Annotated in this window: 100 protein-coding genes, 2 pseudogenes and 1 riboswitch (1 of these 103 running past the window's edge); of the genes and pseudogenes, 33 read left to right on the top strand and 69 right to left on the bottom strand. The window is 70.5% G+C overall.

Annotated features, from left to right (window positions below; translation table 11 throughout):
- On the bottom strand, window positions 1–822 hold the 5' portion of the coding sequence (locus OP79_RS21235) for a sensor histidine kinase (RefSeq protein WP_033321897.1). The gene continues 2,223 nt to the left of window position 1, outside the view; 822 of the gene's 3,045 nt are visible here — the first part of the coding sequence; its start codon is at window positions 820–822; its stop codon lies beyond the left edge, outside the window.
- Window positions 823–1,252: 430 nt separating this feature from the next.
- Here OP79_RS21235 and OP79_RS21230 point away from each other — a divergent pair, with 430 nt between their 5' ends.
- Window positions 1,253–1,780 carry a hypothetical protein gene (locus tag OP79_RS21230; protein WP_033321871.1) on the top strand — a complete coding sequence of 176 codons (528 nt, stop codon included), beginning with the start codon at window positions 1,253–1,255 and terminating at the stop codon, window positions 1,778–1,780.
- 28 nt (window positions 1,781–1,808) lie between these two features.
- On the opposite strand, the gene OP79_RS21225 is transcribed toward OP79_RS21230, so the two are convergent.
- On the bottom strand, window positions 1,809–2,999 hold the full coding sequence (locus tag OP79_RS21225; RefSeq protein WP_211270837.1) for an NAD(P)/FAD-dependent oxidoreductase: 1,191 nt from the start codon (window positions 2,997–2,999) through the stop codon (window positions 1,809–1,811).
- Window positions 2,996–3,316, bottom strand: coding sequence for a bifunctional 3-phenylpropionate/cinnamic acid dioxygenase ferredoxin subunit (locus OP79_RS21220; protein ID WP_033321870.1), 321 nt, complete (start codon window positions 3,314–3,316; stop codon window positions 2,996–2,998). Before OP79_RS21220 ends, OP79_RS21225 begins: the two co-directional genes overlap by 4 nt.
- Window positions 3,317–3,607: 291 nt before the next feature.
- Here OP79_RS21220 and OP79_RS21215 point away from each other — a divergent pair, with 291 nt between their 5' ends.
- From OP79_RS21215 to OP79_RS21170, 10 genes are all read left to right on the top strand, one after another.
- Complete coding sequence (locus OP79_RS21215) at window positions 3,608–4,351, top strand: IclR family transcriptional regulator (RefSeq protein WP_033321895.1); 744 nt, start codon at window positions 3,608–3,610, stop codon at window positions 4,349–4,351.
- 235 nt (window positions 4,352–4,586) lie between these two features.
- On the top strand, window positions 4,587–5,672 hold the full coding sequence (locus OP79_RS21210) for an S-(hydroxymethyl)mycothiol dehydrogenase (RefSeq protein WP_033321869.1): 1,086 nt from the start codon (window positions 4,587–4,589) through the stop codon (window positions 5,670–5,672).
- The gene (locus tag OP79_RS21205; protein WP_033321868.1) at window positions 5,669–8,101 is read left to right on the top strand and encodes a GcvT family protein; all 2,433 of its coding nucleotides are present in this window, start codon (window positions 5,669–5,671) and stop codon (window positions 8,099–8,101) included. The genes OP79_RS21210 and OP79_RS21205 overlap by 4 nt, the downstream gene beginning before the upstream one ends.
- A 45-nt stretch (window positions 8,102–8,146) precedes the next feature.
- Window positions 8,147–9,301, top strand: coding sequence for an N-methyl-L-tryptophan oxidase (solA, locus tag OP79_RS21200; protein ID WP_033321867.1), 1,155 nt, complete (start codon window positions 8,147–8,149; stop codon window positions 9,299–9,301).
- A gap of 11 nt (window positions 9,302–9,312) precedes the next feature.
- Window positions 9,313–10,533, top strand: coding sequence for an aromatic ring-hydroxylating oxygenase subunit alpha (locus tag OP79_RS21195; RefSeq protein ID WP_078491916.1), 1,221 nt, complete (start codon window positions 9,313–9,315; stop codon window positions 10,531–10,533).
- Between the two features lie 137 nt (window positions 10,534–10,670).
- On the top strand, window positions 10,671–12,218 hold the full coding sequence (locus OP79_RS21190; RefSeq protein WP_033321866.1) for a GMC family oxidoreductase: 1,548 nt from the start codon (window positions 10,671–10,673) through the stop codon (window positions 12,216–12,218).
- Window positions 12,218–13,306, top strand: a complete 1,089-nt coding sequence (locus OP79_RS21185; RefSeq protein WP_033321865.1) for a quaternary amine ABC transporter ATP-binding protein — start codon at window positions 12,218–12,220, stop codon at window positions 13,304–13,306. Before OP79_RS21190 ends, OP79_RS21185 begins: the two co-directional genes overlap by 1 nt.
- 73 nt (window positions 13,307–13,379) lie before the next feature.
- A complete protein-coding gene (locus OP79_RS21180) occupies window positions 13,380–15,503 on the top strand; it encodes an ABC transporter permease subunit (protein ID WP_078491915.1) in 2,124 nt (707 codons plus the stop codon).
- 147 nt (window positions 15,504–15,650) lie between these two features.
- On the top strand, window positions 15,651–16,613 hold the full coding sequence (locus OP79_RS21175) for an ABC transporter substrate-binding protein (protein WP_033321864.1): 963 nt from the start codon (window positions 15,651–15,653) through the stop codon (window positions 16,611–16,613).
- Window positions 16,614–16,815: 202 nt separating this feature from the next.
- Window positions 16,816–18,285, top strand: a complete 1,470-nt coding sequence (locus tag OP79_RS21170) for an aldehyde dehydrogenase family protein (RefSeq protein WP_033321863.1) — start codon at window positions 16,816–16,818, stop codon at window positions 18,283–18,285.
- Window positions 18,286–18,313: 28 nt separating this feature from the next.
- On the opposite strand, the gene OP79_RS21165 is transcribed toward OP79_RS21170, so the two are convergent.
- The 4 genes from OP79_RS21165 to OP79_RS21150 form a co-directional block, all read right to left on the bottom strand.
- Window positions 18,314–23,110, bottom strand: coding sequence for a hypothetical protein (locus OP79_RS21165; RefSeq protein WP_033321862.1), 4,797 nt, complete (start codon window positions 23,108–23,110; stop codon window positions 18,314–18,316).
- 100 nt (window positions 23,111–23,210) lie between these two features.
- The gene (locus OP79_RS21160; RefSeq protein WP_033321861.1) at window positions 23,211–24,095 is read right to left on the bottom strand and encodes a hypothetical protein; all 885 of its coding nucleotides are present in this window, start codon (window positions 24,093–24,095) and stop codon (window positions 23,211–23,213) included.
- Window positions 24,096–24,231: 136 nt separating this feature from the next.
- On the bottom strand, window positions 24,232–25,749 hold the full coding sequence (locus tag OP79_RS21155; RefSeq protein WP_033321860.1) for a hypothetical protein: 1,518 nt from the start codon (window positions 25,747–25,749) through the stop codon (window positions 24,232–24,234).
- Between the two features lie 60 nt (window positions 25,750–25,809).
- On the bottom strand, window positions 25,810–26,508 hold the full coding sequence (locus OP79_RS21150; protein WP_033321859.1) for a GntR family transcriptional regulator: 699 nt from the start codon (window positions 26,506–26,508) through the stop codon (window positions 25,810–25,812).
- A 202-nt stretch (window positions 26,509–26,710) separates the two neighbouring features.
- Between OP79_RS21150 and OP79_RS21145 the strand changes: the two genes are divergently transcribed.
- From OP79_RS21145 to OP79_RS21125, 5 genes are read left to right on the top strand one after another with little or no spacing between them, the layout of a single operon-like run.
- Window positions 26,711–28,030, top strand: a complete 1,320-nt coding sequence (locus OP79_RS21145; protein ID WP_033321858.1) for an MFS transporter — start codon at window positions 26,711–26,713, stop codon at window positions 28,028–28,030.
- A complete protein-coding gene (locus tag OP79_RS21140) occupies window positions 28,027–28,848 on the top strand; it encodes a putative hydro-lyase (RefSeq protein ID WP_033321857.1) in 822 nt (273 codons plus the stop codon). Before OP79_RS21145 ends, OP79_RS21140 begins: the two co-directional genes overlap by 4 nt.
- 20 nt (window positions 28,849–28,868) lie before the next feature.
- Window positions 28,869–29,627: a LamB/YcsF family protein gene (locus tag OP79_RS21135; protein WP_033321856.1), complete on the top strand. Its 759-nt coding sequence runs from the start codon at window positions 28,869–28,871 to the stop codon at window positions 29,625–29,627.
- On the top strand, window positions 29,624–30,256 hold the full coding sequence (gene pxpB, locus OP79_RS21130; RefSeq protein WP_033321855.1) for a 5-oxoprolinase subunit PxpB: 633 nt from the start codon (window positions 29,624–29,626) through the stop codon (window positions 30,254–30,256). The genes OP79_RS21135 and pxpB overlap by 4 nt, the downstream gene beginning before the upstream one ends.
- Window positions 30,253–31,122, top strand: a complete 870-nt coding sequence (locus OP79_RS21125) for a 5-oxoprolinase subunit C family protein (RefSeq protein WP_033321854.1) — start codon at window positions 30,253–30,255, stop codon at window positions 31,120–31,122. Before pxpB ends, OP79_RS21125 begins: the two co-directional genes overlap by 4 nt.
- A 6-nt stretch (window positions 31,123–31,128) precedes the next feature.
- Here the strand turns inward: OP79_RS21125 and OP79_RS21120 are convergent, their stop codons facing one another.
- The 5 genes from OP79_RS21120 to OP79_RS21100 form a co-directional block, all read right to left on the bottom strand.
- Complete coding sequence (locus tag OP79_RS21120) at window positions 31,129–31,983, bottom strand: SGNH/GDSL hydrolase family protein (RefSeq protein WP_033321853.1); 855 nt, start codon at window positions 31,981–31,983, stop codon at window positions 31,129–31,131.
- Window positions 31,980–33,173 carry a glycosyltransferase gene (locus OP79_RS21115; protein ID WP_033321852.1) on the bottom strand — a complete coding sequence of 398 codons (1,194 nt, stop codon included), beginning with the start codon at window positions 33,171–33,173 and terminating at the stop codon, window positions 31,980–31,982. Before OP79_RS21115 ends, OP79_RS21120 begins: the two co-directional genes overlap by 4 nt.
- The gene (locus OP79_RS21110) at window positions 33,170–34,294 is read right to left on the bottom strand and encodes a glycosyltransferase family 4 protein (protein ID WP_033321851.1); all 1,125 of its coding nucleotides are present in this window, start codon (window positions 34,292–34,294) and stop codon (window positions 33,170–33,172) included. Before OP79_RS21110 ends, OP79_RS21115 begins: the two co-directional genes overlap by 4 nt.
- 229 nt (window positions 34,295–34,523) lie before the next feature.
- The gene (locus OP79_RS21105; RefSeq protein ID WP_033321850.1) at window positions 34,524–35,942 is read right to left on the bottom strand and encodes a hypothetical protein; all 1,419 of its coding nucleotides are present in this window, start codon (window positions 35,940–35,942) and stop codon (window positions 34,524–34,526) included.
- Between the two features lie 300 nt (window positions 35,943–36,242).
- Window positions 36,243–36,635 (bottom strand): ankyrin repeat domain-containing protein, encoded by a 393-nt coding sequence (locus OP79_RS21100; protein ID WP_033321849.1) that lies wholly within the window; start codon window positions 36,633–36,635, stop codon window positions 36,243–36,245.
- Between the two features lie 301 nt (window positions 36,636–36,936).
- On the opposite strand from OP79_RS21100, the gene OP79_RS21095 reads away from it, so the two are divergent.
- Window positions 36,937–37,131, top strand: a complete 195-nt coding sequence (locus tag OP79_RS21095) for a hypothetical protein (RefSeq protein ID WP_033321848.1) — start codon at window positions 36,937–36,939, stop codon at window positions 37,129–37,131.
- 37 nt (window positions 37,132–37,168) lie between these two features.
- Window positions 37,169–38,761: a P-loop NTPase family protein gene (locus OP79_RS21090; protein ID WP_033321847.1), complete on the top strand. Its 1,593-nt coding sequence runs from the start codon at window positions 37,169–37,171 to the stop codon at window positions 38,759–38,761.
- Between the two features lie 35 nt (window positions 38,762–38,796).
- On the opposite strand, the gene OP79_RS21085 is transcribed toward OP79_RS21090, so the two are convergent.
- On the bottom strand, window positions 38,797–40,296 hold the full coding sequence (locus OP79_RS21085; RefSeq protein WP_033321846.1) for an SCO1417 family PLP biosynthesis transcription factor: 1,500 nt from the start codon (window positions 40,294–40,296) through the stop codon (window positions 38,797–38,799).
- Between the two features lie 102 nt (window positions 40,297–40,398).
- Here OP79_RS21085 and yczE point away from each other — a divergent pair, with 102 nt between their 5' ends.
- From yczE to OP79_RS21065, 4 genes are all read left to right on the top strand, one after another.
- Window positions 40,399–41,049 carry a membrane protein YczE gene (gene yczE, locus OP79_RS21080; RefSeq protein WP_033321845.1) on the top strand — a complete coding sequence of 217 codons (651 nt, stop codon included), beginning with the start codon at window positions 40,399–40,401 and terminating at the stop codon, window positions 41,047–41,049.
- The gene (locus OP79_RS21075) at window positions 41,046–41,813 is read left to right on the top strand and encodes a glycerophosphodiester phosphodiesterase family protein (protein ID WP_033321844.1); all 768 of its coding nucleotides are present in this window, start codon (window positions 41,046–41,048) and stop codon (window positions 41,811–41,813) included. Before yczE ends, OP79_RS21075 begins: the two co-directional genes overlap by 4 nt.
- 63 nt (window positions 41,814–41,876) lie before the next feature.
- Window positions 41,877–43,226: an MFS transporter gene (locus OP79_RS21070; RefSeq protein ID WP_033321843.1), complete on the top strand. Its 1,350-nt coding sequence runs from the start codon at window positions 41,877–41,879 to the stop codon at window positions 43,224–43,226.
- A 266-nt stretch (window positions 43,227–43,492) separates the two neighbouring features.
- Complete coding sequence (locus OP79_RS21065; RefSeq protein ID WP_030677841.1) at window positions 43,493–43,867, top strand: RNA polymerase-binding protein RbpA; 375 nt, start codon at window positions 43,493–43,495, stop codon at window positions 43,865–43,867.
- Window positions 43,868–44,146: 279 nt separating this feature from the next.
- Here the strand turns inward: OP79_RS21065 and fxsA are convergent, their stop codons facing one another.
- The 4 genes from fxsA to OP79_RS21045 all read right to left on the bottom strand — a co-directional run bounded on the left by fxsA (window position 44,147) and on the right by OP79_RS21045 (window position 48,189).
- Window positions 44,147–44,728, bottom strand: coding sequence for an FxsA family membrane protein (gene fxsA, locus OP79_RS21060; protein WP_033321842.1), 582 nt, complete (start codon window positions 44,726–44,728; stop codon window positions 44,147–44,149).
- 71 nt (window positions 44,729–44,799) lie between these two features.
- Window positions 44,800–45,567: a polyprenol monophosphomannose synthase gene (locus tag OP79_RS21055; protein ID WP_033321841.1), complete on the bottom strand. Its 768-nt coding sequence runs from the start codon at window positions 45,565–45,567 to the stop codon at window positions 44,800–44,802.
- A 507-nt stretch (window positions 45,568–46,074) separates the two neighbouring features.
- The gene (locus OP79_RS21050; RefSeq protein ID WP_033321840.1) at window positions 46,075–47,691 is read right to left on the bottom strand and encodes an amidohydrolase; all 1,617 of its coding nucleotides are present in this window, start codon (window positions 47,689–47,691) and stop codon (window positions 46,075–46,077) included.
- A 57-nt stretch (window positions 47,692–47,748) separates the two neighbouring features.
- Window positions 47,749–48,189, bottom strand: a complete 441-nt coding sequence (locus OP79_RS21045) for an Lrp/AsnC family transcriptional regulator (RefSeq protein ID WP_033321839.1) — start codon at window positions 48,187–48,189, stop codon at window positions 47,749–47,751.
- 265 nt (window positions 48,190–48,454) lie between these two features.
- On the opposite strand from OP79_RS21045, the gene OP79_RS21040 reads away from it, so the two are divergent.
- Window positions 48,455–48,892, top strand: a complete 438-nt coding sequence (locus OP79_RS21040) for a hypothetical protein (protein ID WP_033321838.1) — start codon at window positions 48,455–48,457, stop codon at window positions 48,890–48,892.
- 594 nt (window positions 48,893–49,486) lie between these two features.
- Here OP79_RS21040 and OP79_RS21035 read toward each other — a convergent pair.
- The gene (locus tag OP79_RS21035; protein WP_033321837.1) at window positions 49,487–50,659 is read right to left on the bottom strand and encodes an acyl-CoA dehydrogenase family protein; all 1,173 of its coding nucleotides are present in this window, start codon (window positions 50,657–50,659) and stop codon (window positions 49,487–49,489) included.
- 348 nt (window positions 50,660–51,007) lie between these two features.
- Here OP79_RS21035 and OP79_RS21030 point away from each other — a divergent pair, with 348 nt between their 5' ends.
- Complete coding sequence (locus tag OP79_RS21030) at window positions 51,008–52,267, top strand: glycoside hydrolase family 18 protein (protein ID WP_033321836.1); 1,260 nt, start codon at window positions 51,008–51,010, stop codon at window positions 52,265–52,267.
- A 51-nt stretch (window positions 52,268–52,318) separates the two neighbouring features.
- Here the strand turns inward: OP79_RS21030 and OP79_RS21025 are convergent, their stop codons facing one another.
- The 3 genes from OP79_RS21025 to OP79_RS21020 all read right to left on the bottom strand — a co-directional run bounded on the left by OP79_RS21025 (window position 52,319) and on the right by OP79_RS21020 (window position 54,747).
- A complete protein-coding gene (locus OP79_RS21025) occupies window positions 52,319–52,972 on the bottom strand; it encodes a TetR/AcrR family transcriptional regulator (protein ID WP_078491913.1) in 654 nt (217 codons plus the stop codon).
- A gap of 113 nt (window positions 52,973–53,085) precedes the next feature.
- Window positions 53,086–53,232: an SCO1431 family membrane protein gene (locus tag OP79_RS54010; protein ID WP_106972440.1), complete on the bottom strand. Its 147-nt coding sequence runs from the start codon at window positions 53,230–53,232 to the stop codon at window positions 53,086–53,088.
- A 147-nt stretch (window positions 53,233–53,379) separates the two neighbouring features.
- Window positions 53,380–54,747 carry a peptidase C39 family protein gene (locus OP79_RS21020; protein ID WP_033321834.1) on the bottom strand — a complete coding sequence of 456 codons (1,368 nt, stop codon included), beginning with the start codon at window positions 54,745–54,747 and terminating at the stop codon, window positions 53,380–53,382.
- Window positions 54,748–54,908: 161 nt separating this feature from the next.
- On the opposite strand from OP79_RS21020, the gene OP79_RS21015 reads away from it, so the two are divergent.
- Window positions 54,909–55,541: a uridine kinase family protein gene (locus tag OP79_RS21015; RefSeq protein ID WP_033321833.1), complete on the top strand. Its 633-nt coding sequence runs from the start codon at window positions 54,909–54,911 to the stop codon at window positions 55,539–55,541.
- A gap of 437 nt (window positions 55,542–55,978) precedes the next feature.
- Entirely contained in the window at window positions 55,979–57,844 is a 1,866-nt protein-coding gene (locus OP79_RS21010; RefSeq protein ID WP_033321832.1) for an AAA family ATPase, read from the top strand.
- 81 nt (window positions 57,845–57,925) lie between these two features.
- Here the strand turns inward: OP79_RS21010 and OP79_RS21005 are convergent, their stop codons facing one another.
- The 10 genes from OP79_RS21005 to OP79_RS20960 form a co-directional block, all read right to left on the bottom strand.
- Window positions 57,926–59,032 (bottom strand): hemolysin family protein, encoded by a 1,107-nt coding sequence (locus tag OP79_RS21005; RefSeq protein WP_033321831.1) that lies wholly within the window; start codon window positions 59,030–59,032, stop codon window positions 57,926–57,928.
- On the bottom strand, window positions 59,029–60,357 hold the full coding sequence (locus OP79_RS21000) for a hemolysin family protein (RefSeq protein WP_033321830.1): 1,329 nt from the start codon (window positions 60,355–60,357) through the stop codon (window positions 59,029–59,031). The genes OP79_RS21005 and OP79_RS21000 overlap by 4 nt, the downstream gene beginning before the upstream one ends.
- 198 nt (window positions 60,358–60,555) lie before the next feature.
- A complete protein-coding gene (locus tag OP79_RS20995) occupies window positions 60,556–61,035 on the bottom strand; it encodes a PH domain-containing protein (RefSeq protein WP_033321829.1) in 480 nt (159 codons plus the stop codon).
- 20 nt (window positions 61,036–61,055) lie between these two features.
- A complete protein-coding gene (hisG, locus tag OP79_RS20990) occupies window positions 61,056–61,913 on the bottom strand; it encodes an ATP phosphoribosyltransferase (protein WP_033321828.1) in 858 nt (285 codons plus the stop codon).
- Window positions 61,914–61,994: 81 nt separating this feature from the next.
- Window positions 61,995–62,267, bottom strand: a complete 273-nt coding sequence (locus OP79_RS20985; RefSeq protein ID WP_031486114.1) for a phosphoribosyl-ATP diphosphatase — start codon at window positions 62,265–62,267, stop codon at window positions 61,995–61,997.
- Window positions 62,268–62,301: 34 nt separating this feature from the next.
- The gene (gene ribH / locus OP79_RS20980) at window positions 62,302–62,787 is read right to left on the bottom strand and encodes a 6,7-dimethyl-8-ribityllumazine synthase (protein ID WP_033321827.1); all 486 of its coding nucleotides are present in this window, start codon (window positions 62,785–62,787) and stop codon (window positions 62,302–62,304) included.
- A 20-nt stretch (window positions 62,788–62,807) separates the two neighbouring features.
- Entirely contained in the window at window positions 62,808–64,097 is a 1,290-nt protein-coding gene (locus OP79_RS20975) for a bifunctional 3,4-dihydroxy-2-butanone-4-phosphate synthase/GTP cyclohydrolase II (protein ID WP_033321826.1), read from the bottom strand.
- On the bottom strand, window positions 64,094–64,738 hold the full coding sequence (locus tag OP79_RS20970) for a nicotinamide mononucleotide transporter family protein (protein WP_033321825.1): 645 nt from the start codon (window positions 64,736–64,738) through the stop codon (window positions 64,094–64,096). The genes OP79_RS20975 and OP79_RS20970 overlap by 4 nt, the downstream gene beginning before the upstream one ends.
- Complete coding sequence (locus OP79_RS20965; protein WP_033321824.1) at window positions 64,735–65,337, bottom strand: riboflavin synthase; 603 nt, start codon at window positions 65,335–65,337, stop codon at window positions 64,735–64,737. Before OP79_RS20965 ends, OP79_RS20970 begins: the two co-directional genes overlap by 4 nt.
- 151 nt (window positions 65,338–65,488) lie before the next feature.
- A riboswitch (FMN riboswitch) is annotated at window positions 65,489–65,619 on the bottom strand.
- Window positions 65,620–65,897: 278 nt separating this feature from the next.
- Window positions 65,898–67,064: an ROK family transcriptional regulator gene (locus tag OP79_RS20960; protein ID WP_033321823.1), complete on the bottom strand. Its 1,167-nt coding sequence runs from the start codon at window positions 67,062–67,064 to the stop codon at window positions 65,898–65,900.
- Between the two features lie 130 nt (window positions 67,065–67,194).
- Here OP79_RS20960 and OP79_RS20955 point away from each other — a divergent pair, with 130 nt between their 5' ends.
- On the top strand, window positions 67,195–68,412 hold the full coding sequence (locus tag OP79_RS20955) for an MFS transporter (protein WP_051744791.1): 1,218 nt from the start codon (window positions 67,195–67,197) through the stop codon (window positions 68,410–68,412).
- On the opposite strand, the gene OP79_RS20950 is transcribed toward OP79_RS20955, so the two are convergent.
- Window positions 68,394–69,518 carry a glycoside hydrolase family 6 protein gene (locus tag OP79_RS20950; protein WP_033321891.1) on the bottom strand — a complete coding sequence of 375 codons (1,125 nt, stop codon included), beginning with the start codon at window positions 69,516–69,518 and terminating at the stop codon, window positions 68,394–68,396. The two genes, OP79_RS20955 and OP79_RS20950, sit on opposite strands and share 19 nt — an antisense overlap.
- Window positions 69,519–69,690: 172 nt before the next feature.
- Here OP79_RS20950 and OP79_RS20945 point away from each other — a divergent pair, with 172 nt between their 5' ends.
- Both OP79_RS20945 and OP79_RS20940 read left to right on the top strand, forming a co-directional pair.
- Window positions 69,691–70,377, top strand: a complete 687-nt coding sequence (locus OP79_RS20945; RefSeq protein WP_033321822.1) for a DUF5995 family protein — start codon at window positions 69,691–69,693, stop codon at window positions 70,375–70,377.
- A 97-nt stretch (window positions 70,378–70,474) separates the two neighbouring features.
- A complete protein-coding gene (locus tag OP79_RS20940; RefSeq protein WP_033321821.1) occupies window positions 70,475–71,407 on the top strand; it encodes an LLM class F420-dependent oxidoreductase in 933 nt (310 codons plus the stop codon).
- Window positions 71,408–71,437: 30 nt separating this feature from the next.
- Here OP79_RS20940 and OP79_RS20935 read toward each other — a convergent pair whose 3' ends face one another.
- From OP79_RS20935 to OP79_RS20900, 8 genes are all read right to left on the bottom strand, one after another.
- Window positions 71,438–73,132 (bottom strand): flavin monoamine oxidase family protein, encoded by a 1,695-nt coding sequence (locus tag OP79_RS20935; RefSeq protein ID WP_033321820.1) that lies wholly within the window; start codon window positions 73,130–73,132, stop codon window positions 71,438–71,440.
- A 50-nt stretch (window positions 73,133–73,182) separates the two neighbouring features.
- On the bottom strand, window positions 73,183–73,971 hold the full coding sequence (locus tag OP79_RS20930) for a carbon-nitrogen hydrolase family protein (protein ID WP_033321819.1): 789 nt from the start codon (window positions 73,969–73,971) through the stop codon (window positions 73,183–73,185).
- A 153-nt stretch (window positions 73,972–74,124) separates the two neighbouring features.
- On the bottom strand, window positions 74,125–75,327 hold the full coding sequence (locus OP79_RS20925) for an MFS transporter (RefSeq protein ID WP_033321818.1): 1,203 nt from the start codon (window positions 75,325–75,327) through the stop codon (window positions 74,125–74,127).
- Window positions 75,328–75,432: 105 nt separating this feature from the next.
- Window positions 75,433–76,986 carry an HAD-IA family hydrolase gene (locus OP79_RS20920; RefSeq protein WP_051744790.1) on the bottom strand — a complete coding sequence of 518 codons (1,554 nt, stop codon included), beginning with the start codon at window positions 76,984–76,986 and terminating at the stop codon, window positions 75,433–75,435.
- Entirely contained in the window at window positions 76,983–78,059 is a 1,077-nt protein-coding gene (locus OP79_RS20915; protein WP_033321817.1) for an ABC transporter ATP-binding protein, read from the bottom strand. The genes OP79_RS20920 and OP79_RS20915 overlap by 4 nt, the downstream gene beginning before the upstream one ends.
- A gap of 3 nt (window positions 78,060–78,062) precedes the next feature.
- Window positions 78,063–78,938, bottom strand: coding sequence for an ABC transporter permease (locus OP79_RS20910; protein ID WP_245685400.1), 876 nt, complete (start codon window positions 78,936–78,938; stop codon window positions 78,063–78,065).
- Window positions 78,923–79,825 carry an ABC transporter permease gene (locus OP79_RS20905; RefSeq protein WP_033321816.1) on the bottom strand — a complete coding sequence of 301 codons (903 nt, stop codon included), beginning with the start codon at window positions 79,823–79,825 and terminating at the stop codon, window positions 78,923–78,925. The genes OP79_RS20910 and OP79_RS20905 overlap by 16 nt, the downstream gene beginning before the upstream one ends.
- Entirely contained in the window at window positions 79,822–80,967 is a 1,146-nt protein-coding gene (locus OP79_RS20900; RefSeq protein WP_033321815.1) for an ABC transporter substrate-binding protein, read from the bottom strand. Before OP79_RS20900 ends, OP79_RS20905 begins: the two co-directional genes overlap by 4 nt.
- A 255-nt stretch (window positions 80,968–81,222) precedes the next feature.
- Here OP79_RS20900 and OP79_RS20895 point away from each other — a divergent pair, with 255 nt between their 5' ends.
- On the top strand, window positions 81,223–81,960 hold the full coding sequence (locus tag OP79_RS20895; protein WP_033321814.1) for a GntR family transcriptional regulator: 738 nt from the start codon (window positions 81,223–81,225) through the stop codon (window positions 81,958–81,960).
- Window positions 81,961–82,134: 174 nt separating this feature from the next.
- Here OP79_RS20895 and OP79_RS20890 read toward each other — a convergent pair whose 3' ends face one another.
- The 7 genes and pseudogenes from OP79_RS20890 to rpe form a co-directional block, all read right to left on the bottom strand.
- On the bottom strand, window positions 82,135–82,587 hold the full coding sequence (locus tag OP79_RS20890) for an Lrp/AsnC family transcriptional regulator (RefSeq protein WP_033321813.1): 453 nt from the start codon (window positions 82,585–82,587) through the stop codon (window positions 82,135–82,137).
- Window positions 82,588–82,597: 10 nt separating this feature from the next.
- Window positions 82,598–82,843 (bottom strand): annotated as a pseudogene (locus tag OP79_RS20885) (amino acid permease C-terminal domain-containing protein); the annotation flags it as partial.
- A gap of 135 nt (window positions 82,844–82,978) precedes the next feature.
- Window positions 82,979–83,374, bottom strand: coding sequence for a hypothetical protein (locus OP79_RS20880; RefSeq protein WP_033321811.1), 396 nt, complete (start codon window positions 83,372–83,374; stop codon window positions 82,979–82,981).
- Between the two features lie 123 nt (window positions 83,375–83,497).
- The gene (locus OP79_RS20875) at window positions 83,498–84,940 is read right to left on the bottom strand and encodes a GuaB1 family IMP dehydrogenase-related protein (protein WP_033321888.1); all 1,443 of its coding nucleotides are present in this window, start codon (window positions 84,938–84,940) and stop codon (window positions 83,498–83,500) included.
- 107 nt (window positions 84,941–85,047) lie between these two features.
- Window positions 85,048–85,401 carry a barstar family protein gene (locus OP79_RS20870; RefSeq protein WP_033321810.1) on the bottom strand — a complete coding sequence of 118 codons (354 nt, stop codon included), beginning with the start codon at window positions 85,399–85,401 and terminating at the stop codon, window positions 85,048–85,050.
- Between the two features lie 128 nt (window positions 85,402–85,529).
- Complete coding sequence (locus OP79_RS20865) at window positions 85,530–86,573, bottom strand: sugar-binding transcriptional regulator (RefSeq protein WP_033321809.1); 1,044 nt, start codon at window positions 86,571–86,573, stop codon at window positions 85,530–85,532.
- An 89-nt stretch (window positions 86,574–86,662) separates the two neighbouring features.
- Entirely contained in the window at window positions 86,663–87,349 is a 687-nt protein-coding gene (rpe, locus tag OP79_RS20860) for a ribulose-phosphate 3-epimerase (protein ID WP_033321808.1), read from the bottom strand.
- A 134-nt stretch (window positions 87,350–87,483) separates the two neighbouring features.
- On the opposite strand from rpe, the gene OP79_RS20855 reads away from it, so the two are divergent.
- Complete coding sequence (locus OP79_RS20855) at window positions 87,484–89,688, top strand: MMPL family transporter (RefSeq protein ID WP_051744789.1); 2,205 nt, start codon at window positions 87,484–87,486, stop codon at window positions 89,686–89,688.
- Window positions 89,689–89,719: 31 nt separating this feature from the next.
- Here OP79_RS20855 and OP79_RS20850 read toward each other — a convergent pair.
- The 5 genes and pseudogenes from OP79_RS20850 to OP79_RS20830 form a co-directional block, all read right to left on the bottom strand.
- Window positions 89,720–90,397, bottom strand: a pseudogene (locus tag OP79_RS20850) (TylF/MycF/NovP-related O-methyltransferase); the annotation flags it as partial.
- A gap of 241 nt (window positions 90,398–90,638) precedes the next feature.
- Complete coding sequence (locus OP79_RS20845) at window positions 90,639–92,069, bottom strand: RsmB/NOP family class I SAM-dependent RNA methyltransferase (RefSeq protein WP_033321806.1); 1,431 nt, start codon at window positions 92,067–92,069, stop codon at window positions 90,639–90,641.
- A 67-nt stretch (window positions 92,070–92,136) separates the two neighbouring features.
- Window positions 92,137–93,069, bottom strand: coding sequence for a methionyl-tRNA formyltransferase (fmt, locus tag OP79_RS20840; RefSeq protein ID WP_033321805.1), 933 nt, complete (start codon window positions 93,067–93,069; stop codon window positions 92,137–92,139).
- 135 nt (window positions 93,070–93,204) lie between these two features.
- Window positions 93,205–93,747 carry a TOPRIM nucleotidyl transferase/hydrolase domain-containing protein gene (locus tag OP79_RS20835; protein WP_033321886.1) on the bottom strand — a complete coding sequence of 181 codons (543 nt, stop codon included), beginning with the start codon at window positions 93,745–93,747 and terminating at the stop codon, window positions 93,205–93,207.
- A gap of 23 nt (window positions 93,748–93,770) precedes the next feature.
- The gene (locus OP79_RS20830; protein ID WP_033321804.1) at window positions 93,771–94,493 is read right to left on the bottom strand and encodes a VOC family protein; all 723 of its coding nucleotides are present in this window, start codon (window positions 94,491–94,493) and stop codon (window positions 93,771–93,773) included.
- A 249-nt stretch (window positions 94,494–94,742) separates the two neighbouring features.
- Between OP79_RS20830 and OP79_RS20825 the strand changes: the two genes are divergently transcribed.
- Entirely contained in the window at window positions 94,743–95,282 is a 540-nt protein-coding gene (locus OP79_RS20825) for a hypothetical protein (RefSeq protein WP_033321885.1), read from the top strand.
- Window positions 95,283–95,409: 127 nt separating this feature from the next.
- Here OP79_RS20825 and OP79_RS20820 read toward each other — a convergent pair whose 3' ends face one another.
- The 14 genes from OP79_RS20820 to pyrR all read right to left on the bottom strand — a co-directional run bounded on the left by OP79_RS20820 (window position 95,410) and on the right by pyrR (window position 111,999).
- Window positions 95,410–97,554 carry a primosomal protein N' gene (locus OP79_RS20820; RefSeq protein WP_033321803.1) on the bottom strand — a complete coding sequence of 715 codons (2,145 nt, stop codon included), beginning with the start codon at window positions 97,552–97,554 and terminating at the stop codon, window positions 95,410–95,412.
- 121 nt (window positions 97,555–97,675) lie between these two features.
- Window positions 97,676–98,884 carry a methionine adenosyltransferase gene (metK, locus tag OP79_RS20815; RefSeq protein WP_033321802.1) on the bottom strand — a complete coding sequence of 403 codons (1,209 nt, stop codon included), beginning with the start codon at window positions 98,882–98,884 and terminating at the stop codon, window positions 97,676–97,678.
- A 300-nt stretch (window positions 98,885–99,184) separates the two neighbouring features.
- A complete protein-coding gene (gene coaBC / locus OP79_RS20810) occupies window positions 99,185–100,387 on the bottom strand; it encodes a bifunctional phosphopantothenoylcysteine decarboxylase/phosphopantothenate--cysteine ligase CoaBC (protein ID WP_033321801.1) in 1,203 nt (400 codons plus the stop codon).
- 136 nt (window positions 100,388–100,523) lie between these two features.
- Entirely contained in the window at window positions 100,524–100,796 is a 273-nt protein-coding gene (gene rpoZ, locus OP79_RS20805) for a DNA-directed RNA polymerase subunit omega (protein ID WP_033321800.1), read from the bottom strand.
- Window positions 100,797–100,834: 38 nt separating this feature from the next.
- Window positions 100,835–101,428, bottom strand: coding sequence for a guanylate kinase (gene gmk, locus OP79_RS20800; RefSeq protein WP_051744788.1), 594 nt, complete (start codon window positions 101,426–101,428; stop codon window positions 100,835–100,837).
- Window positions 101,429–101,466: 38 nt separating this feature from the next.
- The gene (locus OP79_RS20795; protein WP_003956414.1) at window positions 101,467–101,790 is read right to left on the bottom strand and encodes an integration host factor; all 324 of its coding nucleotides are present in this window, start codon (window positions 101,788–101,790) and stop codon (window positions 101,467–101,469) included.
- Between the two features lie 244 nt (window positions 101,791–102,034).
- Window positions 102,035–102,901 (bottom strand): orotidine-5'-phosphate decarboxylase, encoded by an 867-nt coding sequence (gene pyrF, locus OP79_RS20790; protein ID WP_033321798.1) that lies wholly within the window; start codon window positions 102,899–102,901, stop codon window positions 102,035–102,037.
- A complete protein-coding gene (locus OP79_RS20785) occupies window positions 102,898–104,007 on the bottom strand; it encodes a quinone-dependent dihydroorotate dehydrogenase (RefSeq protein WP_033321797.1) in 1,110 nt (369 codons plus the stop codon). The genes pyrF and OP79_RS20785 overlap by 4 nt, the downstream gene beginning before the upstream one ends.
- Before the next feature lie 4 nt (window positions 104,008–104,011).
- Entirely contained in the window at window positions 104,012–107,320 is a 3,309-nt protein-coding gene (gene carB, locus OP79_RS20780) for a carbamoyl-phosphate synthase large subunit (protein ID WP_033321796.1), read from the bottom strand.
- Window positions 107,313–108,464, bottom strand: coding sequence for a glutamine-hydrolyzing carbamoyl-phosphate synthase small subunit (carA, locus tag OP79_RS20775; protein ID WP_033321795.1), 1,152 nt, complete (start codon window positions 108,462–108,464; stop codon window positions 107,313–107,315). The genes carB and carA overlap by 8 nt, the downstream gene beginning before the upstream one ends.
- Window positions 108,461–109,039 (bottom strand): PH-like domain-containing protein, encoded by a 579-nt coding sequence (locus OP79_RS20770; RefSeq protein WP_033321794.1) that lies wholly within the window; start codon window positions 109,037–109,039, stop codon window positions 108,461–108,463. Before OP79_RS20770 ends, carA begins: the two co-directional genes overlap by 4 nt.
- On the bottom strand, window positions 109,036–110,322 hold the full coding sequence (locus tag OP79_RS20765; RefSeq protein WP_033321793.1) for a dihydroorotase: 1,287 nt from the start codon (window positions 110,320–110,322) through the stop codon (window positions 109,036–109,038). The genes OP79_RS20770 and OP79_RS20765 overlap by 4 nt, the downstream gene beginning before the upstream one ends.
- Window positions 110,323–110,327: 5 nt before the next feature.
- The gene (locus OP79_RS20760) at window positions 110,328–111,305 is read right to left on the bottom strand and encodes an aspartate carbamoyltransferase catalytic subunit (protein ID WP_033321792.1); all 978 of its coding nucleotides are present in this window, start codon (window positions 111,303–111,305) and stop codon (window positions 110,328–110,330) included.
- Between the two features lie 121 nt (window positions 111,306–111,426).
- On the bottom strand, window positions 111,427–111,999 hold the full coding sequence (gene pyrR, locus OP79_RS20755; RefSeq protein WP_033321791.1) for a bifunctional pyr operon transcriptional regulator/uracil phosphoribosyltransferase PyrR: 573 nt from the start codon (window positions 111,997–111,999) through the stop codon (window positions 111,427–111,429).
- Window positions 112,000–112,262: 263 nt separating this feature from the next.
- Between pyrR and bldD the strand changes: the two genes are divergently transcribed.
- Entirely contained in the window at window positions 112,263–112,763 is a 501-nt protein-coding gene (bldD, locus tag OP79_RS20750; protein WP_033321790.1) for a transcriptional regulator BldD, read from the top strand.
- Between the two features lie 162 nt (window positions 112,764–112,925).
- Here the strand turns inward: bldD and nusB are convergent, their stop codons facing one another.
- The 3 genes from nusB to OP79_RS20735 are packed head-to-tail and all read right to left on the bottom strand — an operon-like array spanning window position 112,926 to window position 115,115.
- Complete coding sequence (gene nusB, locus OP79_RS20745) at window positions 112,926–113,357, bottom strand: transcription antitermination factor NusB (protein ID WP_033321789.1); 432 nt, start codon at window positions 113,355–113,357, stop codon at window positions 112,926–112,928.
- Between the two features lie 2 nt (window positions 113,358–113,359).
- The gene (efp, locus tag OP79_RS20740; RefSeq protein ID WP_033321788.1) at window positions 113,360–113,926 is read right to left on the bottom strand and encodes an elongation factor P; all 567 of its coding nucleotides are present in this window, start codon (window positions 113,924–113,926) and stop codon (window positions 113,360–113,362) included.
- A 58-nt stretch (window positions 113,927–113,984) separates the two neighbouring features.
- Entirely contained in the window at window positions 113,985–115,115 is a 1,131-nt protein-coding gene (locus OP79_RS20735) for an aminopeptidase P family protein (protein ID WP_033321787.1), read from the bottom strand.
- Window positions 115,116–115,343 lie beyond the last annotated feature (228 nt).

The following is a 115,343-nucleotide window of genomic DNA, read 5'->3' as shown; positions in this document are numbered from 1 at the left end:
GCTCTTCGCGGTGACGCCACGGGGCTTGCCGGACTCGGAGGAGATGGCTGCCTGTTCGGCCACCCGTAGCGGAGCGGTGGCGGCGTTCTTCCAGAAGCGCTGGTAGCGCTCGCGCTCCGCGGAGGGGAGCAGCGGCTGGTTGCTGGCGTAGATCAGGTCGCGCTGGGCCACGAGGTCGGAGATGTCGCGGATCTCGTCGGAGGAGAGCCTGCCGACGACCAGCGCCGAGCCGAGCAGGGCGTCTTCTCTGGAGAGCAGTTCGCGCGCGAGGGCGATGTTGACGAGGGCCCGGTGCTGCTTGTCCATCTCCACGTCGTCGACCACATGAAGGTTTGAGAGCACGTCGTAGCAAGGCTCGACAAGGTTGTTGTATTGCTCCAGGGCCGTGGCCCGGGTGAGTGTGCCCTCTTCAACGCTGCGGCGCAGTGGCTCGATGCCGTCCAAGGAATCCAGCATGGCCGTCAGCCGACCGCCGGTGCCCTCGCCCACCGCGTCGCGTACGTCGGAGTTCTCGGCGTTTCTGCGGATCTCGGCGATGGCGTCGTCGGTGGCCGCCCGGCTGCGACGGAGTGCGGCGAGCCCGTCGGAGGCGCGGGGGTCGGCGAGATAGACGAGGGCTTGGCGGCGTTCCTGCTGCAGGACGCGGACGGTGTCCTCGGTGGGATAGGTGACCTTCTCCACGACGGACGAAGCGTCGAACAGCGCACCTGCCTCGCGCCCGGTGAGTACCGTGGCGAAGCCCCAGATCGCGGTCAGCGACACCAGCGGCACGATGAGCAGCGCCACGATCTTCCGGCGGATGGACTTCCCGCGAAAGCGCATGGCCTCCCCCAGCTCGACCCCCTCCGGATGGGGGTACACATGTGCGTCAACAAACGGCGTGAGCCTACTACCGACACACAGGGAACTCGAAGGCCCGTCCGGACGGACTCCGTCCGCTTCACCGACGCGACAGGAACAAGACATCCGTAGTTGTCCGTTCATTGGGGGAGATTGCCTCCCCGATTCCGGCACAGAACGCCGGACGCCAACCTGTCAGGGAACTTGGCCAGTTGGCTGAAATTTTTCACTCGTTGGGAATCTTCAAGGCACGTCGATCGTCTGTATGTATGGGAGTTGGGGACGGAATCGGCTCAGGCGCCGCATGCCGCACCCAGGTGGCATAAAACGGCGCAAGCCGGGCAGCCGTGGGGTGTTGACGTCTTGTGACACCCGAGCGAAGGGCTGCTGGGCGGTGGGGAGTGACAAGTTGATGGGCACGGCAGAGCGGCGCGAGGCGCCCCAGCTGAGCGTCGGGGCAACGGCGGTGGCGGAGCGGGACACCCAGGCGGAGGCGCCGGATCGCGACATTCCGGCGCAGGAGGAGCAAGAGGCGGAAGAGCGGGCGTACTACCGGCCGTTGTGGGTCGAGGAGCCCGCGCGCGGACCACGGCTGCCCGATCCGGTGCGTACGTCCGCGGTGCGGGCCGTCATCATCATCGCCGTCACGCTGGTCCAGGCGATGGTTGCCTTCCTGAGCACGCTGGCCGGTTCCTGGCTCGCGTTCCCCATGGTCCTGAGCAGCGTGGCGAGCACGGTGGTCGCCACATGGGGCGCGCTGGACGTGTGGGTGACCCGACAGGTGTGGATCCAGCGCAACGGCGTGGTGTCGACGCCGAGCAGCACGGCGCGTGCCCTGCGACGTGAGCGGCGCAAGGCACGGCGCCAGGAGCGGGCGTCCGAGCGGGCCAAGGAGCGGATACGCCGTCGGGGCGGCGCGGGCCAGTTGTCGCACTCCTAGTGAGCTGGTCCGGAATCTCAGGACCAGCTCACCGGGTGGCGGCTGCCGCCTCCACCGCGCTTGCCCCGCGCGCCAGTTCGCGCCTGGCCCGCATGAAGGGGCGCGGGCGGTCCACGGAGAGCACCGCCGTTGTACGGCCATCGCGCTCGTACAGCGCGAGGAAGCCGCCCTCGTCCGGCGCGCCGTCGGTGATCGCGCCCTCCGCGATACGGACGGTGTCGGTGGCGAGCCGCCGTCCCGCGAACTGGATCCGCGCACCGTACTGGTCGGACCAGAAGTAGGGCACAGGACGCACGGTCTCCGTGGTGTGCCCGGCGAGGAGGTTGCGTACGGCGACGCGGGGCTGCTCGGTGGCACTGGTCCAGTGTTCGGCGCGGGTGCCGCCGACGCGGGCCACGTCTCCGACGGCGACCACCTGCGGCAGCCTCGTTGCACAGCCGTCGTCGCACAGCACGCCGTCGTGCAGCGCGAGTGTCGAGCCCGCCAGCCAGTCGGTGGTGGGGGTGGCACCGATGCCGACGATCACAATGTCGGCAGGCAGCATACGGCCGTCGGCGAGTTCCACGCCGGTGACCGCCACGGTGCCACGCAGGGCGGCGACGCCGATGCCGGTGACCAGGTCCACACCACCGCGGCGGTGCAGTGCGGCGCACACCGCGGCCATGTCCGGGCCGAGTTGGGGCACGAGCGGCAACGGCGCGGCTTCGACGACCGTGACGTCGTGGCCGAGTGCGGCGCACGAGGAGGCGGTCTCGGCGCCGATGAAGCCGCCGCCGATGACGACGATCTGCCGGGGGTCGGCGGACAGTTCGGCGCGCAGGGCGCGGGCGTCGTCGAGGGTGCGCAGGGTGTGCACCCCGGTGAGTTCACAACCGGGCAGTCCCCGGGCCGAGGCGCCGGTGGCGATGACCACGCCGTCGGTGGAAATGGTGCGGCCGTCGTCCAGGAGGACGGTACGGCCGCGGGCGTCGAGGGCGCGGGCGCGTACGCCGAGAAGCCAGTCGGCGTCGAGTTCGGCGGTCTCCTCGGCGTCGGTGAGGGCGAGTTGGTCCTCATCGGCCCGGCCGGTGAGGAAATCCTTGGACAGGGGCGGGCGGTCGTAGGGGCGATGCGGTTCGTCCCCGACGACCACCAGGCGTCCGTCGAACCCCTGAGCACGCAGCTCGCGGGCCGCGTACAGACCGGAGAGCGAGGCACCGACGACGGTCACAGTCCTCATGCTGCCGTGCCCTCCTGGGCCGCCACGTGGACGTAGACGACGCCGTCGTCGACGGTGACGTGGTGGGTACGGACGGCGCGGCGCGCGGGGAGGCACGTGGGTTGGCCGGTGCGGAGATCGAATGAGGCGGCGTGGAGCGGGCATTCGACCAGACAGCCCTCCAGCCAGCCCTCGGAGAGGGAGGCGTCCTGGTGGGTGCAGGTGTCATCGATGGCGTACAGCTCGCCATCGGCGTTGAACACGGCGATGGGCGGTGTCGTGTCGATACGGACGGACTCGCCCTCGGGGAGGTCATCAAGGCGGCAGATGGGAATCACGGGCCCCCCTCTCGGTCCAGGACGTCTGAGTCCAGGACTGTCAGGTCCGGTCTGGTCCGGGACCTACGCCGGTCACGGACTCTTCGGTAACATGATGTTTCACATAGCGCACGAGGAATCGCTATGCGCAACAGAATCCGCGCGGGATGCCCGCCACGTCAAGGGCTTCCCGCAGATGCGGTCCAATCAGGGCCGCCAGGTGGTGAGAGTTGAGCCATGACCCGCACTCAGAAGCAGGCTGAGCAGACCGAGGAGACGTCGGAGAAGCAGCCCAAGGGCGCGGGCAGCGCCGTGCAGTCGGTGGACCGCGCCGTGAGCGTGCTGGAGATCCTCGCCCGGATCGGCGAGGCGGGCGTCACCGAGATCGCCGACGAGCTGGAGGTGCACAAGTCCACGGCCTTCCGGCTCCTCGGAGTGCTGGAGAACCGCGGTCTTGTGGCCCAGGCCAAGGACCGGGGGAAGTACTACCTGGGGGCCGGCGTACTCCGCCTGGCGGGGGCGGCGGCAGTACGTCTGGACATCTCCCAGGAGGGCGCGCCCGTCTGCCGCGAACTCGCGGACGAGCTGGGCGAGACCGTCAATATCGCGGTCCACGACGATGACGCGGCCGTCAACATCATGCAGGCCCGCGGCGCCGCATCCGTGACCGCACAGAACTGGCTGGGCAGGCGTACGCCGCTGCACGCCACCTCCAGCGGCAAGGTGCTGCTGGCCCATCTGCCGCCGACGCTGCGCGAAGGGCTGCTGGCCAGAACGCTGCCGCGGTTCACGGAGCGCACCATCATCGGAACGGCCGCGCTGCGCGCCGAGTTGGAGGCCATCGTGGACCAGGGGTACGCGATGGCCGTCGAGGAGCTCGAGCGGGGCCTGGCCGCGGCGGCCGCCCCGGTGCGCGCACACGACGGCAAGGTGATCGGCGCGCTCAGCGTCTCGGGGCCGGTGTACCGGCTCGACTCGGACCGCCTGCCGGAACTCGCCAAGCGCACGGAGGAGGCCGCGGCCGATCTGTCGCGCCGGATGGGATACGGCTTCTGACGGAGCGCGCCCCGGACACAAGCCGGGGAAGAGCCGTCCACCAGTCGGACGCCAAGCTCAGCGCGGGGCCGGGGAAACCCGGCCCCGCGCTCTTGTGTGTCGGTCGCGTTTCGGGGTGGCCGATTCCTTTTGCCAAGGGTTAACCCACACCTCTTGACGGCCCCACGATGGCGTTCTCACTATGTCTCCCATAGCGCAACCCATCGTGCATTGCGCAACAGCAGAGGAGCTGGTCGTGCCACACGAGGTCCGTGCCGTAGTCGCTGTGAAAAAGGGCGCACCCGTCGAGGTGCAGACAATCGTGGTGCCCGATCCCGGCCCGGGTGAGGTGCTCGTCTCCGTACAGGCCTGCGGGGTCTGCCACACGGATCTGCACTACCGGGAGGGCGCGATCAACGACGACTTCCCCTTCCTCCTCGGCCATGAGGCGGCCGGCACGATCGAAGCCGTCGGCGACGGCGTCACAGACCTCGCACCCGGCGACTATGTGGTGCTCGCCTGGCGGGCGCCCTGCGGCACGTGCCGTTCCTGCCGCCGTGGCCGCCCCTGGTACTGCTTCGACTCGCGCAACGCCACTCAGCCGATGACGCTCATCGACGGCACCCCCCTCAGCAACGCCCTCGGCATCGGCGCCTTCGCGGAGAAGACCCTGGTCGCGGCCGGACAGGCAATCAAGATCAACCCGGCGGCCCGCCCCGAGGCCGCGGGCCTGATCGGCTGCGGTGTGATGGCCGGCTACGGAGCGGCCGTGAACACCGGCAACGTCGGCCGCGGTGACACAGTCGCCGTCATCGGCTGCGGCGGTGTCGGCAACGCGGCGATCGCGGGCGCGTGCCTGAACGGGGCCATGAAGGTCATCGCCGTCGACATCGACGACAGGAAGCTCGACCAGGCGGAGAAGTTCGGCGCCACCCACACGGTCAACTCCCGCGGCACGGACCCCGTCGAGGCCGTCCGCGCGCTCACCGACGGCTTCGGCGTCGACATCGCCATCGACGCGGTCGGCCGCCCGGAGACGTACAAACAGGCCTTCTACATGCGCGATCACGCGGGCATCCTGGTCCAGGTCGGTGTCCCCGACCCCGAGATGAGGATCGACCTCCCGCTGATCGACGTGTTCTCGCGCGGCGGCGCCCTCAAGTCGTCCTGGTACGGGGACTGTCTGCCGAGCCGCGACTTCCCGTTCCTCATCGACCAGTACCTCTACGGCATGCTGGACCTGAACGCCTTCGTCTCCGAGACCATCGCGCTGGAGCAGGTCGAGGAGGCGTTCGCGAAGATGCATCGCGGCGAGGTGCTGCGCTCGGTGGTGGTCCTGTGAGCCCCCGCGTGGTCATCGTGGGCGCCGGCATCGTCGGCTGCTCCCTCGCCGACGAGCTCACCGCCCGCGGCTGGACCGACGTCACCGTCCTCGAACAGGGACCACTGCCCGCTCCCGGCGGCTCGACCTCGCACGCCCCCGGCCTGGTCTTCCGGACGAACCCGTCCAGGACGCTCACGGCGCTGGCCCAGTACACGGTCGAGAAGTTCAACTCCCTCGAGGTGGACGGCGTTTCCTGCTTCAACCCGGTCGGCGGTCTCGAACTCGCGACGACCCCCGAGCGCCTGGCCGACCTGCACCGCAGGGCCGGTTACGCCGCCTCATGGGGCATCCGGGGCGAGATCGTGAGCGCCGCCCGCTGCAAGGAACTCTGGCCACTTATCGATGAATCGATCATCCTCGGCGGTTTCCACACCCCTGAGGACGGACTGGCCCGCGCCCTGCTCGCGTCCCGCGCCCAGATGGAGCGGGCCATCAGCCGCGGCGCCCGCTTCCTGGACCGCCACACGGTCACCGGCATCGAGCAGGAAGACGGCCGTGTGACGTCGGTCGTCACCGACCAGGGCACCTTCACCGCCGACCACGTGGTCTCCGCCGCCGGTTTCTGGGGCCCGGTCATCGGCCGCATGGCCGGAGTCGACGTACCGCTCCAGCCGCTCGCGCACCAGTACGCGAAGACCAGGCCGCTGCCCGAACTCGGCGAAGCCACCGAAGAAGCCTCGAAGCCCATCCTCCGCTTCCAGGACCGCGACCTCTACTTCCGCGAGCACACCGACCGCCTGGGCATCGGCAGCTACGCCCACAAGCCGCTCCCCGTCGACCCGTTCGCGGTCCTCCCCTACGACGAGGCACGCGCCAACGACATGGAGATGCCGTCCTCGTACCCCTTCACCGAGGAGGACTGGGCTCCGAGCTGGGACGACTGCCGCCGGCTGATCCCGGCGCTGCGCGAGACCGAGATCGAGGAGGGTTTCAACGGCGTCTTCTCCTTCACACCGGACGGCATGCCGGTCCTCGGGGAATCGCGTGCACTGCGCGGCTTCTGGCTGGCCGAAGCCGTCTGGGTGACGCACTCCGCCGGCGTCGCCAAGGCGGTGGCCGAGTGGATGGTCGACGGCCGCCCGTCCCTGGACCTGCACGAATGCGATCTCGCCCGCTTCGAGGACGTCCAGCGCTCACCCTCGTACGTGCAAGGCCGTGGCTCGCAGCAGTTCGTCGAGGTGTACGACGTCGTGCATCCGCTCCAGCCGATGGAGCAGCCGCGGCCTCTGCGGGTCAGCCCCTTCTACGCCCGCCAACAGGCCCTCGGCGCCTACTTCCTGGAGGGCGGCGGCTGGGAACGCCCGCACTGGTACGAGGCGAACGCCCCACTCGCCGACACGCTCGTCGACCTCCCCGAACGCGACCCCTGGTCGGCCCGCTACTGGTCACCGATCGCCGCGGCCGAGGCGAAGGCCACGCGCGAGAAAGTCGCCCTGTACGACATGACGCCCCTGCGCCGCCTCGAAGTCACCGGCCCCGGAGCCCTCGACTTCCTGCACGGCATGACCAGCAACAACCTCCGCAAGAAGCCCGGCGCGGTCACCTACACCCTGCTCCTGGACGAGACGGGCGGCATACGTTCCGACCTCACCGTCGCCCGTCTGGGCCCCGACCGATTCCAGGTGGGCGCCAACTCCCCCGCCGACCTGGACTGGTTGACGCGGCGCGCACCTGACGGCGTCCACATCAGGGACATCACCTCCGGCACCTGCTGCGTCGGCGTCTGGGGTCCGCTCGCCCGCGACCTCGTCCAGCCGCTGACCCGCGACGACTTCTCGCACGAGGGCTTCGGCTACTTCCGCGCGAAGGAGACGTACATCGGCCATGTCCCGGTCACCGCCATGCGGTTGAGCTACGTCGGCGAACTGGGCTGGGAGCTCTACACCACCGCCGACCTGGGGCTCCGGCTCTGGGACACCCTCTGGGAGGCGGGCCAGGAGCACGGCGTGATCGCGGCCGGGCGCTCGGCCTTCAACTCCCTTCGCCTGGAGAAGGGTTACCGCGCCTGGGGCGTCGACATGACCGACGAGCACACCCCGTACGAGGCCGGCGTCGGCTTCGCGGTCCGTATGGACAAGGGGGACTTCACCGGGAAGGCGGCCCTGGAGTCGCTGGGCGTACCCACGCGCAGGCTCACCCCGCTCCTGATCGACGACCCGGCGTCCGTAGTCCTCGGCAAGGAGCCCGTGTACGTCGACGGCTCCCCGGCGGGCTACGTCACCAGCGCCTCGTACGGCTACACGCTGGGCCGGTGCGTCGCGTACGCCTGGCTGCCCGTGCTCCCGACCGGGGCGAGCGTGCACATCGAGTACTTCGGCGAGAAGGTCCCGGCGACCGTCGTGGACGAGCCGCTCTTCGACCCGAAGATGAACCGAATCCGCCGCTGAGAACGATCAACAGACAAGACCGGCCACAAGACCAAGGAGGCCCCGGTGTCCCCCACGTATGACGTGATCGTCATCGGTCTCGGCGGAATGGGCAGTGCCGCCGCCCACCATCTGTCCGCGCGCGGTGCCCGTGTGCTCGGCCTGGAGAAGTTCGGCCCGGTCCACAACCGCGGTTCCAGTCACGGCGGTTCGCGGATCACCCGGCAGTCCTACTTCGAGGACCCGGCGTACGTACCGCTGCTGCTGCGCGCCTACGAGCTGTACGACGAGGTGGAGCGGGCCACCGGCCGGGACATCGCGACGCTCTGCGGAGGCGTGATGATCGGCCCGCCCGACTCGCTGACCGTCTCCGGCTCACTGCGCTCCGCCACGCAATGGGATCTGCCCCACGAGATGCTGGACGCGGCCGAGATCCGCCGTCGCTTCCCGACCCTGAACCCGGACGACGACGAGATCGCGCTCTACGAGCCCAAGGCCGGCCTGGTCCGCCCCGAGAACATGGTCGCGGCTCATCTCCAGCTCGCCACCCGGCAGGGCGCCGAGCTGCACTTCGAGGAGCCGATGACGCGCTGGGAGCCGTACAAGGACGGCGTGCGTGTCCATACGGCCGACGACACCTACACCGCGGGCCAGCTGGTGATCTGCCCGGGGGCGTGGGCGCCGCAGCTGCTCACCGATGTCGGGGTGCCGTTCACCATCGAGCGGCAGGTCATGTACTGGTTCCAGCCGGCCGGGGGTGTCCAGCCCTTTGTGCCCGAGAAGCATCCGATCTACATCTGGGAGGACGCGGCCGGGGTCCAGGTCTATGGCTTCCCGGCCATCGACGGCCCGGAGCTGGGCGCCAAGGTCGCCTTCTTCCGCAAGGGCGTCGAGTGCACCCCGGAGACCATCGAGCGGACCGTGCACGAGCACGAGACAAAGGCAATGGCGGACCACATGTCCCGCTGCATACCCGAACTGCCCGGTACCTTCCTCAAGGCCGCCACCTGCATGTACTCCAACACCCCTGACGAACACTTCGTCATCGCGCGCCACCCGGCGCATCCGGAGTCCGTGACCGTGGCTTGCGGGTTCTCCGGGCACGGCTTCAAGTTCGTGCCGGTCGTCGGCGAGATCCTCGCCGATCTGGCCCTGAAGGGCACGACCCACCATCCGATCGGCCTGTTCGACCCCCGCCGCCTCGCCGCCGCGCCCGCCTGAGGAGTACGCACGTGACGACGACCCCGATTTCTCCCACTACCCCCGCCCAGCTCTCCCCGAGCCTGGTGGCCACCCTGCCGGGCCACTACTACACCGACCGGGAGATCTTCCGGCAAGAGCAGGAACGCGTCTTCGAGACGATGTGGTTCTGCGCCGTCCGCTCCGCGGACCTGGAGAAGCCCGGAGCCTTCCGCACCGTCCAGATCGGCCGCGAGAGCGTCCTCATCACTCGCTCCCGCACCGGGGAACTGCGCGCCTTTCTCAACATCTGCCGGCACAGGGGTGCCCGGCTGTGCACCGAGGAATCCGGCGAGGTGCGGCGCAACCTCCAGTGCCCGTATCACGCCTGGACCTACGACCTTGACGGCAAGCTCGTCGCCGCGCCCAACCTGACGCGGATGCCCGACGTCGACCGCACGACGTACGGCCTGGTCAAGGTGGCCCTGAGGGAGTGGCTCGGCTACGCCTGGGTCTGCCTGGCGGACGAGCCGCCCTCCTTCGAGGAAACGGTCATTGGGGCCACGATCGAGCGCCTCGGCGACGTCGCGTCCATCGAGCGCTACCGCACCGAAGGCCTGGCGCTGGGCAAGCGCATCACCTACGACGTGAAGGCCAACTGGAAGCTGATCGTCGAGAACTTCATGGAGTGCTACCACTGCGCGACGATCCATCCCGAACTCACCGACGTGCTCCCCGAGTTCGCCGACGGCTACGCCGCCCAGTACTTCGTCGGCCACGGGGCCGAGTTCGGTGAGGGGGTCGAGGGCTTCACGGTCGACGGCACCGAGGGCTTCGGGCGGCTCGACGGCATCACCGACGACCAGGACCGCCGCTACTACGCGATCACCGTCCGGCCACAGGTCTTCATCAATCTGGTGCCCGATCACGTGATCATGCACCGGATGTTCCCGATGGCGGAGGACCGCACGGTCGTGGAGTGCGACTGGCTGTACGCCCCCGATGTCATCGACTCCGGAGCAGATATGTCCAAATCAGTCGAACTGTTCCATCGTGTTAACGTTCAGGACTTCGACGCTTGCGAGCGTACTCAGCCTGCCATGAGTTCGCGGGCCTACCGCTCAGGCGGCGTGCTGGTGCCCAGTGAGCACCACATCAGCGCGTTCCACCACTGGCTGACGCAGAAGCTCAGCCCCGAGGACGGCCCGGAGAGCACAGGAAACTCAGGGAACGCGGCGCACGTACAGAACACGGAAGCCCCCATGTTGTTGTGAACCACATCACACCATGCGGTGATCGTGAATGACTTCGACAGTCGTGGGCAGGCGAACCCACCCCGTGTCGCAACCAGACGGTGGCGTCATCGGGCCGGGTACGTCCCGGCACGCACGACAAGGAGCAAGAACCGAATATGGCCCAGCAGGAGACAGACGACTACGACTATGTGGTCGTCGGCGGAGGTACCGCGGGTTCTGTCATCGCCTCCCGCCTCACCGAGGACCCCGCGGTCCGCGTCGCCGTGATCGAGGGCGGTCCGTCCGACGTGGACCTGCCGGAGGTGCTGACACTGCGGCGCTGGCTGGGCCTGCTCGGCAGCGACCTCGACTACGACTACCCGACGACACCGCAGCCGCGGGGGAACTCCCACATCCGCCACAGCCGTGCCCGGGTGCTCGGCGGCTGCTCGTCCCACAACACCCTGATCAGCTTCAAGCCGCTGCCCTCCGACTGGGACGAATGGGCGGAGGCGGGCGCCGAAGGCTGGGACGCGGTGTCCATGGACCCGTACTACGACCGGCTGCTGAACAACATCGTTCCGGTGGACGAGAAGGACCGTAACGCGATCGCCCGCGACTTCGTCGAGGCCGCACAGGAGGCCGTGGGCGTGCCGCGCGTCGAAGGCTTCAACGAACAGCCCTTTCATGAAGGAGTCGGCTTCTTCGACCTCGCGTACCACCCGGAGAACAACAAGCGGTCCTCCGCCTCGGTCGCGTATCTGCACCCCTTCCTGGACCGCCCCAACCTCCATCTGCTGCTGGAGACCTGGGCGCTGCGTCTGGAGACGGCCGGCGGACGGGCCACGGGTGTTCGCGTCCGGGCCCAGGACGGTACGGAGACGACCGTCACCGCGGCCCGTGAAGTCATCGTCTGCGCGGGCGCGGTGGACACCCCGAGGCTGCTGATGCTCTCCGGTATCGGGCCCAGGCAGGACCTGGAGACACTCGGCATCCCCGTCGTCCTCGATCTGCCCGGAGTCGGCGAGAACCTTCTCGACCATCCGGAGTCGGTGATCGTGTGGGAGACCCACGGCCCCATACCCGACAACTCCGCGATGGACTCCGACGCGGGTCTGTTCGTGCGCCGGGACCCGGCCGCCAAGGGCCCGGACCTGATGTTCCACTTCTACCAAATACCGTTCACCGACAACCCCGAGCGCCTCGGCTACGAGAAGCCGCGCTACGGAGTGTCGATGACGCCCAACATCCCCAAGCCGAAGAGCCGCGGTCGCCTTTACCTCACCAGTGCCGACCCGGCCGTCAAACCCGCCCTCGACTTCCGGTACTTCACCGACGAGGACGACTACGACGGACGCACCCTGGTGGACGGCATCCGCATCGCCCGCGAGATCGCCAGGACCGAACCGCTCGCCGCCTGGCTGAAGCGGGAGGTGTGCCCGGGTCCGGAGCTCACCGGTGACGAGGAACTCGGCGAGTACGCCCGCAAAGTGGCGCACACCGTCTATCACCCCGCCGGAACCTGCCGCATCGGAGCCGTCGACGACCCGCTCGCCGTGGTCGGTCCCGATCTGACGGTGCGCGGACTGGGCGGTCTGCGCATCGCTGACGCCTCCGTCTTCCCGACCATCCCTGCCGTCAACCCGATGATCGGGGTCTTCATGGTCGGCGAGAAATGCGCCGACCTGCTCACCCGGACCACCTCCCCCGGAGACGATGCCTGATGTCCACGTCCATGACGAAAGAGGAGACGGTGCAGGACACCGCCTCCGTTTTCTCCGTACGCAATCTGTGGAAGGTCTTCGGGCCGAAGGCCGAACGCATACCCAACGGGGAACTCGCAGAGCTGCCGGCCGACGAACTGCGCCGCCGCACGGGCTGCACGGTCGCCGTGCGCGACGTGAGTTTCGATGTACGGCAGGGCGAGGTGTTCGTGGTCATGGGCCTGTCCGGCTCCGGCAAGTCCACCCTCGTGCGCTGTCTGACCCGGCTGATCGAACCCACCTCCGGCGTGCTGGAGATCGACGGTGAGGACGTCCTCGCCATGGACAAGGCCCGTCTGCGTGAGCTGCGCAGGCACCGGGCGGCCATGGTCTTCCAGCACTTCGGGCTGTTGCCGCACCGCTCGGTGCTCGACAACGTCGCCTACGGACTCGAGATCCAGGGTGTGGACCGGCTCGAACGCCGCGCTCAGGCCATGAAGGTGATCGCCAAGGTCGGCCTCGAAGGCATGGAGCACCGCCGTCCCACCCAGCTGTCCGGCGGCCAGCAGCAGCGTGTCGGACTGGCCCGGGCGCTCGCCGTCGACCCTGAAGTCCTGCTGTTCGACGAGCCGTTCAGCGCCCTGGACCCGCTGATCCGCCGCGACATGCAGGAGGAGGTCATACGCCTGCACCGCGAAGAGGGCCGCACGATGATCTTCATCACGCACGACCTGAACGAGGCGCTCAGGCTCGGCGACCGGATCGCGCTCATGCGCGACGGGGCGATCGTGCAGTGCGGCTCCCCGGAGGAGATCGTCGCCGCCCCGGCCGACGACTACGTACGGGACTTCGTTCGCGACGTACCCCGTGAGCAGGTCATCACGGCCCGCACCGCCATGCGCCCGGCGCGGGACGGCGAGGCGGGCGTCGGCCCCGAGGTCACCCCGCTGTCCACGGTCGCCACCGCCATCGAGGCCGTTGCCCGCGACGGCTCGCCGGCGCGGGTCATGGACGACGGCAAGCTGCTCGGCATCGTCGACCACGAAGCCCTGCTCGCCGTCGTGGCGGGCCTCGACACCGCCTCACCGAAGGCGGGTGCGGCCGCATGAGCGCGCATACCGGTACGACGGATCGCGGCGCCCACTCCGGCAGAGATCGCCGGAACGCGGCGGTGAGCGGCCGATGAGTACCACGATCCCCACCAAGCCGGACAGCCCGAACCCGGAGAAGGTCGGCTCCCCGCCGGGCGGCCCCGAAACCGCCGGCGCTCTGGCCAGGCTGCGGGCCAGGCTGTCCGTCATGCGTCCCGCGAGCCGCCGGCTGACCGGCCTCGCCGCCCTCGCGATGGTGCTGGTGCCCGTCGCCGCCGTGCTGTGGGGCAGTGACAGCTGGCCCGGCGCACTGGGTGTGGACATCTCGGGACCGCTCGACGACTTCAGCAAGTGGATCGTCGACAACCGCGACACCAGCCCGGTCTTCCTCTACTTCCTGCTGCACATCAGCAACACCTCGGTGGACGCTGTGGACGGCGTCTACCAACTGCTGGACTTCCTGGGCTGGACGGGTGTCACCGCCGCCGGTGTACTGCTCGCCTGGCGGGCCGGCGGAGCGGGCCGGGCCGGGCTCAAGGTCGCCGCGATCGCGCTCGGCGCCTTCGCCGGCTGCGGCCTGCTCGGCATGTGGGAACCGGCGATGCTCACGCTGGCCCTCATGATCGTCGCGGTCGCCGTCTCCGCACTGGTCGGCTTCCTGCTCGGCCTGGCGGCCGGCCTCTCCGACCGGGTCGACCGGGCCCTGCGCCCTGTCCTGGACACCATGCAGGTGCTCCCGGCCTTCGCGTACCTCCTGCCCTTCGTACTGATCTTCGGTACCGGCTCGCCCGCCGCCCTGCTCGCCACCGTGATCTACGCGGCGCCCCCCATGACGCGGCTCACCGCACTGGGTCTGCGGGGCGCCGACCCGGCCGTGCTCGAGGCCTCGGCCTCGCTGGGTGCGAGCGGCTGGCAGCGGCTGCGCACGGCCAGGCTGCCGCTGGCCCGCAAGGAACTGCTGCTCGGCCTCAACCAGACGATCATGATGGCCCTGTCCATGGTGGTCATCGCCTCGGTGATCGGGGCCGGCGGTCTCGGCGACGAGGTGTACTCCGCGCTGTCCACCGTCGACGTCGGAGCGGCGCTCGCCGCGGGCATCCCGATCGTGCTGATCGCCGTATGGCTGGACCGCACGACCGAGGCCGCGGGTGAGCTGCTCGGCGCGCCGCCTGCCGCCGACGGGCCCCGTGCGGTGCGCGTGCCGGTGTACTTCGGCCCTCGTCCGCTGCGCCTTCGCTCCCGGCTGCTGTACGCCGGTCGGATCCGCTGGATCACGGTGACCGTGAGCACCGTGGCCACCGTCCTCGGCATCGTGGCGGCCCTCGTGGCGGGCAAGCTCGCCGGTGCGGCGGCATGGCCCGATGGATGGACGTTCGACATCTCGGGCCCCGTCAACGACTTCCAGGACTGGATGGTCGACCACGTCCACGCCGGTGTCCCCGTCCTCGGCGGCACCGAGGTCTGGGCGTCCAACTTCACTTCCTGGGTGCTCAACCCGCTCCGTGACGTCCTCCAGGGCGCCCCGTGGTGGTCGCTGCTCCTGCTGGTCGCGGGCCTGGCGCTGCTGGCCGGCACCTGGCGCACCGCGCTCGGCGCGGCAGCGGCGCTGGCGGCCACCGGTGTCCTCGGTGTCTGGTCGAAGACTCTGGACACGCTGTCGCAGGTCCTGGGCGCCGTGGCGCTCACCCTGGTGCTGGGCGTCCTCATCGGCATCCTCGCCGCCCGTGTCTCCTGGGTGGAGCGCATGCTGCGGCCGGTGCTGGACGTCCTGCAGACCCTGCCGCAGTTCGTGTACCTCATCCCGGTCGTCGCGCTGTTCGGAGTGGGGCGCGCCGCCGCGATCACCGCGGCCGTCGCGTACGCCCTGCCCGCCGTGGTCCGCATCACCACCCAGGGTCTGAAGCAGACCGACCCGGCCGCTCTGGAGGCCGCCCGTTCGCTGGGGGCCACCGGTATGCAGCAACTGCGCCAGGTCCAGCTGCCGTTGGCCAGGCCGGCGCTGCTGCTGGCCGTCAACCAGGGTGTGGTGCTGGTGCTGGCCGTCGTCATCGTCGGCGGCCTGGTCGGCGGCGGGGCCCTCGGCTACGACGTCGTGTACGGCCTGTCCCGCGGCGACCTCGGCGTCGGCCTGGTGGCGGGCGCGGCGATCGTCTGTCTCGGTCTGGTACTGGACCGGGTGACCCAGCCCGCACCGGCGCGGAGGAAGGACGGCTAGCACGCCAGTCACGGTCGCCCGAGCCGGTCGACTCCACTGCAGAACACGCAAGTTCACCACTGACCACGCACAGGCAAGCAGGCCCGCGCGGGGGCAACCGCAACCGGGCTTGAGCAGGCTCTTGAGCAAGCTAAGGAAGAACTCATCGTGCAGACCAGACAACGCCGCATATTCCGTTCCGCCCTCGCCGTCGCCGCCGGCCTCGGCCTGACCGCCGTCGCCGGCTGCGGCGCTGCCGACACCGGCAAGTCCGCCTCCGCGGGCAGCACCGACACGATCACCCTCACCAAGCCCTCCTGGGTGGGCGCGGAGGCCAACACGGCAGTCGCCCAGTACGTGCTGGAGACCGAGCTCGACTACAAGGTCAACACCAAGCAGATGGGCGAGGTCATCGCCTGGGACGCGCTCAGCAAGGGCACGATCGACGCCATCATGGAGGACTGGGGCCACCCCGAGCAGGAGAAGCAGTACGTCACGGACAAGAAGTCCGTCGTGGCGGCGGGCGATCTCGGGGTCACCGGCCACATCGGCTGGTTCGTCCCCAAGTACTGGGCCGACGCGAACCCCGACGTCACCGACTACAAGAACCTCAGCAAGTACGTCGACGAGCTCAAGACCTCGGAGAGCGGCGGCAAGGGCCAGCTGCTCGAAGGCTCCCCGGACTACGTCACCTTCGACGACGCCATCATCAAGAACCTGAATCTGAACCTCAAGACGGTCTACGCGGGCTCCGAAGCCGCCCAGATCACCCAGATCCAGCAGAACGCCAAGGCCAAGAAGCCCTTCCTCACCTACTGGTGGACCCCGCAGTGGCTCAACGCCGAGGTGGAGATGGTCGAGGTGAAGCTGCCGGAGTACAAGGAGGGCTGCGACGCCGACCCGAAGAAGGTGGCCTGCGCCTACCCCAACACCCCGCTGCAGAAGTTCCTCAACGCCGACTTCGCCAAGGACGGCGGGAAGGCGGCCACGTTCCTCAAGAACTTCAAGTGGACCGCGGAGCAGCAGAACGAGGTCGCCAAGATGATCGCCCAGGAGAAGATGTCCCCGGAGGCGGCCGCGAAGAAGTGGGTGGACGCCAACCCGGACGTCGTCAAGGCCTGGCTGCCGTAGTCACAGGCCGCCCGGCTCCCGTAACCACACGCCCGGCTGACCTGGGCCATCGCGTGACGTCATGAGCCGCGGCGTGAGTTGACGGCTGTGATCGCGTGCCCCGCCGCCCCGCCCCGCACGGCGGCCGGCGGGGGCACGCGGACCGTGCCCGCCCAGCCCCGCCGAGTCCCGTCGGGCCTGGAAGCAACCGAAGGAATCGACCATGCCGGACCTGTTCATCGGCGGTGCCTGGACCGCCGCTCTCGACGAGGGGACCCGTGAGATCCGCTGTCCCGCCGACGGCAGTCCGGTCGCGGTCGTCGACGAGGCGGGAGGCAAGGACACCGCCCTGGCGATCGCCGCCGCCCGGCACGCCTTCGACGAGGGGCCCTGGCCGGGCACCCCGGCCGCCGAGCGTGGCGACCTGCTGCTGCGCGTCGCCGATCTCCTCGTACGCGACAAGGCGCTGCTGGCCCGCGCCGAATCCCTCGACACCGGCAAGCGGCTGGTCGAGAGCGAGTACGACATGGACGACATCGCCAACTGCTTCCGCTACTTCGGCCATCTCGCGGCGCAGGTCGGCGACCGCGTCGTCGACACCGGCAACCCGGATGCCGAGAGCCGGGTGGTGTACGAACCGGTCGGCGTCTGCGCGCTGATCACCCCTTGGAACTACCCCCTTCTCCAGACGGCCTGGAAGGTCGCCCCGGCCCTGGCCGCCGGAAACACCTTCGTCCTCAAGCCCAGCGAGCTCACCCCGCACTCGGCGATCCATCTGATGCGGCTGCTCGCGGAGGCCGGGCTCCCGGCGGGAGTCGCCAACCTGATCCTGGGCTCGGGCCCTGAGGCGGGCGCCCCGCTGGCCGACCACCCCGACGTCGACATGGTCTCCTTCACCGGCGGTCTGCAGACCGGTCGCCGTCTGATGGCCACGGCCGCGGGCACCGTCAAGAAGGTCGCCCTCGAACTCGGCGGCAAGAACCCCAACATCGTCTTCGCCGATGCCGACTTCGAGACCGCCGTCGACATGGCGCTCACTGCCGTGTTCCTGCACTCCGGGCAGGTCTGCTCGGCGGGCGCCCGGCTGCTGGTCGAGGACTCGCTGCACGACCGGTTCGTCGACGAGGTGGTGCGCCGGGCCCAACTGATCCGGCTGGGCGGTCCGTTCGACGAGCAGGCGCAGACCGGCCCGCTGATCTCCGCGCAACATCTCGCCAAGGTCGAGGCGTATGTCGCGGCGGGGCTCACGGAGGGAGCGGTGCTGCGCTGCGGCGGCGCCCGCCCCAGCGGCGACCCGGCTCTGGCGGACGGCTACTTCTACCTCCCCACCGTGCTCGACGAGTGCGGCGCCGGCATGTCCGTGGTCCGGGAGGAGTCCTTCGGCCCGGTCCTCACCGTGGAGCGGTTCACCGACGAGGACGACGCGGTCCGCCTCGCGAACGACACGATCTACGGCCTCGCCGGCGCCGTCTGGACCTCCGACCAGGAGCGCGCGCAGCGCGTGGTGTCCCGGCTGCGCATCGGCACGGTCTGGATCAATGACTACCACCCGTACGTTCCGCAGGCGGAGTGGGGCGGCTTCAAGCAGTCCGGCTTCGGCCGCGAACTCGGTCCGACGGGTCTGGCGGAGTACCAGGAGCCCAAGCACATCTGGCGCAACACCAGCCCGGCGCCTCAGGGCTGGTTCTCCTGACGCCCTGAGGTCAGCCGTGGCCAGGCGCTCAGGTCACGGCCGGGCGCTTGAACATGCGGGTCGCCGTGATCTCGCTGTGTACCGATTCGCCCTCCCCGGCCGGGGTCTGCTGCGGCAGCCCCGGCCGGAGGTGTTCCTCCACGCTGATGTACTTCAGGCCCGCCCGGAGGTCTGCGTCATTCCGCAGCCGGATCACCAGCGGGAACTCCGCCAGCGCCGTCGTGTCGAACAGGCCGGTGGTGTAAAGGAGTTGGACGCCCAGCGCGTCCGAGACCGCCCTCTGCAGTTCCAGCAGATACGTCGCGTTGGCCCGCCCGATGGGGTTGTCGAGGAACAGCGTGCCCGCGTGCCGTTGTTTGTCGCGGCCCCGGTCGTTCGAGCGGAGTGCGGCCATCGTGCAGTACAGGGCGATGGCCGCGGTGAGCAGCTGACCGCCGGAGAACACGTCGCCCATCTGTCCGACGGGGACGCGCTCGGCGCGCAGTACGGCGTCCGGCTTGAGGATCTCGACAGCGACGCCCTTCGGCTGGAGTGCCGCGCCGACACCGCGCAGGAGCAGCGTCATGCCGTCGCGGCGCAGGTCGGAGTTCTTCTTGACGGCCGCGCGGGTCGCCTCGTCGATGACCTCGCCGAGCCGTTCGGTGAGCGTGGCCTGGTCGGGTTCCTCGAAGCGGATGCGCAGGAACTCCTGCCCGGACCACTCGCCGAGCCCTTCGGGGAGACGGGACAGCCGCTGGGCGGACCTCAAGGTCGCCAGCGCCGACTCCACGAGTCCTCGCAGCCGGTCGACGATCGAGTCCCGGTTGCGCTCCAGCTGTGCCAACTCGTCGGTGAGGACCCGGAGTCGGGGTGCGAAGGCGTCCGCCCACTTCTGGGCGTGCTCGGGCAGCGCGGAGGCTGGCAGCTCGCGGATCTGCTGCCGGGCGGGGGTGCGAACCTGTTCGTAGCGCGTCGAGTTGGCATGCCGTACGAGGATGTCGCTCGCCTCCCGTACGGCTGCCTCGGCGGCGGAGAGGTCGGCGGCGCAGCCCCGCAGGGAGCGGCGGGTCTCTGCGGCGGACTGCCGGGCCTCCTCGAGGGTGCCGGGGTACGGCTCGGGCTCCTCCTGCTCCTCCTCCGTGGCGTGCTCGCGCAGGAGGTCCCGCAGGAGGGCGGCCGTCTCGTCGAAGCCGCCGGCCGCGTCCTCGGCGGCTCGGTGGGCGTCGAGCAGTTCGGCGTGAGCCTCACGTGCCTGGCTCAACGCCTCGGTACGGGAGGCGAGTTCGGCCGTGGCGGTACGCAGCAGGCTCTGCGCGTGCTCGGCGTCGCGCGGGAGAAGCTCCTCGGGCAGCTCGGTGTGGGCCTCGCCGTCCTCGGGGGCGTGCCGCTCGGCCTCGCCGCGCAGCCGGCCGAGCTGCTCGCTCGCGGTCGACATACGGGTCTCCAGCAGCTGGACGAGCTCCTCGGCCCGGGCGGCGGCGGCCTGCCGGGACGGCCCGTCGGAACCGTCCGGGGACTGAAGAAGCTGCGCCGCGCGCGTACGCACCTTGTTGCTGAGCCGGTCCAGCTCGGCGAGCGCGGCGCTCTCATCGCTCTCGGCCCGTGCCTGCTCGGCCCGCAGATCGGCACCGACCCCGACCTTCTCGTAGAGCTGTGACGCGGCGCGGTAGGCCTCGCGAAGGGCGGGGAGAGAAGGCTTGGGCTGGGCGTGGCCGGAGGCCTTGCCGCCCGGTTTTTCTCCTGTTGTGTCTCCTGTTGTGCCTGCCTTGGGAGCGCCCTCGCCCTCCGCCGCTCCATCGTCCGGTACGTCGTCGGGGACGCCCGCGATCTCCGCGCGCTCGGCGCGCAGGGTGCGGGCCGTGCGGCGGGCGTCGTCGGCGGCGCGCTGGGCGGCGCGCCGGTCCTCGTCGGCGGCGCGGGCGCGCTCCAGGCAGGACTGGGCGCGGGCCTCCGATTCGGCTGCCTCGTCGGCGAGTTCGCGCAGTCTGGCCTGCCAGCCGGCCCGCTCGCGCAGCCGGAAGGCGAGTCCGGCGAGCGCGTCGGCGGCCCGTCGGGCCCGCTGCGCGGCGTCCTGGCGTTCGTCCCGTACCCGGGCCGCGTCGGACGCGGCCTCGTCGGCCTCGGCCCGCACGGTACGCGCCTCGGCGAGTCCGGCCTCGGCCTCCTCGGCGAACGCGCGCGCATCGCGGGCCGCCGCGGCGAGTTCGGCGAGCCGTCCCGCCGGACACCCGGTACGCCAGGAGGCGAGGCGCGCCGCCAGCTCACGGTCCTTGGCCAGTCGGGCCGCCAACTCCCGGATCTCCTCGTCCCGTTCGGTCGCGCGCGTGCGCAGCGCCTGCCGCTCCTCGTCGGCGGCGTGCTCGTCGTGCATGGCCGGGTTCGGCGGTACGAGGAATACGTCGCTGCGGCCGCCGTCGCCCGCGTCGTGGGCCGGCGTCGGGGCGAGCAGCGCGGCGGCCGTACCGACGGCCACGGCGGACCGGGGCAGCAGCGCGGCATCGGCGAGGGCTTCGCGGGCGCGCGCGTGGGTTTCCGGATCCGTGATGATGACGCCGTCCACCAGCTCGGGCCGGGCGGTCAGTACGCGCGCGTGGTCGACGGGGTCGACGGCCTGCGCAAGATAGCGCCAGCCGGGGAGCGCGGGGATGCCGTGCTCGCCCAGGTACTCCACAGCGGCCATGACGTCCGGCCCCGGTGGCAGCAGCCCGCCGTCACCGAGGGCGCCAAGAATCCGCGCGTCGTCGGCCGCCACTGTCCGCAACTCGAAGAGCTGCCGTTCGGCGGAGGCGACGCCGTCGTCGAGCAACTCCCGCAACTCGTCGGCGTAACGGTCCAACTCCTCAGCGGTGAGGGGGCCTTCAGGCATCGGTTGGACAGCGGTCACACCCTGGCCCTCGCCAGGAACGCCCGTCATGTCACCGCGTACACCACCCGCGGTCCCACCGGAGCCATCCGCCCCCGCTCGGGGTGACGGCACCCCGCCACGTCGCCCGCCGGGGGCGTTCGGCAGGCTCAGCAGTTCCGCCAGCCGCTCCTCGCCCGCCAGGGCTTCGGCGGTGGTCCGCTCCGCGTCGTAGGCGCGCTCGGCGGCCGTCGCGGCGTCCGACGCGCGGGCCGCCGTGAGTTCGGCGCGGGACTCGGTGGCGGCGGCCTCGCGGGCGTGTTCCGAGGCGCGGCGGGACGCCTCGCGTGCGGTGTCCCAGGCGGCGACGGCGGACTTTTCGGCGTCGCTGGCCGCAAGGGCCGCGCGCGCGGGGTCGGCGTCGGGGGCGGTGTCGTCGAGCCAGCCGGCGCGTACCGCCTCGGCGGTCTCCTGCTCGACCTCGCCGAGCCGCTGCCTCAGGTGACCGACCTCGCTGCGGGCGCGCTGCGCCTCGGTGGCGGCGGCCGTCGAGTCGCGGTGGGCGGCCTCGCCGGTCTCCTGGAGTGCGGCGGAGCGCTCCTCCTCCTCGTTGGCGACCGTCTCGGCCCCTTCGGCCGCGGAGTGCAGCGCGCGGACGAGGTCGACGGCGGCCTTGGCGCGCGCGGCGAGCGCGGGCGCGGCATCCCGCTCGGCCTCGCGGATCGCGACGGCCACACGCGCGGAGCGGTCCGCGGCGGCCCGGTGGCGCAGCACCGCCTCGGCGGCCTGCCAGGCGGAGTGCAACGTGCGCGCGTCGGCGAGCTCGCGCTTCTGCGCCGCCGCGGCCTTCTCGGCGCCGGCGAGCGCCAACGAGGCGTGCCGATAGGCGAGTTCCGCCGCGATCAGCGCGCTCCTGGAGCGGGCGCCCTCGGCCTCGGTGACCGTGTGCGCGGCGGCGGTGACCCGCTGGGCGAGATCGGCGGACCGGACCCGCTCCCGCACGGCGCGCGCGGTCAGCCGCCGGGCCAGCGTGCGCGTACGCCGCTCGGCGGCCGTGTGGATGTCCCGCGCACGCGAACGTGTCTCTGCCGCCTCCACGATCCGCCCGAGCAGATCCACGGACCCCGCCGTGAACTCCCGCTCGGCGATCAGCTCGGCCCGCCGCCCCAGCTTGTTGCCGAATCCGCCGACCAGGTCCGCGAGCCCGTCGGTGTCCCGGGTGTCGGTGACCGCGCGCAGCAGCAGGTCGGTGAAGTCGGAGTCCTTCTTGACCGCGAAGAGGCCGGCCGCCTCGCCCTCGTCGGAGTTCATCTCCCGCTGGTAGCGGAAGAGTTCGGGATCCAGACCGAGATCCCCGAGGTGTTCGTTCCAGCGGTCGTGGATCTCCTCCCAGTGCACCTCCAGGTGCGGGTACGCCTTTCCCGCCTCCGTGATCGCGTCCCGGAAGCCCTTCATCGTGCGGCGTCGCCCCTGCGCCCCGGACACGCCCTCGACGTGTGGCCGTACGGCCGTGGCCTCGGCGACCGGCAGATTGTCCAGGCTCAGCCCGGGCCCGGGCCGGAACGAGTACCACGCCTCCGCGAACTTCCGCGGATCGTTGGAGACCTGGCGCCCGCGCCACTCGCTCACCTTGCCGACCACGACGCACTCACCGGTCAGCGTGTGCTGCCACTCCAGCGCGACATGCCCGCAGTCGTCGGCGAGCAGGAACTTCCGCAGCACACCCGAACTGGCCCCGCCCAGCGTGTTCCGGTGCCCCGGCAGCATCACCGAGAAGATCAGCTTGAGCAGTACGGACTTGCCGCCGCCGTTCTCCAGGAAGAGCACGCCCGCGGGCGCGGGACGGCGCGGCGGCCCGGCCGGCTCCTCCTCGAAGAACTCCGCCTGGGTGGGCGCGGGGTCGGGCACGGGCTCGCCGACACCCCGCAGGTCCAGCACGGTGTCGGCGTAGCGCGCACCGGCCGGCCCGATGGAGTAGAGGCGGATCCGGGACAGCTCGTACATGGCGGCGGACTCTCGTAATCGGACATATTCGGAAGGGAGTTGGGCTCGGTCGGAGTCGGAGGTGGTCGAGGCCAGGGGACGTCGAGGTCGGGAGGCGGCGTCATGGTCTGGAGTGGAACGGCAGCCCGGCGTCGGCCGCCAGCTCCAGGTCGTCGGTGTCCTCGGCGGGCAGCAGGGTCGCGGTGCCGTCGGTGACCGGCACGATGCCCAGCTCGAGCAGCTCGGCCATGGCGGCGCTGCCCGCCATGTCGCGCACCTGGAGCTGGTAGCGGGCGGTCGTGCGGTACGTGCCTCCGCCGTCGTCCCCGGTGCGCTGCAGAAACCCGGAGTCGGTGAGGAACGCCACGGCCTTGCCCACGATGCCGGTGGTCGAACCGGCAAGGCGGCGCGCGTCCTTGGTCGCCCCGGTCGCGCTGCGTCTGGCCCAGATCCGCCAGGCCGCCTCGAGACCGGGCGCGTCGGTGGCCGGATCGGTGATCTCGCCCTGCTCCTCGGCCCGCTCTTCCAGGCGCCGGCAGGCCTGCCGTACGAACGCGTCCACTCCGTTGACCGAAACCCGCCCGATGTACCCGTCGTCGGCGAGGTCCTCGGGCCGCGGAAACGCCATCGCGGCCACAGCGAGATGCGCCAACCCGTGCAGGAACCGGTCCCCGGCGTCCGCGGACGCCCGCCGCGCGTAGTCCCCCATGCGCACGGCGAACACCGAGTCCTCGGCTGCCGTCACCGCCATCCCCGCGCGCGGCGACACCTCCAGTACGACCAGCCCGAGCCCCGTGGCAACGGCATCGGCGAGCCGGGCGAACGCCGGGTCCTCCCGATACCGCCGCAGCAGCTCGGCGTACTCCTGGTCGCGGGCGGGCTGCAGTTTGGGCTGCAGCCCGAAAGCGACGAGCCGCGCCGCGTCGGCGGCGTCGGCAGGGGTGACGGCACTGCTCACCGGCGCTCCGGCAGCCTCTGGTTCACTCCACTCGACGTGCTCGGTCACGGTTAGGACTCCTCGGGAATCTGGCAAACGCGGGCGAGACCAACTTGGTCAGGGGCGCGGGGCGTGACACCATGCGGCCCCGCCGCGCGGGCGCGACAAGCCACCGACGGCCCGCAGCCAAAGAACGACCCGCCGTTCATCGGCCCTCCAAGCGGAGCGCCGCCGCGTCCAACAGCGCCATGCCCACGATGAGATCTGCCCCGCCGAACTCCGGATCGTCCAACTCGGTCCCGTCGTCCACCGAGAACAGCAGCTTCTCCTCGCCCTGCCGACAGGCGGTACCCACCGGCGGGCTGGCCGCATGCACGGCCAACAGTGCGACCAGGTACGGCAACTCGGGGTCCGAGCGGCGCGCATCCGCCAGCAACCCCGACAACCGCCGCGGCGCATCGGCCGGCAGATCCAGCAACTCCATGGCCGCGGCCAACTGCTCCTCGCTGAACCGGCTGTCGTCCGGCGTGGCGATCAGATCCGGCTCGGGCATCTGAGCTCCGAGATGTTCCCGCTCCATGGGCGGCGCCAGCAGGATGTCGACCAGATCTCCGACCCGTACGGACACCGGAGTGCGCAGGCCCGTCCCGCGCGCGAAGAACGCGTCCGTCACGTGCAGGGCCTGCTCGACGGGCAGGGGCAGCACCGGCGCGACAAGGTGCCCGTACAGGTCGATCCCCGAAGTCGCCATGGGCGCGGCGAAGGCCTGTCGGTCCTGCTCGGCGCGGAACAGCGGGCCGGCCTCCAGGAGGCGGGACTGCAACTGCGTATGGCGGCGGATGCAGTCCTTGACGATGTCGACGAGCTCGGCGGCACGGCGCTTGTGCTCGGGATCCTCGGACTCGTCGCGGGCCTTGCGGATATTGGTGAGGATCGCGTTCTCGTGGCGATAGCGGTCGGCCACGTGGTCGAGCGCTTCGGTGATCATGTCGGGCACGGTCTGCAGCCAGTCCACCGCGCGGACATTGCGCCGCGTCGCGTCCAGGGCCCTGCGGAGCGTCTCGGAGTACTGCACGGTCCGGTAGCGGGCCTGCTCGGCGGCGAGCTGTGCGTCGGCGAGCCTGCCGCGGCTGATCAGCACCTCCAGCTTGACCTCGGCGGCGATCTGCGCGCTGGTGACGTCCGTGTCGAGGGCGCCCACCAGGACGTTGACCGCCTCGTCCGTCGTGCGGAGATACACGCTGCCGCCGTAGCCGGGCACCTCCTCGATCAGCTTGAAGTCGTAGTCGCGGCGCACATAGGAGCCGTCGGGTGTGAATGTGCCGTATACGGCCCGGAAGCCGCGGTCGACGCTGCCGACGTTGATCAGGTTCTCCAGGACCCAGCGGGCCACGCGCTCGTGCTCGGCGACGGGGCGGCGCGGGGCCTGCGCGGCGATGCGCGGGATGAGCCTGGCGACGATCTGGTCGTGGTCGGCGCCCGTGTCGAAGTCCATGTTCAGTGTGACGAGGTCGATGGCGGCGAGGGCCACCTCCGCCATGCCGTACACGGAGTACTCACCTGCGAGGTTCGCCTTGCGTACATCGAGGTCGTGCAGGGGTGCGGTGCAGGCGAGCGCGCGCAGGCGCCGCGCCAGACCCTCGTCGGCGGCCGGGCCCGGGGCGGGCCGCGGCCCCGCGCTGAGCTGGGGCGGAACACTGTCCGTCGATGCAGGCGAAGTCACGATGCAAAGACTAGGTCCTGGGTCTGACAACGCACCGAACGCCCCAGAAGGGCGCCCGCGTCACTTCGGTTTCTGCTCCGTCACCCGTTGCCCATAGACCTCCACGACCCGCCTGCGCGAATCGACGAGGTAGACCGCCAGCAGTTGCTCGGCCTCGTCCCGGCCGCCGTCCTGGAGGGCCTTCAGGATCTGGCCGTTGCGGGCGAGGTACGGCTCGTGCAGCCGTCGTGGGTCGTCCACCAGGTGGAAGGCGAGCCGGAGTTCGGCGAGGACCCCGTTCATCAGTTCGTCGGTGCGGGCGCTTCCGGCGAGCGCCACCAGCTCCCGGTGGAAGCGGATGTTGGAGGTGCCCAGGGCTTTCCAGTCCTTTTCGCCCGTCGCCCGCTGCCCGTCGGCGACGGCTCGGGCGAGACCGTCCACGGCGTACGGCGGCTTGCCGAGACCGCGGACGACGGCGCACTCCACGAGGCTCCGGGTGCGGTAGATGTCCTCGACGTCCTCGACAGTCGGGATCCGTACGAACACGCCCCGGTTGAGCTCGTGCACCAGCAGCCGTTCGTGCGTGAGCAGCCGGAACGCCTCGCGCAACGTGTTGCGCGAGACGCCGAGCGCGCCGCCGATGCTGTCTTCGGACAGCCGCGTGCCGGGCGGGAAGAACCCCTCGGCGATCCGGCTCCTGAGGATGTCCGAGACCCGCTCCGCGGTGCTGGTGCGTCCCAACAGTGCGCGATCGTCCGCCAGTCCGTTCAGTTCGGCCACACCCGGATTCAATCGCAGATACAAGAACGAAACAACATAGGTATTGAAGGATCGTTCAACGATCCTCTACCTTGCTGGAACAGGCGCCGCCGCTCGTCCCGGCGCCGACGGCTTCCCCACGCCGGTTCAGTTCCTCAGCGCTTCCGCACGGCACGGCTCATCAGTCCTGAAGCACCCTCCGTCCTCAACTGCGAGGTGCACCATGAGCACGACCCCTCCACCGCAGGCCCTCACCACCGAGACCCGCACCGATTCGGGCGAATCCGCCACCGACGAGGGCGCGTTCGCCTGGCTGCGGGCCCTGGGCCCGCGGGGCCGCCGCGCCTTCGGCGGCGCGTTCGGCGGCTACGCCCTCGACTCGTACGACTACTTCACGCTGCCGCTGAGCATGGTGGCCCTGGCGGCGTACTTCGGCCTCAACAGCGGCCAGACCGGGCTGTTCACGACCGTCACGCTGGTCGTCTCCGCGATCGGCGGTGCCATCGCGGGTGTGCTCGCGGACCGGATCGGGCGCGTCAAGGCCCTGATGATCACGGTGATCACGTACGCGGTCTTCACCGTGGCCTGCGGCTTCGCACCCAACTACGAGACCCTGCTGGTGTTCCGTGCCCTTCAGGGGCTCGGTTTCGGCGGCGAGTGGGCGGTCGGCGCGATCCTGGTCGCCGAGTACGCCAGCCCGAAGCACCGAGGACGCACGCTTGGCGTGATCCAGAGTTCCTGGGCCGTCGGCTGGGGACTCGCCGTGCTCGTCTACACGTTGGTCTTCCAGTTCATGGACGACGACATCGCCTGGCGGGTGATGTTCTGGACCGGCGCGCTGCCCGCACTGCTCGTCATCTGGGTCCGCCGTCATGTGAAGGACGCCCCCAAGGCGACCGAACGCCGCAAGGAGAGCCCCGAAAAGGGCTCGTTCGCGGCCATCTTCAAGCCGGGCACGGCCGAAGCACCCGGACTGCTCCGGACGACGATCTTCGCGGTCCTGCTCTCCACCGGTGTCCAGGGCGGCTACTACACGCTGGCCACCTGGGTGCCCACGTACCTGAAGACGGAGCGCGAACTGTCCGTCGTCGGCACCGGCGGCTATCTCACATTCCTGATCAGCGGAGCCTTCCTCGGCTATCTGACCGGTGGCTATCTCACCGACAAGCTGGGCCGCAGGCGGAACATCTGGCTCTTCGCGGTGCTCTCGGCGATCTGCATCGTGGCCTACGCGAACATCCCCACCGGCGCCAACACCCTTGTCCTTGTGCTCGGTTTCCCGCTCGGCTTCTGTATGTCGGCGATTTTCAGCGGCTTCGGTTCGTTCCTGAGCGAGCTGTACCCGACGGCGGTGCGCGGCACGGGGCAGGGTTTCACGTACAACACCGGCCGCGCCGTGGGCGCCGTCTTCCCGACCTGCGTCGGGTTCCTGGCGGACAGCTGGGGGGTCGGCGGTGCGCTGGTCTTCGGCGCGATCGGCTACGGTCTCGCGGCGCTGGCCCTGTTCGGACTGCCCGAGACGCGGGGGAAGGAGATCCTGTGAACCGCACTCAACTCCGGCACCAGGACGTGCTCGACGAGCACGCGCACGCGTGGAGCCCCGACGAGGCGCGCACCCGCTTCCGTTCGGGCGTGTCGGGCCCCACCGCGGGCTGCGCGGCGGGCCACACCCAGGCGAACCTGATCTCGGTGCCCGCCGACTGGGCGTACGAGATGCTGCTGTTCTGCCAGCGCAACCCGAAGCCCTGCCCGGTCCTCGACGTCACCGACGCCGGCTCCTGGAGCACCGTCCTCGCCCCGGGCGCCGATCTGCGCACCGATCTGCCGCGCTACCGAGTCTGGGAACACGGCGAATTGGCCGACGAGCCCACGGACGTGCTGGCCCATTGGCGCGACGACCTCGTGTCGTTCCTCATCGGGTGCAGCTTCACCTTCGAGTGGGCGCTGGCCGAGGCCGGCGTACCGCTGCGCCACCTCGAGCAGGGACGCAACGTCTCCATGTACGTGACGGGCCGTCAGTGCCGTCCGGCGGGGCGGCTGCACGGCCCCATGGTGGTGTCGATGCGCCCGGTCCCGCCCGAGCACCTGGCGGCAACGATCCGGGAGACCAGTCTGCTGCCCGCGGTGCACGGCAGCCCGGTCCACTGCGGCGACCCGGACGTACTCGGCATCGAGGACCTCACGCGCCCCGACTTCGGCGATCCCGTGGACGCCGGTCCCGACGACATCCCGGTGTTCTGGGCCTGCGGCGTCACCCCGCAGGCCGCGGTGATGGCCTCGCGCCCACCGTTCGCGATCACCCACGCACCAGGCCAGATGTTCATCACCGACGCCCGCGACGAGCAGTACCGCGTGGCCTGACAGAAGGAATCGACATCTCCATGACCTCGATCGATCTCAACGCCGACCTGGGCGAGGGCTTCGGCCGCTGGCGCCTGACCGACGACGAACAACTGCTGTCCGTCGTCACCAGCGCCAACGTGGCCTGCGGCTTCCACGCCGGGGACGCGGCCACCATGCGGCGGGTGTGCGAGCTGGCGGCCGAGCGCGGCGTACGGATCGGCGCCCAGGTCTCCTACCGCGACCTGGCGGGCTTCGGACGGCGCGCGATGGATGTGCCGTCCGACGAACTGGCGGCCGAAGTGGCGTACCAGATCGGCGCCTTGGAGGTCTTCACGCGCGCGGCGGGCGCGCGCGTGGCGTACGTCAAACCGCACGGCGCGCTCTACAACCGTGTGGTGCACGACGAGGAGCAGGCCCGGGCCGTGGTCGACGGGGTGCTCCTCGCGGACGCCACGCTCCCCGTGCTCGGGCTGCCCGGATCCCGCTTCCTCGACGTGGCGGAGAAGGCCGGACTCCCGGTCGTCACCGAGGCGTTCGCGGACCGTGCCTACACGGACGAGGGCACGCTCGTGCCGCGTAGTCAGGACGGCGCCGTGATCACCGACCCCGGTGCCGTTGTGGAGCGCTCCGTGCGCCTCGCCGGCTCCGGCGTGGTCGCGTCCCGCTCCGGGCGGGACATCGGGGTGCTCGCCCGTTCCCTGTGCGTGCACGGCGACACGCCCGGAGCGGTGGAGCTGGCGCGCCGGGTCCGTACGAAGCTGGAGGCGTCGGGCGTCCGCGTGGAGGCGTTCGCATGAGGGCGCTGCCGGTCGGCGACCGTGCCCTTCTCGTCGAAGTCTCGACGGACGAGGAGGCGCAGGCCCTGCACGCGGATCTGCTGCGCCGTCGCGCGGAGGGGGCCCTCTCGGTACGGGAGATCGTCCCCGCGGCCCGTACGGTCCTCCTGGACGGCCTCGACGACCCTGTGCGCCTGGCGGAGCAGCTGGCCGCCTCACAGGTGCCGCCTGTGCCCCCGCGCGCCGGGGAGATCGTCGAGATCCCCGTCCGCTACGACGGTCCCGACCTCGCGGAGGTCGCGGCGCACTGGGACGTGTCCCCCCACGAGGTGGCGCGGATCCACGCGGCGGCCGAGTTCCGGGTCGCCTTCTGCGGGTTCGCGCCGGGCTTCGGCTATCTGACCGGCCTCCCGGCCCGCTACGGGGTGCCGCGCCGCGCGACACCCCGTACGACCGTCCCGGCCGGTGCCGTGGGGCTCGCGGGCCCGTACACAGGCGTGTACCCGCGGCCGTCGCCGGGCGGCTGGCAGTTGATCGGCACGACGGACGCCGTTCTGTGGGACCACGCGCGCGTGCCCGCCGCGTTGCTGTCACCGGGAACCCGGGTCCGCTTCGTCCCTGTGGGGACCGTCCCGGTGGGGTCCTCATGACGGACCGTGCTCTCGCCGTCGTACGGGCCGGGGCGCTGACAACCGTGCAGGATCTCGGGCGTCCCGGTCACGCGCACCTGGGCGTACCGCGTTCCGGTGCGCTGGACGGTCCCGCCGCCGCCCTGGTGAACCGTCTGGTCGGCAATCCACCCGAGGCGGCGGTCCTGGAGACGACGCTCAACGGCTGTGCTCTACGGCCGCGTTCGGCGGTCGTCGTCGCGGTCGGCGGGGCCCCGTGCCCGGTCTCCGTGGACGGCCGCCCGGTGCCCTGGGGAGCCCCGGTGCTCGTGCCCGCCGGGGCGCTGCTGTCGGTGGGAACGGCGGTCTCCGGAGTACGCAGTTATGTCGGCGTGTCGGGTGGGGTGGCCGTCGAGCCGGTGCTCGGCAGCCGGTCGACGGACCTGCTTTCGGGCCTCGGCCCACCGCCCCTGACCGACGGGACGGTGCTCCCCCTGGGGAGGCCGAACGCCCCCCACGCGCGCGTGGACGTCGCCGCGCAGCCGGGCCCGCCCGCCGAACTCGTACTCCGAGTGACCCTCGGCCCCCGCGACGACTGGTTCACGGCATCGGCCGTACGCGCCCTTACGACGCACACGTACCGGGTCTCCTCGGCGAGCAACCGCATCGGCCTGCGCACCGAGGGGCCCGCCCTGGAGCGGGCGCGCCCCGGCGAACTCCCCAGCGAGGGCATGGTCCTCGGCGCGATCCAGGTGCCCCCGGACGGCAGGCCCGTGGTGTTCCTGGCCGATCACCCGACCACCGGCGGCTACCCGGTCATCGCCGTCGTCCGGGCCACGGACCTCCCTGCCGCGGCCCAGGCCGCGCCGGGCACGCCGGTGCGGTTCGTGACCGTGCGGCGCCGTTGATCAGGCTTACGCCGCATCGGGCTGCTCCGTGACCGACAACGCCGCCAGTGCCGCCGCCACCGCATGCGACGCGCTCAGGTCGAGCCGGGCGCTGGTGCCGCGGGCGCGGTGGCGGATCTCGTCGGCGGCGAGGGTGAGGAGTTGGGGCAGGAGGTCGGTGCAGCGGCGGGCCACCCACCCGGTGCCGGCGGTGGCCAGCCACCACAGGCTCGCCGAGCGTGTGGGCGCGGGAAAATCGGGCTTCGAAGAAGGCGCACGCCCCGTCGCGATGCTCGCCTCCGCGAGCAGTGCATGGAAGCGTACGGCGAGTTGCCGGTGCCCCCGCTCGCCCGGATGCAGCCGGTCCGCGCTCCACATGGCGCGGTCCATGAGCCACGCCCCTTCCGCGGCGTGCAGATGGACAGCGCCGTACCGCTCGGAGAGCGCGTGCACGACCGTGTTCACGGCCCGCTGACGCCGTGCGAGCGGCCGGGCCAGCGCCCCGGGCAGCCCCAGCATCGCGCCGGGGTCGGGCAGACAGGCGGTGAGCAGCACCGCCCCCTGCCGGGTGAACGCCGCGTACACCTCGTCGAGCCGCGCGGCCACCGCGTGGATGTCGAAGCTGCACCTCAGGGTGTCGTTGACCCCGATGACGACCGAGGCGACGTCCGGCCCTGCGGCCAGCGCGGCAGGGGTCTGGTGCTCCAGGACGTCACGCGTCTGGGCGCCGCTGACCGCGAAGTTGACGAACTGCGCGGGAGCGTCGGCGGGGGCGAGCCCGTCGGCGAGCAGCGCGGCCCAGCCGCGCCACCCTTCACCGACGGGATCACCCACTCCTTCCGTGAGGGAGTCCCCGAGCGCCACGAACCGCAGGGGTCTCATGCCACGCCCTCCCGAGCCCTTCGCGCGGAGGAGGCGCCCGCCTGTGACGACGGGCGGTCGACCCGTACGGCCGCGTCGTGCGCCGTGAGGAACGCCTCCACGGCGGCCGGCCAGCCGAAACAGGCGGCACGCGCGCGTGCCGCCTCCCGACGCTCGCTCTCGGGACGGTCCAGCAGCAGCCGTACCTTGTCCGCGAACGACTCTCCGTTGTCGGCGGCGGTGGCTCCGGCGGAGCCGATGACCTCCGGGAGTGCGGAGGAGGCGCTGGCGACGACGGGCGTACCGCAGGCCATCGCCTCCAGGGCCGCGAGCCCGAAGGTCTCGGCGGGCCCGGGGGCCAGGCATACGTCGGCAGAGGCCTGCAGACCGCCCAGGAGCGCGCGGTCGCCCACGTGCCCGAGGAAGGTGACCGGCAACCGCCGCTCGCGCGCCCGCTGTTCGAGCCGGGCCCGCAACGGCCCATCACCGGCGACGACGAGCACCGCGCGCTCCCCGCGGCGCAGCAGCGCCTCCAGGGCGTCAAGCGCGGTGCCGGGCCGCTTCTCGACGGACAGCCGGGAGCACATCACCAGCAGGGTCTCGTCCACGCGCGCGTGCCGGGCGCGCAGCCCCGGGTCCCGCAGCGAGGGGTGCCGGCCCTCCAGGTCGACGCCCAGCGGGGCGCGTACGACATTGCGGGCGCCGATGCGGACGAACTCGCGCTCCGCGAACTCCGTGGTGCACACCACACGTGAATAGTGGTGCGCGGTACGGATGTTGAGGGCGTCGGAGGCCCGCCGCGCCATGCCTTCGGACAGGCCCCAGGTGCGCAGGACGCCGTCGGCGGTCTCGTGGGAGACCATCACGGCGGGCACCCGGGCACGCCGCGCCCAGACGCCGGTCCAGCGCAGCGTCGTACGGTCGGAGACCTCGAGCCGGTCCGGCGCGAGCTCCTCCAGGAGGGCGGACACCCGCCGTTTGTCGGTGAGCACGCGGTAGCCGCCGGTCCCGGGCAGCAGCGGTCCGGGCATGGTGATCACCCGGCCCTGCTCGGTCTCGCGGTCCGAGGCGCGCTCGCCGGGCACGATCAGCACGGGCTCGTGCCCGGCCTCCCGGTAACCCGCGCCCAGTTCCCGCAGCGCGGTCCGCAGGCCGCCCGAGGCAGGGGCGACGAAGTTGGCCAACCGGACGATCCGCAGCGACTCGCTCATGCCGCAACCACCGCCCGTCCGGTGAGCACGTCGGCATAGTGCCCGATGAGCTGGTCGCCGACGGCCGCCCAGGTGCGGCCCTCGACGGTACGGCGCGCCTCGGCGCCGTACGCGGCCCGCAGCGCGGGATCGGCGGCGAGCACCGCCACGGCGTCGCGTACGGCGCCCTCGTCGCGCGGCGGCACGAGCAGTCCGGTGCGCCCGTGGGCCACCAGGTCGAGCGGCCCGCCCGCGGCAGGGGCGACCACAGGGATGCCGCTGGCCATCGCCTCCTGCACGGTCTGGCAGAAGGTCTCGAACGGTCCGGTGTGCACGAAGACGTCCAACGAGGCGAAGATCCGGGCGAGTTCGTCCCCGGTGCGACGGCCCAGGAACACGGCTCCGGGAAGTGCCCCGCTCAGACTGGCCTGGCTCGGGCCGTCGCCCACGACCACGACGCGTACGCCGTCCAGGCCGCAGACCCCGGCGAGGAGTTCGACCTGCTTCTCGGGGGCGAGCCTGCCGACGTAGCCGACGATCAGCTCGCCGTTCGGCGCGAGTTCACGGCGGAGTGCGTCGTCCCGGTGTTCCGGGCGGAACCGGACGGTGTCCACGCCACGCGGCCACAGTCGCACCCGGGGCACACCGTGCGCCTCCAGGTCCTGCAGAGCGGCGCTGGACGGGGCGAGCGTCCGGTCGGCGGCGGCGTGGACGGAGCGGATACGCCGCCAGGCGGTGGCCTCACCCGCGTGCACATAGGTACGGGCGTATCCCGCGAGGTCGGTCTGGTAAACGGCCACGGCGGGGATGCCGAGCCGGGTGGCGGCCGCCATGCCGCGGACGCCGAGGACGAAGGGGCTGGCCAGGTGGACGATGTCGGCGCGGTGTTCGGTGATCGCGGCGGCGACACGTCGGCTGGGGAGGGCGACACGGACCTGGGGGTAGCCGGGGAGCGGCAGGGAGGGGATTCGGACGACTGGGCACGGCGCGAGAGCGTCGGGCCCGTTGCCGGCGGCGGTGGCCGGGGCGACGACGAGGGGAACGTGACCGCGGTCGACGAGGTGTCGGGCGGTCTGGAGCGCGCAGTGGGCCACGCCGTTCACGTCGGGGGGAAAGGACTCGGTCACGATGACGACACGCATACCCGTGTTGTCGTCGTGCTGGACGTGGCCGCGTCAACGTGGATCTTTCCGGAGAGGGAACGTCCCATGAGCGTTGCGCTGCGTGCGCCCCCGGATCACGACCCGGTCACGCCCCGGCATCCAGGCTCGTACCAACGCGCTACGGGCGGGCGACAAACACGCTCACACGACGGTCGCATCCCGCCCACGCCGCGGACGTGTGTGATCTCACACCGTGGACACTCCAGCCTCACGCGGCAGTCGTGTCCGGGCCGATTCTGCTGCGGACCGCCGTCTGCACCTCCGCCTCCTCGGCCGGATCGGCGGCGAGCCTGCGGAGCTGGTCGACCACACGGGCGTCACCGGTCTCGGCGTGCCGGGCGGCGACTTCCCGGGTCGTCTCCTCGCAGTCCCAGAGGCACTCGACGGCGAACCCGGCGGGAAAGGACGGATCGGTGGCGGCCAGCGCGCGAGCCGTGCGCCCGCGCAGATGCGATGAGGCCGTCTCACGGTAGACGTGGCGCAGCACGGGGGCGGCACAGGCGATACCGAGCCGCCCGGCGCCGTCGACGAGGGTGTACAAGGTCGGCGCGTCGGGCCCGTCTCCCCGTACGGCCTCGCGCAGGGCGCCCAGCACCAGCTCGCCGTCCTGTACGCCGCCCAGACAGGCGAGCACGCGTCCCGCGGCCTGACCGAGCGCGTCGGGCCGGTGCGCCCACCGTCGCGCCCGCTCCACGGCGGCAACGCTGCGCATCCGCTCGAAGGCGTCCACGGCGGCGTCCACGACGAGTCGCGAGCCGGCGGCTTGAGCGGTCTCGATCAGGTCCAGTACGTCGGGATCGTGGCTGTCGGCGAGATAGCGCAGGGCCGTGCAGCGCGCGCCGTCGTCGCCGTGCCGGGCCGCGTCGATGATCTCGGGACGGTCCTCGGGCCCCGCGACGGCCGTGAGGCAGCGGGCAGCCGGGACATGGAGCGCGGCTCCGCGTTCGATGCCCTGCTGGGCCCACTCGAAGACGGCCCGCACGCTCCAGCCCGGACGGGGTCCGGAGGGTCGCATCTGCCGCTGCCAGCGGTCGAAGGAGCCGGCTTCCTGGGCGCCGCGCACGCGCGTGGCGATGGAGGAGCGGGGGTCCTCGGCCCACAGCCGCCAGGGCCGGGGTTCGAAGGCGTCGCGCACGGCGGCGGCGAGTTCGGCCTCGCCCTCGGGGTCTGCCGGGAAGCGGGCGAGGACCGGCGCGGCGAGTGCGCGCAGTCCGGCGTCGTCGTCGCGCAGTGCCAGCTCGTCCAGGGCCCAGGCCCAGTTGCTGCCGTGGGCGGCGTACCGCCTCAGCAGTGCGAGCGCGTCCCGCCTGCCGTACGAGGCGAGATGCCCGAGCACGGCGAGTGCGAGGCCCGTGCGTGACTCGTCCGTGTCGAGGATGTCCTCGGCGTCGAAGAGGTGAGCCTCGATCTCGTCGAGCTCGCCGTTCAGGTCGAGATAGAGACGGGCGTAGTACAGGGAGCGGTTCTCCACCTGCCAGTCGTGGCGGGGGTCGTGCAGCACACACGCGTTGAGCGCGGCGAGCGCCTCGGGGCGCGGTGCGGTGAGCGCGTGCAGCGTGCCGTCGCCGCGGCCCCTCTGGAGCAGGCCGAGCAGCGTACCGCTGGGCGCTATGACCGGATCGAACATGGGAAACAGCCTCACATCAAGCGTCGGCGCAACCGGAGATCGTGCTTTACCTGGTCGCGTGACAACACGTCGGGGCGCCCGTCGTCTCTTGCTTGTTGTAGACCATCTTCCTCTGCCTCTCGTCGGTGCCCGTAGGGGCCGCATCACGGCCCGCGCGGTGCGGCAACACCTGCCCAGCCATCGCGTCCGTGAATCACGACGTCATGATGACCCAGCGGTTCTCGCTACCGCGACCGCATTTCCGGCGGCTGGGTACCGCCTCCCCCAAAATCGCTGTTCCGCCTGGTCAGGACGGTCCATTCAGTGCGTTCCGAAGAGGTCGAGTAACTCGGCCTTGCCGAACATCCGGGCCGTGTCCACCGCGGACGGCGTGCCCGCTTCAGGGTCGGCACCGGCGTCCAGGAGGACCCGGACCACCGCGTCCTCGCCCTTGAAGACCGCTCCGGCGAGCGGCGTCTGGCCCCGGTCGTTGACGCGGTCGGCCTCGGCGCCGCGCTCCAGGAGGGCACGCACCGCGTCGGCGTGGCCGTGGTAGGCGGCGAGCATCACGAGCGAGTCGCCGCGGTCGTTGGTGAGGTTGGCCGGGACGCCCGCGTCGACATACGCGACGAGCGCCTCGGTCTCGCCCCGGCGCGCCAGATCGAAGATCCTGGTCGCCAGTTCCACGACCTCGGGGTCGGGGGCTTCACTCATCGGCCGGACCACCTCTCGCTGCGGGAACTCGGGGACTTCGGGTCCGTACGACCGCGAGGGTGCGGCCGTACGAGTGATTCGCCAGCGTACTGGCTCGAGCGGCCACATGACCGGGCCCCACCGAGGCAAAGATCACCTCGAAGTCGGCAGACGGCCGCTGAGGTCCGGGTGGCCGGTGAGCCAGGGACCGGTAGGGCGAAACGAGGGGAAATTCACCCAGTTGCGCCTTTTATCGCACAGATACATGCTGTGAGTCTGAAACTACTCATGGTGACTGTCCCCATCGACCAGGAGAACCCTCATGATCCTGTCCATCTCAGCTGTCGTCCTGCTCGGCATCATCGTCTTCATCCTCTACCGCAAGGACGGCCTCAAGGCCTCGCACCTGCTGGTGTGCGCGCTCTTCGGGTTCTATCTGGCGAGCACGGCCATCGCCTCGAGCATCAGGGACGGCGGCGAGAGCCTGGCCAGCTTCCTCAGCGACATCGAGTTCTGACGCCCCTCCCCTCCGCGCGCACCGTCAGGAGACAGCAGTGGCCCGGCGCCCCCTCCCCCGCATTCTGAGCAACGGCAGCGACCGGATCGTCCGCGGCCGGAAGCTGGCCCGGTCGGCCGCCGACAGTGCCACCGACGTTCTCCATCCGCTGATCACGATCACCCGTGGACTGCGCCGGCTGGCGGCGGCAGGGCGGCTCAGATGGGCCGGCACCCCCAGGGACCGGCGCGGGCCACTGCTGTTCCTGCTGACCTCGATCGTGCTGGTCGTCGCTCTCCTGCCCTTCGGGCCACTGCTCGCCGCCCTCACCCTCATGGCGGCTGCCGCCTGGCACGGCCGGGACCGCACCCCGTCCCGGCCGACGGGCCCCGACGAGGCGCAGACCAAGCGCCTGGAGTCGCTCTACGAGGCGCTCGTCCCATACTTCTCGGTCCCCGAGGACCCCGCTCCCCTGTTCACACACGGCGGGCAGTGGGCGAAGGCCTTCGTCTCGTACGCGTTCGACGGCACCGGCCGCATCTCACAGCTGACGATCCGCTACCCGGCGTACTTCACGGACGGCGAGGCGGCCTCCCGCGCACGTATCGAGCAGTTGCTGCACACGAAGTCGGGCCGTGGCCGGGAGTACCGCTTCGAGTGGGACGAGGAGGGCAATCAGCTCACCGTCACGGCCCTGCCACCGCTCCCCGTCGACATCGCCGCCCAGCGCTTCGTCACGGCTCCGGGCGAGACGGTGCTCGGCTTCACCGACCCGGCGGGCGTCCAGCGCACGCTCCCTGTCATCGCCGGTGGGGAACGGCGCGACGTTCCGCCGGTCGTCTGGCGCACCGGCGTGCGCTCGACCGAGCCGCACCTTCTCGCGGTCGGCGGTCCCGGGAGCGGCACGACCACCCTTCTGAGGTCGATCGCACTGCAGGTCCTCCAGCACGGTGACGTGCTGATCGTCGAGGGCGGCGGCACGGGCGAGTTCGCGTGCCTCACGGGCCGCGCCGGCGTACTGGCCGTCGAGTGCGATCTGACCGGGGCCCTGGCCGGTCTGGAGTGGGCGGCGCACGAGACGGAGCGACGCCTCATCGCCATGAACCGGGCCCGTCAGGCGGGCCAGTCCCCGCCGGACGACACGCTGCGTCCGCTCTGGCTCCTCCTGGACCGCCCGACGGTGCTCGGGCAGCTGGCGGCGGCCGAGGGGCGCCGCGACCCGCAGTCCCTCCTCCAGGTGCCGTTGCGGCACGGACGCACGGCCGGTGTGACGGTGGCGGTGGCCGAGCAGTTCGACGGCATGGAGTCCCTCATCGACCCGGTACGTCAGCACACGCGCGCGCGTGTCGTGCTCGGCCCGGCTTCTGCCGCGCAGCTCGAAGCGGCGCTCGGGACGCGTCCGCCCACCACCCCGACCCCGAACGTGCCCGCCGGCCGCGGCTACGCCCGGCTGGGCATGGGTCCGATGCACCGCCTCCAGGTTCCGGCGACCCCGGACCCGTACGACGAGGCAACGAGCGAGGCCCACCGCCAGGCGGTCCTGAGCCTCCTGCCGGAGCGCACCGCTCCGGCGGACCCGGAGCCCGCCGACGCCCCGGCGGAAGACCGAACGGTCCTCACGAAGGGCACGAAGGTCGTGGCGGAAGGCTGACGGGTTGCGGGAGGTCTGGAGGTCCGAACGCGGCGTCACGCCACGAAGGTGCGCGGTGTCTCCGTCGCCCCGTTCGCTCCCGTCTCCACCAGACGGGCCGCCGCGGCCAGACGCGCCGCGGCCTCCTCGGCCACCGCGCCGCCGACGGTGAACGGCAGCCGGACATAGCCCTCGAAGGCCCCGTCCACTCCGAAGCGTGGCCCTGACGGCACCCGTACGCCCACCCGCTCGCCGACCTCGGCCAGCCGCGAGCCCGACAGCCCTCCGGTACGCACCCACAGCGTGAGCCCGCCGTGCGGCACCTCGAACTCCCAGCGGGGCAGCTCACGGCGTACGGCGGCCACGAGCGCGTCGCGGTTCTCGCGGGCCTGGTCCCGCCGGATGTCCACTGCCTGTTCCCAACCTCCGGTGCTGAGCAGCCAGTTCACGGCCAGCTGTTCCAGGACGGGGGTGCCCAGATCGGCGTACGCGCGTGCCGCGACCAGGCTGCGGATCACATCGGGCGCCGCCCGCACCCAGCCGATCCGCATGCCCGCCCAGAACGCCTTGCTGGCCGAGCCCACTGTGATCACCGTCGACCCGGCCGGGTCGAAACCGCAGACGGGGCGCGGCAGTTCGAGCCCTTCGTCCAGATGCAGCTCGCTCATGGTCTCGTCCACGACCAGCACGGTGCCGGCGGACCGCGCCGCGTCGACGAGCCGCCGTCGCTGGTCCTCGTCGGCGAGCGCGCCGGTCGGGTTGTGGAAGTCCGCGACGACGTACGCGAGACGGGGCGCCGCGTCGCGCAGCACCTGCCGCCAGCGGTCCATGTCCCAACCCGCGAGCCCCTCGGCCATGGCGACGGGCACCAGACGGGCTCCCGCCTCGCGCATCAACTGGAGGATGTTGGCGTAGCTGGGCGACTCGACGGCGATGCGCTCACCGCGCCCGGCGAAGAGGTGGCAGATGGCGTCGATGGCTCCCATGGCGCCGGTGGTCACCATGATCTGCTCGGGCATCGTGGGAATGCCGCGCGCGGTGTAGCGCTCGGCAATCGTCGTACGCAGCGCGGGCAGCCCCGCCGGATAGTCGCCGTGGGTGTGGGCGTACGGCGGCAGCTCCTCCAGGGCGCCCTGTACGGCACGGGTGAGCCAGGGCTCGGGCGCGGGCAGGGCCGCGCAGCCGAGGTCGATCATGGAGCCGAGCGCATCGGGCGGCAGCGGTTCGAGACCGCGCGCGGGCAGCGGATTGCCGGCCGGCACGGCGGTCCAACTCCCCGCTCCCCGACGGGACTCCAGGAACCCCTCACTGCGCAGCGACTCATAGGCGGCGGCCACGGTGGTGCGGCTGACGGACAAGGAGAGGGCCAGTTCCCGTTCGGCGGGCAGTCGCGCGGCCACGGGGACGCGCCCTTCGAGCACGAGCAGCCGGATGCCGTCGGCGAGGGCGCGATAGGCGGGCGGGCGTCGCGTACCGGGACCGGCAGGGCGCTCCTGCTGAGAGTTGAGCAGCCGGGCCAGCTGCGCGGCACCGATCGCAGAAGTCCACTGAGCCATGATTTCCAGTCCACCTTCCCCGAATTGGCCATGGATGGCAGGTCCTGCCAAGCCACAGGGTGTCATGCATCAGGCCACTACCACCATCTCAGGGGGCACGTCTTGTCCACACAGGGGCATCTCCTACGGCGGCTGTCGCAGCTCTACGGCGGTCTCACGCTGTACGGCGCGAGCTCGGCACTCCTCGTCAGATCGGGCCTGGGGCTGGAGCCGTGGAACGTGCTGCACGAAGGGCTCGCCGAGCGGACGGGGCTGTCGATCGGTGTGGTGCTGACACTCGTGGGTGCCTCGGTGCTGCTGCTGTGGATCCCGCTGCGTCAGCGGCCCGGGCTCGGAACGATCTCCAACGTCCTGGTGATCGGTGTCGCGCTGGACGCGACACTGGCCCTCGTACCGGACGCCCGCACCCTGGCGGTCCGCGTCCCGCTGCTGGTCGCGGGGATCGTCCTGCACGGCGTGGCGACGGGCATGTACATCGCGGCGCGCTTCGGGGCCGGCCCCCGCGACGGCCTGATGACGGGGCTGCACCAGCGCACGGGAGTCTCGATCCGCCTGGTGCGCACGGCCATCGAGATCACGGTCGTGGCGACCGGGTTCGCACTCGGCGGCACCGTCGGCATCGGCACGGTCCTGTACGCGCTGTCGATCGGCCCGCTCGCCCAGCTGTTCCTGCGGGTGTTCGCCGTTCCCTCGGAGGACGGCAGCACCGTCGTTGCCGGGGGTCAACCGAAGCGGGCGATACTGCGCCGGTGACCACACGGATACGCCATCCCTATCTCGACCATCCCGGCCCGATCGCCTTCGCCCACCGGGGCGGGGCGGCGGACGGACTGGAGAACACCGTGGCGCAGTTCCGGCGCGCGGTCGAGGCGGGCTATCGGTACATCGAGACCGATGTGCACGCCACTGCCGACGGCCGGCTCGTCGCCTTCCACGACGCGACGCTGGACCGGGTGACCGACGGGGCGGGCCGGATAGCGGACCTCCCCTGGGACGACGTACGGCACGCGCGCGTGGCCGGTGGCGAACCGGTGCCCCTCTTCGAGGAGCTCCTGGAGACGTTCCCCGACGTCCGCTGGAACGTCGACATCAAGACGGAGCCCGCCCTGCACCCGCTGCTCGATCTGATCGGCCGCACCAACTCCTGGGACCGCGTCTGCGTCGGCTCCTTCTCCGAGGCGCGCGTGTCCCGCGCCCAGCACCTGGCCGGGGCGCGCCTGGCGACCTCGTACGGCACCCGGGGTGTCCTGGGGCTGCGCCTGCAGTCATGGGGCGTCCCCGCGGCGTTGCGCCGCTCGGCGGTCTGCGCGCAGGTGCCCGAGTCCCAGTCGGGTGTCCCGGTGGTCGACCACCGCTTCGTACGCGCCGCCCACGCGCGCGGGCTGCATGTCCACGTGTGGACCGTCAACGAGCCCGAGCGGATGCACCGTCTTCTGGATCTCGGAGTCGATGGCATCATGACCGATCACATCGAGACGCTGCGCGGGGTCCTCAAGGACCGCGGCACCTGGGTCTGAGCGGCCCGGCGCCCCGCGCGGCGTTCCGCGTACGGGGACTGCGACGGGGAAGCGAGGGCACGGATGGACACCGACACCGTGCGGACGGAGGCGGCCGACGACGCGGCCGGACGGCGCCGCGAACAACACGGCTGGTACGTCTACGACTGGGCCTGCTCCGTCTATTCGACGAGTGTCCTGACGGTGTTCCTCGGGCCCTACCTGACGTCGGTCGCCGAGTCGGCGGCGGACGCGGACGGCTTCGTGCACCCCCTGGGGATCCCGGTCCGCGCGGGTTCCTTCTTCGCGTACTCCGTGTCCGCGTCCGTGATCCTGTCGATCTTCGTGATGCCCCTGGCGGGAGCGGCGGCCGACCGTACCGGGCGCAAGAAGCCGCTGCTCGCGACCGCCGCCTATGTGGGCGCCGCGGCCACCACCGGGATGTTCTTCCTGGACGGCGACCGCTATCTGCTGGGCGGCTTCCTGCTGATCGTGGCCAATGCCTCGCTGGCCGTCTCGATGGTGCTCTACAACTCCTATCTGCCGCAGATCGCCCCGCCCGAGGAGCGTGACGCCGTCTCGTCCAGGGGCTGGGCCTTCGGTTACGCGGCGGGCGCGCTGGTTCTGGTGGCGAACCTGGTGCTGTTCACGGCCCATGACAGCTTCGGCCTCTCGGAGGCGATGGCCGTACGCATCTGTCTGGCTTCCGCGGGCATCTGGTGGGGCGCCTTCACGCTCGTACCGCTCAAGCGGCTGCGCGATCGCCGTACGACGCCCCGGGAAGGGACGTCCGTGCAAGGCTGGCGTCAACTGGCCGCCACCGTGCGGGACATGCGGCGCAAACCCCGGACGCTCGCCTTCCTGCTGGCCTATCTCGTCTACAACGACGGCATCCAGACGGTCATCTCACAGGCCTCCGTGTACGGCTCCGAAGAGCTGGACCTCGGCCAGTCGACCCTGATCGTCGCGGTGCTGCTCGTCCAGCTGCTGGCCGTGGCCGGGGCGCTCGGCATGGGGCGGCTCGCGCGCGTGTACGGCGCGAAGCGCACGATTCTCGGCTCACTGGTGGCGTGGACGGTGACGATCGGGGCGGGTTACTTCCTGCCCGCGGGCTCACCCGTGTGGTTCTTCGTGCTCGCCGCCGGGATCGGCCTCGTGCTCGGCGGGAGCCAGGCGCTGTCCCGCTCGCTGTTCTCGCATCTGGTGCCGCGGGGCAAGGAGGCCGAGTACTTCTCGGCGTACGAGATGAGCGACCGCGGCATGAGCTGGCTGGGCCCGCTTCTGTTCGGTCTGACCTACCAGCTGACCGGAAGTTACCGGGACGCGATCATCTCGCTCGTGGCCTTCTTCGTCATCGGATTCGTGCTGCTCGCGCGGGTTTCGGTGCGGCAGGCGGTGCGGGATGCGGGCAACCCGGTTCCGGACCGGATCTAGCACCGATTTAGCACCTGGGGCCAAAGGCCGGTAGTGTACGCGTTTGGCCTGCCAGGCGTACCGTTACTGCGCGTCAAAGAAGTCGAAACGTTGGGTGACATCTGCTCTCAGATGTGACAAACCGGGCGCTGGTGGGTACAACAAGGGGCGGCTACGACGGCGACGCATGACCCGCAACGGGAATCTTTACCGCCGACCGGACGTTGACCGGATGACGACGACAGCGACACCTGTCCTGTGGGCGACAAGCCCGGGAGGCACGATTCATGAGTGAGCGAGCTCTTCGCGGCACGCGCCTCGTGGTGACCAGCTACGAGACTGACCGCGGCATCGACCTGGCCCCACGCCAGGCCGTGGAGTACGCATGCGAGAAGGGCCATCGTTTTGAGATGCCCTTCTCGGTGGAGGCGGAGATCCCGCCGGAGTGGGAGTGCAAGGTCTGCGGGGCCCAGGCACTCCTCGTGGACGGCGATGGCCCCGAAGAGAAGAAGGCCAAGCCCGCGCGCACGCATTGGGACATGCTGATGGAGCGGCGCACGCGCGAGGAACTCGAAGAGGTCCTCGCGGAGCGCCTGGCCGTTCTCCGATCCGGCGCCATGAACATCGCGGTACATCCGCGGGACAGCCGCAAGTCCGCGTAGCCCCTCCGGGGGTTGGGCGGCATAGAGAGCGCACCCGGGACCGCGGGTGCCGTACCTAGGTGTACGGCACCCGCGGTTCTGTTGTGTTTTGAGTGCCGCTGAGTAGTGGTCGCTGTCCTGGGGGCTGCGCCCCCAGACCCCCATCACCCTGGCGGGCTCGTCCTCAAACGCCGGACGGGCTGATTTGCGCTGGCCCGTGTCTTCGACTGCGGGTTGTCGCGCCCACGCGGCGGAGCCGCATATCGACACAGTCCCGCGCCCCTCAACGGGGCGCCGGACTCAGCTGGTCAGCGGCGGACGCGGCCCGGGCTCCCCCTCAGGTCCCCGGCGCTCGTCGTCGTGGATGACCTCGCCCGGTACGACCTTGCCGTCGGGGCGATGCATGCGGGCCTGTTGAAAGGCGTCGCCCAGGGTGCCGGGAGTGGCCTCGCGCATCTTGCGTTCGAAGGTGCGCTCCGCGTAGCGGCTCAGGGACTTCTGGACCGGCGGGATCAGCAGGACCAGGCCGAACGCGTCGGAGATCAGGCCCGGCAGCATCAGAAGCAGGCCGCCCAGCATCATCAGGCCATTGCCTTCGCTGCCCCGCTCACCCTGCGGCAGCACCCCGCTCTGCTGCTGTTGCAGCGCCTCGCTCAGGGCCCGGAAAGCTCGGCGCCCGGCCCGCTTGATGACCACGGAACCCAGCACGAACCCGGCCACGAGCAGCAGAAAGACGGCCCAGCCACCCGCCGCGCCCGCCACCACGGTCAGCAGCCAGATCTCCAGGACCAGCCATGCGGCGATGCCGAGCGGCAGGAACGTACGCAGCCGGGACCGCCGCGGTCGCGCGGGGTACGTCGGGGTCGGAGCGCCAGTCGTCATAGGTCCAGTGTGCCTGGGCCAGGCTCAGTACGGGATAAGGGGGCGATCAATTCTGCCCAAGACCCCACGGATCAAGGCGACTTACGCCCCAGGATCCGCCCCGCCCGCTCCCCCACACCCCACGTCGTGACCCGCCACAGCGCCTCCACGAGGATGTCGCGGCTCATCTTGGAGTCTCCGAGCTCGCGCTCGACGAACGTGATGGGTACCTCGACGACGTGGTAGCCGGCCTTGACGGCGCGGCGTGCCAGGTCGACCTGGAAGCAGTAGCCCTGGGAGGCGACGTCGTCGAGGCCGAGACCTTCGAGGGTCTTCCGGCGGAACGCGCGGTAGCCGCCGGTGACATCGCGGATCGGTACGTCGAGCAGGACGCGGGAGTACAGGCTGCCGCCGCGCGAGATGAACTCCCTGGACCTGGGCCAGTTCACGACCCGCCCGCCGGGTACCCACCTGGAGCCGAGGACCAGGTCGGCGCCCTTGAGTGCGGTGAGCAGCCGGGGCAGTTCCTCGGGCCGGTGCGAACCGTCGGCGTCCATCTCGACCAGTACGCCGTAATCGTGCTCGATCCCCCACCGGAAGCCCGCGAGGTAGGCGGCGCCGAGGCCCTCCTTGCCCTTGCGGTGCAGCACATGGACATGGTCGTCCTCGGCGGACAGCTCGTCGGCGTGTTTGCCGGTGCCGTCGGGACTGTTGTCGTCGGCGACCAGGACGTGCGCCTCGGGCACCGCGGCCCGCACCCGGCGGACGATCGCCCTGATGTTCTCCACCTCGTTGTAGGTGGGGATGATCACCAAGGTGGTGCCGAGCGGACCGAACTGTCGCCCACCGCCGTCGTTCACAGCTTCCCCTTAAGACATCCGTGCGAGAGGGGCTCCACCATAGCGAGCGTCCGCTACGGCGCAGACAGGTACGGCGGCCCGGGAGACCTGAGAAGGGGAAGATACAGCGGATCGGGACCCGGCGCCCTTCGGGCCGACCTGGGACCCGCTGGCTGCGGATCGACCTAGAGCCGTTGTCTACTGAGCGCCGGGCCCCACCCGGGTCACACCTGCCGACCGGCGGAACGTTCCCCCGCCCCCGTGGCGCGAGCGCTGGGCCTGGCTCCCAGTTGTGGTGCGCCGGTGCGGCACACCACCCCTGACACAGCGGCGCTTCGAGGGCTGCTCGGAACCTCCGCGGTCGGACGTCCGGTGGTGGACCCGGCCGAACCTACCGGCCACCCGCCGCTTGCTGTCAACAGCCGTTCGAGCTGCGGACTTTCACTCAACCGCCTGGTCAGCGCGGAGGATACGCAGGTGGCGGGACAGAGTGCCTGGTGGAGACCGGTGCCGGGCCGCCCCGGCACATCACCCCTCCGGCCGTACAAACACGGTGCGCCCGCCCACGACGGTCCGCAGACAGACGGGAAGGGGTGTCCCGGGCGTCAGGTCGGGCAGTCCGGGGGTGCCGGAGCGGGGGTCGGTCGACCAGCGGGCGACCCGGTCGTCCGGGGCCTGGACGACCAGTTCATCGGCGCGCCACACAGCGTAGTCGGCGGGTGCGCCCGGCGCCAGGACACCCGCCTCGTCCCGGCCGATCGCCCGCCAGCCGCCCCGCGTATGGGCCGTGAAGGCGGCGCGTACGGAGATCCGGTGTTCCGGTGTGCGGTGGAAGGCCGCGGCACGGACGGTGCCCCACGGGTCGAGCGGGGTGACGGGACTGTCGGAGCCGAAGGCAAGCGGTACGCCGGTACGCAGCAGGGCCGCGAACGGGTTGAGCGTACGGGCCCGTTCGGCGCCCAGGCGCTCGGCGTACATGCCGTCCTCGCCGCCCCACAGCGCGTCGAAGGCGGGCTGGACGGAGGCGGTGAGGCCGAGTTCGGCGAAGCCGGCGATGGTCTCGGGGGTGAGCATCTCGGCGTGCTCGACGCGGTGCCGGGCCGCCCGGACACGGGCCAGGCCGATCTTCTCGGCGGCGGCGCGCGTTCCCTCGACCACCGCGGTGACGGCGGCGTCCCCGATGGCGTGGAAGCCTGCCTGCAGTCCCGCTTCCGTACAGGCCACCACATGGGCGGCGACGTCGGAGGCGCCCAGGTAGGAGGTGCCGGTGTGGCCGGCGTCCGCATACGGCCGGTGCAGGCAGGCCGTGTGCGAGCCGAGCGCGCCGTCGACGAAGAGGTCGCCCGCGGCGCCGATCGCGCCCAGGAAGCGGGCCTTCGTGACGTCCTGCTCGGCCCAGTAACCGACGACCCTCGGTCCTGCCTCCTCCGCGGCGAGCCGCAGCAGCCCGGTGAAGTCGTCCTCGGAGGAGATCTCGGGGCCCGCGCACTCGTGGACGGAGCCGATGCCGAGCGAGGCGGCGTGCGCCAGCGCGGCACGCTGGGCCTCGGTGCGCTGGGCCGGGGTGACGGCTCCCAGAGCCGCGGCGCGGACGACGTGGTGGGCGTCCCGGGTGAGCGGTTGCCCGGCCTCGAAGCCCGCCTTCTCCCGCACCCCTGGCGCCAGATCCAGCAGGGCCGTGGTCGCGACGGCGGAGTGCACGTCGATCCGGCTGAGGTAGAGCGGGCGACCGCCGGTGACCTCATCGAGTTCTTCCCGCCGGGGCGGGCGCCGCTCGGGCCAGCGGGCGGCGTCCCAGCCGTGACCGAGGAGGACCCGGTCGCCGGGGCGGGCCGCGGCGAAGTCCCGTACGAGATCGAGGGCCGCCGCCAGGGAGGGCGCGTCGGACAGATCGAGGCCGGTGAGGGCGAGCCCGGTGGCCGTACTGTGCACATGGGCGTCGGTGAACGCCGGGGTGACCAGGGCGCCTTCGAGGTCCACCACCTCGCCGACCCCGTCCGCGAACGCGTCGGCCGCGCCCTCGGAGCCGACCCAGGCGACCTGCCCGCGTTCCACGACCATCGCGGTGGCGAACGGGTCGGCGGGGCTGTGGACTTCCCCGCCGCGCAGCAGCACGGTACGTGGGGTGGCGGTGCTCTCACTCATGGAGAACAGTTTCGCCCCTCGACGCCCGCACCCCTCTTCCGGGGCTCCTCCGGGGGTTCAGATCTTGGGTGGCCGTGCCTCGTACGGCGTCGACAGGACGACCGTCGTACGCGTCGACACGCCGGCCAGCGAGCGGAGGCGCGCGAGCAGTTCCTCCAGCTCGTGGGGGGTCGAGACGCGGACCTTGAGGATGTAGTTCTCGTCTCCCGCGACGCTGTGGCAGGCCTCGATCTCGGGGACGCCGGACAGTCGTTCCGCGATGTCGTCCGGGGCGCTGGGGTCGAACGGTTTCACCGAGATGAAGGCCGTCAGCGGCAGCCCGACGGCCTCCGGGTCGACGACCGCCGCATAGCCGCGGATCACGCCGCGCTGCTCAAGCCGGCGCACCCGCTGGTGCACGGCCGACGTGGACAGTCCGGTGGCCTTGCCCAGGTCGGTGTAGCTCATCCGCCCGTCCTCGACGAGCAGCTGCACGATCTGTCGGTCGAGCTCCTCCATGGCAGGAACCTACAGGGCCCTTGATCCTCGCCGGTACCTCAGCGGCGCAGGTCATACCCGGTTTGTGATCTGATGGGGGCGACCCGGCGAGCCACGTGGGGACAAATGCACCGCGTCCGGCACCTGCGGGCGGCATGTGACGAACGCCACAGTGTGACTACAGGTTCCGTGATGTCCTCGTGATTACCGCCGAGACGGGACGGGAAGTGCTTGCTGTGGTCGAGGCCGCAGCGCCTTGTCGGCCCACCCGAGGGGGAGAAAATCTATGCAGAGTCTGAAGCGCCCCGGTCGTACCGCACCCAAGCGGCAGCAGCCGGTCGTCGAGCCCGCGCCGGAGGGTGTTGAACCGGCTGAGGACGAGTTCGACGCGTACGACACCTTCGAGATGTACCGGGTGATCTGCCCGGACTGCGCGCAGCCCATCGCACTCCTCGCGGACGAGGAGGTCCTGCCGGAGCACGCACTGTGCGCCACCCCGTGGAACCCGTTCGGGCTCACGGTCTGCGCCGGTACGGGCCGCGCGGCGGCCGAGGCCCGGCCCGCCGACGAGTCGATGGAGGCTCAGGAGCAGGACACCGCCCTGCTGTTGACGCTTCCTCAGGGACTCGACTGGCGCACACAACCCTTCTCGCACGCCGGCGGCCCCGGCTCGCGCCCCATCCGGGTGCCGGTGATGCGCCGCGTAGGCGCTCCGCTGGGTTAGGCGGTTTCGAAGCTGCGGGTTCGTTGTGGCTGATCGCGCCCACGCGGCGGAGCCGCACATCAATGCAGCCCCGCGCCCCTGACGGGGGCTGGTCGCGCCCGCGTGGCGGAGCCGCAAATCGATACGGCACCGCGCCCCCTGAGGGGCCTGCGGCCTCCCTAGGGGCGCGGGGCCGCAGCGGACTTCGTCAAGGCTGACCGGCTGGGTTCCGAACCCCCATACGGGCTCCGCCATGAACTGACGGGCGATTCCGTGGCTGGTGACTTGTCCGGCCTCGACGCGTTGGCCCCGGTATGACCTCCACCTATGCAGAGACGAGCCGTCGCCGCAGGATTATCGTTCCGGCACCCGCGGAATCGGCGTCCGAGAGCACACAGCAGCAGGCTGAAAAGCCATCAGCCCAGACACCGAAGGCAAAGGCACCGCAGGCACAGGCGCCACAGGCAGCACGGCAGCCCCAGGATCCGCCCATCTACCGTGCTCTGCTTCGCACTTGGGCCAAAGGAGGCCGGACCCTGCCAGGGCGTCACGACCCCGAGTGGGTCCGGCTCGTCGCGCCCTCGGTCATGTACGGATACGGGTACGGGCGACTGTTCACCGCGACTCGGGACCAGCGAGGTGACGAGCGATGACCATCCGCTGGATCTGATTGGTGCCCTCGACGATCTGCAGCACCTTCGCCTCGCGCATGTAGCGCTCGACGGGGAAGTCCGCGGTGTAGCCGTACCCGCCGAGCACCTGGACGGCGTCCGTGGTGACCTTCATCGCGGCGTCCGTGCAGAGCAGTTTCGCCATGGCCGCCTGCTTGGAGAACGGCCGCCCCGCGTCCCGCAGCCGGGCGGCCGTGAGATAGAGCGCCCGGCCCGCCTCGATCTGGGTCGCCATGTCCGCGAGCATGAAGCGCAGGCCCTGGAAGTCCGCGATCCGCCGGCCGAACTGCTCGCGCCCGATGGCGTACGCGACCGCCTCGTCCAGCGCCGCCTGGGCCACACCGATCGCACAGGCCGCGATACCGAGCCGCCCGGAGTCGAGCGCGGACAGGGCGATCGCGAAGCCCTGGCCCTCGTCGCCGATGCGCCGGTCGTCGGAGATCCGCACCCCGTCGAAGTGCACCTGGGCGGTGGGCGAGCCCTTCATGCCCATCTTCTTCTCGGGCGCCGCCACACTCAGCCCCTCGGCGTCACCGGGCACCAGGAACGCCGTGATGCCACGTGTCCCCTCGCCGCCGCTGCGTGCGAACACGGTGTAGAAGTCGGCAATCCCACCATGGGTGATCCAGGCCTTGGTGCCGGTGAGAACCCAGTCCTCCCCGTCCCGTACGGCCTTCGTCCGCATGCTGGCGGCATCGGATCCCGAGGACGGCTCGGAGAGGCAGTACGCCCCGAGGAGGCCGCCGCCGAGCATGGTCGGCAGATGCTCGACCTGCTGTTCCTTGGTGCCGTAGTGGGCGAGGGCGTGGCAGGACAGGGAGTGCACGCTGACGCCGAGGCCGACGGTGATCCGGGCCGCGGCGAGCTCTTCGAGGACCTGGAGATAGACCTCGTACGGCTGGTCACCGCCGCCGTACTCGGAGTCGTACGGAAGGCCGAGCAGTCCCGACTCGGAGAGCAGCGTGAAGACGTCGCGCGGGAAGTGCCCGGCGTCCTCCTCCTCGGCCGCCTTCGGGGCGATCTCGCGCTGCGCGATGTCGCGGACGAGCGAGATCAGATCCCGGGCCTCGTCCGTGGGCAGTTGACGGTCCACCGGCTGCGGGGCGTGGTCGGGCATGGCGACGCTCTCCTCCCTGTCGGGCACTTCGGCGAGCGTCCGCCTTGGTTTTAGGGGGCTCCACCGGGTCTCACAGTGCCCAGCCGATGCTGTCCGTCCGGGTCGCGGAGGGAGCTGACCAGCGGCTGTGCGCTGTGAGTATGCCCGGTCCGCAGCAGCGCGTCACCGGTTAACGCTCGTTAATTAGAACACATTCGGATTGGTCCGAACCATTGACGCACTGGTCTAGTCCTTCTACTGTTCCCCCAGCGTCGAACGCGTTCATGCCAAGCGGTACCGTCCTGCCCGAACGCCACCCGGCAGGGCCGACACCACTCCCCCACGCCCCTCTCCCCACGAGGTGACCCGATGCTCAGACCGCAACGTCCCCCCGCCCGCTTCCGGACACTCATCTCCGCCGTGTGCTGCACCGTCCTCGGTGCGGGACTGCTCGCCGGCGCCGGCCCCGCCGCCACCGCGTCGCAAGAGGCCACTGCGGCCGGCTCGGCGCAGGAGGCCGCCGCACCCGGCTCGAAGGTCGTCGGCTACTTCACCGAGTGGGGCACCTACGCCCGCAACTACCTCGTCAAGAACATCGACACGTCCGGCTCGGCGGCCAAACTCACCCACATCAACTACGCCTTCGGCAACGTCACCGGCGGCAAGTGCGCCATGGGCGACTCCTACGCGGCGACGGAACGGACGTACACCGCGGCCGAGTCCGTCGACGGCACCGCCGACACCTGGGACCAGCCCCTGCGCGGCACCTTCAACCAGCTGCGCGAGCTGAAGAAGAAGCACCCGAACCTCAAGGTCCTCTGGTCCTTCGGGGGCTGGACCTGGTCCGGCGGCTTCGCCGAGGCCGCCGGGAACCCGGCCGCCTTCGCCCAGTCCTGCTACGACCTGGTCGAGAACTCCAAGTGGGCGGACGTCTTCGACGGGATCGACATCGACTGGGAGTACCCGAACGCGTGCGGCCTGACCTGCGACACCAGCGGCAGGGAGGCGTACGGGAAGCTGATGTCGGCGGTGCGCGCGAAGTTCGGCGGCTCCTCGCTGGTCACGGCGGCGATCCCGGCCGACGCCACCAGCGGCGGCAAGATCGACGCTGCGGACTACGCGGGCGCCGCTCAGTACGTCGACTGGTACAACCCGATGACGTACGACTTCTTCGGCGCCTTCGACGCGACCGGTCCGACGGCTCCGCACTCGCCGTTGACCTCGTACCCCGGGATCCCGAAGGCGGAGTTCCACACCTCCGCGACCATCAACAAGCTCAAGGGCCTCGGCATCCCGGCCTCGAAGCTGCTGCTCGGCATCGGCTTCTACGGGCGCGGCTGGACCGGTGTCACCCAGGAGGCGCCCGGCGGCACCGCCACCGGTCCGGCGGCGGGAACGTACGAGCAGGGCATCGACGACTACAAGGTGCTCAAGACGAAGTGCCCGGCGACAGGCACGGTCGGCGGCACGGCATACGCCAAGTGCGGCAGCGACTGGTGGAGTTACGACACCCCGTCGACCATCGCCGGGAAGACGGCCTACAAGAACCAGCAGGGCCTGGGAGGTACTTTCTTCTGGGAGCTGAGCGGTGACACCGCGGACGGCGAGCTGATCCGGGCGATCAACTAACTGATCCCGTACGTCACTTGGGGCGGGGGTCGGCGGGCCCCCGCTCTTCGCTCAGGCGTTGCGGGCGGCTTCCGGCGTCGGGTACGAGGGGTCGAGGTCCTCGATCGCCCGCAGGGCGCCGCCGAGCATCTTCACCAGCAGTTCGCGCATCACATCGCGCGGGAGTGCCTGGTGGTCGATCCAGTCGAGGGTGGTGCCCTCGACGCTGCACAGCCAGCCGAGCAGCGCCATGCGGGGCAGCGGAGCGACCTGGCGGCGGCCGTACGCCCCCTCGGCGATGGTCTCGAGGATGGCTTCGCGCACGCCGTCGCGGATGGCGAGCACCTCGGCGTCGAAGCCGACACCGCCGGTGATGATCGCGCGGTACGCGGCCTGGTGGTGCTCGGCGTAGCGCAGGTAGCCGTCGATGGTGCGGTGCACCCGTTCATAGGGCGGCAGTTCGAGGCCGCCGGCCGCGCGGGAGATCAAGTCGGCCACCGAGTCCTCGATGATGGCCAGGTAGTAGCCGCGCTTGGACTTGAAGTAGTAGTAGATCAAGCCCTTGGCGACGTGTGCGTGCTTGGCGATGTCGTCCATCGACAGTGTGTCGTAGGACGTGTCGGCGAATAACTTCCGCCCGATGGCGATGAGTTCGGCACGACGCGCCAAGGAGCGGTCGGTGCCGCGTGCCCGTGGGCGGTCGTCGTGCCGTTGACTATGGTTCAATTTCAGCCCTGGTCTTCAACTGCCTCCGAAACTTTCGCTGGCAGTATGTCAGACCCCCGCCACCGGCCCGTTCGACTCTCTTCGACTGTTTCCGCTGCCCCGCAGGCCAGCCGTCAGATCATGCCGAGCTGTGTGACGAGCATCGCGAGCACCACCACGAGGGTCCAGCCGGCAAGGTGCTCGAGGATCTTCGGGTCGTCGTCCTTGGGGCCGCCGGTACGGGTCTGAAGGCGTCCGGCGGTGACAGAGGTCGCGGTCATGGCGGCTCGCTCGCGTTGGCTTCGGTCGGTGGACTCCCCCGAGGTCACTGGATCCCTCGGCCCCGGGGGCTGCCCACCTTGCCACCGGAATCGGCTTTTGCGGGGGAGACCTTGGTCACGTCCCGTATGCCCAGGTCAGCGCCCCTGTCAGCGGATGCCGACCGCCGCCAGCGCCTTCCGCTGGCGCGCCGTGGGATGCGCCGGGAAGTAGAGGTAACAGACCCCGCCGGTCCCGGAGACCACGTTCCCGGAGGCGTTGTACCTCTTGGTACGGAGCCAGATGTTCTCCCAGGCACGCCGCTGGTAGACCCGCCGCACCGCCTCGTTGCTCGGTGAGTTCGGGTCGTTGGCGATCACGTCACCGTCGGCCGTGAATCCGATGACGGTCATCAGATGGCCCGCGGTGCCGTAACCCGCTCCGGGCAGCTCGGACTCGAGGAACGACTGGGACGTTATGGCCGGGATGCCCGCCGCGATCAGCGTCTCCAGATCGGTGAGCGAACCGAGCCGCGTCACCACGCCCTGGAGGTCCTTGTACGTGGCGGCGTACGCGGCGTTGAAGGGCCAGTTGCCGCAGCCTTCGTACTGGTAGTCGTAGGTGAACCGGGCGGCATGGCACACCTGCGGATCCGCGAAGTCGGGATCGACCCAGGCCAGGTCCTCGGCGCTGGGCCTGCGTCCCCAGTACTCAATGATCATCTGCGAGGAGGTGGGGCTGCACCAGGCCTCGCCGCCGTTGTCGTACTCCGGGTACTGGCCGATGTGGGTCTCCTGCGAGTACCGCGGGACCGTCAGCTCCTTGGCGAGGCCGGGCGTCGAGGCCGGGACGGTGAAGCGGTCCGGGATGTCGGAGCCCATCGCACCGAGCCGCCACACGGTGGGCGTGATCTTCGCGCCGGGCTTGCGGTACAGGGTCAGCCGCAGCCGGTAGGAGACGAGGCGCAGACCCGAGGCCGCGTCGTCGATGGAGAAGGTGTCCGTCCAGACGCTGCTCTTGCCGTCGCTCTGGTCGTCCACCGAGGTACGCCTGATGTCCTGGTCACCGGCCGCCCAGCGGCCCATCCCATACCAGGGGGTGTCCGTGCCGTCGGAGTACGTGCCCGCCAGCTCGATCTGGAGCCAGGTCCCCGCCGGGGTGTGCGCGTTCCAGGAGGCGATGACCTCGGTCGAGGGGGCGGCTAGACGGTGGACGGACGAGGTCCATCGCGCGTACTCCCAGGTGGCCGTCCTGCCGGTGTGCGGGTCCGCGTAGTCGGTGCAGCCGGCGGGGGTCGCGATCACCAGGCCCGGACGCTTCCCGGAGACGGCGCGGGTACCCTCCGCGGTGCCGCCGCGCCAGTCGGTGTACGAGGTCCAGGCGCGGTTGTCGACCTGGCCGGACGGTGCTTTCGACGGGGCGTGCGCGGTGCGGGCGGAGGAGCCGGCGGCGGCCGCCGGGCTCGCGGCACCCGCCACTGCCGCGGCCACCGCCACGGTCAACAGGCTTCTGCGGGAGGGCTGTTCGGCTCTGGTCATGTGCGGATGACCCCCAGATTTCCGGAACGGGTGAGTCCAAAGTGCGGGTGTGCGCCAACTATGGATGCCCGTGCCGTCCCCTGCCAGCACCTCAAGGGTCGTGGCACCGATCAATATTGGTCACAACCATTGGCACTGCGTTCGGGAAATACCCTGGCAATGTGCACACCTCGCCAGACACCCTCGCCTCCCGCCTCCACCGACTGCCGCCCTCCTGCGGCCCCGTCCGCCTGGTCGGCATCGACGGGCACGCGGGCTCCGGGAAGACGACGTTCGCGGGGCGGCTGGCCGAGGCGCTGGGCGGCGTACCCGTACTGCACCTGGACGACATCGCCACACACGAGGAGCTGTTCGCGTGGACGGGGCGGCTGCTCCGGGACGTCGTCGAGCCGCTGAGCCGCGGCGAGCGTGCGCACTACCGGCCCTACGACTGGCAGGCGCGCCGCTTCGGGCCGGTCCGCGAACTGCCGCCGGCGCCCGTGGTGCTCGTCGAGGGTGTCGGCGCGGGACGTCGTGCGTTGCGGCCGTTTCTGGCGTGCCTGCTGTGGATGGAGTTGGCGTCCGAGGATGCCTGGGCGCGAGGCCGGCAGCGGGACGGTTCGGAGCAGAGGGACTTCTGGGCAGGCTGGGTCGTCGCCGAGCGCCGCCACTTCGCCGAGGACCCTTCCCGGCCCTTTGCCGATCTCTTGGTGCGGGGGTTTTCAGGGGGATTTGAGGTACTTCCGGGACCTGCTGGGACCGCTGGACCAGACCAGATTGTCACGCACCGTGACGGACCATCTCCTATGTGCTGAACCCGTGAAGAGGCGTGTCCGAGAAGTGCCCCAAGTGCTTCAACTCGGCTTGACCGAGGGGCCGTACAGGTCTTACGTTCTCAATGTGCGGCTTCCCGAAGTCGCCGACAGACGCGAAGCCCCCGGTTGTTCCCCCGTGATCGGGGGCTTCGTTCTGTCCTCATTCCGGATTCCGGACGCTCCGCGAAATGTTTCGCTCACCCTCGGTCACCGCGCTGAGTGCGCCCCATGTGCTCCCACCTCGAAGAACCCGTCGTGCGGGCACTCTTCGGCCGGGCACCACCCCGCGGGTACGATGCCTCTCGGTGCGACTTTCGGACGGCTGCTCTCCGCACCGAACGCGCAACTCCCGTCCACAGCACAGCGGTTCGACGAAGGCTGCCGACGGGCACCGGCCCGCCCGGCACTCAACGGGGGCACGGTTTGTGGGGGACGTGATGGACTTCGGCACGCAGGGCCCCGAGGCCCCGGCCGACCTCGCCTGGCTGCGAGGTGTGGACGCCTACACGATGGGGGCCTATCCGCAGGCGGAGGAGGAGTTCCGAGCGGCGGTCCGGATCGATCCGGGGATGGCCGACGGCTGGCTCGGGCTGCACGCGCTGCGCATCGACACGACTACCGCGCTGCTGCGGATGTTCCGGCACCGGGAGCGCTTCGGGGAACAGCGCGCCCGCCACCGGCGCACTCTCAACTCCTGGTACTGGCTGGGCTGGTGGGTGCAGCCCGTGCTTGAGAGCCCGCGCGATCTGCTGCTCGCGCACGCCTCGCACTGGCTCGACGGACGCCATGTCCCGGAGCTGGACCGGGCGCTCGCGGGACTGCCGCCGGTGGACGCCGATCCGCAGGTGCGGTTTCTGCACGCCTGCCGGGCCTATCTGGTCAAGGACTGGGAGCAGTTGGTCCGGCACACCGATCCGCTGATCGACGATCCGATGCTGGGCATCGAGGCCGGGCTCTTCGGCGGCATGGCGCGCGTACGCCTGGAGATGTACGGGCAGGCCCAGCCGCTGCTGTCGGCCGCGCTGATGCGCTGTCGCAGCGAGCAGCCGCAGCGCAAGGAGTTGCGGTACTGGCTGGCGCGGGCGCACGAGGGCACGGGACGTTCGGCGGCGGCGTTGCCCCTGTACCGGGCGGTGCACCGGGTCGACCCCGCCTTCATGGACACCTCGGCGCGGCTCGCGGCGATCTCCGAGGGCGACGGGTACGACGACGCGGTGGACCTCGCGGCGATCACGCTCACCGGCGTCCAGGACATGATCGACGGACCGGACGGCGTCGACGCGCTGTTCGGCCCGGAGGGCCGGGACCTCAAGCTGTCGGAGCCCGATCTGCCGCCGTCGGGCGGACTGCCGTCCGAGACCGACACGGTCCGCGAGAAGGCCATAGTGCCGGTCCAGCCTCCGCAGCTGCCGACCGGCCCCACCGACCCCGCGTTGCTCGAGGAGGCGCTCGCCGAGCTGGAGCGGATGGTCGGCCTGGAGCCGGTGAAGCGGCAGGTGAAGGCGCTGTCCGCGCAGTTGAACATGGCCCGGCTGCGCGCCGGGCAGGGCCTGCCCGTGCAGCCGCCGAAGCGGCACTTCGTCTTCTCCGGCCCCTCCGGCACCGGCAAGACGACGGTGGCCCGCATCCTGGGCCGCGTCTTCTACGCACTCGGGCTGCTCGGCGGCGACCACCTCGTGGAGGCCCAGCGCGCCGACCTGGTGGGCGAGTACCTCGGCCAGACCGCCGTGAAGGCCAACGAGCTGATCGACTCCGCGATCGGCGGCGTCCTCTTCGTCGACGAGGCCTACTCACTGTCCAACTCCGGCTACAGCAAGGGCGACGCATACGGCGACGAGGCGCTTCAGGTGCTCCTCAAGCGCGCCGAGGACAACCGCGACCATCTCGTCGTGATCCTCGCCGGCTACCCCGAGGGCATGGACCGCCTGCTCGCCGCCAACCCCGGGCTTTCGTCCCGTTTCACGACCCGCGTCGACTTCCCCTCGTACCGTCCCCTCGAACTCACCTCGATCGGCGAGGTGCTGGCCGCCGAGAACGGCGACGTGTGGGACGAGGAGGCGCTCGACGAGCTGCGCTCCATCAGCGGGCACGTCGTCGACCAGGGCTGGATCGACGAGCTCGGCAACGGCCGCTTCCTGCGCACTCTGTACGAGAAGAGCTGCGCCTACCGCGATCTGCGGCTGTCCGGCTACACGAGCGAGCTGACCCGCGACGACCTGTCCACCCTGCGGCTGCCGGACCTGATGCAGGCGTACGGCGAGGTCCTGTCGGGCCGGGGGCCCCAGGATCCGTCGGCGTTGTGACCGGGCGTCCCCGGGGGCCGTGGTAACCGCGAAAGTGACGCTCTACAGGAGCGTCACTTTCGCGCCCTGCCCCCTTGCCCCTCAGCTCGCCAGGGCCTCCTCCGGAGCACCGCTCGGGACGGGCTCCGCCAGCGTCTTCACCTGCTGAGCCTGCTGGGTCCCCGGAGCAGCCCGGTGTGCCGGGTCGCGTACCTCGCCGACCAGGAGTTCCAGTACGTCCTCCAGGGCGACCAGGCCGAGTACGCGGCCCGAGGCGTCGGCGACCTGAGCGAGGTGCGTCGCGGCGCGGCGCATCACGGTCAGGGCGTCGTCCAGCGGGAGCTCGGAACGCAGGGTCGTCATGGGGCGCCAGATCTGCTGCGGCACGGCCCGCTCCGACTCCTCCAGATCGAGTACGTCCTTCACGTGCAGATAGCCCATGAAGGCGCCGTTCTCCGCGCACACCGGGAAACGGGAGTAGCCGGTGCGGGCGGTGAGCGCGACGACCTGCCCCGGCGTGACCGAGGGGCCGACCGTCACCAGTGACTCGCGGTCCAGGAGCACATCCGTGACCGGGCGGGAGCCCAGCTCCAGGGCGTCCTCCAGGCGCTCCTGCTCCTCGGGGTCGAGGAACCCGGCCTGGCCCGCGTCCTCCACGAGGCGGTTGAGCTGCTCGCTGGTGAAGACCGCCTCGACCTCGTCCTTCGGCTCGACGTGGAAGAGCTTCAGGATCAGGCGGGAGCAGGCACCGAGGCCCGCGGTGACCGGCTTGCACAGCCGGGCGAAGGCGACCAGGCCGGGGCTGAGCCACAGCGCGGTCTTCTCCGGCGCCGCCATCGCCAGGTTCTTCGGCAGCATCTCGCCGACGACGAGGTGGAGAAAGACGACCGCGGCGAGAGCGATGACGTACCCGAGCGGATGGATCATGCCTTCGGGCAGATGCACCGCGTGGAAGACCGGCTCCAGGAGGCGGGCCACGGTGGGCTCGGCGACGGCACCGAGCGTCAACGAGCAGACGGTGATGCCGAACTGGGCGGCGGCCATCATCTGCGGCAGGTTCTCCAGGCCGTACATGACCTGCCGGGCGCGTGCGGTGCCGAGCGGTTCGATCTGGCTGCGGCGTACGGAGACGAGCGCGAACTCGGCACCGACGAAGAATCCGTTGGCGAGTACGAGCAGGGCGGCGAACAGAAGTTGGAGCAGACTCATCGGACGGCCTCCGCCACGGCGTCCGCGGCCTTGACCAGACGTACCCGCTCGGCCCGGTAGTGCCCGACCTGGCGGACCGACAGGCGCCAGCCCGGGAGTTCGGCCTTGTCACCGGGTGCCGGGATCCGGCCGAGCAGATCGGCGACGAGGCCGGCGACGGTCTCGTACGGGCCCTCGGGCACATCGAGGCCGATGCGCTGGAGGACGTCGACGCGGCAGCTGCCGTCGGCGTCCCAGGTGGGGCGGCCGTCCTCGGAGGAGGCCACGGCGAGTTCGGGCAGGTCGTGTCCGTCGTGCTCGTCGCGGACCTCGCCGACGAGTTCCTCGACGATGTCCTCCAGGGTGACGACGCCGGCCGTGCCGCCGTACTCGTCGACGACGACCGCGATGGGCTGCTCGCTGCGCAGCCGCTCCAGGAGGGGCTTCACCGGCAGGGTCTCCGGGACGAGCAGCGGGGCCTGCGCGATCCGGCCGACGGGCGTGCGCAGCCGTTCGTGCGTGGGCACCGCGAGGGCGTCCTTGAGGTGCACCATGCCGACGATTTCGTCGATGCGCTCCAGGTAGACGGGGAAGCGGGACAGGCCGGTGGCACGGGTGAGGTTGACGACGTCCTCCGCGGTCGCGGAGGACTGCAGGGCGCTGACCTTCACGCGCGGCGTCATGACGTGCTGCGCGGTGAGGTCCGCCAGGGAGAGGGTGCGGACGAAGAGGTCGGCGGTGTCCTGTTCCAGGGTGCCGGCCCGGGCGGAGTGCCTGGCCAGTGAGACGAGTTCGCCGGGGGTGCGGGCGGAGGCCAGCTCCGCGGTGGGCTCGACGCCGAAGAGGCGGACGAGCCGGTTGGCGACGGCGTTCAGGCCGGCGATCACCGGCCTGAACAGACTGGAGAAGAGGTGCTGAGGCCCCGCGACGAAGCGCGCGACCTGCATCGGCCTGGACACCGCCCAGTTCTTGGGCACGAGCTCGCCGATCACCATCTGCACGGCCGAGGCCAGCAGCATGCCGACGATCACGGAGACACCGGGGACGGCGCCTTCGGGGATGCCGATCGAGGTGAACGGGCCGTGCAGCAGCTCGGCGAGCGCCGGTTCGGCGAGCATGCCGACGACGAGGGAGGTGATGGTGATGCCGAGCTGGGTGCCGGAGAGCTGGAAGGACAGCTCCTTGAGCGACTCGACGACCCGGTGGGCCCGTCGGTCACCCTCGGCCGCGGCCTTCTCGGCGTCGGGGCGCTCCACCGTGACGAGGCCGAACTCGGCCGCCACGAAGAAGCCGTTGGCGAGGATCAGGAGGAACGCCGCCCCGAGGAGCAGCAGGGGGATGGTCATGCCGCCGCCTCGATATGCCGGGAGGGGGCGGCGCAGGTACTACAGGACGATCCGTCCATCGCTGGAGGGAGTCACTCCTCGACTAGCAGGAGCCCCTGACTTCCGGGGCGGAACATCAGGGGCGGAGGCGCAACGAAAACGCCTCCGGCACCAGATTAATCAAGACACCCGGAAAAACGGCAGGGTGAATTCATCGGATCAGCCGTGACCTTCGTCGTGCCGGCCGTCGTGCTGTCCGTCGGCGTCGCCGATCGCGCGGGCCTCGGCCAGCGCCCGCAGTGTACGGGCGTCCCTGATCGCCTGCTGCTTCGCGATCCCCGGCTGGATGCCGAGCGCGGGCAGGCTGGTGCCGTCGCTGAGGTTCAGGAACACCCACGGGTCACCGGGACGCAGGTTGACCTGCAGAATCTCCGCCCAGGCAAGGTGCCGGCGGCTGGCGATGTTGACGACGGTGACCCCGGACTCGTCGGCGACGACTTTCGGCCGCGAGAGCAGCACGAGCACCCCGAAGAGCAGCGCCCCGGTGAAGACGAAGCTGAGACGCTCCCCCGGGCTGAGGTTCTCCAGCAGCATCGCGACCGTCGTGATGACCACGAAGATCGCGGCACCGGCGGTCAGCAGGACGGCACGGGTGCGTCCCGGCCTGAAGGTGACGGGCAGAGCGGGCAGATCCGACATGGGCGTGCTCCGGATCCCGGTCAGAGACGGCAGGCGTGGATGGCCGTGGTCAGGATGGCCCGCGCGCCGATGTCGTACAGGTCGTCCATGATCCGCTGGGCTTCCTTGGCCGGGACCATCGCACGGACGGCGACCCAGCCCTCGTTGTGCAGCGGCGAGACCGTCGGCGACTCCAGACCCGGCGTGAGGGCCACGGCCTTCTCCAACTGCTCGACGCGGCAGTCGTAGTCCATCATCACGTATGTCCGCGCCACCAGGACGCCCTGAAGGCGCCGCAGGAACTGCTGGACCTTCGACTCGGCGGTCTCCTCGGCGTCCGCCCCCGTACGGCGGATGACGACGGCCTCGGACTTCATGATGGGCTCGCCGATGACCGCGAGGCCCGCGTTGCGCAGCGAGGTACCGGTCTCGACGACGTCCGCGATGACCTCGGCGACGCCCAGCTCGATCGCGGTCTCGACGGCGCCGTCGAGGTGGACGACGGAGGCGTCGATGCCGTGGTCGGCGAGGTGCTTGGCGACGATGCCCTCGTACGAGGTGGCGACCGTCATGCCGTTCAGGTCGGTGACGCCGTTGGCCGTGCCGGGCTTGGTGGCGTAGCGGAACGTGGAGCGGGCGAAGCCGAGCGGCAGGATCTCCTCGGCGTCGGCGCCGGAGTCGATGAGCAGGTCGCGTCCTGTGATGCCGATGTCGAGTTGTCCGGAGGAGACGTAGATCGCGATGTCGCGGGGGCGGAGATAGAAGAACTCGACGTCGTTCTCCGGGTCGACGATCCGGAGTTCCTTGGACTCCCGGCGCTGCTGGTAGCCGGCCTCATGCAGCATCTCCGCCGCAGGGCCTGACAGGGAACCCTTGTTGGGGACGGCGATGCGCAGCATGAGGTCGGCTTCCTTTGTTCGTGCGTACGGTGCGTACGTGCGTGAGTTGGGGTTGCGTCTTTACGGCGACGGTGTGACGGCTCAGAGGTGGGCGTACACGTCGTCCAGGGAGATGCCGCGGGCGACCATCATCACCTGGACGTGGTACAGCAGCTGCGAGATCTCCTCGGCGGCCGCTTCCTTGCCCTCGTACTCGGCGGCCATCCAGACCTCGGCGGCCTCTTCGACGACCTTCTTGCCGATGGCATGGACCCCCTTGCCGACCAGCTCGGCGGTGCGAGAGGTGGCGGGGTCGCCGTTGGCTGCCTTGTGCTGGAGCTCGGTGAAGAGCTCCTCGAACGTCTTCTTGGACATGGTGGCGCCCACTTTACGCGCAGCCGCCCGTTCCTCAGCGCCAGGGTTCGGATACCGAGCGCAGTGTGGCCGCGGTCGCCACGGCGGCCGTCACCGCCTCGTGTCCCTTGTCCTCGCTGGAGCCCGCGATACCCGCGCGGTCGAGGGCCTGTTCCTCGGTGTCGCAGGTCAGCACCCCGAAGCCGATGGGGACGCCGGTGTCCACACAGACCTGTGTGAGGCCCTGGGTGACGCCCTGGCACACGTACTCGAAGTGGGGGGTGCCGCCGCGGATGACGACGCCGAGGGCGACAATCGCGTCGTAGCCGCGGCCCGCGAGGACCTTGGCGACGACCGGCAGCTCGAAGCTGCCGGGGACACGCAGGACGGTCGGCTCGTCGATGCCCAACTCGCGCAACGCGCGCAGGGCGCCGTCGACGAGGCCTTCCATCACCTTTTCGTGCCACTGTGCCGCGATCACCGCGACGCGCAGGTCGCCGCAGTTGCGTACGGACAGTTCAGGTGCACCCTTGCCGCTCACGTGTCTCCTTGAGTGTTCTCTTACTGGTTGCCGCAGGGGGACACGGTGGTCGTGTCCAGCCAGGGCAGGTCGTGCCCCATCCGGTCCCGCTTGGTGCGCAGGTAGCGGAGGTTGTGCTCGCCCGCCTTCACGGGCATCGGCTCGCGGTCGGTGACCTTGAGGCCGTGGCGGACGAGTGCGTCGGTCTTGTCGGGGTTGTTGGTCATCAGCCGCACGCTGCGTACGCCGAGATCCTCGAGGATCTGCGCGCCCGCGCCGTAGTCCCGGGCGTCGGCGGGCAGGCCCAGCTCCAGGTTGGCGTCGAGGGTGTCACGACCTCGTTCCTGGAGCTCGTACGCGCGCAGCTTGGACAGCAGGCCGATGCCGCGCCCCTCGTGCCCACGCAGATACACCACCACTCCCCTGCCCTCGGCGTGGATGCGCTCCAGGGAGGCCTCCAGCTGGGGGCCGCAGTCGCAGCGCAGCGAGTGGAAGATGTCGCCGGTGAGGCACTCGGAGTGGATGCGGACGACGACGTCCTCGCCGTCGCCGATCTCGCCGTGGACGAGGGCGATGTGCTCGACGCCGTCGACGGTGGAGCGGTAGCCGTATGCCGTGAACTCGCCGTAGGCGGTGGGGAGCTGGGTCTGGGCTTCGCGGCGGACGGTGGGCTCGGAGGTACGGCGGTAGGCGATGAGGTCCTCGATGGAGATGATCGTCAGGCCGTGCTTGCGGGCGAACGGGATCAGCTGGGGCAGCCGCAGCATGCGGCCGTCCTCGCCGGCGATCTCGACGATCGCCCCGGCCGGGCGCAGTCCGGCGAGCCGGGCGAGGTCGACGGCGGCCTCGGTGTGGCCGTTGCGCACGAGCACCCCGCCGGACCTGGCGCGCAGCGGGAAGATGTGGCCGGGGCGGACGAAGTCACCGGCCTGCGCCGTACCGCTCGCCAGCAGCTGGAGTGTGGTGGCGCGGTCGGAGGCGGAGATGCCCGTGGTGACGCCGTGCTCGGGTGTGGCGTCGACGGTGACCGTGAAGGCGGTGCGCATCGACTCGGTGTTGTGCTGCACCATCTGCGGCAGTTCGAGCCGGTCGAGCTCGTCGCCCTCCATCGGCGCGCAGATCATGCCCCGGCACTCGCTCATCATGAAGGCGATGATCTCGGGGGTGGCCTTCTCGGCGGCGACGACGAGGTCGCCCTCGTTCTCCCGGTCCTCGTCGTCGACGACCACGACGGGACGGCCCGCCGCGATGTCGGCGATGGCCTGCTCGACCGGGTCGAGTGCGAAGTCTTCGATGTTGTCTGTGCTGTACCAGACGGGCGCCACTGTCATGCCGGGGCTCCTTCCAGGACGGGCTGCGCTGCCCTGCGGGAGCGCAGCCACCAGTCGCGCATGCCCCACAGGACGAGTGCGCCGTAGATGATGTAGACGAAGCCGGAGAAGGCGAAGCCGTTGGCGAAGTTGAGCGGCACGCCCACGAGGTCGACGAGAAGCCAGGCGAACCAGAACTCGACCATGCCGCGCGCCTGGGCGTACATGGCGACGATCGTGCCGACGAAGATGTACGCGTCCGGCCAGGGGTCCCACGAGAGGGTCGGGTACGCGGTGAACAGGCCGCCGACCGCGAGGGTGCCGAGGGCGGCGGCGCCGGCCAGGTAGGCACGCTCCCGCCAGGTGGCGAACCGTACGGAGACCGAGCCGTCCTGCGCCTTCCGCTTGCCGCGGTTCCACTGCCAGAAGCCCCAGGCGGCGACGGCCATGACGACCACCTGCTTGCCGGCGCTGCCGGAGAGGTGGGCGGTCACGAAGGCCGTGAGGAGGATGACGCCGGAGAGGAACTGGGCGGGCCAGGTCCATATGGAGCGCCGCCAGCCGAGGGCGAGGGCGATCAGACCGATGGTGTTGCCCATCATGTCCGCCCACTTGATGTGCTGTCCGAAGACCGTGAAGGCCTCGGAGTTCAGCCAGTTCACCGCCCGGCCCCCTGGCTGCCGAGCAGCCGCTCGACGTACTTGGCGATAACGTCGACCTCGAGGTTGACGGGGTCGCCGGGCTGCTTGAGGCCCAGCGTGGTCAGCGCGAGGGTCGTGGGGATGAGGCTGATGGTGAAGTAGTCGGGGCCCGCGTCGACGACGGTCAGGCTGATGCCGTCGACGGTGATGGAGCCCTTCTCGACGACGTAGCGCCTGAGGTCCTCGGGGAGCGAGATCTTCACGATCTCCCAGTTGTCGGACGGCTTGCGCTCGATGATCTCGCCGGTGCCGTCCACATGGCCCTGCACGATGTGCCCGCCGAGGCGGTCGCCGACGGCCATGGGGCGTTCGAGGTTGACGCGGGAGCCGACGGTGAGGGCGCCGAGGCTGGAGCGGTTCAGGGTCTCGGCCATCACGTCGGCGGTGAACTCGTCGCCTTCATGGTCGACGACCGTGAGACATACGCCGTTGACGGCGATGGAGTCGCCGTGGCGCGCGCCTTCGGTGACTACGGGGCCGCGGAGCCGAAAGCGGGAGGCGTCGTCAAGATTCTCGACGGACGTGACCTCGCCCAGCTCTTCGACGATTCCGGTGAACACTTCCCGGGTCCTCCTGCCTCTTCGGGCACGGACTCCGGGGCCTGTCGATGACGACAGATATGAACGGACGGCGACACCGGGGACGACGCCGAATGAGACGTGTCCCTGGGACACGTCGAAACAGACGGCGACGCGCACGAATGCCCGCCCGCCGCGCACTGCCTCCCATCCGGACTTTAACCGTCGGTCCAGGAATTTCACCTGGTCAACCGGCCGCTGGAAGCGACCGGGTCGCGGACTTTAACCGCCGGTTCGGAGTTTCACCGACCCCGGAGTGCGCTGCTTCTGGTACAGAGCCAGTGTGCCACGCCTGATCGATGCCTACGGGCCCCATGCCTGTGTGCTGGCTCACAGCGCAACTCGATGGACTTCACGGGACACTCATGACGGCCCAACTTCCGTACGAGCACGGCGCCTTACCATTGGTCCATACCTATTGACGCACTGATTCAGTCCTCTTAGGGTCTGCGTTCACCGACCCGCCCCCAAGAGCGACCCGGCGGCGGTGACGGAGGCCCTTGCCCCGCCGCCGGGTCTCCTGCCCGGCTTCTGTCGCATGGTCACCGCCCGAACAACTCGTCCTGCGCCCCCTCCCGAGCCATCAGCAACGCCCCCCGAAGCACCGCCCCGCCCCCCAGCGAACTGGCCCGCACCTCGGTGGGCAGCGGTGACATCCGGGTGAGCCGCCCCTGGACGCGCGCTGCCAGCGTCTCGCCGCCGGCCTGCCCGATCTCCCCCGCGAGCACCACACACCCGGGGTCCAGCACGGCGATCACGGACGCGGCTCCGATGGCCACGCGATCGGCGAGCGCGTCGAGGAAGTGGTCCGCCGCACCGCCAACCGCCGCCCGCACCAAGGCCGCCGCCTGCGGCTCATGAGGCGACGGGGGTGCCACGACCCCGTACCGCCCGGCGAGTTCGACGATCGCCGCAGCACCCGCGAGCGAGTGGAAGCCCCCGTCGCAGGCCGTCGCCGACGGCAGCCCCGCGGTTCCCGGGACCGGAAGGAAGCCGATCTCGCCGGTGCCGCCGGAGGCGCCCCGGCGCAGGGTGCCGTCGAGGACGACGGCGGCGCCGATGCCGTGGCCGAGCCAGAGCAGGACGAAGGTGTCCCGGTCGCGGGCGGAGCCGGCCCGCTGTTCCGCCAGGGCCGCGAGGTTCGTCTCGTTCTCGACGAGGACGCGGGCCGCGAGCCGGTCGTCGAGGGCGGCGACGAGGCGCCGGTGCCACTCGGGCAAGCCGGAGGAGTCGCGGAGTTCGCCGGTGGCGGGGTCGATCAGGCCGGGCGCGCCGATCCCCACCGTGTGCAGCCGGTCGGCCCCGGCCTCCTTGGCCGTACGCTCGACCAGCGTGACCGCCTGCTCGACGGCGGACCCGGTGCCCGCCTCGCCCCCGATCGGCACCGACGCCTCGGCCAGCACCGCACCCAGCAGATCCGTGACGACCACGGACACACCCTCGGTGCGTACGTCCAGCGCGGCCAGATGCGCGAGGTCGGCGACGATCCCGTACAGCCGGGCGTTCGGGCCACGGCGCTGCTCCCCCGCCTCCCCCACGACCGCGATCAGCCCGGCGGCCGTCAGCCGTTCCACGAGGTCGGCGACCGTGGGCCGGGACAGTCCGGTGAGCTGTTTCAACTGCCCTGCCGTCAAAGGGCCTTCCTGCTGCAGCAGCCGCAGGGCGAGCCGGTCGTTGATGGCCCGGGCAGTACTCGGAGATGCGGGCATGCCGGGATCCTTCCAGATTGGAGGGGCAGGGCGACCAGGGCCCGATTTCCGCTATCTATCAGGCAGGGACCCTGATAGTTTACGTCGTCGGATCGGCAGAGCGGACAGGCGCGACGGAGGGCCCGGAGACGTGAGTGAAGTGGTCTACGACAAACGCGAGTTGGGGCGCGCCCGGTACGCCGTGGCGACGGTCTTCGCCGTGCACGGTGCCGTGACGGGCTCGTTCGCGACCCGCGTCCCGTGGATCCAGGACCACGCCTCGGTGAGCGCGGGCCAGCTGGGTGTGGCGCTCGCGTTTCCCGCGATCGGCGCCTCCGTGGCGATGCCGCTGGCCAGCGGGATCAGCCACCGCTTCGGTGCCCGTGCGGCCCTGCGTGGGCTGCTCGCGCTGTGGACGCTGGCCCTGGTGCTCCCCTCGCTCGCGCCGAACCTGCTCACCCTGTGCGTGGCCCTCTTCGTGTACGGCGCCACCGCGGGCATGTCCGACGTGGTGATGAACGCGCTGGGCGTGGAGGTCGAGAACCGTCTCGACAAGTCGATCATGTCCGGCCTGCACGGCTGGTGGAGCGCGGGCGCCCTGATCGGCTCGGCGGCCGGCACCCTCGCCGCCCACCTGGGCTCGGACGCCCGCCTCCATCACGCGCTGGCGGCCGTGGTGCTCACGCTGATCGGTGTGGCCGCCTGCCAGGGCGTACTGGACCTGCGGCCGACGGAGGACGAGGAGGCGCCGCCGCGGTTCGCGCTGCCGCCCAGGTCCGCGCTGCTCATCGGCGCGGTGGGGTTCTGCGCGGTGTTCGCGGAAGGGGCCAGCCTGGACTGGTCGGCGGTCTATCTGCGGGACGTGCTCGGCAGCTCGGCGGGGGTCGCGGCCGCGTCCACGACCGGCTTCACGCTCACCATGGCGCTCGCGCGGATCGCGGGTGACAGGGTGATCGACCGCTTCGGGCCGGTCCGCACCGTACGCGTCGGCGGCTTCCTCGCGACCCTCGGCGGACTGCTCGTGGTGGTAGCCGGACACGTCGGAAACACAGTGGTCGCGATGAGCGGCTTCGCGCTGCTTGGCCTCGGCATCGCCGTCGTCGTCCCGCTCTGCTTCGCGGCGGCCGGACGCAGCGGCCCCAACCCCGCCCAGGCCATCGCGGGCGTCGCCACCATCACGTACACCTCGGGCCTGATCGCCCCCTCTGCGATCGGCACGATCGCGGACGCGACGAGCCTGATGGTGTCCTTCGGCCTGGTGTCGGTCCTGGCCTTCGGGCTCGTCGCGTTCGCGGGCGTCCTGCGGACGGGCGGCCGACAGACCGGCGGACTCGCTTCACACGAACCGGTTCAGCGCGCCAAGTCGTAGGCGTAGTCCGGCGCGAAGGACCCCGGCGCGCCCAGGCAACCGTCGGACTCGCCCGGCAGCTTGATCCACAGGTAGCCGTCGATCCGGGCCTCTCCGGTGCTCAGAGTCGGGGCCTGGCCCAGTTTGCGGCCCGCCGGATCGCACCACTCGCCGTCGGCCGGGGCGCCGTTGCCGTTGCGGCTGGTGTCGATCACGGCGCCGAGGCTCGCGGGACCGCCGAGCGCGTCGAGGGTCCGCCGGACGTACGCGATCTCGCCGCTCGTACCGTTGAAGTTGGAGACGTTGCTGAAGATGCCGTCCGAGGAGGCGGCCGAGGCGGCGCCCGCCTGCCGTAGCAGCGAGGCCTGTTTCGCCGGGGAGTTCCAGCCGGAGTGGCCCGCGTCGTGATAGACCCGGGCGTTCGGGTTCGCGGCCTTGAGGACGCGGCCCGCGCGGGCCAACGAGGCGAAGCGGTCGGCCCGTTGACCTGCCGAGAGGCAGTCGGACTGGGCGATGGCGTCGGGCTCCAGGATCACGACGACCTCGCCGGAGCCGAGGCCCGCCGCGAACTTGTCGATCCACGCATCGTACTCGTCGAGGTTCCCCGCCCCGCCCTGGGAGTGCCCGCCGCAGTCGCGCTGCGGAATCGCGTACGGCACCACGACCGGGACGCTCCCCTTGGCCGCGGCGGCGGACGTGACCGCGCGGACCCGCGAGGTGATGGTGCCCGGAGCGAACTCCGCGAACCACACTGCCTGCGGACGGTCCGCTATCCGGGACTCTATGAGCGCGGCACGCGGGTCGTTGCGATTCGCGGCGACCCAGTCGAGCACATTGGAATCGGGGTAGCGGTACAGATTCGTGGACGCCTCGACGGTCTTCTTCTTCACCTCGGGCTTCGGGGCTTTCGACGGCTTGGGGCTCGGCTTGGCCGAGGACTTGGACGGCGAGGGGGACGGCGAAGGGGACGCCTTCGTGGGCGAGGCGGTCGGCACGGCCGGACCGGGCTCCAGGAGCGGGGAGCTGGTCACCTCCGGGCGGGCCTCGTCGCCGCGTCCGTCATCGAGTGCGGACATCATCCCCGTCGCGGTGCCGACCGCCACCACGGCGGAGGCCACCGACACCATGACGCCACGCCGGGCGGCGCGACTGCGCTCGGCCTTGCGTTCGGCCAGGAGCCGGGCACGTTTGCCTGACACTCGGTGCTCCCCCTCTTCCCGATCGAGCACGTTCCCCCGTTCTGGGGAAGCGTTCGGCCCGTCGGACCTTTAGCCACCCTAAGGGTGGGACGCTGCATCCATGGTCCAGTTGGAACATTTCGCGACACCCGTGGACAAGGTCGTATCTCGTTTGCGCACGCTGAGCGCGACTTGGCCCGAGCGGGACGGCGTCGCGGTCTTCAACCGCGTCTACCTCACTGTCACGGAGGAGGTCGACCGGCACGTGGACGCCGGCCAATTCCCCGACGCGCAGGCCGCGATCACGCTGGATGTACGGTTCGCCGAGCGCTATCTCGCGGCCGTCGAGGCGGTGGCCGAAGAGCGCCGTCCGCCCGCCTGCTGGCGTCCGCTGTTCCAGTTCCGGCGCCATCCCGGCGTACGCCCCTTGCAGTTCGCGCTCGCGGGCATCAATGCGCACATCGGCCACGATCTGGCGCTCGCCGTAGTAGACGCTTGTCGTACGCTCGACTGCGATCCCGTCCACCTGGAGGACGAGTTCGACCGCGTGGGCGACATCCTCATCGCGCTGGAGGAGCGCATCCGCGAAGATCTGATGCCGGGCCCCGACGTCCTCCAGATCGCCGATCCGCTCACCCATCTGATCGGCTCGTGGAGCCTGGAGCGGGCGCGCGACGGAGCGTGGTCGGCGGCCCGCGCGCTGTGGGCCCTGCGCGCACTGCCCGACCTCGCCGACGAGTTCGCCCGCCGCCTGGATGCGGCCGTCGGTCTGGCGAGCCGGATGCTGCTCACCCCACTGCCGGATTGATCCGGCCACACCGGCCCGGCACCGTTGAATCGGGGTACGCGCGCGTTAGGTTGACCGTTGAACTGCCTTAGGCGAACCGACGCGAAGGAGCGTACGCATGGCCACCAGGTTGGGTCTCTGTCTTCCCCAGGCGCAGCAGTACGACATCGGACGGGACGTACCCGATGTGGCGCGCACCGCCGAGCAGATCGGCTACGAGAGCTTGTGGGTGTACGAGCGCGCCCTGTTTCCGGAGCCCGCGACACAGGGCCTGTACGGCGTCCCGGGTCTGCCCTGGCCCAAGCACTACCGCAGTGTCCCCGACGCGCTGGTCACGCTGACGCTGGCGGTCACCGCCACCGAGCGGGTTCGGCTCGGCACGGGTGTCCTGGTCGCTCCGCTGCACGGCCCGTTCCAGCTGGCCAAGACGCTCGGGACGCTGGACGCGGCCAGTGGCGGCCGGGTGGTGGCGGGCTTCGGCACGGGCTGGTCACTGGACGAGTACGCGGCCGCGGGCGTCGCGCCGTTCGAGGAGCGCGGCAAGGTCCTGGACGAGGTCCTCGACGTGTGCCAGGCGGTGTGGGGCCCGGACCTGGTGGAGTACGACGGCCGCCTCACCAAGATCGCGTCGTCCGTGGTCGGGCCCAAGCCCGCCCGGCCGATCCCGGTCCTGCTGCCCGCCAACACCAAGAAGGCACTGACCCGGCTCGTCGACCGCGCCGACGGCTGGCTGCCGATCGCCATGGGGCCCGAGCAGCTCGCCGCACAGTGGCGGCAGGTGCAGGACCTGGCGGCCGAGCGCGGCCGGACGAAGCCGATCGAGACCGCGGTGCGGGTGAACGGCGTGCAGTACACGGCGAAGGCGTACGACGGCGCCGACCGCGCCCCGTTCCAGGGCAACGTCGAGCAGATCGTGACGGACCTCAAGGCCCACGCGGAGATCGGCCTCGACGAGTTCTTCCTCGACCTCCAGGCCTCCACGCGGGACGCCCAGGAGCTCAAGGACGTGGCCGCCGAGGTGTACACGGCGGCGCGGGCGGCCGGGATCTGAGGCTCTCGGCAACCGCCGGCCGGCCCGGTCTCAGTCCTCGGGCAGTTCCACCGGTGCGATCTCTTCGTAGACGTCGCCGGGTCCGGGGTTGGCCGGGTCGGCCTGGCCGCCGAGGTGGTGCATGACGCCCCACACGGCGTTCAGCGCGGTCTGCACGGCGCCCTCCGCCCAGCCGGCCGTCCAGGAGATGTCGTCGCCCGCCAGGAAGATGCCGCGCTTGTCCTCGGGGAGCCGGTCCTGCATGAAGTGCGTGAACAGGCGCCGCTGGTAGCGGTAGTGGCCGGGCAGGTTGGCCTTGAACGCGCCCATGAAATGGGGCTCGTTCTCCCAGGACACGGTCACCGGGCTGCCGATGATGTGCTTCCTGATGTCGACCTTCGGATAGATCTCACCGAGCGACTTCAGCATGACCTCCATCCGCTCGTTCGCGGACAACGGCAGCCATTTCAGACTGTCGTCGCACCAGGTGTAGGAGAGGCAGATGACGGCGGGGTGGTCCGGACCGTTGTCGAGGAGGTAGGTGCCGCGTGTCATACGGTCGGTGAGGGTCATCGACATGACGTCCCGCCCCGTTTTTTCGTCCCTGTCGAGCCAGAAAGGCCGGTCGACCGGCACGAAGAGCTTGCTCGACTCCATGTAGTGGGTGCGCTCGATGGCGGTCCAGTGGTCGATCGGGAAGAGCGAGTCGTCGCAGTCGACCTTGGAGAGCAACATCCAGGACTGGGCGGTGAAGATCGCCGCCTGGTACGTACGGATGTCGCCGTTCGCGTCCGTCACGGTGATCCGGTTTCCGGCGGTGCGGTTCAGGCGGGTCACGGCGGGCTTCGGACCCCCGTCGTGCAACTTCGCGAGCGATGTCCCGTACGGCCAGTGGACGATCTTCTCCGGCTCGCGTTCCCAGAGCCTGAGCGGGAGTTGCCGGCTGCCGCCGACGATGCCGCGGTGGTGGTCGTCGGCCTCGGTGTAGACGACGCGCAGGATCTCGAGGATCGAGTTGGGGAAGTCGGTGTCCCAGCCGCCCGTGCCGAAGCCGACCTGGCCGAAGATCTCGCGGTGCCGAAAGGATCTGAAGGCCTCCGAGTCGCAGAGGAAGCCGTAGAAGGTCTGGTCGTCGAGCTTCTCGACCAGCCTGGCCCAGATCTCGCGGATGCGCGGGACGTCGCGCTCGCGCATGGCCTGGTTCATGCCGGAGAAGTCGGCGCCCTCTTCGAGGCAGGCGTTCCAGGCCGCCGCGACCTGGCGGTAGACCTCGGGCAGGTCGTCGATGGTGCGGGCGTAGTGGGACTCGCCCTTGAGGTCGACGACCGTCGAAGGAGTCACCTCGGCAAGGGGGTTGGGAAACGGCCGGGTCTCGAGGCCCACCAGGTCGATGTAGTGCTGGAGCGCCGTGGAGGACGGCGGGAAGCGCATCGCGCCCAGTTCGGCGGTGAGGGAGGGATCGCACCCGTCGAAGCCCACCGTCCGCAGTCGGCCGCCGATCTCGTCGGCCTCGTACACGACGGGCTTCAGGCCCATCTTCATCAGCTCGTACGCCGCCACGATGCCGGACAGACCGCCGCCGATGACGGCGATCTCGGTGCCGTGTGCGGTCGCCGGGATCTGGCCGAGGCCGGCGGGGTGCGCGAGGAAGTCGTCGTACGCGTACGGGAAGTCCGGGCCGAACATGGTGATCGGCGGCTGCTGCTTGTCTGCGTGCTCGACGGCGTTGGGCACGGTGGACGTCATGGGGTACGGACTCCTTGCGCGAAAAGCTTGTTCAGGGGGTGGCGGGGTTTTCAGATCAGGGACCGGTAGAGACCGGGGCGCCGGTCCTTCAGGTACGGGTTCTCCTCGCGTGAGGCGGCGAGGAACGCGGGGTCCACGTCACCGAAGACGAGTTCCTCCCCGCGGCCCGCGCGGGCCCGGGCGCATCCGTCGGGCCCGGCCAGCGTGGAGAGTCCGACGAACTCGAACTCCCCTTCCGCACCGACCCGGTTGACGTACGCGACGTACATCTGGTTCTCGAAGGCACGCACCGGTACGACGGACTCGGCGACGAACTGGAACGGGTGCATCTGGGCCGTGGGGACCACCAGGAGGTCGGTGCCGGCCAGGGCGTGGGCGCGGACGTTCTCCGGGAACTCCACGTCGTAGCAGATCATGAGGCCGATGCGGAGGCCGCCGAGCTCGGCCTGGACCACCGGCTCGTCGCCCGGCGTGAAGTGCTCGCGTTCGAAGCAGCCGAAGAGGTGCGTCTTGCGGTAGTTGGCGAGCCGCGTGCCGTCGGGGGCGATCAGCTGGGCGGAGTTGAAGACGGTCTCGCCGTCGCGCTCCGGGTAGCCGTACGCGACCGCGAGTCCGTGCCGCCCGGCGATCTCCGCGACCGCGTCGGCCCCGTCCCCGTCGGCGGGCTCGGCAAGGCGGCCCACGTCCGCCCCGATCGCGTACCCGCTCAGAAACATCTCCGGCGCCACCAGCAGCCCGGCCCCCGCATCGGCGGCACGCCCCGCGGCCTCGTCGAGAACCTTGAGGTTCGCGGCGACGGAGCCGGGGCGTCCGGAGCTCTGGAGCAGGGCGGTGCGCATGGGTGTTCCTCACCGGGGGCGGAGGAGGTCTGAGGGCCAGATCGACGGTACGGGCGGCGGCTTCGGGTGGACAAGGCGGTGTTGTTGCGCGTTTGAGGGTGGATCGTTGCGTACATCGGGGGCTGGGCGGCGATTCGTTGCGCACGGGTGGTTTCACGGTCGGACCTTGGCGGTCGAGGCTCTGGCCAGCAGGATCAGTGCTGTCAGCAGGTACGGCACGGCGAGCACCGCGAACACCGTGCTGTGCGCCGCCTGCGCGCCGATGACCGCGTACACGCCGAACACGGCGACCGTGGCCAGCTCGGTGCCCAGGCTCGCGACGGAGGTGAGGGTGGCCCGGCGGGTGTCGTCGATGCGGTGCTGGAGCCGGACCTCGGCGAGTACCTCGGCCAGGTGGAAGCCGCCGAAGGCGACGGCGACGAGGGCGATACCGGCAGGCGTACGCGTCAGCGCACCGACGGCGAGGGCGAGCGCGGCGCCCGCGATCACCGCCGCGAGCCCGGTCGTCCCGAGGCGTTCGGCCGCTCCCGTGAGCAGGCTGCCTGCCGCGACCACTCCCCAGACCAGCAAGAGCAAGTAGGGCACCGTCTGGTCGGCCACGCCCGTGTCGCGGATCAGGAGCGAGGTGTACTCGTCGAGCGCGCCCCATACCGCGGCGACGGCCGGCACGAGCAGCAGAGCGCCGCGCACGGAACGGTCACGGTGTGCTTCGGCGAGGCCGGTGCGCAGGGTCGTCGCCCAGCCGTCGTCACCGGTCTCCGGCGGCACCCGGTGCTCCGGGAACCGGGTCGCCGACGCCGCGGTCAGCAGGCAGGCCAGGACACTGACTGCGCCGACGGCCGGGTAGCCGCCCAGCGCGAGCACCGGTCCGGCCAGCCCCATCGACGCCATCGTGGCCAGCAGTCGCGCCGCCCGGGACCGGCCCATGACGCGGGCGTAGCGGTCGGCGGCGCCGAGCCGGTCCAGCTCCTCATAGACCAGCGCCTCCAGCGCGCCGGAGCCGAGCGCTCCGCCCGCGCCCCACAGGACGAAGCCGAGCGCGAAGGCCCCGTACGACGGGACGAGCACCCACAGCGCGAAGCCTGCGGCGGTGAGCAGCGGGCCGACCCACAGCAGCGTCCGCCGCGAGAAGGCGTCCGCCCAGGCACCGGAGGGGACCTCCAGCAGTACGCCGGTGATCGACCACAGGGCGAAGAGAGAGGAGATCTGCCACAGGGACATCCCGGTGTCGGCGAACAGCAGGGCGTACACCGGGTAGAGCAGGACGAGGTCGTCGAGGAACGCGTAGCCGTACAACGTGGCCGTGAGCCGCCGTACACCGGTGGTCTCGGGCACACGCGCAGGTGAGATTGTCATGAGGCCTTCCCGCAGGGACGAATCGGACGCCGGAGGTACAGCGCCCGAGGCGGCCCTCGGGAGGCACGGCTGGTGAATCAATGTCGCCAGGTCATGGCACCGATGTTAGACGGGACCGGCCGTCCGGCCCAGCGAAAAAGTCGTGAGCGAGAAAGTCGTGATCACCGCCGCGTGGTCGGAGGGCCAGTCGTTGTCCTCGACGTCGGGCCAGGGGCGGGGATTGCCGGTGACGAGGGTCCGGGAGTCGAGCACGCGCAGCCCGTCACCCGCGTACAGGACGTAGTCGATCCGGTCCTGCGGCTCCGGGCGGCCGCTGCCGTCCTCGTGCTCGGTGTGCACCGGGGACCAGGTGACACCGGGTTCCTTGAGCGGGTCCGGGTGGGCCTCGCGGAAGGAGTCGCGCAGGCCCGCCTCCTCGGCGGCCTTGGTCACGGGCCACTCGGCGTCCGTGCGGTCCAGGTGGGAAGGGGCGTTGAAGTCGCCGACGAGGAGGACCGGTGTGGTGTCGCGGGCCGCGAGGTCCGGGGCCATCGTGTCCAGGATCTCCCTCAACTGGCCGAGCCGTCCCGCCTCGTGGGCCACGAGCTCGGGCGCGGCAAGTCCGTCGAAGGAGGCCTCGTACGGGCCGTACGGCGTGTAGTCGAGGTGGGCGCTCCACAGCACGGCCTCTTGCCGCTCGCCGAGCCGGATCCGTACTCCGGTCGCCCCGTAGAAGCCGGGGTCCGGGGCGCCCAGCCGGGCGACGATCGGATACCGGCTGATGACGCCGAGGTTCTCCCCCGCCTGATGGTGCTCCCAGCCGAGGGCGTCGGCGAGTTCGCGGGCGGAGGTGCCGTACGTCTCCTGGAGGCCGACCACGTCGACGCCCGCCTCCAGGATGACCTTGAGCTGCTTCTCGCGGTGGTGGGCGACCTTCGTGCCGCCGTACCAGAGGTTCCAGCTCATCACGCGCAGCTCGCGGGGCGTGATCATCTCGCGCAGCCGTGCGGGAGTCACGTCTTCCAGGCTCTCCAGGACCGTCCGCCCGGGCGCGGAGGCGATCGGCGCCAACGACGGCACCGCGAGGACCGCGCAGCCCGCCGCCTCGGCGGAGGAGACGCCGGTCTGGGTGTCCTCGACGGCCACACAGGTGGCGGGGTCGACGCCGAGGGCGCGGCAGGCGGCGAGGTACGGGTCGGGGTCGGGTTTGGTGCGCGGGGTGTCGTCGGCGGTGACGGTGACCGCGAACCGTCCGGCGCCCAGGGCCTCGACCACCAGGTCCGCGACCGCACGCGGGGACGCGGTCACCAGGGCGGCGGGCACGCCGTCCGCCGCCAGCGCGTCGAGGAGCCGGAGAGCGCCGGGCCGGGCCACGACACCCGAGCGCACCCGTACCGCGAACTCCCGGTGGAGATCCGCGGCGACCTCGGCGAACGGGGCACCCGTGGCCCGGCTCAGCACCTCGGCGGTGTGCTCGACGGGCCGCCCGAGCACATCTCCCTCGTCGGTCTCCGCGAGCGAACGGCCGAGTCCCGCCGCCACTTGCTCGACCGCCTCCCACCACAACCGCTCGGTGTCCACAAGGGTGCCGTCCATGTCGAACAGGACGGCCTGAAGCGGCTGTTGGGGAGTCCCGGGAGGGGGCTGGAGGGTGTGGGGGGACACGTGACTCTCTCTCATACGCGTTCGGCGACCAGGACCGGACGCTCCGGCAGGCTGACGGTCACGGCGGAGCCCGCGCCCAGCGCGGCGGCCTCGTGGGTCAGCAGGTCGGCCTTCACCTCGGTGCCGTCGGCGAGCCGGACGGTGACGCGGGTGGCCGCACCGAGAAATGCGGAGGAGACGACTCGGGCGTCCCCCGCGTCCTCGGCCTTCACCCGCACCGCCTCGGGCCGTACGAGCACGTCCACCTCCGCCGCGGCAGGCGCTTCGCCGTCGACCGGCAGCCGCTGACCGAGCACCTCGACCGTCCCGCCGGCCACCTGCCCCGGAATGCGGCTCATCGTCCCGACGAACTCCGCGACGAAGGCCGTGGCGGGCCGCCCGTACAACTCCGCCGGAGCCGCGCACTGTTCGAGCTGTCCGGCCCGCATCACGGCGACCCGGTCCGCCATCGACAGGGCCTCCTCCTGATCATGTGTCACGAACAGGGTGGTGATGCCGAGTTCCTGCTGGAGCCGGCGGATCTCCTCACGCAGGTTGAGCCGTACCTTGGCGTCGAGTGCCGACAGCGGTTCGTCGAGGAGTAGCACGCGGGGGCGCAGAGCAAGCGCCCGGGCCAGCGCGACGCGCTGCTGCTGACCGCCGGAGAGCTGGTGGGGGAAGCTGCCGCCCTTGTCACCGAGACCGACGAGTTCGAGCAACTCGGCGGCCCGGGACCGCCGTTCGGCCGTACGCACCTTGCGCATCCGCAGCCCGAAGGCCACGTTGTCGAGCGCGCTGAGGTGCGGGAAGAGGCTGTACGACTGGAAGACCATCCCGGCGTCGCGCCGGTGGGCCGGGACGCGCGTGACGTCCTCGCCGTCGACCAATACCTCGCCTGAGTCGGGGTGTTCGAACCCGGCGAGCATCCGCAGCGCGGTGGTCTTGCCGCAGCCGGACGGGCCGAGGAGGGCGAGGAGTTCGCCGGGACGTGCGGCCAGGTCGAGTCCGTCGAGGGCGACGGTGGGCCCGAACTCGCGGCGCAGACCCCGGAATTCGACGGTGGCCGCCTCGGTGTCGGTGGCCTTCTCAAGCAGCGTGGTGACGGTCATGGTTCATCCCCGGGGAGCGGTACGGGAGCGCCCGCCGAACCCGGCGAGCGCGAGAAGGAGTGCCCAGGTGACCAGCAGGCTGAGCACGGACACGGCGACGGAGAGCTGGGCCTGCGATCCGCTGACGTTGACGATCCACACGGCGAACGGCTGGAAGCCGAGCAGCTGGGCGACGGTGAACTCGCCGAGCACCAGGGCCAGCGTGAGGAACGAGGCGTTGAGCAGCGCCCCGCGCAGGTTCGGCAGTACGGCGCGTACGAGCGCCTGCGGCCAGCCCGCGCCACAGCTGCGGGCCGCCTCGACGAGGGTGCGTACGTCCATCGCGCGCAGCCCGGCGTCCAGGGCCCGGTACACGAACGGCAGCGCCATCACGACATACGCGAGGACGAGCACGAACGGGAAGTCGGGGTTCTGGATCGCCGTGAACGTCTGGAACAGCGGGGTGCGCGAGAGGTGTTCGGGCCCCCACTTCAGGACCGTGCCGATCCCGGCGACGAACGCGATCGGCGGCACGACGAGCGGCAGCGAGCACACCACCTCGACGACCGGCCGCAGCTTCGGCGCCCCGAGCCGCAGCGCGACCATCGCGGGCACCATCAGCAGCAGGACGATCGCGATGGTCGCGGCGGCCAGCTCCAGCGAGAGCAGCAGACTGGAGACGAAGCCGTCGGTGCCGAAGATCTGGGTGTACGCGTCGAAGGTGACGCCCTCCCCCGGCACGTCGACCGTGAAAATCACGGACGCGGCCAGCGGCACCAGGAAGTAGAGCGCGGCGCCGGCGAGGACGAGCCCGCGCCAGGGACGTACGGGTATGGACCTGTTCGTGCTTCGAGCCGATGCGTTCGTGCTTCGAGCGGCTGTGTTCATGCTTCGAGCCATCGCGCGCTCCGTCGTTGCAGGGGCAGGTACACGGCCATCACCAGGCCCGCGACGAGGACCATGTCGAGGCTGAGGGCGAGCGCCACGTTCTCCTGGCCGACCAGGACGTTGCCGGAGATGGCGTCGGCGATCTGCAGGGTGACCAGCGGGATCGAACTTCCCACCATGGCCGCGGCGGTGGCGTACGCGGCGAAGGCGCTGCCGAAGAGCAGTACGAACCCGCCGAGCAGCGAGGGCGCGAGGACGGGCAGGGCGACGTGTCGCCAGTACTGGACGGCGGTGGCCCCGTTGTTCCGCGCGGCCTCGCGCCACTGAACGCGCAGGCCGTCGAGGGCGGGGGTGATGGTGAGGACCATCAGTGGGATCAGGAAGTACAGGTAGACGATCACCAGCCCCCAGAAGCTGTAGAGGTCCCAGCCCTTGTCGGTGAGGTCCAAGTACCGCGTCAGGACACCGGAGTTGCCGAGGGTGGCGACGAACGCGAAGGCCAGCGGGACGCCGCCGAAGTTGGCGAGGACCCCGGACGCGGTGAGTACGGCCTCGCGCAGCGCGCGGAAGCGGGAGGTCACCACGGCCTGGGCGAGCAGGAGTCCGAGGACGGCCGAGATGACCGCCGAGACTGCGGACAGCTTGACGCTGCCGAGCAGGGCGGTGAGGTACGCGCCCTTGAGCGAGGCCGTCAGGTTGGCCGTGGTGTACGAAGTCGCCCCGGTGGCCGGGTCCTTGACGGTGAACGCGCCGTTCAGCATGGCCAGGGCGGGGATCCCGAAGGCGAGCGCCACGAAGGCGAGCAGCGGGACGACGGCGAGCCAGCCGGGCGCGTGGCGCCGCCGCTTCGGAGAAGCGACCGGCGGCGCCACGTCGACTCGTGTGAGGGTCGCGGTCACCCGGAGACCGCCTTGCCCCAGCCCTGCCCGAGCACCTCCTTGGCCTTGCTCTGCTGCGCCTCCGTCGGGAACTCCGGAGTGCCGGAGACCTCGGGGAGCTTGGCCGCGGCCGTCTTGTCGAGCGTGCCGGCCTTCTCCATGGCGGTCATCAGGGCCGGGCGGGCGTACCCCTTGAGCCAGAGGTTCTGGCCCTCGGCGCTGTAGAGGTACTCCTGCCACAGGCGGGCGGCCGCCGGGTGCGGGGCGTCCTTGTTGACGGCCTGCGAGTAGTACTGGGAGAACTTGCCGTCCGACGGGACCGCGACCTGCCAGTCGAGACCCTTGGACTTGAACTCGTCGGCGTACCCGGCGTTGAGGTAGTCCCAGTCGATGCTGATCGGCGTCTCGCCCTTCTCGACCGTGGCGGGAGTCGACTCGACGGGCGTGTAGTTGCCGTTCTTCTTGAGCTCGGCGAAGAAGTCGAGGCCGGGCTGGATGTCGTCGAAGGAGCCGCCGCTCGCGAGGGAGGCCGCCCAGACGCCGCCGAAGGCCGAACCGGACTTGGTGGGATTGCCGTTGAGCGCGACCTGGCCCTTGTACTGCGGCTTGAGGAGGTCCTCGAAGGTGGTCGGGCACGTCTTCACGCGCTTGGCGTCGCAGCCGATGGAGATGTAGCCGCCGTAGTCGTTGTACCAGCGGCCTTGCGCGTCCTTCTGACCCTCGGGGATGTCGGCGAAGTCCGCGACCTTGTACGGCGCGAGGAGTCCCTGCTGGGCGGCGCTCAGCGCGAAGGAGCTGCCCAGGTCGAGCACGTCGGGGGCGCGGTCCTGGCCCTTGCGGGAGGTGACGGCGTTGATCTCGTCCTGGCTGCTGCCGTCGGGGTTCTCGACCTCGATCTTGATGCCGTACTTCTTCTCGAACCCGTCGATCAGCGCGCCGTAGTTGGCCCAGTCGCGGGGCAGCGCGATCGCCTGCAGCGTGCCCTCCTTCTTGGCCGCCTTGACCAGCGCGTCCATGCCGCCGAAGGCCTCGGCCGAGGTCGCGGTGGCGGCGCTCTTGCCGTCGGTGGTGGTGGACGCATCGTCGGGGGCCGCGCCACAGGCACTCAGGGCGAGTGCGGCAGCGCCGACGAAGACGGCTGTTCTCGGCAGGGACACGGTCACGGTCTTCTCCAGGGATGCGCTCAGGGGTCACACGAGGCAGGGCTCACGCGAGGTAGGAGTCACGCGAGACTGAGAACTTGTCAGCGGAACTTGTCTGAACAAGTTGGCCTCAGTAGGCCCGCCGTTGATGTCCTGTTCGTAAACTCTGGAAAAACCATGCCCCTTGATTCTCCGGCCAGTCGCCGGGCACACGTGTCACCGCCGATCCTCGTCTAGGCTGGTCAAGGGGTACACACCTGCGCACAGAGGGGGAGTATGGCGGCACGACACGAGGAGATCGCCGAGGAGCTCAGGCGGGCGATCGACCGCGAGGAGTACACCGTGGGCAGTCGACTGCCCACCGAGACCGACCTCGCGGCCCGCTACGAAGTATCCCGCGGCACCGTCCGCCAGGCCGTCGCCGCGCTGACCTCCGAGGGGCTCATCGGTTCCCGGCAGGGCGCGCGTCGCGTGGTCCTCGCCAGCCGCCGCAGCCAGACCTTCGAGGAACTGCGCAGCTTCGCCCAGTGGGCGCGCGCGATGGGGCGCGAGGCGACGGGACACGTGGTGTCGTCGACGTACCGCCCGGCCACGCCCGAAGACTGCGTACGCCTCCAACTGACTGTCGGTACCCAGGTGTTGCACGTCCTGCGCGTACGCGGCCTGGATGGTGAACCCGTACTCCTGGAACGCACGGTGTACGCCGACTGGATCTCCCCCGCCGTGGAACGCGTCGAGCCGGACTGCCCGTCGGTCACCCAGCGCCTCTACGAGGACACAGGCCTCGTCTTCGCCTACGGCGAGCACGTCATCGACGCGGTGGCGGCCGGCGCCCAGGACGCCGACCTCCTCGGCATTCGCCGCACGAGCCCCCTACTCCGGGTCCGCCGAGTCACCACGACCCGCGAAGGCCGCCCGGTCGAATGGTCCGACGACCGCTATCGCTCGGACGCCGTGACGTTCAGCGTCCACAACTCGATAGCCAACAACGCACTGGCGAGGCGCGCTCCGTAAGGGCGCCCCTTCGAGGGGCGCGGGGCTGTTACATATGCGGCTCCGCCGCGATGGGGGTCCCCCCGCTCTGGGGGTCCCCCCAGGCCCTTAAGGCACTGGGGGAGAATTCGAGAGTGGGGGAGCGACAAGCCCCCACTGACCCGCACGCCGCACACCGGACCTCGCGCGAAGCGCTTACGTAGGAGACCCGGAAGAGAACCGTCGCAACAACGGCGACAGCACCAGCACGGACTTGGTCCGCTCCACGAACGGCTCCTCCGCGATCCGCTCCAGCACTCGCTCGAAGTGCCGCATGTCAGAAGCGAAAACCTGCACAACAGCGTCCGCCTCCCCGGTGACGGTGGACGCGGCCACAACCTCCTGATACCGCTCAAGACCGCGCTGGATGGTCTCGGGCGAAGTGTTCCGGCGGCAGTAGATCTCGACGAACCCCTCGGTCTCCCAGCCAAGCGCCGCCGGGTCCACCCGAACCGTGAACCCGGTGATGGCCCCGGTGGCCCGCAACCGGTCCACCCGCCGCTTCACCGCGGGCGCGGACAGCCCGACCTCCTGGCCGATGTCCGCGTAGGAGCGGCGGGCGTCCTCGGCGAGGGCGTGCACGATGCGTTCGTCGAGATCGTTCAGCACTGCGGGTGGTTCACTTTTCTGAGGCGGCGAGACGGGACCGGCGATAGTCGTAACTGAAGTAGAACACGAGCCCGACGGCCATCCGGACCCCGAAGACGACCCAGGTCACGGTGTTGAGACTGCCCATCATCCACACACAGAAGCCGAAGCCCAGCGCGGGCAGCACCGGCGACAACGGCACCCGGAACGCACACGGCATCTCGGGCCGCGTACGCCGCAGCACCACGACGGCCACATTGACGAGCGCGATGGCGATCACGGCACCGGCCGCGAGCAGCGTGCCCCTCGGCGCATGTTCGTTGCGCGGGGCTTTTCGGCCGTTGCGCAAGCCCTCGCCGGCAGCCGACGAAGGCCTCGTACGGCCTCCACTCGGAGCCCGTCCGGCCTGCGCTCAGGATCCCTCCGGCTCCCCCGCGATCGCCCGCGCCTCGGCCACGTCGTCCTCGTCGAAGCCCATCTGTCCGGGCCGCCCGTGTGCCGCCACCTGGTCGTCGATCCAACGGTTGTGCGCCTCCCAGGCGGCCTGCTTGCTGGTGCCCAGGGCGGCCCCGATCTGCGACCAGGAGGCGCCCGACTCGCGGGCCGCGCGGACGGTGAGCTGACGGCCGTACGCGGCCTTGCGGGCCACCACCTCGCTGAGCGCGAGCAGTTCGAGGAGCTCGGCGCGGTCGAGGGCTTCCTCGTCGCTTCCGGCCCCGGCCATAGACTCCCGGACCCGCAGCTCGTCGAGACGGGCCACGGCGGTCAGCAGCGTGTACTGGGGCTCGATGCTCTGCGGTGTCGTCATGCCCTCAGCCTCCCGTCAAGCTATCTTGACGTCAAGAGGGCCTGCCGCCAACGGCCCCTGCTCTCCCGGTGACGGGACAACAGGGGCCGTGCAGGTCGGCCGTACGTACAGAAGGAACCCGTGTCAGCTCCAGCTGGCATGCAGCGGCTTGCCCTCCGCGTAGCCCGCGGCGCTCTGGATGCCGACGACGGCCTTCTCGGCGAACTCCTCCAGGGAGCCCGCGCCGGCGTAGGTGCAGGAGGAGCGGACGCCCGCAATGATCGAATCGATCAGGTCCTCGACGCCCGGCCGGGTCGGGTCGAGGAACATACGGGAGGTCGAGATGCCCTCCTCGAACAGGCTCTTGCGGGCCCGGTCGTACGCCGACTCCTCCGACGTACGGTTGCGCACCGCGCGCGCGGACGCCATGCCGAACGACTCCTTGTAGGGGCGGCCGTTGGCGTCGTGCTGGAGGTCGCCCGGCGACTCGTACGTACCGGCGAACCAGGAGCCGACCATGACGTTCGACGCGCCCGCGGCCAGTGCCATGGCGACGTCGCGCGGATGGCGGACGCCGCCGTCGGCCCACACGTGCTTGCCGTACTTCTTCGCCTCGGCGGCGCATTCCAGGACGGCCGAGAACTGCGGGCGGCCGACCCCGGTCATCATGCGGGTGGTGCACATGGCGCCGGGGCCCACGCCCACCTTGATGATGTCGGCGCCGGCCTCGATCAGATCCCGTACGCCCTCGGCGGCGACAATGTTGCCCGCGACGATCGGTACCTGCGGGTCGAGGCCGCGGACGGCCTTGACCGCGGCGATCATCGACTCCTGGTGGCCGTGCGCGGTGTCCACGACGAGTGTGTCGATGCCCGCGGCGAGGAGCTGCTTGGCCTTGCCCGCGACATCGCCGTTGATGCCGAGGGCGGCAGCGATGCGCAGCTTGCCGTTGGCGTCGGTGGCCGGCGTGTAGAGCGTGGCGCGCAGGGCACCCTTGCGGGTCAGGATGCCGGCGAGCTTGCCGTCCCTGTCGACGGCGGGCGCGTAGCGGCGGTTGGCACCGTCGAGCTTGTTGAACGCGTCGCGCGGGTCGATGTCCGCGTCGAGCAGCAGCAGGTCCCGGGACATGACCTCGGACAGCTGCGTGAAGCGGTCGACCCCGCCCAGGTCGGCGTCGGTGACCACACCGACCGGCCTGCCGGCCTCGTCCACCACGACGCCGGCGTTGTGCGCCCGCTTCGGCAGCAGCGCCAGCGCGTCGGCGACGGTCTGGTGCGGGTCCAGCACGATCGGGGTGTCCAGGACGAGGTGACGGCCCTTGACCCAGGAGACGACCTCGGTGACCACGTCGATCGGGATGTCCTGCGGAATGACGACGAGCCCACCGCGACGGGCCACGGTCTCGGTCATCCGGCGGCCCGCGATCGCCGTCATGTTGGCGACCACCAGCGGAATCGTGGTGCCGGTGCCGTCCGGCGACGACAGATCGACGTCCTGCCGCGAGCCGACCGCGGAACGGTTCGGCACCATGAAGACGTCGTCGTACGTCAGGTCGTATGCGGGCTGGATGTCATTGAGGAAACGCACGTGCTGCACATCCCAGTCGATCAGAAGTGGCCCCCGAGCAGATCAGCGCGAGGGAAGAGCACGTACCTCATTGTCCCATGACGGTGGTTGCGGCCTGCCCGGGCCGATCATCCAGGCTGGTCAGAGGGCCTCTGGTGGGATCCTCCCAACACGAGCAGCACCGAAAGCCCCGTCAGCCGGTCCGCGGCCTCCGCGAACACATCCTCCGCGATCTCCCATTCCTCCGGCCGCGCCTTGGCGTACGTACGCCAGCCCGTGACGACGATCAGCAAGCCGCGCTCGGCGGCGCCCGTGGGCCAGACGGAGCGGTCGGTGAGGCTGTCGGCCAGCGCGTCCCAGTTGCGGCCGAACCAGTCGGGCAGCTCCAGGGCGCGTACGCAGCGCTCCATGAAGCCCGCCTTGTCCGCGACCCCGGCGAGGTCCAGCGTGACCACGAGGCGGTCCGCCACGTCGTCCGTCATCTCGGTACCGCCCTGCCTCGAAGGACTCGTCACTCGTCAAGACTCGTAAGGGGAAACTCGTACGGGGTCGTACGGGGAAAGAGAGCGGCCCGTCAGCGGTCGAGCGCTGACGGGCCGCTGACGACGGATCAGGGCCCGTCGGGATCGGCCCGGTTCAGGGCCGGACGCGGCGCGGGCCCCGTCGTCATCAGATAGTCCGCGGCCGATGTGTCGGTCACCAGGCTGGTGACCAGGCCGGAGCGGAGCACCGCGTCGATGGCGGCCGCCTTGCGCTGCCCGCCCGCGATCGCGACGACTTCGGGGATACGCCGCAGCCGGTCGGCCTCGACCGTGATGCACCGCTCCCCCAGGTCCCGGCCCACGCGACGGCCCTGGGTGTCGAAGAGGTGAGCGGACATCTCGGCGGCGACACCGAGCGAGGCGTAGTGCGAGCGTTCCTCGTCGGTGAGCATGTCGTGCACCGTGGAGATGCCCGCCTCCCAGGAACCGATCGACACACAGGCGACCGTCACCTTGTCGAAGTACTCGAAGGCGCGGGCGATCCCCGTCTGGTTGCGCAGCGCGGCGGCGGTGGCCACGTCCGGCAGCAGCATCGGCGCGTAGATGGGGTGGGCGTCGCCACCCGAGACCTGGGCGGCCCGGCGTACGGCCTCGACCGAGCCGCGCTCGGCCGTCCCGGCGTCGTACACACCCGTCAACTGCACCACCGTGCACGGCGGCAGCCGGTCGAGGGCCGCCGCCATGTGGATGGTCGACCGGCCCCATGCGAGGCCGAGCACATCACCCTCGGTGACCAGCTCGCCGAGCAGGTCGGCGGCCACTTCGCCGAGGTTCTCCGGGTCGGGCGACTCCTCGGCGTCGGCCGGGGACTCCACCACGACGGCGTGCCTGAGTCCGTAGCGGGCGCGCAGCGCGTCGGAGCGCTCCGCGTCCAACTCTGCGGGGACACGGATCTCGATCCTCACCAGATCCCGTTCGAGAGCGGTCTCCAGGACCCGGGCCACCTTGAAGCGGCTGACGCCGAACTCCTCGGCGATCTGGATCTTGGACTTGCCCTCGAGGTAAAAGCGGCGGGCCATGGCCGCCGCCTGCACCAGCTCAGCGGGTCCCATCCGCATGGCTGACCGGCCCGCCGACATACCCGACACGGCGATCTCCTCACTGCTGTTCACACTCTGGATTCGCCGTTCATCCTCGCAGATCCGGCGTCCTTGATCAGCCCTGATGGGCGGCGTTCACGTTCCCTTGGCCTGGCGGTGGCTCAGTGGCCGCACGCCCAGGCCGCCCGGGCCATCACCGCCTCCGCCTGGCTGCGCAATGCACGTACCGCCTCTGCGGGGTCCGAAGCGCCGTACACCGCCGAACCCGCCACGAAGACGTCGGCTCCGGCCTCGGCGCAGCGTTCGATCGTCTCGGCCGAGACTCCGCCGTCGACCTGGAGCCAGAGCTCGAGACCGTGCTTGGAGATCAACTCGCGGGTCCGGCGGATCTTCGGGAGCATGATGTCGAGAAAGGCCTGGCCTCCGAAGCCCGGCTCGACGGTCATGATCAGCAGCATGTCGAGTTCGGCGAGGAGATCCTCGTACGGCTCGATCGGCGTCGCCGGCTTGAGGGCCATGGAGGCGCGGGCGCCCTTGGCCCGGATCTCGCGGGCGAGCCGCACCGGAGCGGCGGCGGCCTCCACATGAAAGGTGACGGAACCGGCACCCGCTTCTACGTACTGAGGCGCCCAGCGATCGGCGTCCTCGATCATCAGATGGCAGTCCAGCGGCGTGTCCGTAGCGCGCGCCAGGGACTCTACGACCGGCACACCGAGCGTGAGGTTCGGGACGAAATGGTTGTCCATCACATCCACATGGAGCCAGTCGGCCCCCTCGACCGCCTTGGCCTCCTCGGCGAGGCGAGCGAAGTCGGCGGACAAAATGCTGGGGTTGATCTGCACGGCCATGCTCTAAGCGTGCCATGCCCTCGAGGGGTTGTTCGCCTCGGTCCGGATCTAGTCCCTTCTGCGCATGCGGCATCCCATGACGGCGTGCCATTCTGGGCCGCCCACGGGCTCCACGTACGGCTACGGGGGTGGCCATGACGGACGTACGAGACCGGCAGAAGGACGTACGAGACCGGCCGAAGCGAGGCATCGCGCACCTGGTCTGCGGGCCGCGGGCCAAGTGGCTGGTGGTGGCGCTGTGGGTAGTGGTGCTGCTCCTCGCGGCGCCGTTCGCGCAGAAACTCACCGACGCCCAGGACAATGACGCGGCGTCCTGGCTGCCAGGATCCGCGGAGTCGACCCAAGTCCTGGAGGCCTCCGAGGACTTCAGGCCGGAGCAGATCCCCGCGATCGTCGTGTACGCCCGGGAGAGTGGCCTCACGGCACAGGACCGGGCGCAGATCTCCGAGGACGTACGCCAACTCAAGGCGCTGCGCGACCACGGCATCCGCGGGGCGGAGACGCGGGGCCCGACGTTCGACCGGGACGCCGATCCGCGGGCGGCCCAGGTCTTCGTGCCGATCACGATGGACGAGAAGGGCTGGGAGCGGATCGCGCCCGCGGTCGACTCGATCCGTGCGGACGTCGGCGAGGGCGGCGACGGCCTTGCCGTGCACATCACGGGCCCGGGCGGTACGTCCGCGGACTTCTCCGAGGCCTTCGAGGGCATCGACTCGACGCTGCTGTTCTCGGCGATGGTCGTCGTCATCGTGATGCTGCTGCTCACCTATCGCAGCCCGACGCTGCTCCTCGTCCCGCTGCTCGGAGTGATCGTCGCGCTGTTCACCTCGCAGGCGCTGATCTACTTCCTGGCGGAGAACGCGGGTCTGACCGTCAACGGCCAGAGCGCGGGCATCCTCACGGTCCTGGTGTTCGGCGCCGGGACTGACTACGCCCTGCTCCTGGTCGCCCGCTACCGGGAGGAGCTGCGTCGCCACGAGGACCGCCACGAGGCCATGGCGCTGGCCCTGCACCGGGCGGGTCCGGCGGTGATCGCGTCCGGCGCCACGGTCGTCCTGAGCATGCTGGTCCTGCTCGCCGCCGAGATGAACTCGACGAGGGGCCTCGGCCCGGTCGCCGCCATCGGCGTCGCGGTGGCGCTGCTCGCGATGCTGACCCTGTTCCCCGCCCTGCTCGTGATCTTCGGCCGCTGGGTCTTCTGGCCGGTGATCCCGCACTTCGGCGCGCCCGACCCGACCGAACGCGGCCTCTGGGCCCGCATGGGCCGCCGTATCGCCCGCCGCCCGCGCATGATCTGGGGCGTCACGGCGGCGGCGCTCGCGCTGCTGTCGCTCGGCCTGCTCCAGATGCGAGCAGAGGGGCTCAGCAACGCCGACGCCTTCACCGACAAACCCGACTCGATCGTCGGCCAGGAGGTGTCCGCGCGCTACTTCCCGGCAGGCAGCGGCGATCCGCTGGTGGTCATCAGCAACCAGGCGCAGGCCGAAGAGGTGGGCCAGGCGGTCGCCGGTACGTCCGGTGTCGTACCGGAGTCCCTGGGCCTGCCACCCGGCGCGAAGCCGGAGTTCGAGGGCAGGGTCCTCTTCGAGGCCACGATGACCGCGCCCGCGGACAGCGAGGCCGCGAAGGAGACGGTGGAGCGAGTACGGGACGCCGTGCACGCGGTGCCCGACGCGGACGCGCAGGTGGGCGGCGGTACGGCGGCTCTGCTGGACATGGACAGGGCGACGACCCACGACAACATACTGATCATCCCGCTGGTGCTCGTGGTCGTGCTGCTGATCCTCGGTGCGCTGCTGCGCGCACTGATCGCGCCGCTCCTGCTGATCGGCACGGTGGTGCTGTCGTTCGCCGCCGCACTGGGGATCAGTGCGCTCGCGTTCCGGTACCTCTTCGACTACGCGGGCGAGGCGACGGACTTCCCGCTCTTCGTCTTTGTGTTCCTGGTGGCGCTGGGCATCGACTACAACATCTTCCTGACGACCCGCATCCGCGAGGAGGCGGGTCGTCAGGGCACCCGCCCCGGCGTGGTGACGGGCCTGGCCGCGACCGGCGCCGTCATCACCTCGGCGGGCCTGGTCCTGGCCGGCACCTTCGCCGCCCTCGGCACGCTCCCCATGGTGGCCTTCGCGGAGATCGGCTTCGCCGTGGCCCTCGGCGTCCTCCTCGACACGTTCATCGTCCGCTCGATCCTGGTCACGTCCCTGTTCCTGGACGTCGGCCCGAAGGTGTGGTGGCCGCACCGACTGGCCCGGGAGGACAGCGGGGCGCCCCCGCCGACGGCGGTCGAGGGCACCACCACGGAACCGGCGTCGCGGCCGGGCGGCCCGTCGGAGTAGAGCCCCTCCTGTCGGGCCCCGTCTGCCGGCCCTATGGCTTGACCGCGATACGGCCCTCATCCATACGGAGCAGGAGGAGCCGGGCGCCGGTCTTCTCCATGAATTCGTCCACCGCGCATTTCGACCCCTGCCACCAGCCGTAGTCGTCGATGAGGAGAACGCCGCCGCTGACCAACCGCGGGTAGAGATACTCGAGTTCATGGCGCGTCGACGCGTACCAGTCGGTGTCGAGCCGCAGGATCGAAATCCGCCCGGGGGCCGCTGCGGGAATGGTGTCCTCCACAAGCCCCTGGACGAAATGCACGCGATCCGCGGGGTACGGAATCCTTTCGAAGCCCTCTTTGACGTCCTCCAGCGTGGCGACCGCCCAGATGGGGCGGCTCCTGTCCTGTCTGGCGAGCAGATCGCCGGCGAATTCACCGTCCCGGCGAAGGTCCTTGTCGGTCGGCGCCGGCATTCCCTCGAACGTATCGAAGAGGTACAGGTGCCGCCCGGTGTCATGCAGGCTCAGCAGGGTGCGGGCGGCCGCCTGCATACTGCCGCCCCGCCACACTCCGCACTCGACGATGTCGCCGGCGATGTTGTGCCGACTGACGTAACGGGTGGCCAGAATCAGGGCATTGAGCCGTTCGGGCGAGGTCATCGTGTAGGGAGAAACGGCCCGGATGATGTCCTTGGCCGTGTCGTCGTAGTCGGCGGGGAATGTGGGCCCAGGAGCCGCCTCCTGCCTTTGAGGGGAAGTCCTCGGAGAATTCCGCGGAGAAGTCTGTGGGGACATCGATTCGGACATCGCTGAGGACTTCACCGGCCTCGGACGGCGGATTTCGTAGCCGGTGAGTCGTCTCAGGGTCGCGTTGACATTCTTACGCCACGTCATAAAGGCAACGTACGTCCCGAACCAGAAACCGGCAGCTTCACCAGCATCACGGCATCAGCGCCACGGCATTTCGTCAGCCGGTCCGGCGGATCAGCGCCAGATACATCGCGTCCGTCCCGTGCAGATGCGGCCACAGCTGTACGTCGGGGCCGTCGCCCAGCGCCGGTACGCCGGGCAACTGCGGCCGGGCGTCGAGCAGTTCGGCGGAGCCGTCGTACTGCTTGAGGGCGTCGTCGACGACCGCGCGGGTCTCGGCGAGGTGCGGCGAACAGGTGACGTAAGCGACGACCCCGCCGACCCGTACCGACGCGAGCGCCGTGCGCAGCAGCCCGCGCTGGAGCGGAGCGAAGGCGTCCAGGTCGTCGGGGCGGCGCCGCCAGCGGGCCTCGGGGCGGCGGCGCAGGGCGCCGAGTCCCGTGCACGGTACGTCCATCAGGACCCGGTCGAAGGAGCCGGGCCGCCACGGCGGACGCGTACCGTCGGCGGCGATGACCTGGTACGGCCCCGGGTTCCCGGCGAGCGCCCTGGCCACGAGCCCGGCCCGGTGCGGCTGCTTCTCGGCGGCGAGCAGTACGGCCCCGCGCTCGGCGGCGAGCCCGGCGAGCAGCGCCGCCTTGCCGCCCGGCCCCGCGCAGCCGTCGAGCCACGCCTTGTCGGGCCCGTCGAGGGGCGTGTTGGCAAGGGCGAGCGCCACGAGTTGGCTGCCCTCGTCCTGGACGCCGGCCCGGCCCTCCCGTACGGCTTCGATGGCGCCCGGTTCGCCGCCCTCGGAGAGCCGCACGGCGTACGGCGACCAGCGCCCGGGCAACGCGGCCTCGTCATCGAGTGCGTCGCGAAGTTCCCCGGCCGTGGCGCGTCCGGGCCGGGCGACGAGGGTCACCTCGGGCCGCTCGTTGTCGGCAGCGAGGAGGTCCTCGATCCCGTCGCGCCCGCCTCCGAGGGAGTCCCACAGCGCGGAGACGATCCACCGGGGGTGCGAGTGCACGACGGCGAGATGGTCCTCGGGGTCGTCGTCGTACGGCGGTGCCACCCGCTCCAGCCACCCGTCGAGGTCGTGCTGCGCGACCTTCCGCAGAACGGCGTTGACGAACTTGGCCCGCCCGTCACCGAGTACGACCCTGGCGAGCTCGACGGAGGCGGACACGGCGGCATGGCTGGGAATGCGCGTACCGAGCAACTGATGCACACCGAGGCTCAGCACATCGAGCACGGGAGGGTCGACCTCACTGAGCGGCCGGTCCACACAGGCCGCGATGACAGCGTCGTACGTCCCCTGCCGGCGCAGCGTCCCGTACACCAACTCCGTTGCCAGCGCTGCGTCCCGCCCGTCGAAGTCCCCCTTTTCCCGCGCCTTCCGCAGCAGCGGTGGCAGGACGAGATTGGCGTACGCGTCCCGCTCGTCCACGGCCCGCAAGGCCTCGAAGGCGAGCATCCGCACGGGGTCCTTCTTCGGACGGCGGTGAGGCTTGCCCTGCGGGCGACGACGACGGTCCTGCTCGTTCACGTAAAAGGTGCTCCGGATCTTGGAAGGGATACCAGTCCAGCGTACGTCGCCCCTTCTGAGCTCCTTGCTAGACCCCGACCCGCTCGTCGGAGGCGATCCGTGCCCCGCGTGCCCAGTCCGCCGCGCGCATCGGCTTCTTGCCCTGGGCCTGGACCCACAGAAGTTCGACGGCGTGCGAGCCGGTGCCGACGTACACGTTGTTCTTGGCGACGGACAGCTCGCCCGGGGCGAGGTCCGTGCGCTCGGGCACGAGCGCGACCTGGATGAGCTTGAGCCGCTCGCCGCGGAAGACGGTCCAGGCACCGGGCGCCGGGGTGCATCCCCGCACCACCCGGTCGACGCGCAACGCGGGCGCGGACCAGTCGATCTCCGCATCCTCGACAGTGATCTTCGGGGCGATCGTGACGCCCTCCGCCGGCTGCGGTACGGCCTTGAGCGTGCCGTCCGCGATCCCGTCCATCGTCGCGACGAGCAGCCCGGCACCCGCGAAGGCGAGCCGCGTCAGCAGATCCCCGCTGGTGTCGGTGGGCCGCACCTCTTCGGTGACGGTCCCGTACACGGGCCCGGAGTCGAGCCCCTCCTCGATCAGGAACGTGGACGCACCCGTGATCTCGTCCCCCGCCATCACCGCGTGCTGCACGGGCGCCGCCCCGCGCCAGGCGGGCAGCAACGAGAAGTGCAGGTTGACCCAGCCGTGGGCGGGGATGTCGAGCGCGACCCGGGGCAGCAACGCCCCGTACGCGACGACCGGGCAGCAGTCGGGCCCGATCTCCCGCAGCCGCTCGAGGAACTCCGGGTCCCGCGGCTTCACGGGCTTCAGCACCTCGATCCCGGCTTCCTCGGCCCGCTCGGCGACCGGACTCGCGACCAGCCTCCGCCCGCGCCCGGCCGGTGCGTCGGGCCGGGTGACGACGGCGGCCACCTCATGCCGCCCGGAGGCGATCAGGGCATCCAGAGCGGGAACGGCGACCTCGGGTGTACCGGCGAAGACGAGCTTCATGGGGTGGTTCGGGCCTCTCGGGCGAGGGTTGGACGCGGGCAACGCACAAGTCTATGGCGGCAGGACGCGAAAGATCCCACGACCGCGGCGGGAATGCCGCCGACGACAGCAAGGGCTACGCGGCCGTCGATCACGTCAGAAGGATGCGACGAGCCGGGCGAGCGGCGGGGGCGCCTGCCCGGCCGGCAACGCGTCCACGAGCAGCCGCGCGTATCGGACCTTGTGACCGCTGCGTCCCCCGAAGAACCGGCGCAACTGCGCCGTTATCGGCCGCTCTCGCTGTGCCGGCTGGCGTTGGAGGATCCGGAACGAGGCGAGCTGGCCCTGAGCCTCGATGACGTCGAGCACGGCGTCGGCCCCGAGGCAGCGGATGAGTTCGTCCTCCAGGTCGGCGTGACAGACGTGGAACCCGAGTTCGTCCAGCGAACCGGACCCGATGCCCGCCCGGGCGAGCGCGGTGGCGACGCCGCCCGACTCCCCCGCGTCACACAGGCCGAGCAACCGGTGGCCTGCGCCGTCCGGTCCGTAGCGGTCGAGGAAGTGGACGATGCTGGTCGCGCCTCCCATCGGCACGACCGTCACCCGCTGGGCTGTCAGATCATGGCCAACACGACCGGCCAGCGTCTCGACCGCCACCCGGTCGCTCTCGCCCTCGACCAGCACCGTCGTCGCCTGCATGGATCCAGTGTCGCGAACGCCGGTCATCGGGGACTCAGCACACAGAACTCATGGCCATCGGGATCGGCCATCACCACCCAGGGAACGTCGCCCTGGCCGATGTCGACGCGAGTCGCCCCGAGGGAGATGAGACGGTCGACCTCCGCCTGCTGATCACCACCGGCCGGTAGGGCGAGGTCGAAATGCAGCCGCTCCTTCCCCGTCTTCGGCATCAGCGGCGGACCGCCCCATGTGACCTTCGGGCCACCGTGCGGAGAGCGGATCGCGGTCTCCTGGTCTTGGTCCCAGACCAACGGCCAGCCCAGCGCCCGGCTCCAGAAGTACCCGACGTCCTGCGAACCGTCGCACGCGAGCGCTCCGATGAATCCGCAGTCGGCGAGGAAGTTGTTGCCCGGCTCGCTGACGCAGAACTCATTGCCTTCGGGGTCGGCGAGCACCACATGCCCCTCTTCCGGGCGTTGACCGACGTCGATGTGCCGGGCGCCCAGCTCAAGCGCCCTCGCCACCGTCTTCTGCTGGTCATCAAGGGATGTACTCGTCAGATCGAAGTGCAGCTGGTTCTGGCCGGTCTTCTTCGCCTGGCTCGGAAGAAAACGCATCCGGAACCCGGTGTCATCGCTCGGCAGAAGCACGATGCCCTCGGAGAGGTCATCGGATATCTCCCAGCCCAGGAAGCCGGCCCAGAAGCGCGCGAGACGGGGCGGGTCGTTCGCATCGAAGCAGAGCGCGTGAAGGTGAGAAGTCATCCCTGACGCTAGAACGCTCGGGAACCGCCACGCAACGCAATTTAGACCGACCGGCAATTGGAGGGCGGCAGGTCACAGGGCCCTCGCCGACGCCGAGCCGACAGCGCACCCCCAGGAGCGCACGCAAATGCCCACACGCCCCCACACCGTGACCAGCGGAGCGCACACGCGTTGGTCAAGAAAGAGTTGACCACAATGGGCCGCACCAGCGGCCCGATCCTTTTCAACGCCGGTTCGAGAGGCTTGTTCATGGCCGACCACGCAACCCACGACGCCCAGGCTCGGGCCAGCCTGCACTTGCTGGTGCGGGACATCGAGCGGGTCCGCCGGCAGGTGGACGCACTGCGCACGCTCACCGCCCAGTTGGGCAACGTCTACCGCCCGCGCCGCTCCGGCCCGTCCACAGGCTTCGTCGTCTACGGACGCGCCCCCGCCCCGACCGTCCGCCTCGCCCAGGAGCTGCGGGACAGTGTCGAGACACTGGTCACGGCCGCCGTGGACTTCGATCGCTCACTGGGTTTCTCGTGGGACGCGGTGGGCTCCGCACTCGGAGTCACCAAACAGGCGGTGCACCGCCGTTACGGCGCACGCCGCGCCGCTGCCCAGGCCGCCGCCGAGGCCGAGCGTGCCACGGAACCTTCGGGCTCCCGCACGGTCCCCGTCAACGCCGGCATGCCCACAGTCCCCGCGGCCCGCTCCACACCGCTGCCCACCCAGCCGACGGCCGGCAGCCCCGCCCTCCGCGACGAGGCGCGGCCAAGCGCCTTCCCGAGCCCGCGCAGCGGCTGACACCCGGCGGCTGATACCCGGCAACGCCCCCTCCGTCTGCCTCCCGACGACCATCGGGAGGCAGACGCGCGTCCGCAGGCAGATACGCGCAGGCAGGCGGACGAGCATCGGCTCCCCTGCCACCCGCTCACCCGATGTCCGGCGGATCAATCCGAACCCGTACGACGTCACTCCCCCCTTGAGCCATCCGAGCCGCCTGCGCGAACTTCAGCGCGGAAGCCAGCGCCGCCCCGCTGCCCGGCGGCACCCGGATCAACGCCCGCTCCCAGCGCTCCCCGACCGGCGGCGCCCCCGTACGCCGAGGTCGCCCCGCCTCCGTGACGGGCAACGGCACCGGCCCCAACACCTCGGCGTCGCCGGGCAGTTCGACCGCGGCCAGGAACCCGACGAGTGCCTCCGGCGTTCCGGACACGGCAGCCATCCGCGACACGGGCGGGAACCCCAACTCGGCCCGCTCGGACAGCTCACGAACCGCATGCCCGACGGGATCCCAGCGCACCAGCGCCTGCACGGGCCGCAGCGTCGGCTCGGCGACGACCACCACTTTTCCGCCGGCCTCCTGCGCTCGTACCAGCGAAGCCGCCCCGATCCACCGCCGCAGAGCGTCCTCGCCCGCCCGCAGATCGGGCCGCCCCAGCATCGCCCAGCCGTCGAGCAGCAGCGCCGCCGCGTAACCACCCTCGGCGACGGGCTCCGCTCCCGGCGTGCTCACGACGAGCGCGGGTGCCTCCGGCACCGTGTCCAGCACCTGCTCACGCCCCGAGGTCCGCACGGGCACGGCGGGAAACGCGCGTCCCAGCTCCTCGGCGGTCCGCCGCGCCCCCACGACCTGCGCCCGCAGCCGGAACCCACCACATTCGGGACAGTGCCAGGCCTCCTCGCCGCGTCCGCACCACCCACATCTCAGGCCCCCGGCGTCCTGGCCCTCCAAAGGCCCCGCGCAGTGCCGGCACCGCGCGGGCGCCCTGCACTGCGCACACGCCATCCGGGGTACGTAGCCACGCCGGGGCACCTGCACCAGTACGGGGCCGATCCGCAGCCCTTCCCGTACGGCCTGCCAGGCGAGCGTGGGCAGCCGCGCCGCCCTGGCCGCCTCGTCCCGCGCGAGGTCCCCGTCACTCACGGTCCGTACGAGGGGCGCCGTCGCCCGCACCTGCTCGCGCTCGGCGACGAGCGGTGCCGCCCAGCCGCTCTCGACGAGCTGCGCGGCCTCGACGGTGCAGCTCCAACTCCCCAGCAGAAAAGCGCACTTGTCGTGGGCGGCCCGCAGCAGCAGCACTTCCCGGGCATGCGGCTGCGGCGCGTGCGGCTCGCTGTGGCTGTCGTCCCCGTCGTCCCAGATGGCCACGAGCCCCAGATCCCGTACGGGCGCGAACATGGCGGCCCGGGTCCCCACCACAGCCCGTACGGATCCCCGCCGCACCGCGAGCCACTGCCGATACCGCTTCTCGGGCCCGGCCTCGGCCGTCAGCACCGCATGCCGCCCCTCCCCCAGCAGCGAGGTCAACGCGGCGTCCAGCCGGGCGACGGCCCGCCCGTCCGGCACGACGACCAGCGCGCCGCGCCCTGAAGCGAGCGTCGCCCCGACGGCCCGCGCGAGTTCGTCGGCCCACTCGGGCCCGGGCAGCGCGTTCCACACGGCTCGCGGTGCTCCGCCCGTCGCGAGCGAGCGGACGAAGGCCTCCCCGCGCCCGTACCGCGCCCATGACCCGACGTCAGGTGTCTCGGGCAACGGCAGCGGCGCCGGCGACGGCTTGCTTTCCGCCCGCGCGTTCCGCGGCGGCACGGCCAGTTGCAGCACATCGGCCAGACTTCCCGCATACCGATCGGCCACGGCCCGCGCGAGCCCCAGCAGCTCCTCACTCAACACGGGCTCGGGCGAGACGACTTGGGCCAGCGCGGCAAGCGGCCCCGAGTAATCGGACTCGGCAAGCCGCTCGATGAGAAACCCGTCGATCAGCCCCCCACCCTCACGCCGCCCTTCCCGCACCCGATGCCGCCCGGCCCCGAACCGCACCCGCACCCGCACCCCGGGCTGGGCCTCGGCGTCCAACTCCTCCGGAACGGCATAGTCGAAGTACCGGTCAAGATGCAGCACGCCCTTGTCGACGAGCACACGAGCAACGGGCAACTCTTTGGCGACCGCGGCCCCCCGCCAGGTTCGCGGCTTGGCCCGCGGTGCCTTGGCCTTCCGCACACTCTCCCGAATAAGCGCAAGCTGCTCGGGCGGCACACCCCCCGCCCCGTCGCCCTGCCCGTTCTCGCTGCTCACACCAGCATTGGTACCAGACGGCACTGACAGCGAGCCGAGCCGGTCTGACGCACCGAGGCCCGGCGCCCCTCAGGGACACCGGGCCTCGGAAAGAGCCGGAAACTACGGCAGGAGCCGGGAACTACAGGCCAGCTGCCCTCCGCAGCGCCTCCACCCGGTCCGTCTTCTCCCACGTGAAGTCGTCCAGCGCACGCCCGAAGTGACCGTACGCCGCGGTCTGGGCGTAGATCGGGCGCAACAGGTCGAGGTCACGGATGATCGCGGCGGGGCGGAGGTCGAAGACCTCGCTGATCGCCTTTTCGATCTTCTCGGCGTCGATCTTGGCGGTGCCGAAGGTCTCGACGAAGAGGCCGACGGGCTCGGCCTTGCCGATGGCGTAGGCGACCTGGACCTCGCAGCGGGTGGCGAGGCCTGCGGCGACGACGTTCTTGGCGACCCAGCGCATCGCGTACGCCGCCGAGCGGTCAACCTTGGACGGGTCCTTGCCGGAGAAGGCGCCGCCGCCGTGGCGGGCCATGCCGCCGTACGTGTCGATGATGATCTTGCGGCCGGTGAGGCCGGCGTCGCCCATCGGGCCGCCGATCTCGAAGCGGCCGGTGGGGTTCACCAGCAGGCGGTAGCCCTCGGTCTCCAGCTTGATGCCGTCGTCGAGGAGGGCCTTGAGCTCCGGCTCGACCACGAACTCGCGGATGTCGGGGGCCAGGAGCGAGTCCAGGTCGATGTCCTGGGCGTGCTGCGAGGAGACGACCACGGTGTCGAGGCGGACGGCCTTGTCGCCGTCGTACTCGATGGTGACCTGCGTCTTGCCGTCGGGGCGCAGGTAGGGGATCGTCCCGTTCTTGCGGACTTCCGAGAGCCGCTTGGACAGGCGGTGCGCCAGGTGGATCGGCAGCGGCATCAACTCGGGCGTCTCGTCGGTCGCGTAACCGAACATCAGGCCCTGGTCGCCCGCGCCCTGCTTGTCCAGCTCGTCCTCGTCGCCCTCGACACGCGTCTCGTACGCCGTGTCGACGCCCTGCGCGATGTCCGGGGACTGCGCGCCGATCGACACCGACACGCCGCAGGAGGCTCCGTCGAAGCCCTTCTTCGAGGAGTCGTAACCGATCTCGAGGATCTTGTCGCGCACCAGCTGCGCGATCGGCGCGTACGCCTTGGTCGTGACCTCGCCCGCCACGTGCACGAGGCCGGTCGTGATCAGCGTCTCGACAGCGACCCGGGACTTCGGGTCCTCGCGCAGAAGCGCGTCGAGAATGGTGTCGCTGATCTGGTCAGCGATCTTGTCGGGGTGACCCTCGGTCACAGACTCCGAGGTGAACAGACGACGGGACACAACGCTCCCTGGGGTTGCAGCGGCTGCTGGCTGATCATTGGTGGACGGATCGGGGGCTGCGCCCGCTGTCGTCCGGGGGTCAGTTTATCGGTCACGCTGGACCGCGGGTCCACCCCGTCTCGCGACTCGGAAGACCTGTGACCTGCGGCACGGGCATTCTGCCCAACGACGCCAGGTCTTCGCCAGGCTCCCAGGCCCGAATTCGCCGGTTTTGGAAGCCCGATGGACCACTTTCGACGGAACGAATCAGGCATTCAGTCCGGAACGTGTTCCGCAACGCACTCCGGGAAGACGGGGCATTCACTCCAGGCGTCGCGCCACAAGATCCCACACCGTCTCGGCCAGAGCTTCCTTGGGCCCGTACGGCACGGGGGTCTCGCCGCCGTCGGCGCCGAGCACGACCGCTTCGTTCTCCTCGGAACCGAAGGTCTTGCGCTCCCCCACCTCGTTCACGACGAGGAGATCGCACCCCTTGCGCTCCAGCTTCGTCCGCCCGTTGGCCAGGACGTCGTCCGTCTCGGCGGCGAAGCCGACGATCACCTGGCCGGAGCGGGCACGCTCGGCGGATATCTCGGCGAGGATGTCGGGATTACGGATCAGAGTGATCGGATCCGGGTCCTGGCCGTCCTTCTTCTTGATCTTTCCGGCCGCGTACGTCGCGGGCCGGAAGTCCGCGACGGCTGCCGCCATCACCACCGCGTCGGCGTCCGCGGCGGCCTTCAGCACCGCTTCGCGCAGCTGGACGGCCGTCTCGACCGGCACGACGTCCACGCCCGCCGGGTCCGGCATCCCGGTGTTCGCGGCGATCAGCGTGACCCGGGCACCCCGGGCCGCGGCGGTGCGCGCGAGGGCGTACCCCTGCTTGCCTGAGGAACGGTTGCCGAGGAAACGGACCGGGTCGAGCGGCTCGCGCGTCCCACCTGCGCTGACCACGACATGGCGACCCGCCAGATCGGGAACGACGGCCCCGCGTGCCAGCACCCGGCGACAGATCTCGAAGATCTCGCCGGGCTCCGGCAGCCGGCCCTTGCCCGTGTCCACGCCCGTCAGACGGCCGACGGCGGGCTCGATGACGACGGCACCGCGGCGGCGCAGTGTCGCCACGTTCTCTTGCGTGGCCGGGTGCTCCCACATCTCGGTGTGCATGGCGGGGGCGAAGACGACGGGGCAGCGGGCGGTGAGCAGGGTGTTGGTCAGCAGGTCGTCGGCCAGGCCGTGTGCCGCCTTCGCCAGCATGTCCGCGGTGGCGGGCGCCACGACCACCAGGTCGGCCTCCTGGCCGATGCGGACGTGCGGGACCTCGTGCACATCGGACCAGACCTCGGTCGAGACAGGGTGCCCGGAGAGTGCGGACCAGGTCGCGGCGCCGACGAAGTGGAGCGCCGACTCGGTCGGTACGACCCGCACGTCGTGTCCCGATTCGGTCAGCCGGCGCAGCAGCTCACACGCCTTGTACGCGGCGATGCCACCGCTGACTCCCAGTACGACCTTCGGCTTGTCCACCGTTTCTCCCCGGGTTCGTCTCGCCTGCGCCTGCGAACGTGTACGTACTCATGACACACCACAGGCCCGACAGCCGGGCTGCCGGGCCTGTGGAAAAGCCTGCTGCGATCTGCAGAAATTACTTACTGCGCACTACTTACTGCGCCGGGCCCTCAACGGCCTCGGACGTCAGCAGACCCGCGTTGATCTCGCGCAGGGCGATCGAGAGCGGCTTCTCGTGGACGTGCGTGTCCACGAGCGGACCGACGTACTCGAGGAGACCTTCGCCGAGCTGCGAGTAGTACGCGTTGATCTGACGGGCCCGCTTGGCCGCGTAGATCACGAGGCTGTACTTCGAGTCGGTGGCCTCGAGGAGCTCGTCGATCGGGGGGTTGATGATGCCCTCGGGCGCGGCAATGGAAGAGGACACGCTCTACCTTCCGAAAGATGGGATGAGATCGAAAACGATCACACTACGTCCATCAAGGCTAGCAGCTCACGCGCCACGTCCTCGACGGAGGTGTTGACCAGGGTGACGTCGAACTCCGACTCGGCCGCCAGCTCGATCTTCGCGGCGGCCAGTCGGCGCTCGATCACCTCGGGCGGCTCGGTGCCCCGCCCGGTGAGTCTGCGCACCAGCTCCTCCCAGGAGGGAGGAGCCAGGAACACCAGCTGGGCCTCGGGCATCGACTCGCGGACCAGACGCGCGCCCTGGAGGTCGATCTCCAGCAGGACGGGCTCACCGGCCTCCAGCCGTTCCATCACGGCGCCCCGCGGGGTGCCGTAGCGGTTGCCGGCGAACTCGGCCCACTCGAGCAGCTCGCCGTTGGCGATCAGCTTGTCCATTTCCTCGTCGCTGACGAAGAAGTACTGGACACCATGCCGCTCACCGGGGCGCGGTCTCCGGGTCGTCGCCGACACCGAGAGCCAGACCTCGGGGTGTTCCTTGCGCATATGAGCGACGACCGTGCTCTTGCCGACCCCGGAGGGGCCGGAGAGCACGGTCAGCCGCGGACGTGATTCCGGGGGTACGGGGGTCGTCCCCCGGGATGTTGCAGCCATGGAGCGATTATCCAGGTTCTCAGGAGTGCCCGAGAACGTCAGGCGGGACCGCCGCCGAACTCGCGCTCGAGAGACGCGATCTGGTTGGAGCCGAGACCACGCACGCGGCGGCTCTCGGAGATCCCGAGTCGCTCCATGATCTGCTTGGCGCGGACCTTGCCCACGCCAGGCAGGGACTCCAGGAGGGCGGAGACCTTCATCTTGCCGATGACGTCGTTCTCCTGGCCCTGCTTGATGACCTCGTGAAGGGAGGCGCCGGAGTGCTTGAGTCGATTCTTGACCTCGGCCCGCTCCCGGCGAGCCGCGGCGGCCTTTTCGAGCGCGGCTGCGCGCTGTTCAGGGGTAAGGGGCGGAAGAGCCACGCCTACGTCACCTCGGATGTCGAACTGTCGGATACGGACCGGTGAGGAACCTAGTCGCCCCTCACCTGGGGAGCAACGAGCAACGCTTCTTGCCCGTCCCCACTCGTCGGAGACTAGCGGCCAAGTCCGCCGGAGTCAGCGAGAACAGCGGAAAAGTCCTGGTCAGCCTCCATTGAACCCGACATTCGGGGCATAATGCTCCGGATTTGAGGATGTATTCAGACGTGGGACGTCCACGAGGACCTCACCGAAGGCGCTGGGCCGCCGCCGCAACCGCCCTGATGTCCTCCGCGAACCGCTCCGCGGACGCGCGTAGCGCGCCGACATCGGGTCCGTGACGCAGAACACCTCGGCTCACGTTCGGGACCACACGGCGCACCGCCGCCCCAAAGACGCCCGGAAGATCGGCCGGGGTCGCACCCTGAGCACCGATGCCGGGCGCGAGGAGCGGCCCGTTGATGTCGAGGTCGTACGAGGAGAGGTCGCCCAGCGTGGCGCCCACGACCGCGCCGAAGGAGCCCATGGGGGCCTCCCCCGCGTTCTCCTCGGCGAGGTGCGCGAGCATCGTGGCGCCGACGTTCCTGCGGGCCGCGTCGTCGGGCCGTACCGCGTGCTGCACCTCGCCACCCTCCGGGTTGGAGGTGAGCGCGAGCACGAACAGCCCGGCACCGCTCTCGCGCGCGAGCTCGACGGCAGGCTTCAGCGATCCGTAGCCGAGATATGGGGAAACGGTCAGCGCGTCCGAGAACAGCGGCGAACCCTTCTCCAGGAAGGCGGAGGCGTACGCGGCCATGGTCGAGCCGATGTCGCCACGCTTGGCATCCATGACGACGAGCGCCCCGGCGGCCCGGGCCTCCTCGACCGACTTCTCCAGTACGGCGATGCCACGCGACCCGAAGCGCTCGAAGAACGCGCTCTGCGGCTTCAGTACGGCGACCCGGTCGGCCAGCGCCTCGACGACGGTACGGCTGAAACGCTCCAGGCCCGCGATGTCGTCGTTCAGACCCCAGTCGGTGAGCAGCGAGGCGTGCGGGTCGATGCCGACGCAGAGCGGACCGCGCTCGTCCATGGCACGGCGCAGACGGGCGCCGAAAGGCTCCACAGGACTCATACCGCGGCCTTCCTCACGTCGGCGCCGACCGCGTCGGCGAGGGTGGCATACGGGCTCGTACGCAGGCGGGCGGCGAGTCCCTTGTGGATCGCGCGGCTCCAGAAGGGGCCCTCGTAGATGAAGGCGCTGTACCCCTGGACCAGGGTGGCGCCGGCCAGGATGCGCTGCCAGACGTCCTCGGCGTTCTCGATGCCGCCGACGCCCACAAGCGTGATGTCGTCGCCCACGCGCGCGTAGAGGCGACGCAGCACCTCCAGGGAGCGCGATTTGAGCGGCGCGCCGGAGAGGCCACCGGCCTCCTTCACGAGGGAAGGTTCGGATGTCAAACCGAGTCCCTCGCGCGCGATGGTGGTGTTCGTGGCAATGATCCCGTCCAGGCCGAGCTCCACAGCGAGGTCGGCGACGGCGTCGATGTCCTCGTCTGCGAGATCGGGGGCGATCTTCACCAGCAGCGGGACGCGGCGCTCGGTCACGGCCTGGTCGGCGGCCTCGCGAACGGCGCTCAGCAGGGGGCGCAGATGATCCACCGCCTGCAGATTCCTGAGGCCCGGCGTGTTCGGCGAGGAAACGTTGACCACCAGGTAGTCGGCGTACCGGGCAAGCCGCTGCGTCGACTTCACATAGTCGCCGACCGCCTCTGCCTCGGGCACGACCTTGGTCTTGCCGATGTTGACGCCCACGACGGTCCCGAAGACCGCCTCACGGCCTGCCAGACGCTCCGCCACGGCCGCAGAGCCTTCGTTGTTGAACCCCATGCGGTTGATCAGCGCCCGGTCCGGGACGAGCCGGAACAGCCGCTTACGAGGATTGCCGGGCTGCGGCTCCCCCGTGACCGTGCCGATCTCGACGTGGTCGAAGCCGAGCATCGACATCCCGTCGACCGCGATCGCGTTCTTGTCGAAGCCGGCCGCGAGTCCGAACGGCCCGTGCATCCGCTGCCCGAAGGCCTCGGTGCGCAACTCCTTGTGGCGCGGGGCGAGAGCCGCCGCGACGAACGTACGCAGCACGGGGATGCGGGCGGCGAGGCGGATCCAGGCGACGGCCAGGTGATGGGCCCGCTCCGGGTCCATCCGTTTGAAGAGCAAACTGAAGAACAGTCGGTACATGGCGTCAGTCCCGCGCCGCTGTGAGGTGCTCCGCGTGTTCCTGGAGCGAACGGACGCCCACGTCCCCGTGGTTGAGCGCGTCGATGCCCTGGACGGCGGCTGCGAGCGCCTGCACCGTCGTCAGGCAGGGCACGGAGCGGGCCACGGCGGCCGTACGGATGTCATAGCCGTCGAGGCGGCCACCGGTGCCGTACGGCGTGTTGACGATCAGGTCGACCTCGCCCTCATGGATGAGCTGGACGATCGTCCGCTCGCCGTTCGGGCCGGTGCCCTCGCTCTGCTTGCGGACGACGGTGGCGTGGATGCCGTTGCGCTTGAGCACCTCGGCCGTGCCGGACGTGGCGAGCAACTCGAAGCCGTGGGCGACCAGTTCACGCGCCGGGAAGATCATCGAGCGCTTGTCGCGGTTGGCGACGGAGATGAAGGCGCGGCCCTTGGTCGGCAGCGGACCGTACGCGCCCGCCTGCGACTTGGCGTACGCCGTGCCGAACACCGAGTCGATGCCCATGACTTCACCGGTGGAGCGCATCTCCGGGCCCAGGATGGTGTCGACGCCCCGCCCGTGGATGTCGCGGAAGCGCGACCACGGCATGACGGCCTCCTTGACGGAGATCGGCGCGTCCAGCGGCAGCGTGCCGCCGTCGCCGCTCGCCGGGAGCAGTCCCTCGGCGCGCAGTCCGGCGATGGTCGCGCCCAGCGAGATCCGGGCGGCGGCCTTGGCGAGCGGCACCGCGGTCGCCTTGGAGGTGAAGGGGACGGTGCGCGAGGCACGCGGGTTGGCTTCGAGGACGTACAGGATGTCCCCCGCCATCGCGAACTGGATGTTGATCAGTCCGCGGACGCCAACGCCCTTCGCGATGGCTTCCGTTGATGCCCGCAGCCGCTTGATGTCGAAGCCGCCCAGCGTGATCGGCGGCAGCGCGCACGCCGAGTCGCCGGAGTGGATACCGGCCTCCTCGATGTGCTCCATGACGCCGCCGAGGTACAGCTCGTGGCCGTCGTACAGCGCGTCCACGTCGATCTCGATCGCGTCGTCGAGGAAGCGGTCGACCAGGACCGGGCGCGACGGGGAGATCTCGGTCGACTCGGCGATGTACGCCTCCAGCCGCGTCTCGTCGTACACGATCTCCATGCCTCGCCCGCCGAGCACGTACGAGGGCCGTACGAGGACGGGGTAGCCGATCTCGTCCGCGATGGACTTGGCGCCCGCGAAGGTCGTCGCGGTGCCGTGCTTGGGAGCCGGCAGCCCCGCCTCGGCGAGCACCTGGCCGAAGGCGCCGCGGTCCTCGGCGGCGTGGATCGCCTCGGGCGGCGTGCCCACCACCGGGACGCCGTTGTCCTTCAGCGCCTGCGACAGACCCAGCGGGGTCTGTCCGCCGAGCTGCACGATGACGCCCGCGATCGGCCCGGCCAGGGACTCCGCGTGGACGATCTCCAGTACGTCCTCCAGCGTGAGCGGCTCGAAGTACAGCCGGTCGGAGGTGTCGTAGTCCGTGGAGACGGTCTCCGGGTTGCAGTTGACCATCACGGTCTCGTACCCGGCGTCGCTCAGCGCGAAGGAGGCGTGGACGCAGGAGTAGTCGAACTCGATGCCCTGGCCGATGCGGTTGGGCCCGGAGCCCAGGATGATCACCGCGGGCTTCTCGCGGGAGGCGACCTCGTTCTCCTCGTCGTACGAGGAGTAGAAGTACGGCGTCTTCGCGGCGAACTCGGCGGCGCAGGTGTCGACCGTCTTGTAGACCGGGCGCACGCCGAGCGCGTGCCGGACCTCGCGGACGACGTCCTCGCGCAGGCCGCGGATCTCGGCGATCTGGACGTCGGAGAAGCCGTGGCGCTTCGCTTCCGCCAGCAGGGACGGGTCCAGCCTGTCGGCGGCTGCCAGCTCGTCCGCGATCTCCTTGATGAGGAACAGCTGGTCGACGAACCACGGATCGATCTTCGTCGACTCGAAGACCTCCTCCTGGGTCGCGCCCGCGCGGATGGCCTGCATGACGCAGTTGATCCGCCCGTCGGTCGGCCGGACCGCCTCCTCCAGGAGCGCCTTCTTGTCCCCGGGCTCCCCGACGAACGTGAACTGCGAGCCCTTCTTCTCCAGCGACCGCAGCGCCTTCTGCAGGGCCTCGGTGAAGTTGCGGCCGATGGCCATGGCCTCGCCGACCGACTTCATGGTCGTCGTCAGCGTGGAGTCGGCCTGCGGGAACTTCTCGAAGGCGAAGCGCGGCGCCTTCACGACGACGTAGTCGAGCGTCGGCTCGAAGGACGCCGGTGTCTTCTCGGTGATGTCGTTCGGGATCTCGTCGAGCGTGTAGCCGACGGCGAGCTTCGCGGCGATCTTGGCGATCGGGAAGCCGGTCGCCTTGGAGGCGAGGGCGGACGACCGGGACACGCGAGGGTTCATCTCGATGACGATGACCCGGCCGTCCTCGGGGTTCACCGCGAACTGGATGTTGCAGCCGCCGGTGTCGACGCCGACCTCGCGGATGACGGCGATGCCGATGTCGCGCAGGATCTGGTACTCGCGGTCGGTGAGCGTCATCGCCGGGGCGACGGTGATCGAGTCGCCGGTGTGCACGCCCATCGGGTCGAAGTTCTCGATGGAGCAGACGACCACGACGTTGTCGTGCTTGTCGCGCATCAGCTCCAGCTCGTACTCCTTCCAGCCGAGGATGGACTCCTCCAGGAGCACCTCGGTGGTCGGGGACAGCGTGAGCCCCTGGCCGGCGATGCGGCGCAGCTCGTCCTCGTTGTGCGCGAAGCCGGAGCCGGCGCCGCCCATGGTGAAGGAAGGCCGGACGACGACCGGGTAACCGCCGAGTGTGTCGACGCCCTTGAGGACGTCGTCCATGGAGTGGCAGATCACCGACCGGGCGGACTCGCCGTGCCCGATCTTCCCCTTCACCGCGTCCACGACCTCCTTGAAGAGATCGCGATCCTCGCCCTTGTTGATCGCCTCGACGTTGGCGCCGATCAGCTCGACGCCGTACTCGTCGAGCGTCCCGGCCTCGTGCAGCGAGATGGCCGTGTTGAGGGCCGTCTGGCCGCCCAGGGTGGGCAGCAGCGCGTCCGGCCGCTCCTTGGCGATGATCTTCTCGACGAACTCCGGGGTGATCGGCTCGACATACGTCGCGTCGGCGATCTCCGGGTCCGTCATGATCGTCGCGGGGTTGGAGTTGACGAGGATGACCCTGAGGCCCTCGGCCTTGAGGACACGGCAGGCCTGGGTGCCGGAGTAGTCGAACTCGGCGGCCTGGCCGATGACGATCGGGCCGGAGCCGATGACCAGGACGGACTGGATATCGGTGCGCTTAGGCACGCTGGGCTCCCTTTTCTGCCATGAGCTCTACGAAGCGGTCGAACAGGTAGGCCGCGTCGTGCGGGCCTGCCGCCGCTTCGGGGTGGTACTGGACGCTGAACGCCGGCTGGTCGAGCAGCTGGAGCCCCTCGACGACCTGGTCGTTCAGGCAGACGTGCGAGACCTCGGCACGCCCGTAGGGGGTGTCGCTGACGCGGTCGAGCGGCGCGTCGACGGCGAACCCGTGGTTGTGCGCGGTGACCTCGACCTTGCCGGTCGTACGGTCCTGGACCGGCTGGTTGATGCCCCGGTGGCCGTACTTCAGCTTGTACGTGCCGAAGCCGAGCGCGCGGCCGAGGATCTGGTTGCCGAAGCAGATGCCGAAGAGGGGCGTCTTGCGCTCGAGGACTTCCCGCATCAGGGAAACGGGGTGTTCGGCCTTCTCCGGATCGCCGGGACCGTTGGAGAAGAACACGCCGTCGGGGCCGACCGCGTAGATATCCTCGGCGGTCGCGGTGGCGGGCAGCACATGCACCTCGATGCCGCGCTCGGCCATACGGTGCGGGGTCATGCCCTTGATGCCGAGGTCCACGGCGGCGACGGTGAACTTCTTCTCGCCGAGGGCGGGAACGACGTACGCCTCAGTCGTGGCGACCTCCTCGTAGAGGCTGGCGCCCTTCATCTCGGGGGCCTGGCGCACCTCAGCGAGCATCGTGCCCTCGTCGGGCAGCGCGTTCCCGGAGAAGATCCCGACGCGCATGGCGCCGCGCTCGCGCAGGTGACGGGTGAGCGCCCGGGTGTCGATGCCGGAGATCCCGACGACGTCCTGCCGGGCGAGCTCCTCGTCGAGCGAGCGGCGGGAGCGCCAGTTGGAGGGCACGCGCGCGGGGTCGCGTACGACATAGCCGGCGACCCAGATCCGCTTCGACTCGGGGTCCTCGTCGTTGACGCCGGTGTTGCCGACGTGCGGGGCGGTCATCACGACGACCTGACGGTGGTACGAGGGGTCGGTGAGGGTCTCCTGGTAGCCGGTCATCCCGGTGGAGAAGACGGCCTCTCCGAAGGTCACCCCCACGGCCCCGTAGGCGCGGCCGCGGAAGATCCGGCCGTCCTCCAGGACGAGTACGGCGGGAGTTCTGGAGGCTCCCCTGGTGGAGGTGGTCATCGTGCGCCTTCCGTCTTGTTGCTGTCCTTGTTGATCATCTGGTTCAGGGTCGCGACCCACTCGTTGTGCTCGGCCGCGTGGTCGGAACGGAACCCGGAGTCGAGCAGCCTGTCGCCGTGCTCCCAGGTGACGACCAGCAGGCCGCCCTCGGTGAGGACCTTGCCCGCGATGCCCTTGTCGAGCCGTGCCTCGCGCAGCGCCTCGAGAGGCATGAAGAAGTCGGCCGCTCCGGGGCGTACGACATCCAGGCCCGCGTCCGTCAGCATGAGTTCGACCCGGCTGCGGGTGCCCAGGCCGTGCGCCACGATGCGGTCGAGCCACTGACCGGCAGTGGTGGAGCCGTGGTAGCGGCCGCTCATCGTCAGCTTCACCGGACCGGGCTCGTCCGGCGCCTGGGGCAGCTCGGGCAGGTCGCCCTGGAGCGTGCCGCGCCACTTCCAGCCCTCGCGCATCAGCCAGTAGACGAGGGCGACGAAGAGCGCGAGGCCCACGAGCCAGCCGATGCGGGCGGCCCAGTCGGTCACTTCCGCCGACTTCTGTTCCGCGGCGTACGTCAGTTGCGTCAGTGGTGTCACGCGAGCTTCCCGTCGACGAGCGTGGCGCGGCCCCGCAGCCATGTGTGCGTGACACGGCCCGGCAGCTCACGACCCTCGTACGGAGTGTTGCGGCTGCGCGACGCGAAGCCCGTGGGGTCCACGTTCCCACGGTATGCCGGATCGACCAGCGTGAGGTTGGCGGGCTCACCTGCCGAGACGGGACGGCCGTGGCCTGTCGCCCCGCCGATCCGGGCGGGCTTGAAGGACATCCGGTCCGCGACGCCGGCCCAGTCGAGCAGCCCGCTGTCGACCATCGTCTGCTGGACCACGGACAGCGCGGTCTCCAGGCCGACCATGCCCATGGCCGCCGCGGCCCACTCGCAGTCCTTGTCCTCGTGCGGGTGCGGGGCGTGGTCGGTGGCGACGATGTCGATCGTGCCGTCGGCGAGCGCCTCGCGCAGGGCCATCACGTCGCGCTCGGTGCGCAGCGGCGGATTGACCTTGTAGACCGGGTTGTACGAGCGGACCAGCTCATCGGTGAGGAGCAGGTGGTGCGGGGTGACCTCGGCGGTCACGTCGATGCCGCGGGACTTGGCCCAGCGCACGATCTCCACCGAGCCGGCGGTCGACAGATGGCAGATGTGCACCCGGGAGTGCACGTGCTCGGCGAGCAGCACATCGCGCGCGATGATCGACTCCTCGGCGACGGCGGGCCAGCCGCCGAGCCCCAACTCGGCCGAGACGACGCCCTCGTTCATCTGGGCGCCCTCGGTCAGCCGCGGCTCCTGCGCGTGCTGGGCCACGACACCGCCGAAGGCCTTCACGTACTCCAGCGCCCGACGCATGATCACGGCGTCGTCCACGCACTTGCCGTCGTCGGAGAAGACGGTGACGCCGGCCGCCGACTCGTGCATGGCGCCCAGTTCGGCGAGCTTCTTGCCCTCCAGGCCGACGGTGACGGCCCCGATGGGCTGCACATCGCAGTAGCCGTGCTGCTGGCCCAGCCGGTAGACCTGCTCGACCACACCGGCGGTGTCGGCGACCGGGAAGGTGTTGGCCATGGCGAACACGGCCGTGTAACCGCCGCTCGCGGCAGCCCGCGTACCGGTCAGGACGGTCTCGGAGTCCTCACGCCCGGGCTCGCGCAGGTGGGTGTGGAGATCGACGAGGCCCGGCAGAAGCACCTTGCCTTCGGCCTCGACGACCTCGGCTCCCTCGGCGGGAAGTCCGGCACCGACCTCCACGATGGTGTCGCCGTCGATCAGGACGTCCTGCGGCTCGCCGCCGAGCACCTTCGCACCACGGATCAGGATCTTGCTCATGTGTCTTACTTCTCCTCGGTACGGCTGTGGGTGACGGCGGGCTCATTGCCGCCCAGGAGCAGGTACAGGACCGCCATGCGGATCGAGACACCATTCGCCACCTGCTCGATGGCGGTGCAACGGTCGGAGTCGGCGACCTCGGCGGTGATCTCCATGCCGCGGACCATCGGCCCGGGGTGCATCACGATGGCGTGCTCGGGCATCCGCGCCATACGGTCGCCGTTGAGGCCGTAGCGCCGTGAGTACTCGCGCTCGGTCGGGAAGAAGGCCGCGTTCATCCGCTCGCGCTGGACGCGCAGCATCATCACCGCGTCGGACTTGGGCAGCGTGCTGTCGAGGTCGTACGACACCTCGCAGGGCCAGGTTTCGACGCCGACCGGCAGCAGGGTGGGCGGGGCGACGAGGGTGACCTCGGCGCCGAGGGTGTGCAGCAGGTCGACGTTCGAGCGGGCGACCCGGCCGTGCAGGATGTCGCCGACGATCGTGATGCGCTTGCCTGCGAGGTCCTGCCCGAGCCCGGCGTCCCGTCCGACGAGGCGGCGCCGCATCGTGAAGGCATCGAGCAGGGCCTGCGTGGGGTGCTGGTGGGTGCCGTCGCCGGCGTTGATGACGGCGGCGTCGATCCAGCCGGAGGTCGCGAGGCGGTACGGGGCTCCGGAGGCGCCGTGCCGGATGACAACGGCGTCGACGCCCATCGCCTCCAGGGTCTGGGCGGTGTCCTTCAGGGACTCGCCCTTGGAGACGCTGGACCCCTTGGCAGTGAAGTTGATCACATCCGCGGAGAGGCGCTTCTCGGCGGCCTCGAACGAGATCCTGGTACGGGTCGAGTCCTCGAAGAAGAGGTTGACGACGGTGCGGCCGCGCAGGGTCGGCAGTTTCTTGATCGGCCGGTCGGCGACCCGGGCCATCTCCTCGGCGGTGTCGAGGATCAGGACGGCGTCGTCGCGGGTGAGGTCGGCGGCCGAGATGAGATGACGCTGCATCTGTCAGGCTCCGTAAGGCAGTTCAGTTCGGGAGGCGAGGGCCCGGCGGGAGGTCGCAGCCGGGCAGGCGGGCGCGCACAGGCACACTCGGGGGCTTACGGCAGGGACGTACGCCGGAGTGCTACTGCTGCGCGCCCGGTGAGGCCTGCTTGGCGCCGAGCAGCACGGTGTCGCGACCGTCCTCCTCGGCGAGCAGGACCTTGACCGTCTCCCGCAGCGACGTGGGGAGGTTCTTGCCGACGTAGTCGGCGCGGATCGGGAGTTCGCGATGGCCTCGGTCGACGAGCACCGCGAGCTGCACGGCGCGCGGACGGCCGATGTCGTTCAGCGCGTCGAGCGCGGCGCGGATGGTGCGGCCGGAGAAGAGCACGTCGTCGACGAGGACGACCAGACGACCGTCGATGCCGTCACCTGGAATGTCGGTGCGGGCCAGCGCACGCGGCGGATGCATACGCAGGTCGTCGCGGTACATGGTGATGTCGAGCGAGCCGACCGGGATCTTGCGGTCGGTGATCTCCTCGAGCTTGGCGGCGAGCCGCTGGGCGAGGAAGACGCCCCGCGTCGGAATGCCGAGAAGCACCACGTCGTCGGCGCCCTTGGCGCGCTCGACGATCTCGTGGGCGATGCGGGTCAACACCCGCGCGATGTCCGGGCCTTCGAGCACGGGCCGGGCATCGGACTGCTGCGTGTCCATACGAGACGGACCTCCTTCTCCGCCTCACGGGACGGACCTTAAAGGACGTCGGAATTGCGCCACCAACGCTACCAGCCCGGCAACGGCCCTGATCACCCCCCTGGAGTCACTCGCCCACCACCTGACGCATTTCTCCGGGGCCGGCACGTAAGGGCCGGGCGTGACCATTCGGCTTGACGGGGAAGAGTAACGCTGCGTAACCTCACAGTGAGTCACCAGCCGCGCGGCAAAACCGCACGTCGACACAGTGTCCGGGGAGCTATATGTCCAGCGAATACGCCAAACAGCTCGGGGCCAAGCTCCGCGCGATCCGTACCCAGCAGGGCCTTTCCCTCCACGGCGTCGAGGAGAAGTCCCAGGGCCGCTGGAAGGCGGTCGTGGTCGGTTCCTACGAGCGCGGCGACCGCGCCGTGACCGTACAGCGCCTCGCCGAGCTGGCGGACTTCTATGGCGTTCCGGTGCAGGAACTGCTGCCGGGCACCACGCCGGGCGGCGCCGCCGAGCCGCCGCCGAAGCTGGTCCTGGACCTGGAGCGGCTGGCCCACGTCCCGGCCGAGAAGGCGGGCCCCCTGCAGCGTTATGCCGCCACGATCCAGTCCCAGCGCGGCGACTACAACGGCAAGGTGCTCTCCATCCGCCAGGACGACCTGCGCACCCTCGCCGTCATCTACGACCAGTCCCCCTCAGTCCTCACCGAGCAGCTGATCAACTGGGGTGTCCTGGACGCGGACGCGCGCCGCGCGGTCTCCCACGAGGAGGGCTGACCGGCGTCGGCCCTGTGAAGAAACGTGCCGTCGGGGTGGACCGGAACCTGAGCGTTCCGGTCCACCCCGACGGTTTTGTGTCGGCCCACGCAGAACGTCCGCGCAGAACACTCCGGAGGGCCCACAGCCGGCGCTGTGGGCCCTCCGTGACGACCTGTGGTGCTACTCGTCCCGGCGCAGCGACGGCTTCAGGGTCTTGAAGCGGCCGAGGAGGCCGTTCACGAAGGCCGGGGACTCGTCCGTGGAGAACTCCTTCGCGAGCTGGACCATCTCGTCGAGGACGACGGCGTCCGGAGTCTCGTCGACCCAGATCAGCTCGTACGCGCCGAGGCGCAGGATGTTGCGGTCGACGACCGGCATCCTGTCCAGCGTCCAGTCGACCGCGTACTGCGCGATGAGCTCGTCGATGCGCCGCTCGTACTTCGCGTAGCCCTCGACAAGCTGCATCGTGTACTCACTCACCGGCGGCTGCCGGGTGTCGGTCCGGGAGTGCCGGATCCAGTCCGCGAGGACCGTCAGGACGTCCACGCCGCGCTGGTCACCTTCGAAGAGGATCTGGAAGGCGCGCTTGCGGGCCGTGTTGCGGGCAGCCACGGTTAGCTGTTCACCCGGCCGAGGTAGTCGCTCGAGCGGGTGTCGACCTTGATCTTCTCGCCGGTGGTGATGAAGAGCGGCACGTTGATCTGGTGGCCGGTCTCCAGGATGGCGGGCTTGGTGCCGCCGGTGGAGCGGTCGCCCTGGACGCCCGGCTCGGTCTCCTGGACGCTCAGCTCGACGGCGGCCGGGAGCTCGACGAAGAGCACCTCGCCCTCGTGCTGCGCGACGGTGGCCGTGAAGCCCTCGACGAGGAAGTTGGCGGCGTCGCCAACAGCCTTCCGGTCGACCATGAGCTGGTCGTAGGTCTCCATGTCCATGAAGACGAAGTACTCGCCGTCCATGTACGAGAACTGCATGTCACGCTTGTCGACGGTGGCCGTTTCGACCTTGACGCCGGCGTTGAACGTCTTGTCGACGACCTTGCCGGAGAGCACGTTCTTGAGCTTGGTGCGCACGAAGGCCGGGCCCTTGCCGGGCTTGACGTGCTGGAACTCGACGACGGACCAGAGCTGGCCGCCTTCGAGCTTGAGCACCAGGCCGTTCTTGAGGTCGTTCGTGGAAGCCACGGTTGCGGAATCTCCTGGACTGACGTGGACGACCCCGGGGCAGGCGCACAGCTCGAAGCTAGAGCGCGAGCAGCTCCTTGGTCGTGATGGTGAGTAGCTCGGGTCCGCCGTCCGCCTCAGGGCGTACGACGAGCGTGTCATCGATCCGGACACCGCCCCGGCCCGGGAGGTGGACCCCCGGTTCGACGGTGACCGGCACGCAAGCGTCCAGTTTACCCATGGCCGCGGGGGCCAGCTGAGGGTCCTCATCGATTTCGAGCCCTACACCGTGCCCGGTCAGCGGAGAAAGGCCGTGCCCGTACCCCGCGGAGTCCAGCACCTGCCGGGCGGCGCGGTCCACGTCGCGGTATTCGGCGCCGGGGATGAGCGCCTCGCGGCCGGCCCGTTGGGCGGCGAAGACGAGGTCGTAGAGCTCGATCTGCCAGTCGGCGGGCGAGGTGCCGATCACGAACGTACGGCCGATCTCGCAGCGATAGCCGCGATAGGTCGCCCCCAGGCACACGGAGAGGAAGTCGCCCTCCTCGACCCGTCGGTCGGTTGGACGGTGGCCGCGACGCCCCGAGTTCGGTCCGGTGCCGACGGAGGTCGCGAAGGCCGGGCCGTCGGCGCCGTGGTCGACGAGGCGGCGCTCCAGCTCCAGGGCGAGGTGGCGCTCGGTGCGGCCGACGAGGATCGACTCGAGGAGTTCGCTCAGGGCCTGGTCGGCGATCTCGGCACCGATCCGGAGGCAGGAGATCTCCTCGTCGTCCTTGACGACGCGCAGCTGCTCGACGGCGCCGCCGAGGTCGGTCAGGCGCAGGCGGGGTGTCACGGAGCGGATGGCTCTGTGGCGGGCCACGGTCAGGTGGTGTTCCTCGACGGCCAGTGACTCGGCGCCGTGCGCCACGGCGAGGTCGGCTGCGGCGACAGCCGGGTCGCCACGGCCGTCGCCGGCTCCCGGCAGCGTCTGGATCCGCAGGGCTTCGTCGGGGTGCTCGTCGTCGGGGGGTGCGCCGAGCGGGCCCGCGTCGAGGGGACCCGCGCACAGCATCAGGTCCGTTCCCTTGCCCAGCAGCAGAACGGCGCCGCGGGGGGCTGCGCCCGCGAGGTAGCGGACGTTGGCGGGACGGGACACCAGCGCGGTGGCGCTGCCGCCGGCTGCGCATCGCTCCCGGAGCCGTTCGCGGCGGGCCGCGTACACCTCTGACATGACCCGAGCCTACGAGGGCTGGGCGGATGGTGCCGGTTCTGGTTGGGCCGGGTGGGGATCGCCTCCGGCGGTTGGGCGGGGTGCCTACGGGGGTGGTTCGTTTGGTTCGTGGGCGGGTGCGGGTTGTGGGTGGCTGGTCGCGCCGTTCCCCGCGCCCCTGGGGTGGGTGGTGGGTGCGGGGTCGTGGGCCGGTGCGTCAGCCCGTCGCAGGCCGGGCATACGGCCCTG

This window comes from Streptomyces yerevanensis, from assembly GCF_000716805.1.
Lineage (GTDB): Bacteria > Actinomycetota > Actinomycetes > Streptomycetales > Streptomycetaceae > Streptomyces > Streptomyces flaveus.
Note: the sequence above shows the minus strand (reverse complement) of the source record. Positions and strands in the feature narration are given on the sequence as shown.

Excerpts from the sequence above, each read along its gene's own strand:
- OP79_RS21230 (WP_033321871.1), top strand. The coding sequence starts at position 1,253 with ATGGGCACGGCAGAGCGGCGCGAGGCGCCCCAGCTGAGCGTCGGGGCA.
- OP79_RS21225 (WP_211270837.1), bottom strand. The coding sequence starts at position 2,999 with ATGAGGACTGTGACCGTCGTCGGTGCCTCGCTCTCCGGTCTGTACGCG.
- OP79_RS21190 (WP_033321866.1), top strand. The coding sequence starts at position 10,671 with ATGGCCCAGCAGGAGACAGACGACTACGACTATGTGGTCGTCGGCGGA.
- OP79_RS21185 (WP_033321865.1), top strand. The coding sequence starts at position 12,218 with ATGTCCACGTCCATGACGAAAGAGGAGACGGTGCAGGACACCGCCTCC.
- OP79_RS21180 (WP_078491915.1), top strand. The coding sequence starts at position 13,380 with ATGAGTACCACGATCCCCACCAAGCCGGACAGCCCGAACCCGGAGAAG.
- OP79_RS21170 (WP_033321863.1), top strand. The coding sequence starts at position 16,816 with ATGCCGGACCTGTTCATCGGCGGTGCCTGGACCGCCGCTCTCGACGAG.
- OP79_RS21165 (WP_033321862.1), bottom strand. The coding sequence starts at position 23,110 with ATGTACGAGCTGTCCCGGATCCGCCTCTACTCCATCGGGCCGGCCGGT.
- OP79_RS21145 (WP_033321858.1), top strand. The coding sequence starts at position 26,711 with ATGAGCACGACCCCTCCACCGCAGGCCCTCACCACCGAGACCCGCACC.
- OP79_RS21135 (WP_033321856.1), top strand. The coding sequence starts at position 28,869 with ATGACCTCGATCGATCTCAACGCCGACCTGGGCGAGGGCTTCGGCCGC.
- pxpB (WP_033321855.1), top strand. The coding sequence starts at position 29,624 with ATGAGGGCGCTGCCGGTCGGCGACCGTGCCCTTCTCGTCGAAGTCTCG.
- OP79_RS21125 (WP_033321854.1), top strand. The coding sequence starts at position 30,253 with ATGACGGACCGTGCTCTCGCCGTCGTACGGGCCGGGGCGCTGACAACC.
- OP79_RS21120 (WP_033321853.1), bottom strand. The coding sequence starts at position 31,983 with ATGAGACCCCTGCGGTTCGTGGCGCTCGGGGACTCCCTCACGGAAGGA.
- OP79_RS21115 (WP_033321852.1), bottom strand. The coding sequence starts at position 33,173 with ATGAGCGAGTCGCTGCGGATCGTCCGGTTGGCCAACTTCGTCGCCCCT.
- OP79_RS21110 (WP_033321851.1), bottom strand. The coding sequence starts at position 34,294 with ATGCGTGTCGTCATCGTGACCGAGTCCTTTCCCCCCGACGTGAACGGC.
- OP79_RS21105 (WP_033321850.1), bottom strand. The coding sequence starts at position 35,942 with ATGTTCGATCCGGTCATAGCGCCCAGCGGTACGCTGCTCGGCCTGCTC.
- OP79_RS21100 (WP_033321849.1), bottom strand. The coding sequence starts at position 36,635 with ATGAGTGAAGCCCCCGACCCCGAGGTCGTGGAACTGGCGACCAGGATC.
- OP79_RS21095 (WP_033321848.1), top strand. The coding sequence starts at position 36,937 with ATGATCCTGTCCATCTCAGCTGTCGTCCTGCTCGGCATCATCGTCTTC.
- OP79_RS21085 (WP_033321846.1), bottom strand. The coding sequence starts at position 40,296 with ATGGCTCAGTGGACTTCTGCGATCGGTGCCGCGCAGCTGGCCCGGCTG.
- OP79_RS21070 (WP_033321843.1), top strand. The coding sequence starts at position 41,877 with ATGGACACCGACACCGTGCGGACGGAGGCGGCCGACGACGCGGCCGGA.
- OP79_RS21065 (WP_030677841.1), top strand. The coding sequence starts at position 43,493 with ATGAGTGAGCGAGCTCTTCGCGGCACGCGCCTCGTGGTGACCAGCTAC.
- fxsA (WP_033321842.1), bottom strand. The coding sequence starts at position 44,728 with ATGACGACTGGCGCTCCGACCCCGACGTACCCCGCGCGACCGCGGCGG.
- OP79_RS21050 (WP_033321840.1), bottom strand. The coding sequence starts at position 47,691 with ATGAGTGAGAGCACCGCCACCCCACGTACCGTGCTGCTGCGCGGCGGG.
- OP79_RS21045 (WP_033321839.1), bottom strand. The coding sequence starts at position 48,189 with ATGGAGGAGCTCGACCGACAGATCGTGCAGCTGCTCGTCGAGGACGGG.
- OP79_RS21040 (WP_033321838.1), top strand. The coding sequence starts at position 48,455 with ATGCAGAGTCTGAAGCGCCCCGGTCGTACCGCACCCAAGCGGCAGCAG.
- OP79_RS21035 (WP_033321837.1), bottom strand. The coding sequence starts at position 50,659 with ATGCCCGACCACGCCCCGCAGCCGGTGGACCGTCAACTGCCCACGGAC.
- OP79_RS21030 (WP_033321836.1), top strand. The coding sequence starts at position 51,008 with ATGCTCAGACCGCAACGTCCCCCCGCCCGCTTCCGGACACTCATCTCC.
- OP79_RS54010 (WP_106972440.1), bottom strand. The coding sequence starts at position 53,232 with ATGACCGCGACCTCTGTCACCGCCGGACGCCTTCAGACCCGTACCGGC.
- OP79_RS21020 (WP_033321834.1), bottom strand. The coding sequence starts at position 54,747 with ATGACCAGAGCCGAACAGCCCTCCCGCAGAAGCCTGTTGACCGTGGCG.
- OP79_RS21010 (WP_033321832.1), top strand. The coding sequence starts at position 55,979 with ATGGACTTCGGCACGCAGGGCCCCGAGGCCCCGGCCGACCTCGCCTGG.
- OP79_RS21005 (WP_033321831.1), bottom strand. The coding sequence starts at position 59,032 with ATGAGTCTGCTCCAACTTCTGTTCGCCGCCCTGCTCGTACTCGCCAAC.
- OP79_RS21000 (WP_033321830.1), bottom strand. The coding sequence starts at position 60,357 with ATGACCATCCCCCTGCTGCTCCTCGGGGCGGCGTTCCTCCTGATCCTC.
- OP79_RS20995 (WP_033321829.1), bottom strand. The coding sequence starts at position 61,035 with ATGTCGGATCTGCCCGCTCTGCCCGTCACCTTCAGGCCGGGACGCACC.
- hisG (WP_033321828.1), bottom strand. The coding sequence starts at position 61,913 with ATGCTGCGCATCGCCGTCCCCAACAAGGGTTCCCTGTCAGGCCCTGCG.
- OP79_RS20985 (WP_031486114.1), bottom strand. The coding sequence starts at position 62,267 with ATGTCCAAGAAGACGTTCGAGGAGCTCTTCACCGAGCTCCAGCACAAG.
- OP79_RS20975 (WP_033321826.1), bottom strand. The coding sequence starts at position 64,097 with ATGACAGTGGCGCCCGTCTGGTACAGCACAGACAACATCGAAGACTTC.
- OP79_RS20960 (WP_033321823.1), bottom strand. The coding sequence starts at position 67,064 with ATGCCCGCATCTCCGAGTACTGCCCGGGCCATCAACGACCGGCTCGCC.
- OP79_RS20950 (WP_033321891.1), bottom strand. The coding sequence starts at position 69,518 with ATGGTGTCGGTGGCCTCCGCCGTGGTGGCGGTCGGCACCGCGACGGGG.
- OP79_RS20945 (WP_033321822.1), top strand. The coding sequence starts at position 69,691 with ATGGTCCAGTTGGAACATTTCGCGACACCCGTGGACAAGGTCGTATCT.
- OP79_RS20940 (WP_033321821.1), top strand. The coding sequence starts at position 70,475 with ATGGCCACCAGGTTGGGTCTCTGTCTTCCCCAGGCGCAGCAGTACGAC.
- OP79_RS20935 (WP_033321820.1), bottom strand. The coding sequence starts at position 73,132 with ATGACGTCCACCGTGCCCAACGCCGTCGAGCACGCAGACAAGCAGCAG.
- OP79_RS20930 (WP_033321819.1), bottom strand. The coding sequence starts at position 73,971 with ATGCGCACCGCCCTGCTCCAGAGCTCCGGACGCCCCGGCTCCGTCGCC.
- OP79_RS20925 (WP_033321818.1), bottom strand. The coding sequence starts at position 75,327 with ATGACAATCTCACCTGCGCGTGTGCCCGAGACCACCGGTGTACGGCGG.
- OP79_RS20920 (WP_051744790.1), bottom strand. The coding sequence starts at position 76,986 with ATGAGAGAGAGTCACGTGTCCCCCCACACCCTCCAGCCCCCTCCCGGG.
- OP79_RS20915 (WP_033321817.1), bottom strand. The coding sequence starts at position 78,059 with ATGACCGTCACCACGCTGCTTGAGAAGGCCACCGACACCGAGGCGGCC.
- OP79_RS20910 (WP_245685400.1), bottom strand. The coding sequence starts at position 78,938 with ATGGCTCGAAGCATGAACACAGCCGCTCGAAGCACGAACGCATCGGCT.
- OP79_RS20895 (WP_033321814.1), top strand. The coding sequence starts at position 81,223 with ATGGCGGCACGACACGAGGAGATCGCCGAGGAGCTCAGGCGGGCGATC.
- OP79_RS20880 (WP_033321811.1), bottom strand. The coding sequence starts at position 83,374 with ATGACGACACCGCAGAGCATCGAGCCCCAGTACACGCTGCTGACCGCC.
- OP79_RS20870 (WP_033321810.1), bottom strand. The coding sequence starts at position 85,401 with ATGACGGACGACGTGGCGGACCGCCTCGTGGTCACGCTGGACCTCGCC.
- rpe (WP_033321808.1), bottom strand. The coding sequence starts at position 87,349 with ATGGCCGTGCAGATCAACCCCAGCATTTTGTCCGCCGACTTCGCTCGC.
- OP79_RS20855 (WP_051744789.1), top strand. The coding sequence starts at position 87,484 with ATGACGGACGTACGAGACCGGCAGAAGGACGTACGAGACCGGCCGAAG.
- fmt (WP_033321805.1), bottom strand. The coding sequence starts at position 93,069 with ATGAAGCTCGTCTTCGCCGGTACACCCGAGGTCGCCGTTCCCGCTCTG.
- OP79_RS20835 (WP_033321886.1), bottom strand. The coding sequence starts at position 93,747 with ATGCAGGCGACGACGGTGCTGGTCGAGGGCGAGAGCGACCGGGTGGCG.
- OP79_RS20830 (WP_033321804.1), bottom strand. The coding sequence starts at position 94,493 with ATGACTTCTCACCTTCACGCGCTCTGCTTCGATGCGAACGACCCGCCC.
- OP79_RS20825 (WP_033321885.1), top strand. The coding sequence starts at position 94,743 with ATGGCCGACCACGCAACCCACGACGCCCAGGCTCGGGCCAGCCTGCAC.
- gmk (WP_051744788.1), bottom strand. The coding sequence starts at position 101,428 with ATGGCTGCAACATCCCGGGGGACGACCCCCGTACCCCCGGAATCACGT.
- pyrF (WP_033321798.1), bottom strand. The coding sequence starts at position 102,901 with ATGAGTCCTGTGGAGCCTTTCGGCGCCCGTCTGCGCCGTGCCATGGAC.
- OP79_RS20785 (WP_033321797.1), bottom strand. The coding sequence starts at position 104,007 with ATGTACCGACTGTTCTTCAGTTTGCTCTTCAAACGGATGGACCCGGAG.
- carA (WP_033321795.1), bottom strand. The coding sequence starts at position 108,464 with ATGACCACCTCCACCAGGGGAGCCTCCAGAACTCCCGCCGTACTCGTC.
- OP79_RS20765 (WP_033321793.1), bottom strand. The coding sequence starts at position 110,322 with ATGAGCAAGATCCTGATCCGTGGTGCGAAGGTGCTCGGCGGCGAGCCG.
- OP79_RS20760 (WP_033321792.1), bottom strand. The coding sequence starts at position 111,305 with ATGCAGCGTCATCTCATCTCGGCCGCCGACCTCACCCGCGACGACGCC.
- pyrR (WP_033321791.1), bottom strand. The coding sequence starts at position 111,999 with ATGGACACGCAGCAGTCCGATGCCCGGCCCGTGCTCGAAGGCCCGGAC.
- bldD (WP_033321790.1), top strand. The coding sequence starts at position 112,263 with ATGTCCAGCGAATACGCCAAACAGCTCGGGGCCAAGCTCCGCGCGATC.
- OP79_RS20735 (WP_033321787.1), bottom strand. The coding sequence starts at position 115,115 with ATGTCAGAGGTGTACGCGGCCCGCCGCGAACGGCTCCGGGAGCGATGC.